Raw genomic sequence first — 115,343 nt, forward strand, 5'->3', positions numbered from 1 at the left:
AAGCCTGCTGATAGTTGTTTTAGCTGTTCATTGAGTTGAATAGACGTTTGCTTTAATGCGAGAAAATTTTTATCTGCCTTCAATTCTCCATGAGTTTGCTCTAGAGCTGCTATATATCCATTCATCGCATTTGAAGCATTGATGAATCCATTCACAGATCCTTCTATCTTCTGATACTGTGAATAAAGGGTATTATAGCCTGCTTGAATGCTGGATACATTACTTGATAAAGCACTTGTAGATTGAACTAGATCCGTTAAGCCGCTATTTAATGAATGAATTCCTTGCTGAAGTTGATCCGTTCCGCTTACTCCTTGTTGTAATCCATTATCAATTTTAATCAGAGCATCCGTTGATTGATTGATCCCGCTTTGGATTTCTTTTGTTCCAGATATTAAATCATTAACCTTATTGAAATCCTCAGTAGGAACGGCTTCTATTTGATGAACGGCATCTGTAAGGCCATCTTTAATCGTTACTACACCGTCATTAGCTTTTTTTACACCTTCATTTACTTGTTCACCTTGATCATTTGTATATAGTTCAGGTATTTTTTCCCCTTGTGGTCGAGTCGTACTATAAACTTTATCGACTCCTTTTATAGACTGAATAGACTCTGTGACTTCATCAATGAATGCTAATGACTCATTTGAATCGAAAGGCTGATCACTTTTTAATACTAAAGTGGTTGGCAAGGCCTGCCCTGGTGGAAAATGATCATAAACTACGGAAATCCCTTTTACAGAAGGATACGAGTCATCAATTTCGTCAAGCGAATTATACGTTAATTGACCATTATAGAAAAAGATAAAAGGTACACATAATGAGAGCGAAATGATTAACCCTAAAATTGGTTTTCTTGCTGAAAATTGAGTAATGCTGGAAGTAAGTCTATTTTCCTTGTGTCCTGAAGAATTCTTGGAAGGCCAGAATAACTTATTGCCTAGCAAAGCCATAAAAATGGGAACGATCGTATATAATGCAAGAAGAAGAACACCAACTCCGATGCCAACAGCGGATGCCGATTTAAACAATTTAAATTCAGCTAAGCCTAAAACAATGAACCCGATAAATACAGCAAGACCGCTAAATAATACAGTTTTTCCAGCTGTTTTGTACGTATAAATAATGGCTTCTAAAATGGTTTTCTGCTTCGTTAACTCTTCCTTGAACCTAGTGAACAGCAAAATATTGTAATCTGTCCCTATGCCAAATAACACCAGTACTAAAAAGATTTGTGTGAAATTTGAAAACGGGAAATTTACCTGATCCACTAAAATTGTTACAATTCCTAAGGAAGCTAAATAGGTAATGGCAACTGCAATGAGCGAAACTATGGGTGCAACGGGTGAGCGAAAGACAAGGATGAGCACAATGATGATAAAAGCTACTGCAATTCCTTCTGTCTTATGAATTCCTTCTTGAGTTGTAATGATAAAATCCTCTAAAATCAGTTCAGCTCCAGTAAGATGAGTATCGACTTCAATATCCTTTAAAGCTTCATTAAGTTCATCCCTTACTTCTGCTTTACTTCTATCTCCCATTTCAACAGATACAAGAGTAAGGATCGTTGTGCCATCCTTCGAAATTAACTGTTCTTTCAATTCTTCATTGTTAAGATGTGAAATAATACTAGTAATCCCTAATTCTTTTTCTTTGGATTCAAGTTCATGAATCCCCTTTTCTACTTCTTTAAGCTGTTCACTATTTAATTCCTTTTCTTCATGAAAAGCTACAATGACATTCATGTTATCTTTGTCTGTTTTATTGTCTAATTCTTTTAATAACTTATCGGCCTGCATGGATGAATATCCTTCTGGCACGCCAACTTGTCCCTTTTCCCTAACAAGCTCCCCCAAATTTGGCATCAAGAACAACAATGATCCCACAAGTAATATCCATATGATAACAATTGGCCATTTCAATTTAATAATCTGCTTCATCGTCTGCCTCACCTTCATTTGATCTTCAAAACGATCGTAACAACTAAAAATAAAATGAAAGTGAAACAAAAATAAAAAATTATGAAGAAAAGCGGAAGCGGCTTGTTCATCGACGTAAAGTGCTGGCCATTATATCTTCACTTTCTTCCATCACATGATTACTAGTTTTTATTTTTACTTTGTTTATCTAATTCTCGTAAATTTTTGACTATACCTACTAAACTTTTCTCAGATTCTATTCGAAAAAGTAATCAAGTGTTGTTGTAAAAATAACTCTGACGCATTCGATTTCCTTATTTTTCTCCTAATAAGACGCTTTGAGCTACTTTCCCCAATGGCAACCGACTTTGCATGCTTTCTTTTTGCAGCCATCGAAATGCTTCTTCTTCCTTCATATCAGATCTCTCCATTACCTTGCCTTTGGCTTTTTCCACTTTCTTTCTAGTTTCCATCTCCTGTTGAAGCTCCCGTATTTGGCTATGCAGCTGTGACAATCTTGCCTTCTGCCCAAGGGCTATTTCAATAGCTGGAATTAGGTTTTCAACGGTTATTGGCTTCATTAAGTATGCTATCGCACCAGCCTCTTTAATATCCTTTATTATCGATTTGGGGCTGTTTGCGGTTAGTAGGACGATCATCGCTTCTGAGAAGGAACTAATAATTTTTGCCGCCTTCACGCCATTCATTTTCGATACTGTCACATCCATTAAAATTAAATCCGGTCTGTACTGATAAGCCATTTCGACCGCCTTTTCGCCATTCTTCACTGCTGCAACAACTTCATAGCCCTCTGCATAAAGTATTTCACAAAGATCCATCCGAATGATTGGTTCGTCATCAACCACCATAATCCTATGCAAGCTCCTCATCTAATACCCCCTACCATTTTTTGTGTCCATCATGTACACCTTTTTTGGTCATTTGAATACTTAAACATTTTGTTTCAATAGGTCTGCAAAAAAGTCTTTCACATAGGGAACAAGTTTAGATCCTTCGTGAGCTGCTTCAGGGACTTCTTCATACTGAACGTGAATCCCTACAGATGTCCAATTTTCACACAATGTTCTTATACGTTCTAGGCGTGTATCCCCAGCCATTTCCACTCCAGGAAGCCAGAATGGATTATCTTTTCCACTTGGCAGGCTTTTGTTATCTTCGCTGCCAATCAGCAATTGTACCGGGACACGGCGGATCTCCTCCCATTGAATATCCGTACCGAATTGTTCTTGAAAGTCGCGTATTCCAATAAACCAATCCAAATTTTGATCTAATAAGGTAACATTGCCAGGAGAAGCAATCGAAACGCCTAAAAGCCTGTCTGGATGAAGATAGAAGAACCGATGCACAAATTGTCCGCCCCCGGAAAAACCAAACAGCAAAAATTTTTGTCGATCAATCCCATACTGACTAGTAAACTCTTGAATCATAGCCAATAAAACATAGTCAAAACGAATATCGTGGTACTTGATCTTTTTGTAGGAATTTAGTTCTCCCGGCTCTCCAATACCTGCTGGAAAGAGTGGCGCAAGGATAATAGCACCTATTCTTTCCGAAAAATCTTTAAACTCGTCTCTATATTGCTGTGCGCCTCGTTCTGTCCCATGTATCACGACTAGCAGTGGATGTTTTAATGGATCGGTGTGATCAAAAGCGCTGGGAATATACGCACAGTAAGAAAACCTTTGATCGTTTTGACATGCGTATAAGGAAGTAGCACCGGGTTCCAGCCTTACTCTTTGTTTTTGATTCGAATTCATGCTTCCTTCTCCTCTCAAGTCTTTTTGGAACAGTTCACTTTTAAGTGTACAAATGACATGCAACATATTGTCCATCCACTTTTTTTAATGCAGGCCTTTCAGTCTTACAAATCTCCATACACTTGCTGCAACGCGGGTGAAACGAACAGCCTGAAGGCGGATTGGCTGGGCTTGGCACATCCCCTTGGAGTACAATTCTCTCTTTTTTTATTAACGGACTTGGAATCGGAACAGCGGACAATAATGCTTTCGTATATGGATGTTTTGGGGACTCGAACAGCTCTTTTTTATCCCCCAGCTCCACCAAGCGCCCCAAATACATGACGCCGATTCGGTTGCTAATATGCTTTACCACACTTAAATCATGGGCAATAAATAAATACGTTAAATGAAATTGCTCCTGTAAATCTTGCATAAGGTTGATGACTTGGGATTGGATAGATACATCTAAGGCGGATACCGGTTCGTCTGCTACAATTAGTTTCGGATTTAAAGCAAGTGCCCTAGCAATTCCAATTCGCTGTCGTTGTCCGCCACTGAATTCATTCACATACCGCTCGGCATAGTAGCTGCTTAAACCTACAATATTAAGCAATTCCTCCACTCGGCGTGTTTTTGCTTTCCCTTGGACAACATTGTGAATTTCGAGTGGCTCGGCGATAATATCGTGAACGGTAAGTCTTGGGTCGAGGGAAGCATACGGATCCTGAAAGACCATCTGCATATCTTTCCGGTACTTTCTTAATTTGCCTGATGGCATACCAACTAGGTTTTTCCCTTCGTAAATAACTTCTCCCTCTGTTGGATGAAGAAGCTGAAGAAGCGCTCTCCCTGTTGTCGATTTTCCACATCCACTTTCTCCTACTAATCCGAGTGTTTCCCCTTGATAAATCGTAAAATCCAATCCGTCCACTGCTTTAACATGACCGACTGTTCGGCTAAAGATCCCTTTTTGAATGGGAAAATATTTTTTTAAATTTCTGACCTCAACCAATGGCTTCTTCATTGCGATCACTCCCTTTGTCGGATGTATGAAGCCAGCATCTTATAAAATGGCCTGTTTCTATTTCCTCCAATTGGGGCTTCCGTCTTACACATTCATCTGTCGAAAATTCACAACGAGGAGCAAAATGGCACCCTTCCTGCAAGCTTCCTGGAGCTGGTACGCTTCCCTTAATGGAATACAACCGTTTCTCCTCCGATTCTATTGTTGGCATCGACTTCAATAATCCTTGTGTATACGGATGCTTAGGACGAGTAAATAGTGTAACGACATCACTTTCTTCGACGACTTTCCCGCCGTACATAACCACAACACGGTCACACATTTCTGCCACGACACCAAGATCATGGGTAATAAGCAGAATCGCCGTCCCTTGTACGGACTGTAGATTTTTCATTAATTCAAGGATTTGAGCTTGAATGGTTACATCTAGAGCAGTCGTCGGTTCATCCGCAATTAAAAGCTTTGGATTGCATGCCATTGCCATCGCAATCATAACCCGCTGCCTCATTCCTCCGGATAAACGATGTGGGTACTCGTCTACTATTTGTTCCGATCTAGGAATCCCTACCAACTTGAGCATCTCAATGGACTTTTCCCTAGCTTTTGCCTTGCTATACTTCAAATGGATCCGAACAGCTTCTCCAATCTGATCCCCAACCGTAAATGCAGGATTTAGAGAAGTCATTGGCTCTTGAAAGATCATGGCCATTTCATTGCCCCGAATCTCCTGCATTTGTTTTTCTGTCAAAGCTAAAATATTTTTCCCATCGAACTTAATAGAACCTTCTACCACTTTCCCCGGGGTTAATCTCATTGCTGTCAAGGAAGTTACGCTTTTTCCAGAGCCAGACTCTCCAACAACTCCTACCGTCTCCCCATTGCGAATAGAGATATCCACTCCATCAACAGCAGGAATCACCCCTTCATCTCTAAAAAAATATGTCTTGAGTCCTTTTATTTCAAGTAATACATGTTCCAATCCTTCCCCTCCTCTTTACATCTTACATTTCTATTTCTTTATAAGATTACAACTTCATTTTTGGATCAAGAGCATCCCGAATACCGTCCCCCAGCATGTTAAAGGACAGGACGATAAACATGATGATTAAGCCAGGTATTGTGCTGACATGAGGAGCTGTTCTTAAGAATTCCCTTCCTGCGTTTAGCATTGCTCCTAATTCAGGAGTCGGCGGCTGGGCACCCATCCCAAGAAAGCTTAATCCTGAAGCTGTGAGAATGGCTGTTGCAATACGCATCGTAGACAAAACGATAATCGGGGTGATGCTATTTGGAATCACATGCTTCAAGATGATTCGGGTATCTCCTGCCCCCATCGACTTGGCTGCTTCGATATATTCTTTATTATTGACTGTTAAGACAGCGCTTCTGGAAATTCTCGCAAAATTCGGCACGGAAAAGATACCAATTGCAATCATGACATTTACCATGCCAGGTCCCAATACACTAACAATAGAGATAGCAAGAAGGAAACTTGGAAATGCCATAAAAATATCCAACACCCGCATCATAAACATGTCTATCTTTCCGCCAAAGTAACCCGCGATTGTACCAAGAGATACACCAAGCACTACACTAATCAACACACCAAATACCCCGACCATTAAGGAGATTTGAATTCCATAGATTATCCGCGATAACATATCCCGCCCATATTCATCAGTCCCAAAAGGATGGCTTAAAGAAGGAGGGTTCAAGATAATATTTAGATTTTGCTCAATCGGATCATAAGGGGTAAGCCATCTGGCGAAAACAGCGACAAAAATCACCAGCACCGTCATCCACAATCCAACTTCGGCCCGTTTATTTTTTTTAAACCTCTTCAAAATCAACGTCCATTGTGATCGTCTTTGATAGGTAGGATTTATAGGTTGCTTCCCTTCTAGAATGATAGAGGTCTTACTCATTGCTTCTACTCCCTTCTACTTATATCTGATTTTGGGATCCAATACACTGTAACTCAAGTCAACGATGAGATTGACGAAGACAAAGATTGTTGCTACAAACAAAATGCATCCCTGAACGGCGGGATAATCCCGAAACTGTATAGATTGAATAATGTACCTCCCAAGTCCGTTCATCGAGAATACCGTCTCTGTGACAACAGCTCCGCCTAATAATGTGCCAAATTCCAATCCTATAATCGTAATAATGGGAATGGCTGCATTCTTTAATGTGTGCCTATAAATGACGATCCTCTCCTTGACACCTTTGGCACGTGCTGTACGGATATAGTCTTGATGAATCACCTCTAGCATACTAGAGCGGGTTAACCTTGCTAAAACGCCAGAAGAGGAAAGCCCTAAGACCACAGAAGGAAGAATAAAATATTGAAAGCCGCTGCTTCCTCCAGAAGGAAGCAGCTGTAAATAATAGGAGAACAATAGAATAAGCATAATTCCAAACCAAAACACTGGCATTGATATCCCGAATAGGGAAAACATCATCGCCACATTATCCCTTACGCTATTCGGCTTCGTCGCTGAAAAAATTCCTGCAAATAGACCGACAATAACCATAATGAATATAGAATAGACCGTAAGCAAAATCGTGTTCGGAAACCTTGTCATAATTTCTTGTAGGACCGGCCTCTCTGAATGCAAGGAAATGCCCAGATCGCCTCTGAGCAAACCCAATGCATAGCTTAAATACTGTTTGTATAAAGGTTCATCCAAGCCTAAACGTTCACTAACACTTTGTATTTGTTCTGCGGTTGCATCAGCTCCCGCAATTAAATTGGCTGGATCTCCAGGAACTGAATGAATGATAATAAAGCTAAGGATGGACACACCAATTAAGGTTGGAATCATTTGCAGCACGCGTTTTATGATATAACTTGTCAAAATAATTCCTCCTCTTTCTATTTTGTAGATTCCCATTCATCCCTGCTTATTTTTTTACCGCCTTACGCAAATCATATATATATGTTGGGAGGAATGTGATACCTTCCACATTTTTTGCCACTCCCCAATGTGCTACATCTTCATGAAGAAAAATCCATGGTGCATCTTTCTTGACCATCTTCAGCACTTCTGTATAACTTTTTAGGCGTTCAGATGGTTTGACCTGCGATTGTCCTGCCATGATAAACTTATCGACTTCCGGGTTATTGTAATGGGCATAGTTCGTAGGGCTCGTTGATAATAAGGCATCGCGGAATAACGGGTCTGCATCACCAGTGTTTGCTAACGCCCCTCTCATAAATAAATCATATTTGCTTGGGTCTTTCAGAGCTTCTAAATAGGCTCCCAATTCCAATGTTTGCAATTCAACTTTAAAGCCCAGCTGCTGCAAGCTGTTTTGAACAAATTCAGCTGCTGGCTTATCCTGCGTTACGTTTGCGGCAAAAATTAATCGAAAACTATAATCTTCCGGGACAACGCCTGCCTCTTTCAGGATTGTCTTTGCTTTAGAAATATCAAATGGATAGGCACCAACATTACTGTAACCGAATGTGGACTCAGAGATGGCAGCAGTAGATGTTCGAACCCTTCCGTCGTACAATTTGCTTACCATGGTTTCCTTATCAATTGCATAGTTTATTGCTTGACGCACCTCCACTTTATTAAATGGCTCAACGGTTGTATTAAAGCCGACATATGCAATTCGATTGGCCTCGATGGAATTGGCCATAATGGTATCGTTATCCTCCAATCGATTTAATTCCGCAAGAGGGAGACTGCCTGTCAGGTCAGCTTCTCCAGTTTCTAGCATAATGACACTTGCTGATGTTTCTGGAACATTTTTAAAGGTAACAGTTTTCACTGAGGGTTTTCCAGACCAATAATCTGAATTTGCTTCCAGTACCACGGCATCCCCGGTCATCCATTCTTTTAATTTAAACGGACCCGTTCCAACTGGATTCTTCGCAATTCCTTCTTCGTTTTCTTTAATCGACTTAGGACTAAGAATACTACTGGCAGGGTGAGCTAAATTCCCTAAAAAGGCTCCTTGCGGGGCTTTCAAATGAAAAACAACCGTCGTCTCGCCATTAGTTGTAATGCTATCAATATACTGCCCTACCAAAGAATACTGCTTTAAATTCTTATCTTTGTTGGCCACTCGTTCAAAGCTGGTTTTTACCGCTTCTGCATTAAAAGGTGTACCGTCTGTAAAGCTGATACCTTTATTTAGCTCGAAGGTCCAGGTTTTCCCATCCTCTGAGGTTGTCCAGCTTTTCGCCAATTGCGGGATGATCTCCATTTCTCCATTAAATGTAACGAGCCGATCGTAGATTTGATAATTAATCAGGCTGGAGATCGTATCTGTTACATTTTGAGGGTCTAAACCTACTGGGTCTCCGCCTACCGTGACGGTCAATTCTTTCGATACTGGATCTTCCTTTTTCGAGGATGTTTGTTTATTGGGACTACACGCAGATACTAAAATAGATAAAACAATCAGCATTACAGCTGCTAACTTCCAATTTGAAATCCATCTCATTTTTTATTTCCCCCTTTGTAAATAAAAGAACTTATTCTCATTAATTCTTCTTTTTCTTGAAATTGTTAGAATATTCAAAAATATATTGAAGCAGATAACCATGATTCTTCTAAATAATATAAAAACTTTAGTGAGTTTTTTTCCTTATTCCATTTTATTTATGTCCTTCAACCAAGCTATTTTCCACACCCCTAACGTCGTGTAAATGGGATGCCAACATCTTGCTAAGCAGGAGTGCATCTATAGGAGGTATCGTAAAGTAATTCACCCCCCACCTGGAATACATGTCTACCTCTTCAGCAGTAAATGCAGGAATACCGATACCGAGTCCGGCCTCCCGTGTTACTCTAATAATTTCTTCCATGGCCTCCATCACAACGGGATGATCAAATTGCTCTTGATATCCGAGGGAGGAAGCCAAATCTGCAGGACCGATAAAGAGTAAATCGAGGCCATCCACACGAACAATCTCGCTTAGATTGTTAATTGCTATAGCATCTTCGATCATTCCAATTACAGTAACCCGTTCATTTTGTCGCTTTATATGCTCTATAAAGGGAGTAGTGCCATAATGAGCGGATCTTGATGAGCCATCGAGTCCTCGGTAGCCAATTGGACGATATTTTGCATGGCCAACTGTTCGCTCCGCTTGTTCTCGTGTTGTGAGATGTGGAACCATAATGGCATCCGCTCCTGCATCGAGAACACGAAGCATGGCCCCATAGTCATTTTGTGGGGTTCTCACCACTGAAGAAACTTGTACGCATTGGGCTGCTCGAATCATATGCTCTACCATTCCAAAATCCATTGTTGTATGCTCCATATCAATGATGGCAAAATCGTACCCGGTGTATCCCAGCATCTCTACAACGGCTGGGTCCTTTAGCGTTACAATTGTTCCATAAGCCGTTTGTTGATCGTCCAATCGCTTGCTTAATTTATGCATGTAACATGTTCCTTTCGATATCAATTTGTTATTTCATATAGCTTTGGTTGCCGCTGTTCATACGATGGCAGCTTGGAGCGTACATTTTTTATTCTAAATAGATCTATTTCACAATAAATTAGAGCTTCTGTCTCTGGACCTGCGACCAGCTGGACACCCATCGGATCGACAACAAGACTTTGTCCGATGTAAAAATCGCTCACTTGATTACATGCAGCCACAAAAACTGTATTTTCTAATGCCCGAACTGTAACTAAGTGATTCCAATGCTTCTCCTTCATCGCACCCTTCACCCAGCCAGATGGGACAATAATGATATCTGCCCCCTTGGCTGCCTGATAGCGGGCAATCTCAGGGAATCGCAGCTCATAACAGACGAACAAACCTAGTTTTCCGAATGGAGTTTGAATTGGTTCAAATAAACTGTCTCCCGGGGCAATCGTTTTCGTTTCCTCAAACCCGAAGGCATCGTACATATGGGTCTTTCGATACGTTCCTGCAATGGAACCATCACTTGATACGATGACGACCGTATTGTATACGCGGTCTTCATTCGAATCCTTCATCGATTCCTTCATCCCGAATACTAACCAAATCCCGCTTTCTGCCGCCAGTTTTCTCATCTTGGTAACAAAGGATCCTTCTAATGTTTCTGCGTCATCCACGATGATGTGTTTAGGGGTATTGATAGGAAAAAAACTCATAAATATTTCTGGAAAAACGACCATATGGGCCTGATTATGAAGAACAGCGTCACGGACGGCCGATACAGCTTTTTCATAGTTTTCCTGTTTACTAGACGTCGATTCTAATTGAGCCATGACTAGTCGAAATTTCATCCTTTTTCTCACCTCTTTCGTTTCAATCGCCTACAGCTTGCCCTTTTCTAAATGTTCCGTCAGATATTGAACGGCAGAAGGAATATCTTTTTGAACTAGAGCATTTAAAATGATCCGATGTTCTTCAATAAAATGTTCAAGGACGTCAGGTTTATTTTTGAGCCATTTTCCTGCTCTCACTGTGAACTGCCTTTCCCTTGCCTGACTATACATCTTCAAGAATTGTGAATTCCCGACTATTTCCAGTAAGTAATAATGGAATAACGCATCTTTTTCCACCAGTTCTCCAAAATCTCCAGCTAGATAAGCTTTTTCTTGCATCTCAATAATGCCGTATAGATCTTCAATATGCTTGTCTTCAATACGATTAGCAGCTTGCCACAGAGAATACGTTTCAATAGCGATTCTCATATCGATCAACTCGTTCCGTTCCTCCAAAGATATCTCTGTAAATACAATGCCCCGGTTTGGGAGGATTTTCAGAAAACCCTCGTGCTGAAGACGATTTAGAGCCTCCCGGATTGGTGTCCGACTCATATTCAGTTCATGTACAAGATTATTTTCTGAGGTATACTCCTCCTCTCCTTTGATCATCTTTTCTTTTATTAGTCGGTAGGCTTGATCCTTGAGTAATTCTTTTACTTTTTGCTGATACATTTTTATCCACACCCTTAACTAGAATACTTATCTTGGATACAAACTTGTATTCTAACTTGTATACAAGTTAAGTATAAAAAATCATTCTGAATAGGTCAATATAAATATTCTGAATATTAAAATATTATTACGATGCTTTTTGATGATTTTTAAGGCTATCTTTAAAAGAAACCTAATTATGACTTTTGAGAGCTTCGTAACATAATTCCTCGGTTTGATAAGATGTTCAAAGAACCATTTTGTTGAAGATGAATTTGGTCCATTCATATTGATTTCCATCCTTATATTCCTTACCGACATAAAACGGATTTTTATGATATTTTTCTTAAATCTTTTAATCTCTTTTTTAATAGGTGGGATTCATAAGCAACTCCTTTCCTTGTATTTAAAAACCTTTATCTACACTTTTACAAGAATATTAATTTCTTGGATGTAAATTTGTATTCTAATCTGTATACAAGTTGAATATATAAATTGTTTATGCCCCTAGCAAACTTTCCATCCCGATAAGCTTCGGCATTTTCACCCGTGCGACTGTTTCCACTGGACATGGCTTGCAGCATTGGCTAAGCCGGATATCACCTACTGCTCCCATTAATAGATAAGCGTCCGTCATGCCAATATTTAGACGCTCAGCTACTAGTTGCTGCGTAATCTCGCTTGCTGCTTGAATCGCCTTTAGTATCTCATGATGACTGGAAATGATATACCAAGCATCCGCTGTTTCCACGATTGGTGTTGGCAGAGGCTTACCTTCGCCTTTAAGCAAAGTTAAACGGACTTGAACCTCCCCATTGATTTCAATTCCTGTCCCACACATTTCGCCATCCCCCATGGAGGCATGTAAATCACCAAGACCAAACAAGGCTCCTGGGACAAAAACTGGTAAATACACGGCTGCCCCCTCCCCAATACATGAGGAATCTAGGTTACCCCCATGCACCCCAGGATGTCCACATGCAACTTCTCCTTCTGAGGGAGCAACTCCAATCACTCCAATCATTGGTGAGCAAGCGAACTGAATCTGATCAGAGAATACAATCGTTTTTTCTTCCTTGATTTGCACGGTCTTTGTGCGAATAGCAGATTGATGAATTAATGTCCCTATATCTGGCATTGTCGTAATAACTCCCTTTTCTCCGATCGATATGTGAAGGATTTCTACCTTTAAAATATCGCCAGGCTCTGCTTCTTTGACATAAATCGGTCCTGTCGCTGGATTAATTCGGCTGTAGTCCATGGAAGTAACCAAATCATCGTCACTTTGGATTTGTCCAGAAAAGCAATCTTGGGTTCGTATAATGACCTGATCCCCGCTTTGAACACTGAGAACTGGAGCATGTTTCCCCGAAAAGCTAAAAACAAACTGATCGCAATTCAATTCGTGCATCCACTTCATCCCCTTCTTTTATTTTTCCTAATACTTTCTTTTTTAGCGACAATAAAAAGCTTCATCTTTTATGAAAAATTCATCCACCCCTTTACCGCTTTTTCTTCACCCCCCATTTTCATGCGCTTAATTGACGGATAACAAATTGTAGATTTCTAGGGTCAGAGTATTCTCACTCTGGTCTTCTGTTTCTTTGATCCCTTATATTCCTATTTGTGACCCAGCGTGAAACTGCGATCATATCAATGACCTGCTTACTTAGGAGTGAAGTGGATTAAATCGACTTACATATTTCAAAACTCTGTCGACGATTTCGTAGCGTAACAAGGAATAGGCACTCGCCGTTTATGCTAGTTTAAGCTTTCTAACAATGAGCTTTGCGTACTAGTACCAAATACACCTAAACTCCAATCCTTCGTTACACTCCTAAAAACAAAAATGGCACCCTGGCACAGAAATAATTTCTGCACCAAAGGCACCATTGCCAACCATTTTCACTTGTTAATAATACTATAATGCAAGTTGTAGAAAAATTCAATATATTTAATTTATTTTTTATGGACATTTCATGATTGGGGTTAGATGCTGGTTAAAAGTTTGTTTTGTTATTTTTAAGAAAAAATAGATGATGTTTAATGACTATCAATAGGTATCGAGAACTTTATCCCCAACCCACCTTTTTGAGAATGAAACGCCCTGATTTCTCCGCCATGCCGCTCAATAATGGATTGACAGCTCGCCAGACCAAGTCCCGTTCCTCCTGTTTCACTTTGACGTGATTGATCCACTGTAAAGAAACGCTGAAAAAGGAATGCGAGATCACTATCTGGAACACCTATGCCATTATCTTCGATCACAAAAAAGGCATATTCCCCTTTTAAATATCCATTCATATAAACTTCAAGCTCTTCTTTAGCACCATACCTGACAGAATTACTAAACAAATTGGCAAAAACTCTTCGTAGCATCGGTTCATTAATTGAAAAACATTCGTTTGCAAAATGATGTTCCCAAAATAATTCATAGTCGAGTCCTGAAAGCTCAGCCTCATATTCTATGGCAACACTCTCAAAAAAATCTTTTATTCTAATCGAATGAAAACTAATCGATGGTAAAAGCACTTCATTTTTCGTAAATGCTGAAAATTCATTGATCAAGTCAGTAATATCTCTTGATTTCTTGCCGATAAGATTTAAGTATTCTTCCTTATCAATTTCTGATAAAGATTTCTTTGTTAATAATAATTCGATGAAACCATTTATTGATGTTAACGGCGTCTTAAGATCATGAGTAATCGCTGCAACCATATCAATTTGCTCTTTGTTAGATTGATGAATCCTTTCCTGCATTTCACTAACATGCTCAAATAGTTCGCCAATTTCATCTTTTCTATTATGCATAATCGGATGAAAAGGGCTATGATATTTAATATTTCTTAAGCGTTTATTTAAATTTTGAATCGGTTTTGTAATTAAATAATGCAAATAAATCGTTAATGCGATAAAAATCAAAGCTAACGCGATCATTAACAACAATAACGTCTCCGAAAAAACAGTTTTTAATATAATATCTTGTGGGTTTAAAGGCCTTTGCAGCTTCAAGAGTAGGACTGTTTCTCCATTGTGATCCTTAATTTGATACCATGTTTCGCTAGGTTCTCTATCTTTTCGAGCACCTCGAAAAACATATAATTCTTTAAAACTTGGATCATATAAAGATAAAGTTATTTTCTCTCGTGTGATCGTTTTTTTCATATAAGCTTCAATTGCATCGACATCTGGATATAATTCCTCTATTTTTAAAGGGATCACTCTATCCTTTAATTGATGTTCATGGCGAATATCCGTTACTCTTGTGATTATGCTCTCAATTACATCCATTTTAATATAAATAGCAATCATGACAGCTAAGATCATAATGATAAATGAAAATAAAAGAGGAAGCTTTAGTTTAAGTTTCATGCTCTCTACCCTTCAAGGACAAATTTATATCCGATTCCCCAAATAGTCTTGATAGAATCAAATTCCTTTCCTAGCTTTTTCCTTAGATTTTTTATATGAACGGTAACAGTATTAATATCCCCGAACTCATCGCCCCACACATTTTCGTAAATTTGTTCTCTGCTTAACACTTGATTTGGATGATCATAAAGATAGGATAAAATTTGAAATTCTTTCGTAGATAAATCCATTTTTTTATCATATAGAAAGGCTTCATACGTGACCTTATTTAAAGACAAAGGACCCTTTGACATATAGTTTCCACTTGTTTGTACTTCCTCATGTTGACTAAGCCACTCTTTTTGCAATCGATCAATCTTTCGAAAATGGGCTTTCACTCTTGATGTAAGTTCATGAATGCTGAATGGTTTTGTCATATAATCATCAGCTCCTATTTCTAAGCCGATTACCTTATCCATATCCCGATCCCTAGCACTAAGAATCAGAATAGGAATATTATATTGCTGCCGTAAAATTCTACAAACCTCTAATCCATCTAACCCTGGCATCATGATATCTAAAATAATAAAGTCAATCTTCCCTTCCTTTACTTTATCTAACGCTTCTTGACCTGAGTATGCAGGTTTTACATCAAATTGTTCATATTTTAATCCATCCGAAATAAGCCTTACGATATCGCGATCGTCATCCACTACTAAAATCGTTTTTTGCATGCTACTCACCTAATTTTTTGTTTTTTCTTTTCATATACCATACACCAAATGTGATAACAAGTACGATTAGAATCCCTACAATCAGTATCGAAATATTTTTTATATTTGGTACAGTAAAGTCGAAATAAATAGGCGTTGCTTCCGTAAGAGATATATTCCAGCTTAATGTTTTCCCCTCCTTACGATCGGCATTATACTTCCCAATTGAATCAATGGGCAAGGTGACCTTAAAATCAAAATCCATTTTTTCTAAAAACAAATCAAAAAGGTTTTTAGGAATATTTTTCGAATCTATACGATTTAATGTACCTTCTATATATGTACTTGGATCAATTTCCCCATTAACTTCATATTTTGTGTAAAAGAATCCGCTCGTCACTTTTACAGAAAAAGTTTGAAGCTTATCTTCCTTTGTTTTAAAGGAATTTATGTGTTTCTCTGCATGATACTTAAGATTTTCTCCATCTGTCATCCTTTCAAATTCAAACCCATTTTCGGTAAATTGTTTTTTTATTTTCTCTTCGAATGTTGAATCTAAAAACATTTTTGCACGAGAGTTTAGCAACATATCAAAATGAAGATCCATATTTCCATTTTTCTTTATGTATAAATGTCCAGTTCCTTTTGCACAGCCTGTTAATGCCATTAAAAGTACAAATGATAATAATATTAGTTTTTTAATCATATTTTCCTCCTGTCACATGAACATATTTCAATCTTATCAAGAAGAAATAAAATAAAAATAAAAGAAAAATGAAAAATTATAAACGCTCTCTGATCATATGAGATTACGCTTACTGCTCAAGATCGTTCTATTGATAATTTTTTGATTATTGGAATTTGTAATTAAAAAAGGAGTTTCTTTCACTTTCACGAATATGTACACACAGACCAAGTATCAAATTCTAGGAACGGAGGCTTATTTATGAGCTATTGTGATGAGATGAGAAAAATGATTGGAACTTCTCCGCTTATTATCGTTCGACCTAGTGTGGTAATTATTAATCAAAATGGGGAAATTTTATTGAACAGATACGCTGATGAAGAATGGATGATCCCCGGCGGAATATTACAGTTAGATGAAACGGTTGAGGATTGTTTGAAAAGAAATGCAAAAGATGATATTGGAATTACCTTACATAAATTAAATTTGTTTGGTGTATATTCAGGCAATGAATTATATACAAGAACAGAAGATGGAGATGAGTATTACAACGTTGCTATAGGTTATATTTGTACTGAATACGAAGGAGAAATAATGCCTGATCAAAATCAAGCTATAGAAGCTAAGTTTTTTAAAGTAGATGATTTACCTGTAAACACAAATCCTTTCATTCAAAAGAAGATAGTTGATTTAAAAATGCAACTAAAGAACTTTTTGAATGTTTAACATCGGTTCAAAGCTCAATGGAAGGGGTAAATTGGGATAAAAAAAGAGAACTCGCTACAGCACGCTGTAACGAGTTCTTAGTTTCTTTATTGAACGAACTAGTCAAGAATTTTCACCTTTACATTTCTTCTTCCCCATTGCAATGCTTGTGCATTTGATGGCATTAGCACATCAATTTTATAACCGCGAATCGCTCCACCTGTATCACCAGCGATGGCCACTCCATATCCGTCCACCCAAACCTTTTTTCCAAGAGGAATAATCGCTGGGTCAACCGCAATCAATTTTAAATTAGGATTGTCTTTAATATTATAACCCAACGCCGTGGTCGTTCCTTGGGTACTTTCAAAACTGTATGCCGTAGAGGAAACATAAAATTCATTGCTTGCTGATTGTGAAGTATTTACGGTTGATGCTTGGGCTTGCGATGGAGTTTGAGCAGCAACCGGTGCTTCCTCTATAGGAGCTTCTTTCACAACAGCTTTCGCAGCTTCCTGTTCTTTCGTTAACTGTGCCTGAACTTGCTGAACCTGCACTTGAATCCTTTGTTTATTTTGTTCTGCTTCACTAATTTCTTTAGATAATGAAGTATATTTTGCTTGCAAAGCATTTAAAGTTGTAATTTGTGTTTGAAGATTTTTCTCTAATTCAGCTTGATTTTGAGCAAAATTATTTTGTTCTTTTTGCAATCGTTCCTCTTGCAAGGCAATCTCATTTTTCTCATCTTCAATTTTTTGAATATCATTTTTTTGTTGTTTTAATATACTGTTGTCAGCATTTAACAAGGTGGTTACGGCATTGATTCGATCAAGTAAATCTACTAAATTTTCTGAACTTGCTAATGTTTGAATAACGATATTCGTCGAATCTTGAGATTGAAGAGCTACCAACCGCTTTTTCATCACATCTTCACGCATATAAACTTTATCTTCAAGCACGATAATTTCTTCTTTTTTCTTTTCAATAAGAATTTGAGTATCTTCAATTCGCTTTTTATTTTTTGCAATCGCTTCGTTGTTTTGATTAATAGTCGTATGTAATGATTTCAATACAGTTTCTATTTTCTTCGTATCTACATCTACAGATTTTTTTTCATTTTCCTTTTGCTTAATGATTGTTTCAGAATTCTCCAGTTGCTTTTGAACATCCTTTAAGGTTTTTTGACTTGTTTCTGCATGAGCAACAATTGCGATCGAAAAACAAAAAACACTTGTTAATAGTGTAAGAAATACGCGCTGTATCACTCGCATAAGACAACTCCTTCCTTGTACTCATACTATTTATATCATATGGATCAGGGATGAACTTTTACAGTTAGATTAAGAATCTTGTCATATTTCATTGAATTTCAATGAGAAAAAAGGGATGAAATTTGATTAAACTCCCTATAATAAAGGCTTTCGGTCATAAAAGGCAGATATTTCTACTTAAAAAAGTCAGCAATATTTCTGTAATATAAATGTAAAAGAAGGGCATTTATGAAAATCTCTGCACAGATTTTTTATATTTATGATGTAAAATCGTAGTACACAATTGAAAATAGGTGAGATATGTTGAAAAAAATTTCAGTGAAGCTCGGAGTATTGTTTTTTTTGATTATTTTTGGATTGATGACATTTATGTTTTTCTTTTTACATGAAGGGATTGCTGATTCGAGAGTTGAAGAAGAGCTAAATGCTCTTCAAGCAAGGGGAAACTCTCATAGAACCATTCTTGAAAAACATTTTAATGCTGAGACGATTGATCATGTTGTATTAATGGAATCTGAATCAGATACTGATGTTGTCATTACAGATAAATCCGGGAATGTAATCGACTCTTCCGCACAAAGCAGCCTATTTAAAGATTATTTGAAATCTCCTTCAACTACTATTCCAAGAAAGGGAAAAGTGATAGAAAACAATTGGGCTGAACATCCATATATCGCAACCATCAGTCCTATACAAATGGATGGACAACTTACTGGCTATGTATACATGTTTCAAAATACAGCGTCTGTTCATTCCTTAATTCAGCACTTAAATGAACACTTTATATTCGCAGGGTGGATCTCCATCTGTCTCACAATTATTATTATTATCTTTCTTTCAATAGGCATCACGAAACCGCTTATTAAAATGAAGGAAGCAACCTCGCAAATTAGTAAAGGAAATTTCTCAGTTTCCCTTCCTAAAACAACAGATGATGAATTAGGAGATTTAGCAAAATCTATTGAATTATTAGCTACCGATTTAAATTACTTAAAACAAGAACGTAATGATTTTTTAGCTAGTATTTCCCATGAGCTCCGAACTCCCCTTACTTATATGAAGGGATATGCAGATATCGTACTAAAGCGTGATTTGTCTAGTCAGGAAAGAGAAAAATATTTAAAGATCATAGTAGAGGAAACAAATCGATTATCCGATTTAGTTAAAGAATTATTTGATCTAGCTAAAATCGATCAAAATTCTTTTATCATTCAAGAAAAACGAATCGATTTAAAGGAGTTTATGACAAGAATCGAGCAGAAGCTTTCTCCTGCTTTTCAGGAAAAAAGGATTCACTTTGAAGTCATCTGCCCATCAAATATTTTTGTGAATGCTGATCCATTGAAGCTTGAGCAAATCATTTTCAACTTATTGGACAATTCAATGAAGTACTCTCAAGAAGGCGCACACATTTTATTAAAGGTATGGAAAAACAAGAATACGATTCATATCAACATCAAAGATAACGGAAAAGGGATACCGGAAAAGGACATCCCTTATATATTTAATCGGTTTTACCGTGTTGATAAATCCCGAACACGAGCGCTTGGAGGGACAGGACTTGGTCTTGCGATTGTGAAAGAACTTGTCAACGCACATGGAGCTGAAATTTCGGTTAAAAGTTCGGAAAATATTGGGACAGAATTCGAATTAATCTTCAAAGGAGCACAGAAAATATGAGAACCCTTTTATTAGTAGACGATGAACCGATGATGCTAGATTTACTAGAATTATATTTGTCGCCACTTGGCTATTCCTGCATTAAAAAAGAATCAGCAAAGAATGCCATTAACCATTTGAAATCTCAATCGGTTGATCTCATATTATTAGATGTTATGATGCCAGAGATGGACGGATGGGAAGCATGTCAGGAAATCAGAAAATATTGGGATACTCCGATTATTATGCTAACGGCAATGAGTGAAAAAACAGATATCGTAAAAGGATTAAAGCATGGGGCAGATGACTATATTACAAAACCTTTTGATGAAGAAGAGCTGACAGCTAGAATTGAAGCAGTATTACGAAGACAAAAAAGCGACTCTGGTAAAATTTCATTTCGTGGTCTCACACTTGATCAGGATTCTTTTCAACTTCGTTATTACGGAAAAGAAATCTCCTTAACACCAAAGGAATTTGGAATGATGAGTTTATTTCTAAAAAATCAAAATAAAGTGTTTACGAGAGAGCATTTAATAACGTCGATTTGGGGATATGATGTTTCTACTGAAGATAGAACAATTGATTCTCACGTCAGAAATTTACGTGAAAAGCTTAGAAAAGCTGGTTTTCCCGCTGATGAGCACTTAATAACCGTCTGGGGAGTAGGCTATAAATGGACTGGGCAGGGCTAAAAAATGGAAGGACTATTGTTTTACCTCAATCCAGTCTTTGCTGCTTTGATTAGCATTGGGCTTAACATTTTTATCGCGATAGCAGGGGTATTGCCAAGCACCTTTATTACAATTGGAACAATTGGATACTTTGGACTTAAAACCGGTTTGATCATTTTGATTATAGGTGAAGCGTTGGGAGCGATTGTTAGCTTTATCCTATATCGCAAAGGGATACATAAGCTTTCAGCAAATCCAAAAAGCAAAATGAAGAAATTTAAGTTGCTGCAAAGGTTAAAAAACACTGGTGGCGTAACAGCCATTTTTTTTGTCGTGTTACTTAGAATCCTTCCTTTCGTACCCTCTGGAGCTGTAACATTAACAGCCGCATTTAGTAAAATCAACCTTGTTTCCTTTAGCTTTGCGAGTACGATAGGAAAAATTCCCGCTTTATTAATTGAAGCCTATTCCACAGTCTATGTGCTTAACTTAAAAACCGAATGGCAATTTAGTTTAATTATTTTTGTTATCATTCTTTATCTCCTCTATTTGCTTTGGAAAAGAAAGAAAATCTTATACACGAACAAAAAATAAAGAACAGACTGCAGTAGTTAGGGTCTGTTCTTTATTTTCTCGGGAAGTAAACTGTCACCGTTGTACCTACATTCACCTGGCTATCAATTTTTATTTCCCCGCGGTGGGCATCAACAAGAGCCTTTACAATTGAAAGACCAATGCCGATTCCCCCTGTTTTTCTGTCTCTTGATTTATCGCCTCGGTAAAACCTTTCAAATAGATAGGGAAGATCCTTCTCTTCAATTCCTACTCCTTCGTCTTTGATTGAAAATCCTACAAAGTAATCTTTTTCTACCATTTCAACCATTACACTTTTTCCAGCTGGTGAATACTGAAGAGCATTGTTTACAACATTCGTTAAAATTTGAATGACACGGTCTTGATCTGCTTTAAACCGATACTCTTTTTCAGATTTTAAGATATGCAAATGAACTCTTTTTTCAAGGAAAGCAGGACCAAATTGATTTTCTATAAGAGCAGCAATCTTCCCTGCTTCAATCTCCTTTTTATGAAGCTTAATTTGTGGATTTTCAGCGGCAAGCAGTTTTTCTAATTCATTTACAAGACGAACCAAACGCATTAATTCATCATGACTTTGTTGAAGCCTTTTCGGTGTTGGTTCCCATATTCCATCTTGATAGGCTTCGATCTGACTTCTTAATGTTGCCAGCGGAGTTCGAAGCTCATGAGCAAGGTCGTCTGTGAACTGTTTCCTGAGCACTTCTTCTTTAGAAAGTGACTCAGCAAGGTCATTAAAGGATTGGCCAAGAGGCTTCAATTCTTCTGTCAATTCCTCAATTGGTACTCGTGTGTTCCACTTATGCTCTTGTAATTGTTGAACCGTCCTTGATAATTTATTAAACCCAAGCGCCAGTCGTTTTGAAAACAAAATACTGAACAAGAATGATAGGATAACGGTTATAATAGCTGCAATATAAATATTTTGTTTAATTGTTTTCAAAAAGGCAAAATCCTCGCCAATCAGCCCTTCAGGATAGAAAACTTTCATGCTTCCAATCACATTTTTATCAATTGATACATTGTGTATTTCGAACTGATAATCTTCGGAAAGCATTGAGTTCGGTTGTACATCCATATTTCCCATCATTCCGTGCATGTTCATTGTATCTGCCATCAATTGTCCATTTGAGTTATAAACACGATAAAATAAATTGTCCGTCATTGCCTGCTCATGCATCAAACCCATTATTTCATCATTAACGAGATTACCGCTCTCTTTATATTCTTGTTTCACTGCTTTTTCAATAAGACTAGTGTTTCTCTCTCTGTTCTCTCGTAAATAGTCATTAAAATGATCTTCAAATCCCCATAAAATCGAAAAACTTGAAAGGAAAATTCCACAAAGCGAAACCACTAAGAAATAAAATAGTATTCTAGAACGCAACGTCTTTCGCATACGGTTTTCCTCCGAACTTGTAGCCCATCCCGAATACAGTCAAAATATACTCTGGATGACGGGAATTGGTTTCAATCTTTTTACGCAAATTTTTGATATGAGTATCTATGCTTCGTTCATAGCCTTCAAAATAAGATCCATCTTCCTGCACATTCTCCAATAAATCAGCCCGGCTATATACTCGACCCGGATAATTCGCTATTGTGAAAAGCAGTTTATACTCAATTGGGGTTAAAGTAATTATTTGATCTCTTAAAACCACTTCTTTTTTAAACGGATCAATTATCAGTTCTCTATCATTAAAAATGAATAGATTTGACATCTTTGTTTTCTTTACTCTTCTTAATATCGCTTGAACTCTAACAACCACCTCTCTTGGACTGAAAGGCTTCGTCACATAATCATCTGCACCTATCACGATTCCGTTAATAACATCATCTTCTGCTGATTTCGCTGTCAGCATTATAATCGGCACTTCGCTTTCTTTTCTAATTAACCGGCATACTTCTTCTCCTGATATATCCGGCAGCATAAGATCCAATACAATAAGATCAAGTTTATTTTCCTTTTCTCTTTTTAATGCTTCTATTCCATTTGAGGCGGATATAATATCCCAACCTTCTTTTTCAAAATAAGCTTGAAGTACTTCTCGAATCATTTCTTCATCATCAACTAAAAGAATTTTTGTCATCTATCCACACTCCTTGTATGTATTTTATCATCTTAAATTATGAAATAAGTAATCTTCATAACTTCCACATAAGTTCAACATAATATCTTCATTTCCTAAAAGTATGATAGAGTCAAGAAAGGAGATGTGAAACAATGAAAAAATTAGCGATTGGAATTTTAGGTGCAGCATTTATTTTTGGAGCAGGAACATATACATTTGCTCAAGTAAACGGTGAAGGGGATGGAACGCAGAACTTCGGACAAATGAAGCCGTATATGGAAAAAATGCACCCAGGCTTATCTACGAAAGAGCTAAAAGAGATGTATGATTCTTGCCACGGGAGCAAAGGTATGATGCAAGGCCGTAGTGAAATGATGCAAGGTAACGATTCTGAAAACATGATGAATAATCTTTAATAAAAAGGTGATTCCCAATAATGAGTAGTTACAGTTTTGGAATGATAGGTAATTTTCACCGAATCCAGAAGCAAACAATAAACCATAACCATTATACTCATTATAGGTAAATAGAATGCGGCGGCCTTTATTAAACGGTCACCGCATTCTTTATCGCAACAATGTAATTCTCATTTTCATTGAATCCCCCAACCATGCCCACTAACAAAATCACAAGGAACCAGTTGTTGACTCTCAAGATATTCTTTATGCTTATTTTGCACTAAGAATTAACTAAAACTAACAGGAGGAAATTATTATTACGACGCACCATAAAGGAGGATTCGTACATGTCCGATCACGGATCGTCTCCCCGTACACCGAGATGGGGGTAGGTCTCTGGGATCATCATAATCATCCTAATTCTTCTGGTCTTCATCGTGATGCTCTTTGGCGGTGGTAACCACGGCCCTGGTCGCCACTTTAAGTCCGATGGCGCTAATGACCATATACCTTCCATAAAACAAGGGGGGCAACAGCCATGACCATGAAATCCGGCTTCCGTAAGTTTACGCTCACCGCACATATCACTTTCTCGGTCGGCTGGCTCGGTGCAGTTGTTTGCCTCCTAGCTCTCGTCGTCACCGCTCTGAACACCCAGGATACTCAGACGGTACGTGCCGCATAGGTCGCAATAGATTTGATCGGCTGGTTCGCGATTGTCCCGTTAGCCCTCGCCTCACTGTTGACTGGGATTATCCTGTCACTGGGCACCCCGTGTGGCTTGTTCCGGCACTATTGGGTCCTTTTCAAACTCCTACTAACCATCCTTGCCACCATCGTCTTGTTGCTAAACATGCAGACAGTGGGCTTCCTAGCAGGTGTAGCGCCAGAGACGGGAAGTGCCGATATCGTAATCGGGCTGCGGAGCGAACTCATTCACGCTGGGGGCGGTCTGATAGTGTTGCTCATGATCACGATACTGTCAGTGTACAAGCTGCGGGGTATGACCCCGTAAGGGTGGCGTAAACAGCACGAGCAGCGTAAGGTGTCGCATCCGTAGATGCAGTACTTTCTCGGCTAGCAGTCGACATAAAATCAATTAACATTAAGCCAATAGTTTTTTGTAAGTAAACAACCTATTATTTAGAAAACTGCCGCATTTAAAGGAGAAATGCGGCTTTATTTTGTCAAGTTAACCACTTTATTCAGATGGGCTAAGTCTTCTCGAGAAAAACATGGATCAAAAACTAAAAATCTTCTATCTGTTTTGGCGGATTTTCTTCGATGCCCCAAGTATAAATGAGAATGAATTAAGTTCATCTCTACCTCTAGAACCCAAGTAAATTTCTCTTGAACCATTTTTTCACAATCATATCTATTAAGTAATCTAATTGTCGTTTGATATTTTGATCAACTATAGAAACTCAAAAAATTTGGGTTTTTGGTCATAATCTGAAAAATAGGTTTATGCCTCAAACATGGGGAGATGTCCATACATATGATGAAATGGGTAGGAAGTTAAAAATAAACATTGGAGGGAATTTAATGTATCAAACGATGTCTTATCATATGGATAAGGGCCATATGCCCTATCATCGAGTTTTAGAAACGATTCAAAATTGTGAAGCTGTTTGTGAATTTACTGAGTATTCGATTCTACAAATGGATGGTTCAAGCCATAGAAGAGAGCAGTTAAGATTACTTAGAGATTGTGCTGATATATGTACTTTAACGGCAAAGTATATTGCACGTTGTAGCTTTTTTGCGAAATCTATTGCCTTATTATGTGCACAGATTTGTGAAGTTTGTGGAAATCATTGTTTACAACACCCCGATGAACCATCGCAAAGATGTGGTCAAATTTGCTTGCATTGTGCTCAAGAATGTCGTGCCTTTGCAATGTCTGCATAAATTTTCTAATATCTGATGGTAATTTTTGAATTCACATTAAGTAGTGAATTCAAAATCACTATTTTAATAAAAAATACCCTTATTATTAATGGAAGGTACTATAAGATTTCTCTAATAACAAAATAATCCCTAGCTGTTACTACATCTTGGGGTAAAAATAACAATAATATCGTTAAAAAAATAGGAGGTTCTCTCAATGAATTCAGAAATGCAATTTTCACCTCATACACGCTTTCAGGAAAAACAAGCAGGAAATCCAGATGAAAGGATTTTTGGCAGACCGTCGGGTTCGGCAGACCATTGGGTGGATTTGGTTTCGGTTGGCCTTTCATTGGTGGATTAGCAGGCGGTTTATTAGCTGGTGCTTTACTTTGGATTTGGGGGATATGGATTCCCATATGGATACGGATATCCATTCGGGTACGGATATCCATTCGGATACTGATACCCTTTATTCGAACTTTAAATCACTTAATTAGAGGAATAACGCCTAAGCGTCAAACGTTATTCCTTACTATACCTCAATAACAAAAGGAAAAGAAATGACATTTTTATTAAACTTAAATTCTGCCTAAAGTTTAAAGATCCCTGAATGATTAATATAAGCTTCAAAAACTGTTTCCTTTTTAAGATCGGGCACATATGAATAAACTGATATACCTCATCTCAGTCTTAATTATTTAGCATTTCCTCGCTTTCGTAAAAACACTTCTGGCTCCCAACCGTTAAACGGATGGGAAGGATGTTGAATTGGACCAGTTGTTACTTTGGGTACATGTTCAGGAATATTAGGTTTATTCGCTGCTTCTTGTAAAGCCAGTTGAAGTGGTACCCATCTTTTTAATATAACCCCAACAATGAACAATAAAAATATACCGCTTACTGAATAAACTGTCCACGGCAAATAGCCAACTTCAGTTCCTAATTCCAAAAGCTTCCCGCCAGCAAACTTTCCACCTGCTTCTCCTAAACCTGACACAACATTAGCCAGTGCAAAGAAAATACCGATTAATTCTGCTTTCGAAAGTTGTGATACCGTACTATCGATGGTAGGTAATATAAGCATTTCTCCAAGAACAAAAATAGCTCCACTAATCATTAAATGAATAAAGGCACTAGACCAGTACAATGAGCCTACACCAAAACCAATAAAAAGGATTCCTAATCCAAGGGCGGTTAATGGATGAAGTCGCTTAATAATCCAAGCTGTTACGATACCTTGTGTAAAAATAACTATTATACTATTAATAGTCCAAATTAATGCGACATTTTGGGGATCATGTAAAATTTCGGTAGCTCGTAATGGTAAAGCTAAAGCAAACTGAGCATATAAAGCCCAAATCAAAATGCCTCCAACACTAAATACTAAAAATGGCTTGTTATTAAAAACTTCCTTATAAGCTCCAACGGAAATATGTGGACAAGGGGGATCTTCACAGTTTTTAGGGAGAAAAAGCCAGCTTTTTAATGCAAGCACGATATAAATAATTCCAGCTATCCAAAAAATAATTTGTGAGGAACCAGAAATAAAAAAGAAAATAACTAGTCCAGCTGTTGCTATTCCAATATTTGCTGCAATCCCACGTAGAGAAAAAGCAGTTGTTTGGTGTTCTTTCGACGACAAAGCTGCAATTGAGGCTTTGGTCGAAGGTGCATTTAATCCATTCCCTAAACCAATGGTGATTGCCATTAATAAAAGGAATACATATGAAGTAAAAAGACCTAAGCCAATTAATCCACCAGCACCAATTAGTGCTCCTAAACCAATAATAAATCTTCTCCCAATACGATCAGCTAGAAAACCACCTAAAATACCTCCGAATTGAAAAGAAATTGCAATAGATGCAAGGACTATACCGATCTGAACAAGTGATAATCCCGCTTCTACCTTTAACATAATTGGTAAAATCGGGACAACCATATATGTACCTAGATGAGATAATAATACTCCTAGCATCAAAATGAACAATGGTCGTTCCAACTTCATCATTTCACTTATTCCCATTTAGCTCCCCCTAATTCAATACCAATGATATGATTTGCCTCTTATATTACATTGTTGTCATTTTACGACACTCTCCAGCACACTGGCGGCAATAATTAGCACATTGTTGACAACGTACATCTTGGAATTTAGCACATTCAACTGCAGAAGTATCGCAAATGGTGGCACTAAGTTGACAAAGCTCTTTGCATACATGCTTCCGCGTGACATCCATTGGGCTGCCATAAAACAAATGTCCGCACAGTCCTTTAACATTTGATACAATGTATTCAAGTCTATACATCAACTTCTTTAAAGATGAAGTCAGACATTCTTCACAAGCTTGCATACATATGTTACAAACATCAATACACATTTGAAAATTGTTGGACAGATGAATCGACAACAGTTGGCATAAAAGAATTCACTTCTTTATTGAATTCTTTTTATTATTATCTAATTAATGGTGAATAAACTGGTATTATAAACCTTATATTAAATGCTTTGTTGTCGGGCTGTGGAGCGAAACGCATTAATGCGAGATAAACATAAGTGGCATTAATTTTGGGCTGGTGTTAGAACTCGACACCGGTTTATCAAAAATTGCAAACTCTTTCTTTGCATCTAAAAAAGGATTGGCTTCGTTTTTTTATATCAATCTTTTTTGTATGAAAAACTATTAACTCCTTTAAATAATTAGTGTGGTTTTTTATCTCTTCTTTGCTACAAAGTGGAATTGCATTTTTTCTAATTCTATATAGGTTTTATTTTCCTAAAACACCTATAAGAATTGATACTACAACAATCACTACCCAAAATACCCCGTATATTTTCCAAGATATTTTATTTTTGCCTTTATTATTTGAACAGCAACTCATGAACTTTTGTGCCTCCCTTCAGTCAATGTTTTTTTCCTTATTAGGGGTTATACACAAGCTTCTCACAATCAAAAAACCATGCATATTTTTTCTTCGATAGCTGTACCTATTTTTCATTTTAAACAGCTCTTTTTTGTTAATAATATTTCTACTATGCAATAGTAGTTTCTTTCAGGGCAGGGATGACATCAATGATGTGACGATTAATTGCTAATTCCTCTGGTGTTAAACCTAATGCAAGCCCTATTAATTGCGGGAGATGTAAAATGGGCATGGTAATATCTTGATTAAACTGTTTTTGTGCATCTGGCTGATACATATCTAATTGCATTTGACAAAGAGGGCATGGGGTTACTATACAATCGGCCCCTGCTTGTTTTGGCGAAATACAATTGATACTGGTCATCTTTAACACTTCTTTCTCGGCTGGAAAAACAGCATGAAATCCGCAGCAAGCTAATCGCTGATCAAACATAACACTTTTAGCTCCTAATACTTCGGCAATCATTTCCATAGATTGTGGGTTCATATGATTTTCAAATCCCATAATTTGTGGTGGCCGAATTACATGACAACCATAAAAGTTTGCTATTTTTAGCCCCTTTAACGGTTTTATAACTTTTTTTCTCAAATTCTCTAAACCATAATCTTGAATTAATGCCCACAAGAAATGTGTGACTTCATTGGTTCCTTTGTACTCAAGATTTATTTCTTTTAATCCTTGATTCACCTTTTTTCTCGTATAATCATTTTGATCTAGCTTCTGTTTTGTTGCTCGCAGCATTAATGTGCAAGTATTGCAAACGGTTAGTAAGGGGGCTTCTAACTCTTCTGCCAAAGCTAGATTTCGTGCATTGATCGTAGTAGCCAGTAAATCATCTATATCTTGAATATGACTCGCTCCACAACAAGTCCAACCCGTTAATTCAATTAATTCTATTCCTAAAGCTGCAGCAACCTTCTTAGTTGAAATCATTAGCTCTTCGGCTGCAGACTCTAATGTACATCCTGGAAAAAAAACATATTTCACTCTTCATTCATCTCCTGAACATATTGATAGATTTTTCTTACATCTTCAATTCCTTCAATCTTTTTAGGCAACTGTAAGAGATTTATTTTTCCTTTTCTCACCAAACGTAGTGCGAAAGGAATTCTGGATAAGGTGCGAACGAGACCTTCCGTTTTAATTGGTAGTGTCATTTCATTCAAACGCCCATTTTGTTTCACATCATCGTGAAAAGCATATGCATGGCGTGCTCCTTTATTATTCCTCTCTCCCATTTTCATTGTGGCTTGTCTAAGAAAGGCTACTTCTTCAGTTAATGGAATGGTTTTAGGGCAATGTGATACACAATGCATGCAATGGACACATTTCCAAAGATCATTCTCCAATAATGGTTCAATATGTTTTTCAGCTTCTCCATCTCTTGAATCTACTGCAAAGCGAAAGGCTCTATTTAAAATAAATGGTTCTAAGTATCCATCTTGGTTTACCGTAAGTTGTTCACATTCGGAAGCGCATATCCCACAAAGAACACAGTCTGTAGATAAGGAAATACGCTTATACTCTTCTTCACTTTGATTAAAACCGCTTGTCTTGTCACCCTGTTCATTTGGGAATAACCATGGTTTGATCGTATGCATTTTCTCTATCTTCGGCTTCCAATCTATCACCAAATCTCGTATGACTTTAAAATTCCCAAGAGGTTCAAATTTCAACAAACTAGTATGAAAAGTTTCTAAAATTTCATCTAAAGACGTCTTGCAAACAAGAAAGGGATGGTTATTTACCCTAACCCCACAACTCCCACAAATAGCATGACCGCACGCGGAGGTAAAGTTAAAGGTGGGATCTAACTCTTCTTTAATTTTTGTCAATGCCCATAAAAGAGTTTTCCCTTTTTCATATGGTAATTCATACTCTTGGAACCAAACCTTTTCACCGTCAAATCGCCTAATATGGCATGTGATTTTTTCCATTAGTATTTCCGCTCCTCTGGTTGATACTTGGTTATGACAACTGGTAAATAGTCAACTATATAATTATCACCTTTTTTATAAATCATAGTGTGCTTAAGGAAATGATGATCATCTCTTTTGGGATAGTCATTTCTAAAATGAGATCCTCTGCATTCTCTTCTATTTATGGCTCCAATGATTACAGCCTTAGCCAATGTAAGAAGATTACCGATTTCAACATAATTCACAAATGCCATATTATATCTTAAGGAGGAATCTCCTATGTATGTATCTTTATATTCTTCCATTAATTGATTAATAGTCTTCAATGCTTCTTTCATGTTTTGTTCAGTACGGAAAATTCCAACATGTTTCCACATGGTTTCCGCCATTTTATATCGAATATCCATTAAATTGTTCCCATTTTTTTTATGAAGCATTTTTTGAAAGATTCGATTCCAGTTTTCAGCTTCTCCTTTTACCTTATTTCCTGTTCCAAATAAGAGCTTTTTCGCACTGTTTTTTGCACCTAAACCAGCATATTTACCAAAAAGAACAACATCAGCAATAGAGTTTCCTCCTAATCTATTTGCCCCATGGATTGAAACACATGCCCCTTCTCCTGCTGCATGAATTCCTTTAATTGTGGTGCTGCAATCTTTATAATCACTTACATGAACACCCCCCATCATATAATGACAGCTCGGTCGAATGGGTACAGGCTCTTTTATAATATCTACCCCTTCAAAATCCATCGCTAATTCTCTTACATGAGGAAGGCGTTCTAATATTCTCTTCTCACCTAAGTGACGTAAATCCATTAGAACATAGGCTTCTAATCCAGCTCCGAACCCCCGATCTTCTTTAATTTCTGTTTCAATTGATCTTGTTACTAAATCACGTGGCCCAAGCTCCATTTTCTCAGGAGCATAGCGAGCCATGAATCGTTCTCCTTCTTTATTAATTAAATGCCCACCCTCACCTCGGCAGGCTTCTGACAAAAGGATACCGGTAGAGGCTAATCCCGTTGGATGAAATTGTACAAACTCTGGATCCTTTAATGGAATTCCTGCATTAAAACATATTGCTGTTCCATCCCCTGTCATATTGATGGCATTCGTTGTACGGTTCCAATACATTCGGCCAAATCCGCCAGTAGCAATAACGGCAGCCTTCGTTTGGATAGGGTGAATTTCTCCATTTCGAACATCTAAAGCGACTAATCCATCCAGCTTTTTATCTTCAACAGCTAAAGATAATAAAAACCAATCGTCCAAAAATATGACATTATTTTTTAAGCATTGCTCGTAAAGAGTATGTAGAATAACATGACCCGTTTTGTCAGCAGAATAGCATGTTCTAGCACTTGAAGCTCCTCCAAAAGGCCTTTGGGCGATACGTCCATTTTTATCTCGTGAAAATGGAACACCAAAGTAGTCCAATTCCGAAATAATTGATGGCATTTTTGAAGTGAAAAATTCTACTGCATCTTGGTCTGCTAGAAAATCACTTCCCTTAACAGTGTCTATAAAGTGCTTTTCGGTAGAATCATATTCATCTTTATATGCCATAGCTGCATTTATACCACCTTGTGCTGCACCTGTATGAGAACGAGTTGGGAATATTTTGCTGATCACAGCTACTTTTAGCGTTTGATCTTCACTTACTGCGAGGGCAGCCATCATACCGGCACCCCCTGCTCCAACGACTACAACGTCATAATTTATCATCAGTATTGTCCTCCTTGTTGTCTAAGAAAGTAAGATCGATTTAAGAATCTTAAAACTTTTTTCGTTAACCACCGTCAAATTAACTTTTGTTTGAAAAATATGATTTTAAAAAACCATCCGATTAAAAGAATTGCTTCAATTACACAAACAAGCATATAGATTTTCTTACTTATCATTTACAATATATAATCTCAAAGATTTGTGCAGATACAGTAGAAAAAATATGAATTATCCGTGAACCTTAATTTCTCCCACCACTTGAATCTTTCATGTTCATTTTCAGCAAAAAATTAAGAAGAGCATTGGAACAAACTTTCCAATGCTCTAAATTTACTCTTTACTCAATTTTCCTTTTTCCATTAATGTTTCCCAGTTTTGTCCGCCATCATCACTTATCAAGAGGTTATTATCAAATGTTACTGCAACGATCTTTTCTGTTTGATTTGGCTGGATAGCAAAATAGGCAACAGCATCCTTTTTAAGATCAAGTCCTATTTTTTCCCAAGTGTTGCCATTATTTTTACTGATCATCATCCCAGCTTCACCTTCAGTTACAGAATAGCTGATCAAATCAGAAGTACCCGGAATCACACTAAATGCAGTAATCAAACGTTTTTCGTCTACGTTTTTCCATGTTGCTCCGCCATCCTCTGAACGATAAACACCTGCATTCGTACCTGCAAACAACTCGTTTTCATTGTTTGGTAGGGAAAGAAGTGAATAAATACCGTGTAAGTCATTCATTAAACCATTTCCTTCTAACTTCTCCCAGTATTCTCCCTTGTCAGTACTCTTATAGATTCCGGCTTTATAATCTCCACTTTCCATTTGAATGACACCATACACAAGATTTGGATTCGACTCATTTGAGGTTATAATGTGAAAATCTACTTTTCCTACTAGCGCTTTTTCTTTCCAGTTCTTACCGTTATCATTACTTTCTAGTAATCCAAGAGGATTAGGCAGATCAGAAGTTTGTCCTGGATGTCCGCTTGTCAGCATCGTTCCATCCGATTGCATATGAAAACCCATTAAATCAAAATCATCTTTCCCAACAAATGACCATTTTTTCCCCTGATCTTTTGTTACAATCATTCCATCGTGGGAAGCCACATAGATCGAGTCGTCTTTTGAATAAGCCACACCATGAACATGTTCAACTTTATATCCTTGATCAAGTGTTTTAGAACCCTCTTTTTCACCATCAGAACTACATGCGGAAAGGAGCAATCCTAAAGCTGCCATTCCAGCTAAAAGCTTTAATTTCATTTTATTCCTCCTTCTTTTTTACACTCGATGAACCATTGGCAATGAAAATAAGTAGAGATTTACTACGGTTAAGAGCAGGATAAAAGTATAGTATGGAGCTAATTGTTTAAATGAACCCTTTTTGCCGATGCGATAAACCGTATAAATGGAACCAACAAACCCCAATATGATGATAGCATATTGAATCCACTGAACAGTTGAAACAGACGCCAAGCTCAAATCACCACGAAAGCTAGCTCCAAATAATGCTGCTGAGTTAAACCAAATCGCTTTTCCCTCTGTTAAAATATGAAAAAGATTATGTGCTAAATGTCCAGCTAAATCTAAAGGGATAATTGCATAACCAAACCGCACGAAGTTTTCTTTTATCTTTTCTTCATTTCCTTTTATCACAATAGCTAGTTTTGCAGTTCCTAATAATAATAGAATAGGGAGCATCATTGAAATAACAAATGCAACGGTGAAGTTTACAGTATAATTTGTTGTACGTGTCCATAAACCAATCACTCTAAGAATATCTCCCCAAATCTCTAACATCGTAATGTTTTGTACAAATACAATTCCCATAATGACCGCCGCAAGAGATGCATGTTCTAGTTTCGGTTTTTTAATACTCCATAGTTCCTTGGTTGGTACTCGAGGAGAGATTCTAATTGAGTTATTTGGACAAGATTTAATACAGTTCGCGCACAAATTACATTCTGCACTTGAATCCATCGTTCTGACATATTGGAACATCGGACAGCCCTCCACTTTTTCGTTTCCTTTAAAACAGGACTGTGATTTACATGTACGGCATATTTCCGGCGTCCCTCTTAATTCCAGCATTCCAGAGCGTGAATAGTTTCCCGCTAATCCTCCTAGAAAGCAAAGCGTTTTACAAAACGTACGCCGTTCATATAAAACAGATGTCGTGACGACCATCGTCACAAGTACAAGCAGCAAATAGCCTGATCCTCTTGGTGATTCCACAATTCCCCACACATGATCGCTCCACGTAATCATGATAAAAAACAAATCAATGAACCAAATACCATATGTTTTTAGAAACTTTGGCATTCGCTTTTCACTTCCAGCAAATTTTCTAACGAGATCGCTTAGTTTTCCAAACGGACAAACAGCACACCAAAATCTCCCAGCCACAATAAAAAGAACGGGAATAATAGGCCACCACAACACCCATGTCATCGAAGTGCCAAAATTAGTTTGTGGACTGACTGTACCTGCTACTAGTTGAAAAACAATGACTGAAAAAATAACAAAAGCTATCCATTGAAAAATACCGGGATACCATCTACTCTTAATAAACACACCTATTAACGGAATATTCAAAATATTAGTCGGCTGTTTAGCTTGTTTAAGCTTTTTGTCCAGTATTGACATCTAGCTTTACCTTCTTTCTTAGTTTCTTATTCCAAAATCCTATAACTAAAAATAATAGGTTTATAGCTCCAAATACGCTTAATGCTTTGTAATTAGGCGGCGTTTCTTTGATGTTCTGCTTTGAGTGGCTATGCCCAACTTCTTCACCAGAACCTGATTCATTTGTTGAATGTTCTTGTCCTCCCGAATTCATCGAATGACCTTCATGCGAGTTCCCATCGTTATGTTCCCCATTCATAAACATTTCCATATCTTTTGAAACATCCGTTTTGTTTGAATGTCCTTCATCCGCTGAAACAATAGAACTAGGGAGTAATAACAAAGATATGATTAGCATCAGTTTAAGTTTCAATATATTCACCACCAGCAAGGTAAGATTTGTATATGCTTTTTTAGCAAATACGAATAATATCATTCTAATAAAATACTTTGCAGAATTTGTGGTTATTTTTTGGAATATTCATGGCTTTGTTATGACAATAATCACTCTCCAATAAAGTTGCGACCAAATAAAAAGAGCTTATCCATTTAGAATAAGCTCCTTGATCGTTTATTTTGTCCATTCATTATTCAGCTGGTGTTAATTCATCTTCAGTTACCCATTTATGATTTTTAACTACTTCTCCGCCGGTTGTCGGGGTGTAATCAACCATATATACTGTGCTCGTTTCGGCTGAATCAATTTCAGCTGTTGCTCCCTTCATGCCTTTCATATGATCTGCCTCTAGAACAACTTCCGCACCAGGTTCGAATGGTTTATCGCCTGCATCTTTAATATCTTCATGAATCACCCATTTATGGTTTTCCACTCTTTCCCCACCAGTTGTTGGGGTATACGAAACGGCATAAATCGTCGTGTCATAGGCGCCAACAACCGTTCCTTCAGCATCTTCCATCCCTTCCATGTGATCTGCATTTATCGTCACTTTACTACCCACTTTATAGGTTGGATTTTCTGACTCCTTCATGCCTTCAGGAATTTCAGCTGAGCTAGAATGGTTCATGCTGCTATGATCCATACCGTCCATCTTCTCTGTATCTTTTTTACTTTCTGTTTTTTCATCATTAGCGTTAGAGCAGGCGCCCAGCACTAAGAAAAGGGCTGCAATTAATAGTAATACTGGTTTTTTCACCATTCAAATAACTCCTCCTTTACGTTTAACAATATACCCAATAAATGTGCAGAATATATGGAGCAGGCTCTACTATTAGAAATAACAAAGCATTACGTTATTTCGCCCCCTATAATTTCACTCTTTGCAGACGAAGTGCATTTAGTACAACGGATACAGAGCTGAATGCCATTGCTGCTCCTGCAAGCCACGGTGCCAAAAATCCTAGAGCCGCAACAGGGATTCCAAGTGCGTTATAAGCGAAAGCCCAGAATAGATTTTGTCTTATGTTCAAAATTGTTTTCTTACTCATAAAGATCGCATCAGCAATACTGTTTAAATCGCCGCGAATTAACGTAATATCTGCAGCCTCCATTGCGACATCGGTTCCTGTTCCGATCGCCATACCGATGTCTGCAATCGCAAGTGCTGGCGCATCATTAATTCCGTCTCCTACCATCGCTACTTTCTTACCTTGCTGCTGAAGTTTCTTAACTTCCTCTGCTTTTCCTTCCGGCAATACTTCTGCAATCACATGTTCTATCCCTGCTTGTTCTGCAATAGCTTGAGCGGTTTGCTTATTATCACCTGTAATCATGATGACATCAAGCCCCATCTCTTTTAGTCGTTTAATCGCTTCAGTGGATGTTGGTTTAATTGTATCTGCAACAGCAATCATACCAGCATAACTACCGTCAATCGCTACAAGCATGGCTGTTTTTCCTTGTTTTTCAAGACTATCCATTGAAGATAAAATATGTTCAATATTTACATCATACTTCTTCATTAGGCGGCGTGTTCCGACTAATATCTCTTTTCCATCCACTGCTGCCTTAATACCAAAACCAGGTATGGATTCAAACTCAGATACATTCTGAAAGTTAATATTTTTTTCTTTAATTCCTTCGACGATTGCTTGAGCTAGAGGATGCTCTGACTGCTTTTCTGCTGAACCTACAAGTGATAAAAATTCAGCTTCATTGGATTCTGTGATCACATCCGTTAAAACAGGAGCACCATTTGTAACCGTGCCTGTTTTGTCTAAAATGACCGTATTAATCCTATGTGTCATTTCCAGATGCTCTCCGCCTTTAAAAAGGATTCCAAACTCTGCTGCTCGACCTGAGCCAGCCATAATCGATGTTGGTGTCGCAAGTCCCAAAGCACATGGGCAAGCAATGACTAAAACAGCGATTAATTTTTCTAAGCTTTCCGCAAAATCCCCAGGAGAAACAAGTAGATACCAAATTAAGAAAGTAGCAACCGCAATGCCGACGACAATCGGGACAAAAATTCCAGAAATCGTATCAGCTAAACGTTGAATTGGCGCTTTTGATCCTTGTGCTTCTTCGACCACTTTTATAATTTGTGCTAGGGCTGTATCTTTGCCAACTTTTGTTGCTTTGATTTTAATAAAACCGTTTTTGTTAATAGTAGCTCCAATAACGGTGTCTCCAACTGTTTTATCAACGGGTACACTCTCTCCGGTAATCATAGATTCATCAAGAGCGGAACGACCTTCAAGAATTTCACCATCAACCGGGACTTTTTCTCCTGGTTTTACAAATAAAACATCCCCAGTAACCACTTCCTCAAGTGGAATATTTTGCTCTATTCCATCACGTAAAACCGTTGCCGTTTTCGCTTGTAAGCCCATTAGCTTCTTGATGGCTTCCGATGATCTCCCTTTTGCCTTCACCTCAAACAGCTTGCCAAGAATAATCAATGTAATAAGGACAGAACTCGTTTCAAAATAAAGGCCAACTACGTGTCCATTAGTCCCTAATGATTGAAAGGCAATGTATACACTGTAAAAATAAGCAGCTGATGTTCCAAGTACAACAAGTACGTCCATATTCGCACTCATATTTCTAAGTGCTTTATAAGCACCAATATAAAACTGCTTTCCAATATAAAATTGGACAGGAGTGGCTAAAGCCAATTGCACCCATGGATTCATAAACATATCCGGTACATAAATGAAGGAAGTAAAGCTAAAATGACCAGCCATTGCCCACAAAAGTGGGAGCGATAAAATAAGAGAGAAAATAAATTTTCCTTGCTGGCTTTCAATTTCCTTCTGTCGTTGGTCTACAGCTCCCTCCTCATTATCCTCGCTTTTCACACTCGCGCCATAGCCTAGCTTTTCAACCCTTTGAATCATCTCTTTAGGTGATAAAATGGAAGGATTGTATTCTACTGTTGCTTTCTCAAGCGCCAGATTCACTGTTGCCTGGTTGACTCCCTCCATTTTATTTAATCCCTTTTCAATTCTTGCTGCACAAGCTGCACATGTCATTCCAGTCAAAACCAATTCAGTCTTATCGGTTACAACATCATAACCAAGATCTCTCACTTTTTTCTGAATATCTGTCGACTTCAATATTCCTTCGTCAAACTTTACAGTCGCTTTTTCAAGGGCAAGATTAACATTCGCTTCTTTAACTCCGTCCATTTTCTTTATCCCTTTTTCAATACGGGTAGCGCAAGCTGCACATGTCATTCCAGTGATTTGAAATTGGCTTTCTGCAACCTTTTCTCTTTCAAGAACTTTTTCACTCATATACAAAACTCCTTATACCTGTATAGGGTATATTTTTTTGAAAAATAGAGAGTGCTAATGCTAGCACCTCTTGGACTTACTTACTTCACATCATAACCTTCATCATCAATTGTTTCTTTTATGGAATCAAGGGTTACTATATCTGTATTATATTCTACATCGACAGTACCTTCTTCAAGATGAACTTTTACACTTGAAACACCGTTTAGCTCGCCTACACTTCCTTCAATAGCTTTAACACAATGTCCACAAGACATGCCTTCTACATTTAGAGTTACTTTTTCCATCAATCAACAGCTCCTTTATTTTTTCATTAATTTTTGAACAGTAACAAGAATTTCATCAATAACTTCTAAGTCACCTTCCTGAATTCTATCCACTACACAGGTTTTTAAGTGTCCTTCTATAAGAATTTTTGCCACACTGTTTAAAGCGGACTGAGTTGCTGAAATTTGGGTAATGATATCATCACAATATGTGTCTCTTTCAATTAATCCTTTTATCCCCCTAATTTGACCTTCAATTCGGTTCAAACGGGTTACCAGGTTTTTCTTTACTTTATCAGAATGATGACTTTTTCTATCAGTTGAAATCGTACAGCAGTTTTCAGTAGTAGAGGCTATTTCATTTTGTAAATTGGTTACCATATTTATGTACCTCCTTAATCCATACTATATCATACCCTAGTATGGTATGTAAAGGTTTTGATTTTTAAATTATCTGCAAATTTTCTTCATACTTTTTTTGTACGCTTTATTTAAAGACAAAAAAGGAGTTGAAGATATATGTACGTTAAACGATTATTAAAAAATGGACAAATTTCTATTCCAAAAAAAGTGCAAAATCAATTAAGCCTAATTGAAGGCGACTATCTCTATATTTACAAAGATCAAGAAAGTATTGTAATAGAAAATAAACATCATAATCAACATTTGAATCAGTGTATATTTCGATGTGGAAGAGTTTCCATTCCGATTGAACTTAGAAGATTGTTAGATATTTCTTATAAAACACCATTAGTAATGGATGCTTCCTCTATACAAAACAAAATTTTTATTAAAGCCCTCGAACAAAATAAAGTAATTCAAGCTTAGATTATGAAAAATTACGGAAATAGAAGGATATGCACGTTCTGTTAAGTGCTTGACTTTTGATGGAAGTGATCATTTAGATAGTTTTACTCTTTTTATAAATCCAGTTACATTCCCAAGGCAACAAGAACCTTGAGGATTGTTCATTTCGCATCCACATCGTTGTGCTTTTATATGCATCGAGATGTTCTGTACGATAGTACTTTTCTCTGTTTTTTCACTTTCTTCAGAAACATTTTTTCTTGTCCAGCCAAAGCAATAACAAATTGGAGTATCATCTTGGTCATTTTTTTGATAAACCGGTACCTTCAAATCACTTTTAGTAAATATCTGTTCCTTCTCGTTAAAATACACAACGTCACATTCTGAAAAAGCACAAAAATGATATCTTGTTTCTGGTTGCAAAAGTTCTAAAGCTTTGGGAAGAAGTAAACTTTTAAGTGTGATTATTTTCATCTGCTTCCCTATATTTTTACAAGAAGGGCAAACCACAAGCTTTTCTTTTTCATTTGAAACAGAACAACAATCTATCATTTTCTGCAATAAGATCACTCCTTTATTACAAATATTTATTGGAACATAGTATACTCCTTTCTATACTTTGTTCAAATGAAAGTTTCAAATTTTTGTAGTAAAAAACCGTGACCTTCCTCAGGTTACGGCTCTCAAATTCATGATTCTTTTTTTACGATTGATGAAAGACTATCTACTTCATTTTTAAGTTTTTTATTTTCCTCTTGGAGATTAACAACTTTTCTATTCAAATCCCTCGTTATATGGGAATCCTGATGCTTATGGCTGCCTCCATGTCCTTTCATACAAAAAATCATCATCAGTGGGCAAAGTAAAAATAGTAAATATTGTAGCCATTCCATTAAAATCACTCCTTTAATTTTTCTTTATCATATAAAGTAAAAATGGAGTTTTTATGGAGAAAATTTGAACAAACTTTTCCTTTTTTTAAATGCCGATTTCAATTACTACATTGGAATATAGTCTAATGGATTAATAGCATTGGACTTTGATGCATTCCATGAACCTTTGTGAAGCTCAAAGTGCAAATGTTGACCAAAGGATTGACCTGTATTACCCATTATTCCAATTTGCTGGCCTTTAGATACAGTGTCACCTGAACCAACCTTTCTACTATCCATGTGAGCATAAACTGTTGTGAAGGTTTGCCCACTAATAGAATGGGAGATGTAGATAACATTTCCATAGCTAGATGAGTAATCCGAACGTATTACTACTCCGTCAGCCGCTGCTACGATTGGAACGTCAGCACTATTGGCAATGTCTATCCCTGCATGGAATTTATTCCAGCGCTGGCCTAATTTTGAAGTTAAGCGTCCCTCTGCAGGCTTTGTCCATACTCCACTTGAAACGGCAGGGGTCGATACACTTTCATTCATACTTGAACTTGAGCCTGATTCAGCCTGACGTTTCTGTTCTAAATCGACTGCTTTCTGTATAGCCGCTTCTTGAGCTGTAAGTACTGCCTTTTCTTCTTCAAGATTTAATTTTTCTGATTCTATATTTGCTACTTCGGATTTTAAAGTTTCCATGAGCTTATCTTTTTCTGCTTTTTGAGAATCTAGCTGCATCTTTATCGTTTCTAGATCACTAAGCATTTGTTGAAGATTTGTTAATTCCTTTTCAACTTCTACCTGCTTTGTTTCTAATAGATTCTTATCCTCCAAATGCTGGCGAATCAGATCCTTGTCGGCTTCTATAATCGTCGCAACGGCTCCAACCCGGTCAACAAAGTCTCCAAAACTTTGTGAACCTAATAGTACATCAAGGTAATTTACCGAACCACCTGTTTCCTGGAAAGCACGAGCACGTTCTTTTAACATCTCATCACGCTTTTGAATACGTTCTTGCAAAACAGCAATTTCGGTATTTAATTTTTCAATTTCTTTTTGCGTTTCCGTAATTTCAGTATTTTTATTGCGGATTTTCTCATTTGTATCACTAATGGTCATATCAAGCCGTTTAATTTCTGAATTTACTTTTTCCTGTTCAGTCTTCAATCTATTAATCTCTTGTTCCGCTTGACTAATTCCAGACTCTACTCCTGAACGATTTTGTTGAATCTCGTCTTTTTTACTTTGCAAATCCTGCAAATTTGCTGCTGAAACTGTGTGATTATTTATACCTGTAAAAAAGCTCCCTATTCCAACCACTGCAGTAAAAGAGAGCGTTAACAACGACTTCTTCATTTCATATTTCCTTTCTATTATGTACTACACGAGCAATAATTTATGTTTTTTTTGAATTTACTTTTCTTCTTTACAATCTATCAATATGATCATTTTATATGCCAAATTTCAACAAATTTTATAATCAGCCCGGTGTTAAAAAAATTATAGCATGGGATTTTGTCGAAAAAGTACGAAAAAAATAATACAGTTTTATTTCAACTTTTCTTTTTTGTCATCATAATTTAATATTTTTTGAGATTTCCTACCTTCTATCAAAGAAAAGCGATTTTTAACGTTGATGTTCACATTTTCTACAAATCTTCATAATTTCTGCAAAATTATCAATTAAGATTAAAGCAGAAAAAATATCTGGGAGGTTTTTTAATGAAGCTTAAGGTAACTGCATTATTGCTATTATTGATTCTCATATTGGCTGCATGCTCTTCAAATCAGAATGGAGATATGAAAGAGATGGATCATGAAAATATGAAACACAACAAAACAGAAGAGAAGAAGGAAGTAACCAAAGTCGACGGATTACAAACGACGAGCACCGAAACGTTGACAGGGAATGAATTTACCCTTGTAGCAAAAGAAGCGGCTCACCAATTAAACGATAAAGTTACTGTAGATGCTTGGACATTTAATGGCTCTGTCCCTGGATCACAAATCCGCGTAAAAGAAGGAGAAAAGGTTAAAATTCATTTAAAAAATGAACTCCCTGATCCTGTTTCAATTCATTGGCATGGGATACCTGTTCCAAATGAAATGGATGGAATACCAGGTGTTACACAAAATGCTGTACAGCCAGGTCAAAATTTCACATATGAATTTACTGTATCTGAACCTGGCACCTATATGTACCATACTCATCAAGATGGGGTAAACCAAATCGACAAGGGACTCTATGGTTCTTTTGTAGTTGAACCAAAAGAAATTACATATGATCGTGATTATACTCTTATGTTAGATGAGTGGATGAGCAACCCTGTAGAGTCTGATTCGTCCATGAATGGGATGGATCATAGCAGCATGAGCGGAATGGATCATGGCAACATGGATGAGAATAAAAATGAAAGTTCAGATAAAAATAGTGATAATAGCGGTATGAACATGGGACACAGTATGGACAATTATGATATTTTCACGATAAATGGTAAAAGCGGAGATGCTATTAAGCCTTTAACAGTAAAAGAAGGAGAAACTGTTCGAATTCGCTTAGCGAATATAGGTTTTTTATCTCACAAGATACACCTGCACGGTCATAGCTTTAAAGTAGTAGCGATAGACGGACAGGAATTGAATGAACCTAAGGAAATAAAAGATCAGTTACTTTCAATTGCTCCAGGCGAACGTTATGATATTGAGTTTACTGCAAATAATCCTGGGCAATGGTATCTTGAGTGCCATGGAGATATGAAAGGTACAGACGGTATGAAAGCAATGATTCAATATGAAGGAAATGCTAATTCTAAAGATCAGTCTAATCAAAGTGAAAACCTTCCTTTATTTAGTTACACGAATTATGGCGGTACGAAAAATGGAGAATTTACATTAGAACAGAGGTATGACGTAGAGTACACAATGGATCTTAATACAGCGATGGATGGAAATAAAATGGTCTATACCATCAATGATAAGACCTTCCCAAAAACCGATAATCTGAATGTAAAAGAAGGGGATTTAGTAAAAGTAAAATTGGTTAATAACTCGCCAATGGATGATCACCCGATGCATTTACACGGGCACTTCTTCCAAGTATTAAGCAAAAATGGCCAGCCGATTGAGGGTTCACCGATTGTGAAAGATACCATTAATTTAAAGCCAGGGGATGAATATGTTGTCGCTTTTAAAGCGGATAATCCTGGAGATTGGATGTTCCACTGTCATGATTTACATCATGCATCAGCTGGAATGATGAATATGGTTAAATACGAAGGCTTCCAACCAAACTTTACACCAGATGCAAAAGCAAACAATAAACCAGAGTAACCATTTATCTATTAATAAAGTGGAACTTTAAACAGTGGGGAGGCGTTATTCCCCTACTGTTTGTTAGTTAAACGTATCAAGTCCAGTAAATTGAAAATTTTATTTAATTTTTATAAAATTCTATTTGAATGTTTATTAATTTTGTTGTATAAATATTAATATGAACATTTGATTTAGAAGGTGACCAATAATGAATTACTTAGTAACAGTTAAGCTTCCTACATTCGAGCAGTTTACTAGCCTACATGAAGCAAGCGGACTCATTAAAAATAAAAAGGGAAGCTATTCAAAAGAACAGCTCTTTCAAGCAGCTAATAATAGTTGGTACCATATTTCAATTTTTGATGGGGATCAACTTATTGCATTTGGTCGCATGATTTCCGATGGTGTGTACCAAGCTTTAATTTGTGATGTAATGGTCGATCCTAGCTATCAGAAAAAAGGTTTAGGGAAACAGATTATTGAAGAACTTGTATCCAAATGCAGAGAAAGTGGCATTCAATCCATTCAGCTGTTTTCAGCAAAAGGTAAACAGCATTTCTATAAAAAATTAGGATTTGCAGAAAGAGAACAAGACGCACCAGGCATGTCACTCATCATATGAAAAGCCGATTTTCCGGATGATAAGGAAAAATCGGCTTTTTGTTTTCGCCTATTTTATTCTTGCTTAACCTTTAACTATACATCCTCCAGATAATCCTCCATTATTATTGTTCCTATATTTTGATATAGTTGACTTACTCCTCTTATTTTTCAAATACGCAGAAAAGTTAACATATTCTAGTTACATTTTGAATATTAATAAAGCGGCATGAGATATTGAGAGGGGTGGAAACTTGGCTAATTTATTTGTAGCACGTTCCTTAGATGAAATCCGTTTTTGGGCGAGAATTATGAAGGAACATGCCTTATTTTTAAGTCTTGGATTTCATTATGATGATACACAACTTATTCAAGAAGCAAAGCAATTTATTCCTGTATTTGAAAGGATTGAAGAGCAGCTAAGTAATTTCTCTATAAACTCAGACCCACAGCAAATTGTTCAATTTAATAACCAAGTATACCAAGCAGCCGTTTCGATTTATGCCTATAAAAGAAAAGTACTTGGTCTCACTTTGCAATGTAAAGTGAGATCTAATAACTATGCGTTATTAATCGACCATACTAGCCGTGAGGCAGCGTATTTTGCAAAACGCTTAAAAGAGTTAAATGAAGGCAAGCTAAAACCATTACCTGAAGCAATTATAAAAGAGAATGTATTCTTTCTAAGAATTATGGCAGACCATTCAAAATTCATTGGCCATCTTTTAGATCCTTCTGAAAGAAAATTAGTTGAACAAGCGCGAGAATTCAGCCATGACTTTGACCAGCTCCTTTTTCAAGCGATTGATTTAGACTCCATGCGTCCACAATCTCAAACTAAACCAATTTTAGATCAATTTCTTGATCAAAACCGCGTTTCAGTTGTGGCTTTACGGGACTTTAAGAAAACAGCAACAGAGTTAATTGAGGCCTGTAGGATAAAGAGCAATATTCATCCTCTACTTGCAGATCATGTATTCCGTGAAGCTGAAAGATTTCTTCAAATTATAGATATGTTTGAAGAAAGTCTTACTTCAAAAAGTTAAGGAAAGCTTTTTGTCCTTAGCTTTTTTTACTTTTGCCTTTATGTAACTGTAATTGAAAATTGAATGTTTCCATAACTTGATGTAAAGAATACAATTTCCATCAACTCTCTGATCATTGACTCCCTTTAAAATTAAACTCTATTACTCAATCTAACTTTCTAACCAATTGCTTGTTTTTACGATACCACGAAAAAAGCCCTGCTCGTAATGCATTATCCATGGCAATTGATATCCAAACAGCAGGCAATCCAAATCCTAATTTCCATGCAAACAAATAGACGCCTATTGTTCGCACTCCCCATATTCCGATCATCGTAACGATCATAGGAAAAGTACTATTTCCTCCAGCTTGTATAACTGATGTATCAATTAAAACAGAAGCTAAGAAAGGTTGTGAAATCATATCAATGATCAAAATAATCATTAATAAATGAATTACTGATCCATTGGTTGTAAACAATTTCCCAATCCACGGACTTGTTGCAGCTAATATGCCTGTGATTAGAGTCATTGATGTAGCTGTTTGTATATAACTCCATTTACGATATTCTTTAATATCCGATAGATTTTTTTCTCCAATAGCTTGCCCAATACAAGTTGTTGCAGCTATTGCAAATCCACCGCCAATTGTATATGCGAAAACCGTTAATGTACCTGCAATATTATGGGTAGCATATACTTCTACTCCCATACGAACAATCAAACCAAAATATACAACCTGACCTAATCGCATAGATAATCTTTCTAATGTAGCAGGAACTGCAAATTTAACCATGCTTTTCAATAAATGTCCATGTAATTTTAAATCACTTACCTTTAGAGCAATAGAAGGAATTCGTTGAGATTTGACCAAAAGACGAACAAAACCATAAATTCTTGCTATTATCATTGCAATAGCTGCCCCAGTTAACCCAAGACCACTAAATGAGCCTATCCCAAATATGAAAAAATAATCAAGGATTATATGTACAACATTCATTTCAATTCCGATCCATAAAGGAGTTTTTGTATCCCCGATCGCCCGAAAAGAGGCAGATTGAGCAGTAAATAAAGCTACGAAAGGAGTTAGTCCTAGTACAATTTGAAAATATGTTAAGGCGGTTTCTTTTAATTCTTTATTTGCACCTACCATGTCTAATAAAGGTTCAGCGAATAGAACTGAAACAATTGAAAAGAGAACTCCAATTATGACAGCTAATAAAAAACCATGAAAAACAACAGACTTCGTTCGTTCAAATTCTCTTGCTCCAAATGCTCTCGATAAAAAAACGGAGAGAGCGGCAGATACAGCTGTAAAAACTCCAATGTATGTCATACTATATAGATTCGTTACACCTACTGCATTTATTGCTAGTAAACCTAATTTCGCAATAAAAAAAGCATCTACGACTCCAAGTAGACTTTGCAAATAAGATTCTCCAATAGCTGGTAACGCAATATTAAATACTCTTTTAGCGTGGTTAGGAATTTTCAATTTACATTCTCCACCTCTATGAAATTATCGAATAAATTTATCTATTGCTTCATTTAACTTTTTGACTACTGATTCATCTCCTTCTTTCACTGCCTCAACAACACATCCTTCCAAATGATCCTTTAAAATCAATTTTCCGCAGCTATCAAGTGCTGAACGAATAGCCGCAATCTGAATTAATAAGTCTCCACAATCTCTACCCTCAGCAGCCATGTTCTTAACGGATCTTGTATGCCCTTCAATTTTGGCTAACCTATTTACAATTTGTTTTCGATATTTGTGGTGGTCTGTCATTTATATCACCTCAAGAACACGATAACCCCCCGGGGGGGTTATGTCAATTAATACATGATTCAAATGATTCTTTTTATAAATAACAAAACAGAGAAGAAAAGAATGGCTAATACGAGTTTAAAAAAACTGACTCAAAAAAGTCGTTATTCAACGATCTTTTGAGTCAGTTTTTCTTTCTTATATAAATACCTATCAAATATAAATCACATTATTCAGATAATTAATTTAAGCTAAATAGTAGTTGCGGACCCATCGATGAGACTTAAGTTTCTCTAGCTGCTCTTTCGATAATCCTTGTCCATCACTTATTTGACAATTTCGTTCTACATTTCTCAATGAACGCATACCTGGAATAACCGTTGAGACAGCTGGATGGCTAAGAATAAAGCGCAATGACGTTTCAGCCATTTGATCATTTGAAATATCCAGATCAGCAGCAATTTTCTCAATTCGATCAGCCACTTCTTGCTTGCGATCTCCTTTAAAGTAGCGATTGCGAAAGTCTCCTTCTTCAAATGCTGTATCCACTGTAATTCTGCCGGTCAATCCACCCTCGTCTAACGGTACTCGAACAATAACCCCTACATTGTGACGCTCACATATTGGAAAGAGATGATCCTCAGGACTTTGGTCAAAAATGTTGTAGATAACTTGAACTGAGTCTACCAAACCGGATTCGACTAGCTTAATAGCATTATCCGGCTGATGGTCATTTATCGATACTCCAAAATAGCGGATTTTTCCTTGCTGTTTTAGTTTTTCAATGGCAAGAAGCCAATCTCCTTGATTTACCCATTCATCTGACCAAACGTGAAATTGTTGTAAATCAATTGTCTCCAGACCAAGGTTTTTAAGACTTCTCTCCGTTGATGCAATGATATGTTCTGCCGAAAACGCTTCTTCGACCGGAATACCTGATGGAGCTGGCCATTTCATGTTTTTTGGAGGAATTTTCGACGCGATATAAATGGTTTCGGAGCGCTCTTTTACAACTTGTCCTACTAATGCTTCACTATGACCATCCCCATACACCAGAGCTGTGTCAATAAAGTTCAACCCATAATCGATTGCAGTGTGCAGTGCTCTAATCGATTCATCATCCTTTGCCCCTACCCAACTGCTCTTTCCAATTCCCCAAGCCCCGTAGCCAATTTCAGATACCTTTAATTCTGTTCTCCCTAAACTTCTATAGATCATGCAACTCTCCCCTTTAATAGTTTAATAGATTAAAGTTAGAATGAATCTTTCCACAATAAAGTGGCGGACAAACAAAATAGTTCAAAGCGCTTTCAAAAAAATGGCTAACTGATTTTTCTTTTCTCACATACTAGAAGGATCAAATCCAAGATCATTATAAAATCGCTTTCTAATTTATGTCAATATTTCAACTAATTGTTCAAAAAACACTACTGTTTTATATTTGATTCAGTGTTCATGCAGTCATTCAAATTTTAAATACCTATTCCTTTTGTTTATAAATAAGAAAGAAAAATTAGAAATTAATAGTTTACTATCTATAGAAATGGGCTCTACATGTATAAAGTACTGATCGTGGAAGATGATAAGAGGATTGCCGGACTACTACAAAATCACATTCAATGATACAGGAATAAAGCGAATGTTCCGAAAAATTTTAATAACGTTATTGAGGAGTTTCGACAAAATGAACCTCATATCGTACTTCTTGATATAAAAAAGAGGCACTAATCACCTCGTTCGTTTTTCTTCATTAATATAAATCTATTTTTTAATAACCTAACATAAAAAAAAATGGATACTATTTTTAAAAACAAAAAGATATTTTATCTTCCCTTGTAATTCCTTATTTATCAAATTGTAAATATTTGTATTTTTTATTCAAATAATATTTATATAGCATTTGTCCATAAACTGATGCCAATACTTGTTGAAAAAGCATTCCTAATACAACTGGCAATGCAACAGGGGCAGGAAAGAAGGTGACAGCTAATACAGCTCCAGCACTAATGTTCCTCATGCCTCCGCAGAAAGTCATTGTCACAACAACATCTCGTTCCCATTTTAGAAACAAGCTTATACACCAGCTTATTAAATATCCTGTACTAGCGATAACAAATACCGTACAAATGATAAGAAACAGCTTTAAATCCAATTTATTTAAATATGGAGCTAATATGCCTCCATTAATACAAACAATCATAACAATGCCTATTTTTTTTAGAAAAGGGAGATAGCTTTTCAGCTAATACTGTGTTTACTTTCCCTTTCGTTAAATGATTTAATAGCATTCCTAATATAGAAGGGAAAACAATCATAAAAAACAAATTTTTCATTAATTCCCCTGTATCAATTGCTACCGCTTTTCCAACAAAAAATGATAGGCTTTCTGGAACGATAAGAGGAGAAAGAAGGGTATCAAATAGAATAATAGCTAGAGCAAATGAATATTTCCATGATGAATCGTTACCCATATAAAACTAGTAATACCTGTCGGAATGACAACTGCCAAAATAAAGCCTGTAATGGTAAGTGAATCTCCATGAAAAACGAGATGACCTACTCCCCATGCTAAAAACGGCATTACAATATGTAATACTAGTAAACTAACTAGAAAAGGGAAGGGTCGCCGTATAACAACTTCTAATTGTTTGAAATTAGAACCTATATTTCCAATAAATGTAATAACAACAAATATCCAAGGAATTAAAAAAGAAAGATGTGTAATTTTATCACCAATAAGAACACCAATTAATAGAGCAGTTGGTGTAAGAATTGGCATTGCTTTTATTAACAATTTGTTAACTACTTTTAGCATGAAGGTCCAACTTTCTAGTATATAAACAACCTAAGTTCGGTTATTACAAATTTTTTATATTGATATTAAATAGATAGGGACAGCATAGTCAAGTTTTAAAATCTATCACTATCCCCATAATCGTTCACAAATCCAGTATGATTAATTAATTTATTTCTTCCAAAGATTCTTTAATAATATTAAATGCTTCATCAATTTCTTCCTTTGTAACAGTAAGAGGAGGAATAAAGCGAATAACATTTTTTTCTGTTCCACAAGTAAGGAGAATTAACCCTTTTTCCAATGCTTTATCTTTTAGTGCAGTTACCGTTTTAGCATCTGGTTTTCCATCAACTTGAACGAATTCCATTCCAATCATTAACCCTAAACCACGAATATCACGAATGTTCGTAAAAGTAGAAGAAAGGCCGGAAAGCTTCTCCGTAAAGTATTCTGCCATTTCGACAGATTTCTCTAACAATCCACTCTCTAATATTTCAATGACTGCAAGTGAAGCAGCACATGAAACTGGATTTCCTCCAAATGTTCCTCCATGAGTACCAGATGTCCATTGGTCCATTAATTCTGCTTTTGCTACTAATGCACTAAGCGGGAATCCATTGGCAATTCCTTTTGCAAGTGTCAAGATATCTGGCTGTATGCCAAAATGCTGCCAAGCGAACATTTTTCCAGTACGTCCAAAACCAGTTTGAACTTCATCAAAAATAAGAAGAATTCCGTGATGATCACAAATTTTTCGAATTTCCTTGATGAATTCTGCTGGAGGAACGATATAACCGCCTTCCCCTTGAACTGGTTCCATCAAAATCGCAGCTACTTGATCTGGAGCAATCAAGTAGTGAAAGACTTCTTCCAATGAGTCTAAACAACGTTTTACTTCTTCCTCTTCAGACAAACCTGTACGAAAAGCATATGGATATTCTGCATAATAAACACTTGGAAGCAGTCCTTCATATCCTTTGCGATATAAAGAGTTGGATGCTGTCAATGTTGTGGTTGCGATTGTTCGTCCGTGGAAGCTGCGCTTGAAAGAAATAATACCAGGGCGTTTCGTCACATGTTTTGCTAGTTTGATAGCCCCTTCATTCACTTCCGCTCCACTGTTTGAAAAGTATACCTTGCAGTTCCCGCCGTTTAATTCATTGAGCTTTTCAGCAAGCTCAACATAGACTGGATAATAAAGAACGTTATGGCCACCGTGTATTAATTCATCGATTTGAGCCTTCGCTTTTTCTACAACGAGCGGATGATTATGGCCGACATTTGTTACTGCTACACCACTTGCAAAATCTAAATATTTATTCCCATCTTCAGAAATAACGTAAGAACCTTCTCCTTTAACGATGCCAAGAGTCGTTGCTCTTTGAGCAACTGGCGGAAATACTTTATTTGCGCGTGTTGCTAAAGATTCTGATTTTGTTACCATGAATTTTCACCTTTTCCTTTTCTTATTATTGTTTAACAGGGGCCTTTAACCAGGAATTTGTCATCTCTCTAATAAGCTGTGGTACTGTATCAAAGGAATACGGTTTATATACGCGTTCCGTCCAACGATGAGCATCAAATCCATACACACCAACATTAATAGAAGGGACATTTAATTTGCGAATATCTTTAATTGGTACGGGATAAATTTTATTCCATTCTGGAAAGTTGTCCACAAGATAGTCAATTTCCTCATCTGTATCATGAAGGGATAAATAACTGCTATCCGAAAGATAAGGAAAGAATTTCTTCACTGAAAAAGTTTCATTCGTTCGAACAGAAACACGTGCTGTTACTTCATCAATCGTTTGTAAAATCGCTTGATCTCTTTCACCTTTACCAGTTAAATAATTATGTGGGCAATATGGCGGTGCATAGAAAACAATCACACATGGCGTTACTGTTTGATCTAATTCTCGTAACCTATCAACTATTTTGAAACAAAGCTCACGCAGCTCAAGAGTCGGGTTCTCTTTTAGCACCTGTGCGGTAGCAGCTTTTACATCGATTCCTTGTTTAGAAAGCTTTTCACAATATTCCACATAACTATATACTTCCATATCCCAATTAGGGCGATCAGATGGGAAATTATTTACATGGGCGAACGTATTATAATTCTCTTCATAATAAGCAGTTACCTCAGCAGTTGCTTCCTGCGCTACCACTTTTAACTTCTCCATAATATCCTTTGGCGAAGCTTCTAATACCATAAAATTGAAATATAAATGACTCGTTACAGCCGTTTGTACATTGTAAAACTCTTTCGTATCTCTATGATAGAGAGCAGAAGGAGGAGTAATTAATTCGCCTTCAATGTGCTCGGTTAATGCCATGTTATTATTAATACGTTTATTTAATTCAGCAGTCACAAGTGTTGGATCAAGTCCATTCAGTGTTTGTCCTACATGGGTTTCACGGCCATATACATAAAAACAAGGTAAAAGCTTGCCACCTGCACCCGTGTAAATATACTTGTTCGTATCACCAGGATAAAAAGCGGAAATATAGTCCGTGTTTATCGCCACTACATAATCCAAGCCTTCTTCTTCACGCAAACGCAGCAATTCATCAACAGCAGCTATGGCACCTGTATGTTGATTTTCCTCAACTGGATTTGCCATAAAAATGATGTCCCCATCCCACACTTCTTGATTCTCACTAAAATAGAGAACATTCGCTAAATGAACGGCAACACCACTCTTCATATCTAATGCTCCGCGTCCAAACATCCAGTCTCCAGACAAAGCCTGAGTTCGAATCTCTGCATCTGAATAGGTTTGAAAATACTTGAGCAGTGCTTCTGGATTATTCGCGCTTGATTGCAGAGCACCAAAATCTTCAATCCCAACCGTATCAATATGGGCATGAAAAACGACCGTTTTCTTTGATTTTCTGTTTCCTTTAATATGGGCAAATACATTCTTTCTGCCAATTGCATCATTCGGTAAATTTTGTGTCCATACTTGATTAGGGCGTTGTTTAAAATAAGGGAAAGTTCGTAAAAATTGTTCAATCTTATCGGCAATCTGTACTTCTCCATCTGTCCCATTAATACTCAATGTATGTACAAGCGAGGTCGTAATAGCCTCTACTTGATCAAATAATGGTAGATTTTTAATTTTTGTATACATCGAATCACCTTTCGTTTTAATAGTCTCTAGTTGGATTTATAATATTAACTATTTTTTCGTCAGTTCTCTCATTTTTTTTTGAACGTCTTTCTACATTTTCTATATGAAATCGAACTGCTTCAGCAGCTTTTTTTGCATTTCGTTCTTTTAATGCTTCGATAATCTTTAGATGTTCTTCGTGTGCTTCTTGAGCACTTTCGGAAAGTGTACCAGAGAGTACTAGATATCTTGTTAATTGATTATGAAGTTGTTCTATAAAATCTTGCAACTTTCCATTTTTAGAAATTTCAGCTATACTCAGATGAAATTGCGAGTCTAACTCTACGTAAGTATAAAGATCTTTTTCCTCAATTGCTTTTTTCTGATTGGTCATTAGCATCTCTAAATGACCAATCATTTCATTGGTTACTAAAGGAGCAGCTTCTTCAGCTGAAAATACTTCGAGTACTTTTCTTAAATTAATATATTGCTGAAAATCTTCAGCGGAAATCACAGCAATACGCGCCATTTTTCCATTTTCCAAGGATACTAACCCATCAAAAGCGAGTTTTGATATAGCTTTTCTTATTGGTGTTCTGCTAATTCCAAGCATAGAAGCAAGTCCTTCTTCCGGTAATGGATCACCTGGCAGAAAATCACCACGAATAATTGCTTTTTTTATTTCTTTGTAAGCACGGTCCGCTAACGTTTCCGATTGTACTAATTTGTTTATCATTGAATAAAACCTCCTTTCTGTATGCTGTATGCTGTATTCTGTATCCGAAATACTCATTCAAAATCATTAATACCACTCTAAAAATCTGAATTCAGCTTTACGATTCACATCATTTTTTTCATGGTTATTACGCCAAATCTAAAGAAACAAATTTGATCTCTAGATAGTCTTCTATTCCATATTTTCCACCTTCACGACCAATTCCAGATTCCTTTACTCCACCAAACGGTGCCTGTGCTACTGTAGGCATCGCATCATTCACTCCGACAATTCCGTAGTCAAGCGCTTCTAATACTCGGAACATTCGAGCTCCATTTTGTGTGAAAATATAAGACGCTAAACCATAAACGGTATCATTTGCTTTTTTAATGACTTCTTCTTCTGTTTCAAATTCAAAGATTGGCGCTACTGGTCCAAATGTTTCTTCATTAGCTATTTTCATATCATTCGTAGCATGAAGTAGAACAGTAGGGTTAAAAAAGTGTCCCTTACTAAACGCTTCTCCCTCTGGCTTTGAGCCTCCATAAATTACTTTTGCTCCTTTAGATACCGCATCCAATACATGACTTTGTGTTTTTTCAATCGCACGAACATTAATTAATGGACCAACGTTTACACCTTCCTCTAATCCGTTTCCTACAACTAGTTGCTCCATTTTCACTTTTAGTCTATTGGCAAATTCTTCAGAAACAGATTTTTGAACATAAATACGATTTGTACAGACACACGTTTGCCCTGCGTTTCGGAACTTACTTGCAATTGCTCCTTCCACTGCTCTATCTAAATCTGCATCCTCAAAAACGATAAATGGTGCATGTCCACCTAACTCCATCGATACTTTCTTCAATGTATCTGCCGATTTGCGAATTAATTCTTTTCCAACTGCTGTAGAACCAGTAAATGTAATTTTTCTAACAACTGGACTGCTCATTAGTACATCGCCAATTTCTCTCGGTTGACCATGAAGTAAATTGATAACTCCATTGGGAATACCAGCTTCATGAAATACTTTTACTACTTCAATTGCAGATAACGGACTTTCCTCTGAAGGCTTTAACACTACGGTACATCCTGCTGCGAGGGCAGGAGCTATCTTTCTAGTAATCATGGCTACGGGAAAATTCCAAGGAGTAATTGCACCTACAACACCTGCTGGCTGACGTAATACCATTAGACGTTTAGACTGGGATGATGCTGGAATCGTATCTCCATATATACGTTTACCTTCTTCTGCATACCAATCTAAATACTCAATCGCTAAACCAATTTCTCCTTTTGCTTCAGAAACGGGTTTTCCCATTTCTTTTGTTACTAACTCCGCTAGACTGTCTACTCTGCCTCTTAAAAGATCTGCTGCTTTTTTTAAATATGTATATCTTTCCTTTGCAGTAAGTTTGGACCAAGACAAAAACGCTTTTTGCGCTGCATCAATTGCTAACTGTGTTTCTTTTTTTCCACCTTTTGCAACACGATCGACTATTGTTCCATCCGCAGGGTTCACTACATTAAAGGTTTCCTTACTTTCTGATTCTTTCCATACACCATCAATATAAAGCATGATTCAAACCACCTTTACTTTCTTTAATGTTGAGTTTCTTATATTGAATCCTGTATACAGGATTCAATATAACTCTATATTATTTGATTATTTATAGTTTTGTTAATAATCTTGTAAGAAATGCTTACAAAGTTTTCATCTTCTCTCTTATTCGAAATATATATACCTATACAAGAAGTTCGCCAATACTCCTGCTAACATTCAACAACATGTTCCTTTTCTAGAAACGAACAAATCGCAAGTGCCTCGATCACCTGAAGTATAATGTTCATTTGAAGAGGGAAAGTATTTTTTACTTTTAGAGGCAAATGGTTATTTTTCACAAGGACTAGGCGCTGGAGCTAGACATCAATAAATAACTTTGAAAGTTATCAATAACCAACCATTTAATAATTTCCTAATCTAAAAAAGCATCGAATGAACATGTCATTCAATGCTTTTAGTTTTGTAGAGCTATTCTATCGCAAATATAAAATCTTTTACCTCATCAAATTATATGATGACAAGCAGTCACTAAATTAATTTTTCTTCAAGCTGCCTAAACGAAGGTTGTTCAATTTGTTACAGCACTTGGAGTTAATAAAGAATTAATACATACCGGCAACATATCCATCAACGTTTCAAATGCATAATCTAGATCTAAACGTTCTGTCCACTGGTGAGCATCAAATCCAACAGGACCCATATTTAATACAGGAACATCAAATAATTCTAATTTCCGTAACGGAACAGAGTATCCTTTATCCCATAATGGCATATTTGCTGTAAGAGATTTCATAGAGTCAACTGGATGTTGTAAACCTACATAACTAAGATCCGAAATACCGTTAAAGTAGTTTATTTTTTCAAATGAAATGTCATGGAATTCATTTGCATATTTCTCCATTTTCTCGACAACGTCTTTTATTAATGGGTGCTTATACGAACTAATAGCCGGATAATACGGAGGTGCAAAGAAAATCACAATCATGGGCGCTAATTCCTTACAAAGGATCGTTAATTTATCTGCAATTTCAATGGTTACCTCTCTATCATCCTTTTCTCCTCTATTATTTAATATTGAAGATTGAATACTATTTACCATCTCAACACCATAGTTTTTAATCGCATAATTCGTTAATTCATCATAAGTTAGGACAGTTATCTTTAAATCAGGAGCACCAAAAGGAGTATATTTAGAAAACTCTGATACTTGCTTTGTATAAGATTCTGTTATTACATTTGCTACTTTTTCTGCTTTATCCCTTAATAAGGAAACAACATCATCCATTGTTTTATCTAAAATAAATAAATTACATAATGTCACGGCACGATGTGGAATTTGAACAGAATACTCTTCTTTAATGCCGTGTTGAATTAAATTGGTTGGAGGTGGTGTAATTTCTCCTTCTACAATGTCACAAAGTTCCGTATTTAATTCAAACTCATCTGTTAATAAAGAAGCCATGTAGTTTGCATTTAATCCGGCAAATGGTTCTCCCACATGGGTTTCTTTTCCATAGCAAAGAAACCCTGGTAATACCTTGCCAATGGTACCTGTGTAAATGTATTTCTTTTGGTCACCCGGATAACGCATAAACATGGGTTCACCATTAAGGACCGTTGTATATTCAAGATTAAATTTGTCTGCCATCTCCAATAAAACAGGTACTGCTGCTCTCATTCCAACAGAATTTACTTCTTCGTCCGGAACGGTTAACAATAGAATATTTCCATCAAAAGCTCCTTCACAAGCTTGTTCAATCATCGCCATATGTAAAGCAAGTCCACATTTCATATCCATAGTCCCTCTGCCAAATAACCAGTTCCCTGATTCTACATCATTTCGGACTTGTTTAGGCAATTCATCCTTTTGTGAGTAGAATATTTGCGTTAATTTTTCAGGATTAAAAGCATCTTCTTTCCATCTTCCATAGTCCTGTACATCGACAACATCAAAATGACTGACAAGAATCACTGTTTTTTTCATATCCGGATTTTTCTTTACTAATCCAGTAACAAAATATCTTCCATCTCCGGTAGGATTTTTCTTTAAGTGCTCAGGATGCTGCTTGAAGTACTCTAGGCTAGATAGCTCACCAATAACAAAATCCGGCAAATAAATTTCTGCCTCAGATCCTGTAATACTAGGGATTTCAACAAGATTGCATAATAGTTTTGTTAATTGCTCTTTTGTTTGCCATTTTAACATGATGCGACCTCCGTTTTCCACATTATGAAATCGATTTCCATTATTGAAATAAAAAATTGGACAGAACCTCGTTTTCACGAAGTTCTGCCAATAGCAATAGAGATTTCATTCGCTGCTTCTTTTACACGATCTATCAAATATAATAAACGTTCTTCTTTCACTCGATAATTTAAAACACCGATACTTAATGCTCCAACAACTTTATGATTGAAGTCCAAGATTGGGGCGGCAACAGATAAAGTTCCCTCCGTTCTCTCACTATAACTTACAGCATACCCCTGTCTTTTTATTTGGAATAACTGCTCTATCAAGCTGTTATACTTATCTGAAGAATCAGGAATCAGCTTATTTACAATAATATCCATTTCTTTTGAATTCATATTCGCTAAAATCGTTTTATTTGCTGCGCCAATATGAAGTGGAATTCGCAATCCTAATTTATCTATAATACGTACATTTGTTGGGCTATCGACCCTCTCAATAATGAGAGCATCTGTACCGTCTGGAATATTTAAATAAATACTCTCCTCGACTTGAAGAGCCAGACGTTTCATCACTTCACGAGCAACCGACCTAAAATCTAACTTTTCAAGTTGACGCAACCCAATCTCAATCCACAAATACCCCAATTTATATTGCTTTGTTTCAGGGTTTTGAAAAACCAGACCATGACGAATAAGAGTATTTAATAATCTATGTGACGTACTAACAGGAAGATGTAATCTTTCTGATATTTCTGAAATAGACCACCATTCTCTATCATTGTTAGAAGCTAATAGTTCAATAATACTTACCGCTCGATCAATCGATTGTACCATAGTTACCTTCATCTCTTTTTATATTTAGAGTATTTTGCACAAAACAAATTTAGCAGAACATATAACATAAATCAACAATAAACTTTAAAAATGGAAGAACATGAAAATTCATGTAAGGAAAATTAACAAAATCTATTGACATATTTTATTAATTATTTAAAAATTAATTTGTAATTCCACATTATAAATCACATTTCCGCATTACGGAAAAATTAAATAAGATTTGAAACTTAACTTCTGACATCCAAATGTAATAAAATTTTCATCATAAAGGAGTGAACCAAATGGTCGTAACTTACTCTCACGAACCATTTACAAATTTTAAAGAAGACCAAAATAAAAAGGCATTTCAGAAATCATTAGAGTTATGTCAATACCCAGCTTGGCAAGCATTATCCACTTGTTATTAATGGGGAAAGAATTGAAACAAGTGAAAAAATCATGTCGATTAATCCTGCTAATAAGGAAGAAGTGATTGGAAGTGTATCGATTGCAAATCAAGAATTAGCGGAAAAAGCCATGCATTCCGCCTTACAAGCTTTCGAATCCTGGAAAAAATGGAAAGTAGAACACAGAGCAGATATCTTATTCAAAGCAGCGGCTATCTTAAGACGAAGAAAGCATGAGTTTTCCAGCTATCTTGTAAAAGAAGCAGGAAAGCCTTGGAATGAAGCAGATGCGGATACCGCAGAAGCTATTGATTTCTTAGAGTATTATGCTCGTCAAGCGCTTGAAATAAAAGACGGAGCTTCTGTGAAAAGTCGTGATGGTGAATATAACCAATATCACTATATTCCACTTGGTGTCGGCATTATTATTTCTCCATTTAACTTCCCGCTTGCCATTATGGCTGGTACAGCTGTTGCGGCGATCGTAACGGGTAATACCATATTATTAAAACCAGCTGATGCAACTCCTGTCGTTGCGGCGAAATTTGTGGAAGTAATGGAAGAAGCCGGTTTACCGAATGGAGTACTCAACTTTATTCCTGGTAAAGGTGAAGTAATCGGGGATTACTTAGTGGAGCACCCAAAAACTAGATTTGTTTCCTTTACTGGTTCTCGTGCAGTCGGATGCCGTATTTATGAAAGAGCGGCAAAAGTGCAGCCAGGACAGATTTGGTTAAAACGTGTCATTGCAGAAATGGGTGGAAAAGACACAGTCGTTGTTGATAAAGACGCAGATCTAGATTTAGCAGCCGCTTCTATTGTACGTTCAGCATTTGGATTTTCTGGTCAAAAATGTTCTGCTTGTTCTCGCGCAGTTATCCATCAAGATGTATATGATGAAGTGTTGGAAAAAGCCGTCGCATTAACAAAAAAGTTATCTGTAGGAAGTCCTGAAGATCTAGAAACCTATATCGGACCAGTGATTCACGAAGCATCTTATGAGAAGGTAATGAAATATATTGAAATTGGTAAACAAGAAGGAAAGTTAGTAACAGGAGGAGAAGGTGATAACTCACGCGGATACTTTGTTCAACCAACTATTTTTGCCGATGTTGATGAAAATGCACGTTTAATGCAGGAAGAAATATTTGGACCTGTTGTAGCATTCTGTAAAGCACGAGACTTTGATCACATGATGCAAATTGCCAATAATACGGAGTATGCACTAACAGGCGCATTACTAACAAAAAATCGTGAGCATATAGAGCGTGCTCGTGAAGAGTTCCATGTAGGAAATTTATATTTTAATCGCGGATGTACAGGCGCCATTGTCGGTTATCAGCCGTTTGGCGGATTTAATATGTCAGGTACAGACTCAAAAGCTGGCGGACCGGATTATTTAATCCTTCATATGCAAGCCAAAACAACTTCTGAAGCATTTTAATCTTATTATTAATATAGGGCATTGTTTATACTTTGTTGAATTTTGAATCATTTAGCGAAAATTTTTTTGACATAAATGATTCAAAATTCGCTTATATCAACATGACTCTTTAACAACGCCTTCATATAAAAAATATTTAAGGAGGAATATCGATGACAAATGAAATAAATCAATCTACAAGAATTATTGAGCAAACCAATCAATTCGGAGCAAACAACTATCATCCACTTCCAATCGTCATTGCTAAAGCACAAGGTGTATGGGTAGAAGATCCTGAAAACAACAGATATATGGACTTATTAAGTGCATATTCTGCTGTGAACCAAGGTCATCGCCACCCGAAAATTATTGAAGCATTAAAACTTCAAGCTGATAAGGTAACCTTAACATCACGCGCATTTCATAATGATCAGCTTGGCCCTTGGTATGAGAAAATTTGTAAGTTGACAAGAAAAAATATGGCTCTTCCAATGAATACTGGGGCTGAAGCCGTTGAAACGGCTATTAAAGCTGCACGCCGCTGGGCTTATGAAGTAAAAGGAATCGCCGAAAATCAAGCAAATATTATCGCTTGCATTGGCAATTTTCATGGCCGTACGATGACAGCTGTTTCTCTATCTTCAGAAGAAGAGTATAAGCGTGGGTTTGGTCCAATGCTGCCTGGATTCCAAAACATTCCTTATGGTGATTTAGAGGCTTTAAAATCAGCCATTACTCCAAATACAGCTGCCTTTATCATTGAACCGATCCAAGGCGAAGCAGGCATCGTCTTACCACCTAAAGGATTTTTAAAAGCAGCATTTGACCTTTGTAAACAACATAATGTGCTCTTTATTGCGGATGAAATTCAAGTTGGATTAGGAAGAACAGGCAAAATGTTTGCTTGTGATTGGGAAGAAATTGAGCCTGATATGCTGATCTTAGGTAAAGCACTTGGAGGAGGAGTATTCCCTATTTCATGTGTAGTTGCTAATAACGACGTGTTAGGCGTGTTTACTCCAGGATCACATGGTTCAACTTTTGGTGGAAATCCTCTTGCCTGTTCGGTTTCCTTAGCTTCCTTAGAAGTACTTGAAGAAGAGAAATTAGCAGAACGTTCCCTTGAGCTTGGTAACTATTTAAAAGAAAAATTACAGTCTATCAATAATAGCAGCATTAAAGAAGTAAGAGGCAGAGGTTTATTCATTGGAATGGAGTTGCACGAAGAAGCAAGACCATATTGTGAGAAGTTAAAAGAAGAAGGATTACTCTGCAAAGAGACTCATCATACGGTTATTCGTTTTGCCCCTCCATTGACTATTTCAAAAGAAGAATTAGACTGGGCAATTGAAAGAATTTATAAAGTATTCAATGAGAAGTAATTAAAAGAAAACTTTCTTTAGTTTTTTTCAATTAAACACCTACAGAAACAACTACATATACTGTAGGTGCTTAATTATTCTGATTTATATTCAGAAAATTGAAAAGAATGAAATACGATAAAACGAATTTATAGTCATCAAGAAATTTACTCATTTAAAAAAGTCTTTAAAATGACGGATATTTTTTAAATAAAGTTTATGGAGGGAAATGATGAGCAGCTATAAGCAATATGAATTACAACGCACAATGAAAAGCAGGCATCTTTTTATGATCGCGTTAGGTGGAGTCATAGGGACTGGATTATTTTTAGGATCAGGTTTTACCATTAGTCAAGCTGGACCTCTTGGTTCTATTTTAGCCTATATTCTTGGCGGATTTTTAATGTATTTAGTCATGTTATGCCTTGGAGAATTAGCAGTTATTATGCCTGAACCTGGATCATTTCAATCTTATACAACGAAATATTTAGGGCCTTCTACGGGATTTATGGTTGGCTGGTTATATTGGTTTGGTTGGGCCAATACTGTGGGGCTGGAATTTACTTCCGCTGGTATTTTAATGCAAAGATGGTTTCCTGATGTTTCTATTTGGGTTTGGTGTTTAATTTTTGGCAGTATCACCTTATTAGTCAATGTGGTGTCTGCACGAAGCTTTGCTGAAACTGAGTTTTGGTTTTCAAGTATTAAAATAGCAGCAGTCGTCTTATTTATTATAATCGGTCTTGCTGCCACGTTCGGGATTATTCATTTCCAAGGAAATGAAGCAGCTCCTTTTTTATCAAATTTTACAACTGATCTTGGTTTATTTCCGAATGGTATGACCGCTGTGCTTCTTACATTAGTGATGGTGAGTTTTTCATTTCAAGGTACAGAGCTTGTTGGAATTGCAGCAGGAGAAAGTGAAAATCCAGAAAAAACAATTCCTAATTCTATACGAAATATTATTTGGAGAACATTATTTTTCTTTGTGCTAGCCATGTTTGTACTAGCAGCTATTATTCCCTATAAGACAGCAGGTGTTGCTGAAAGTCCTTTTGTGGCTGTACTTGATAAAATAGGGATTCCTTTTGCTGCAGATATTATGAATTTTGTCATATTAACGGCTGTATTATCGGTTGCGAATTCTGGGTTGTATGCAGGTGCTAGAATGTTATGGTCACTTTCAAAAAGTGAAATGGGACCCTATCGCTTAGCGAAATTATCAAAAAAGGGTGTACCCATAAATGCCTTGCTTATTACCTTTGCAGTTGCTTCATTTTCTTTAATGACAAGTTTCTTTTCAACAGACACAGTATATTTATGGTTAATCTCTATTGCTGGAGTGGGAACCATTGTTTCGTGGATGTGCATTTGTGCTTCTCAATTCTTCTTTCGCAGACGTTTTATTAAAGAAGGCGGCGATATTAAAGATTTAAAATTTAAAGCACCTTTGTTCCCTATTGTTCCAATCCTTGGCTTTTTATTGAATGGGCTTGTCTTAATGAGTCTGTTCTTTATTCCAGATCAAAGGGTTACTTTATATGGGGGAGGAATTTTTATTGCACTCTGCTATTTGTACTATCATTTTAATATCAAGAAAAAGAGAAAAATCCAAGAAAATGAGAGCACTGCTAGTAAGACTAATGTTCGATAATATTAGATTTTAAAGATTATATTTGCACCAAGGAATGAGACCCAAAAACAAATATCTTTCAGTGAATATTAATAAGAAAAGCGCGGGGTTCCCTTGCTTATCGACGTAAAGTGCTGGACTGAATCGAGTGAGATAAAGGAAACATGAAGAGCGAAGCGGTTCGATGTTGACTTATCGTAGGAAGAAGAAACGCTGCTTAAAAATGGGTGAATCATCATGGACTTACATATTACGAAATTACATCAAGCCCTATTGAAGGTAGGGAAGTGATTATCTCTGAAATAAAGTATGGGTTAGTGTAAGTGGAAGAACCTCCGCAATAGATGAGTTAAAACTTGCTCTTTTTTCTAATGAAGTATTCCTTTCAATTAATCTTGTTTGTGATTTAATATTTTAATAATGTATTTAAAATCAGGAGGAAGTTATGATTATGAAGAAGTTTTCTATATTAACACTAGTGCTTATTTTTACCTTAATCCTTTCTGCGTGTGGAACAAGCAAGAATGGCAGTGAAGATGAAGCTAACGGCGGAACAGAATCTAAAAAGACATTAAGAGTGGTGACAGAAGCAACTTTTGCACCATTTGAATACATAGATAAAGGCGAAATTGTTGGATTTGATGCCGACCTTATTAAAGCCGCAACGAAAGAGGCAGGTTACAAATATGAGCTTGTACATGTTGGATTTGAACCAATGTTTGTAGAGATAAAAGATAAAACGGCTGATATTGGTATTGCAGCAATTACCATGACTGATGAGAGAAAGCAAACGTATGATTTCTCAGTCCCATACTTTTTATCAACGCTTAAAATTTTAGTTCCAGAAGGAAGCAATATTAAAAGTGCTAAAGATTTAGCAAATAAAATCGTTGCTGTTCAAAATGGAACGACTGGACAAGCTGCAGTTGAAAAACTATTAGGAAAAAACAATAAAAATATTAAAAAGTTTGAAAACAACAACCTAGCAATTATGGAATTACTTAACGGCGGAGCGAATGCTGTTGTAGCTGATAATACAGTTGTGGATGAATATGTAAAAAATAATCCAGATAAAAAACTAAATGTAATTGAAGATAAAGGCAACTTTGTTTCAGAATATTATGGATTAATGTTTCCAAAAGGCAGCGAATTAAAAGCAGATTTTGATAAAGCCATCAACACACTTTACGAAAATGGAACTTATGCAGAAATTTACACAAAATGGTTTAAAGCAGATGCTGATATAGAGAATCTAAAAGCACATCAATAAAAAGCTTTGAAAAATAAAACGATTTTATGAAACGCAGGCAGTAAGTTCTTATTCTCTCTGCGTTTCATAAAAAATTTAAAATCGTAAAACGATGTAACTACAATAGAAGAATAATGTCATTTTTAGTTTAAGGGGAGAAGTAGATGGATTTTCAAATAAGTATTATTGTTGAGTATGCTCGATTTTTTTTAAATGGAACCATGCTTACAATTGGGTTATCACTGGCTGGGATATTAATAGGAACAGGTTTAGGACTGTTAATTGGCTTAGGGAAAATATCGAGAAATAAAATACTTGCTTTTCCTTTTATTTGTTATATTACTTTCTTTCGCGGAACCCCCTTACTGGTGCAAATATTGATTGTACATTTTGGAGTCGTTCCATTATTCACTGGTCAAACAAATGGAATTGCAGCTGGAATTATTGCTTTATCCCTAAATGCCGCAGCCTATATAGCAGAGATCTTTAGAGCCGGAATTCAATCCATCGATCGAGGACAAATGGAGGCAGCTCGCTCTCTTGGGATGAACCATATACAGGCAATGAGATATGTAATCTTGCCACAGGCTTTCAAACGAATGATTCCTCCGCTTGGAAATGAATTTATTGTGTTATTAAAGGATTCTTCTTTGGTCTCAATCGTAGCAGCTCCAGAGCTAATGTATTGGGCGAGAGCCATGGGTGCACAATACTTCCGTGTATGGGAACCCTACCTTACTGCCGCTTTTATTTATCTAATTTTAACACTTGTTTTAAGCTTCCTGTTACATCGACTTGAAAGAAGGTTGGCAACTGTATGATTAAAGTTGAAAATGTAAAGAAGTCCTTTGGTGAAAATGAAGTATTAAAAGAGATTAATACGGAAATACAAGCGAAAGAAGTAGTCGTCGTCATAGGCCCTTCAGGTTCAGGAAAATCTACTTTTCTCAGGTGTATTAACCGATTAGAAGAAATTACAGCTGGACGGATTCTTATTGAAGGTGTCGATATTACAGATAAAAAAACAGATATTAATCGAATTCGAACAGATGTTGGAATGGTTTTTCAGTCCTTTAATCTTTTCCCCCATATGACAGTGAATGATAATATTATTCTTGCTCCTACAAAAGTTAAAAAAGTAGATAAAGAGGCAGCGAAGAAAAAGGGATTGGATCTCCTTCGCAAAGTAGGCTTAGAGGATAAGGCACATGTATATCCTGATTCTTTATCTGGAGGACAGAAGCAAAGGGTTGCGATTGCAAGAGCACTTGCGATGGAACCGAAAATCATGCTATTTGATGAGCCAACTTCAGCGTTAGATCCGGAAATGGTTGGAGAAGTACTTGAGGTCATGAAGCAGCTGGCTAAAGAAGGAATGACGATGGTGGTCGTCACTCACGAAATGGGGTTTGCACGAGAAGTAGGCGACCGTGTTATTTTTATGGACGGTGGATATATTGTAGAGGAGAACACCCCAAATGAATTATTTGGAAACCCTCGTGAAAATAGAACCATATCCTTTTTAAGCAAGGTGCTTTAGAAAAAATAGTTAGTACTTAAATAAGATGGATATAAGAAGGAATGGCATTTTTCTTTTAGTTGTTTTTCAAAAATACGCCTACAGCAACAAATACTACTTATGTCTGTAGGTGCTTATTTACCTAATTTATTTTCAGAAAATTTAGAAGAATAAAAATACATCAAGATAAATAAATATTCATTCCTAAATGAATTCACCCTTAAGTGATTCAAAATAAATCTATTTACAATTCAAAGTTTTAGAAGGGAACAGATAGTAATGATAGAAAGTGGAAAGCTTTTTAAGGCAAGCTGCAATAACGAATATAATAAACTCAAGCATGTAGTGGTATGTCCACCCAAATTTATGAAAATCAAACAAGCGATTAATGAGACTCAAAAGCAATATCTTTCAGAGAATATTAATCAAGAAATTGCTTTAAAGCAGCATGAACAATTTGTAAAAGTACTTCAGGACAATGGCGTAGTGGTTCATATGCTTCCCCCTGATGAACGCTATAACGAGCAGGTTTTTACAAGAGATATTGGCTTTTGTTTAGGTGAAACCTTATTTATTGGAAATATGGAAAGTGCTATACGCAAAGGAGAAGAATCGGTACTTAAAAACTGGCTAAATCATCATAGGTTTACATATAGAGAAATTACATCAGGTCCTATTGAAGGCGGGGATGTTATTATTTCCGAAAATAAAGTATGGGTTGGTTTGAGTGGAAGGACCTCTCAAGAAGCAATTGATGAATTAATAAAGACTCTTCCTTCTTTTGAAGTAATTCCGTTGTCACTAAATAAAGAGATTCTTCACCTTGATTGTGTATTTAATGTGATTTCACCAAATACGGCGATTATTTATACAAATGCTTTCTCCGAAGATTCTCTTACATTAATAAGAAATCATTATAACTTAATTGAGGTTGACAAAGAAGAACAATTTTCAATGGGGCCAAATATTCTGTCACTTGAACCAGGGAAAATGCTAAGTCTTCCTCAAAATGTACGAATGAATACACAACTGCGAAAAGCTGGATTTCATGTGATTGAAGTTGATTTTTCAGAAATTATTAAATCCGGCGGTTCCTTTCGCTGCTGCTCATTGCCGATCTTACGAGTGTGAAATTTTTGATGAAATGACTGAGTGTCCTAAAAGTATATCTTTTAGGCACTTTTTTGTGTAAAAAAAGAAGAAAATTGATCCTTTTACCAGATCAGCTTTAGTATTAATTGTTGCTCATACTGCTCACCTTTGTTTTAATTCAGCAAAAATTGTAAGATTATGTTAAGCAATCTATTAATATATTTATTTTAGAAAACAAAATACATAAAAGGGAGGAATCAATATGGAACCAAAGTGGCTTAGTTGGGCTAAGCAATTGCAATCAATCGCGCAAGCAGGATTGGAATACTCCAAAGATAAGTATGATATCGAACGATTTCAACAAATTAGGAATCTATCAGTTGAGATTTTGAGTGAATATACCGGGATAAGCAATGAAAAAATACAAGACTTATTCTGCAATGAAACTGGATATCAAACACCTAAAGTAGATATACGAGGAGCTATTTTTAAAGAAGATAAAATATTGTTAGTTAAAGAAAGCATTGATGGCTGCTGGTCCTTGCCTGGTGGATGGGCAGAATTTAATCTATCAATAAAAGAAAATATCGTAAAGGAAGCAAAAGAAGAGGCTGGATTAAATGTAGTTCCAAAGAGATTAATAGCTGTATTAGACAGAAATAAGCATAATGAGCCTGTAACTGCCTATGGAATTTACAAGATATTCGTACTTTGTGAGATGATAGATGGCAGATTTGAAAAAAATATAGAAACGGATGAAAGTGGTTTCTTTTCTATAGCAGATTTACCACCACTATCTGTAGGAAGAGTGACAAAAAAACAAATTGAAATGTGTTTTGAGTCCAAATCAAATGACAACTTTTTACCTATATTTGATTAAATCTAACTTCTAATAATACACAGAGAGCACTCTCTATGATTAGGAGTGCTCTAGTAGTCAAAGTACGTCATGATTCATTTTCTTCATTATATACAATCACAAAAAATCAATGGTAATAATTGATTTCATTCATTTCACATTAGGGTCCCATCTAAAAATACAAACAAATTAAGCAAGATACGAACAACAATAATCCACAACATCATGAACGATCAATTGAAAGCTTTCATTACTAGGAACATAAAATACTCCGCTTCCATCCACTTCTTTCCAATCATCTCCATGCAACTTAAAAGATAGTTTCCCTGAAATTATTCTCATTTCTTCTTTACTAGTTGTAGAAAATGTATACTCGCCAGGCAGCATAATGCCGACTGTCTTTTTCGTTTGATCAGGAAAAATAATGGTTCTGCTAGTGACCTTTCCCCCAAAGTAAATATTTGCTTTTGGCAAAAGTGTAACATTCTCGTATAGATTCATATTAGGATACCTTCCATTTTTAAAAATTCCAATCAGTAATAATGTAATCGAGCTAGGTAGACTGCTCAACGCTTAGAAGCTGATTGCTTATCTATTTATATACACATTTAAAATGGATTAGTCAAACTATTATGAAGTCTTCTTTCCTGACTTAACTACATATAACATATAAAAAATAGCATATACACAGCCTATTAAAGATAAAACGGTTCCCCATTTATATACAGTCTGTCCGCCATAGGCATACATCGCCCAGCCGCCACCAAAATTGCCAATTACTCCTGCAATTCCAGCAAATACTGCTGAAAACAAAGCTTGTCCTGTTGCCCTTAATTTTGCTGGTATGATTTCAGCCATGTATCTAACGGACGCTGATAGTAAAAGAGTAAAAGTAAATGCCTGTAATATTTGCATAATCACAATAATTTCAGGAGACGGAATAGAGAAATATAAAAACCATCTTAATGAATATAGACATGATGCAGCTATCAGAATCGGCAGCGGTTTGTATCGTTCTAGTATTTTACCAAACGCTAAAAACACAAGTCCCTCCATCCCTGCTGCGGTCATCCATGATAGTCCAATGATCTGCTTAGATGCTCCCAGTGTGGAGAGGTAAATGGTTAGTAAGTTTAAATTTAGCTGATGCGGAATAGAAACAATAAGAACAAATACTAAAAACATTATAAATTTACCATTTTTGAGTAAAACATAAATGTCTTTTCGTTCAAATTTATTTCCTTTTTGTATAGGTTCAAATGTCTGATAAGAGAAAAAAAAGATTAGTGCCATAAAAAAGACATACACATAAATCAATTGAGATAGTTCGATCATGATAAGCAGATAACCTAATCCTAAAGATGCGACCGCAAAACCAACTGATCCCCATGCTCTTAATGAACTAAAACTCACCTTATGGTAAACACTTATTTTAACATTCATCGAATCATTCAATGGCATGATAGATGTAAAGAAAAACATAAGCAGTGCCATTAAGAAAAAGGTTGGATAAAAGCCTTTCGCCATAAACACTCCGACACATAAAACCGTACTGCATAACGTTAACATTAGAATGGTTCGTCTAATGGAATTTATACGATCAGCTACAATCCCCCAAAAGGGCTGCGCAAAAATGGAAACCAGTGGGCCAGCCGCCAATATAAATCCTATTTCCTTTGTGTTTAAACCACGTTCATGAAAATAAAGAGGGAGATAAGATAGAATAATGCAGTAGCTTGCCCAGAAAAAGAAGTTTTGCCCCCTTATGTAAATGAGCGATTTCTCGTTTGACTTCTGCAGCTGACTTATAGAATATTGAATTTGTGACATGGTTACACCGGACTTTCCATTAATTTTTCGGAATACTTCCCAACTCAAACGTTTTGCTGTTTCTTCTTGAAATGTTCATTTTGAAATTTGTTTACGATAACAAACCCAATTCTATCTAACTTCTAATAATATTCCTTTAGGATTTTACCTAATGAGGCGATTCCTTCAACAATTTTTTCTTTAGGCATATTCGAATAGCTGATCCGGCAATGATTAACTTCTTCTTTAACTGGGAAGAAGGCTGCACCAGGAACGTACGCTACTTTTGCCTCTGAAAGCAACCGTTCACGCATTAACTTTGCAGCATCAATATTACTAGAGAAGGTCAGCCAAGTGAAAAGTCCTCCTTCAGGGTTTGTATAAGCTACGGTGGAAGGAAGATATTCTTGAATTGCTTGAATCATCGTTTCTTTTTTCTCTTTATAAACCTCTCGAATGGACCCAATATGTTCATCAATGTCGTATTTTTCCATAAATTGATCAGCCAGATACATATTAAGTGTACTGTTTTGTGTATCTGCGGCCATTTTTAATAGGCATAGCTTAGAAGCTATCTCTTTTTCTGCCACTACCCAACCCAAGCGCATACCAGGACAAAGTATTTTTGAGAAGCTTCCTAGATAGATAACTCGTCCTTCTGTATCAAAGCTCTTAATCGGTGGAATAGCTTGGCCTTCAAATCGAATCTCTCTATATGGGCTATCTTCTAAAATCATAACATCGTATTTATTAGCCAATTCAACTAAACGTTTTCGCCGCTCTAAACTCATTGTGACACCAGTTGGATTATGGAAATCAGGAACTGTGTAGATAAATTTGACTTTTGAATGAGTTTTTAATGTTTCTTCTAATGCGTCCATATCCATGCCTTCTTCATCCATTGGCACTGTCTTGTATTCAGGCTCATAAGGGTTAAAGGCAATAAGCGCTCCTAAGAAAGTAGGATTTTCTGTAACAATGACATCACCTTTATCAATAAACATTTTTGCAACTAAATCCAGACCTTGTTGAGCACCTTGAATCATGAATAAATGATCTAATTCACAAGAAATCCCTGTATTCACCATACGTTGCACAAGCTTTTCTCTCAATGGTAGAAGGCCTTCGGATGTTGCATATTGAAGGGCTTTGGACCCATTATCCTTCATAACATCCAAGAAAACTCCATTTAGTTTATCAATAGGGAATACTTCTGGAGCAGGGTACCCTCCACCAAATGAAATAATGTCAGGTTGTGCACCTAAAGCAAGCAGCTCCCTAATAGCTGACGGTTTTACTTTCTCCATTCGACTAGCATATTTAAAGTTCACTAGTTTTACCTCCAATTAAATATTAGTAAAAAAGAATTGTTTAAGGTTTGTAATGTTAATAAATTTCACATAAAAGAGTCATTTAAATAAATCTCTTTCACATTAGAACCAGAAACTTTTAAGTTTATTATTTGTTTGTTAATTATTTTAACATGCTGTTTGACCGGATTATATATTATTCGATATAATCAAATAAATTCAAAATAAAATAAAGAATAACTACTTTTATAAAAAATTAAATTCATTTCTTCCCTTAAAGTGTAACTATTTTATGAATAATTTAAATGGAGTGATGTAGATGGAATCGATCGTAAGTAAAGCTCTAGATAATATTGATATTCAAATTTTAGATTTACTACAAAAACAAGCACAGTTAAGTAATATAGAGCTTGCAAAACGTGTCAATTTATCTCCACCAGCTATACACTCAAGAATAAAACGTTTAGAAAAAGAAGGCTTTATTAAAACGCAAGTGGCCATTTTAGATCAAGAGAAACTAGGTTTTGATTTATCATGCTTTATTTTTATTAGCATGAATATACATGAAGGTGAAAAACTAGCAGTATTAGAAAAGTCATTAAAATCAATGCCTGAGATACTAGAATGTCATTGTTTAACAGGTGAATATGATTATCTTTTAAAAATAGTAAGCAAAAACCGAAACGATTTGGAGACATTCACCAGAAAATTATATAAGCTCGGCATCACAAGAATTCAAACAAGCCTAGTTCTCAGAGAAATTAAAAATTCAACCGTTTTACCTATATAGATCAAACTATCCGTTAATATTCATTTTGGGTTTAATTGCAACGTTCTAAAATTAACAAGAATATAAAAACATCTGCTTACTTATTGAACTAATAAGCGAACAGATGTTTATTAATATTACCCTTAATCATAAATTTCGTTCCTTGATTTCTCTTTGTTACTCATCAAAAAGAATAAACTCCCGATATTTTCGTGCAATCACATCGAGTATCACTTCTAAACCAATAATCGAATGGATTAATTGCTTATGTTGGTGACTCGGTAGTGGGGTTGCTTCAAAAAAGAATGAATAGTCGGCATTTTCACTCATAAAATTACTGCCGAACTTCGTAACCGTCGCAATTGGTACATTTTTCATTTTTAATGTTCGAATGGATTCTTTTATACCGGCTGTTTCACCGCTCAATGAAGTAAAAATAATTAAATCATCTTCCATTATGATTGAACTACTCATCGACAAATTTGACTCGCCTGAAATCAACATATTTGACCGATTCGCAATCAACAAATCCTTAGAAAATTCTTTCGTGAAATTATTCTGCGAAAAACCAGATGCGTATAAAAAGACCATACGTGCATCTTTTAACTTTTGCAAGAAAGGCTGGAAATTCGTTTGGTCCACATAACGAAATATCCAATCTAAATCCTGTTTTAATAGTTGAGTCAAATCAGAGGGCTCTAATGCGGAGATATTCATGGACTCTCGAATCACATATTTTAATTCTGAAAATCCACGATATCCCAGCTTTTTTGCTAAGCGAAGTACCGAACTTTTTGAACTAAGCATCGCCTCGCCCAATTCCACAATATTCATACTTATGACGTCTTGCGGTCGATTCATTATGAATTTTACCATTTCTTTTTCAGAATCAGTCAATTTGTCATAATTCATCTTTACACTTAACTCAAACTCCATACCATCTCCACCTTGTAAATAAATTTCAGATTGGTTTTCACCTAATGTTTTCTCTAAAAAGTCAAATTTTTTATGTAATCATTTCCTACCGATTTGTTCCATTATGTATTACCCAAACTATATTCGATGTATAGAAAAGATCCAACGGAAAAAGCGTAGTAGATAAAAAACACTTGTTTTGAACAAATATTTTCAGTTAATCTTATTTCAGTATGCGAGATTTAAAATTTTCTTATGAAAGTGATTGAGTTTTATCTTGATTTTTTTACCTTTTTAATATACAACAAAAAAGACTAGCAAGAGAATATTTCTTACTAGTCAAGTTAGCTTTATTCTTCAATAAGATAGATTACTGCTTCATATGGGCCAAGCTCTAAGTTGTCTAGTTCTTTCTTTGTATCATGATAATTCGATAATAGCAACTTCCCAGACGATTTTTTTAACTCTTCAGGTAAAGTGTAATTCACTTTGTTTTCTGCAAATGAACAAATCACCACTAATTTTTGCTTTCCAAGTACACGCATATAACCATAGACATCTGAATCAGTCGGATGAATCAGTTCATAGGTTCCATCTACCACAACCGGTAACTCTTTGCGAAGGCGAATTAATTCTTTGTAATGGTGATAGACGGAATCTTTATCTGCTAGACAATTTTCTACATTAATCCATTCATTATCCGGACTGAAATCAATCCAAGGTGTTCCGGCAGTAAATCCGGACTTTTCGCTTCCATTCCAAGGCATCGGCGTACGCGCGTTATCACGTGATTTCAAAAAAATGGACTGTTTAATGTACGCCTCTGGAAGTCTGTGTTCCTCAAATTCTCTCTTCACTCCAAAGGTTTCAATATCCTTATATTGATCAAAAGAAGTAAAGCGAACATTGCGCATTCCTAACTCTTCCCCTTGATAAATAAAAGGCGTGCCTTTCATCATATGAAGGAGTGTTCCCAACATTTTCGCCGATTCCACTCGATAGTTCGTGTCATTTCCAAAACGGGTAACCGCACGTGGTTGATCATGGTTGCTCCAATAAAGCGAGTTCCATCCACGACCTTCCAGCTTGCATTGCCACTCAGTCATAACATCTCGCAAATCGCTCATCTTAAAACGAACATCTGAAAACTTTCCATATGGTCCATAATCTAAGTGCATGTGGTCAAAATGAAAGACCATATCTAATTCTTTGCGATTAGGATCCGTGTATAAAATCGCTTGATCACTATTTGTATTCGCTGTTTCTCCCACGGTCATGATATTGTATTTGCTTAATACTTCTTGATTCATTTCATGAAGAAATTCATGAACACGGGGCCCATTAGAGGCACCAATATAATACGATTTCGTATAGACTGCACCTTTTGGAGCATCCGGCCAATCTTGACGTTTGCTAATCAAACTGATTACATCCATTCGGAAGCCATCAATCCCGAGTTCAAACCAGAATTTCATCATGTCGTAAATCGTTTCACGAACCTTTGGATTCTCCCAGTTCAAATCAGGCTGCTCTTTCGCAAATAAATGCAGATAATATTGTCCGCGGCTTTCTACATACTCCCAAGCCGGGCCGCCAAAAGTCGATCCCCAATTCGTTGGTGCACTACCATCTTCTTTTGGATCTTTCCAAATATAAAAATCAGAATACTCATTATCACGTGATTCACACGATTTTTTGAACCATTCATGTTGATCACTCGTATGATTTACCACCAAGTCCATAATAATCTTGATACCTAAGAGATGTGCTTCATCCAGCAGTCGTTTGAAATCATCCATAGTTCCATATTCGGGATTGATGTTAAAGTAATCTGCAATGTCATATCCATTATCCACTAACGGTGATTGATAAATAGGGTTCAACCAAATCACATCAATGCCCAAATCCGCTAAATAGGGGAGTTTTTCGATAATCCCGTTTAAATCACCCATCCCGCTTCCAGTTGTATCTTTGAAACTTTGTGGGTATATCTGATAAACGACGCTTTTTTTCCACCAATCTTTTTCCATTAGCTTCTCCTTACTCATCGTCTTCATCATCATCTGACATATTCGCTACAAAATCATTCACATACACTAACTGTTCCTTTGCTTCATTTAGAGCAAAATGGATCTTATCCGCTGTTAAATATTGATCATTAAGTTCTAATACTAAAGGCATAATAACTGGTAAATTCATTCCTGAAATCACATGAAAATGCGGACGAGAGGTATAAGGAAAAAATGCTTGATTAACTGATCCTCCTAATAAATCAGTGAAGACCAATACTTCGTCTTCTTCCTTTACATCTTTTAACAACTCTTCGATTTCTTCCTGAATCGGTGTATTATTTAAGTATGCAGAAAGCGCATGAACATTTCCATGACCTCCTGTTATATAGTTCAAGGTATCTTTGATACCTTCTGCCATTTTATTATGACTCGCAATAATAATTTTTCGCATACGGTTCGTTTCCTTTCTTTAAATGAAGCTAGGCGATTTGCCCAGCTCCTCATCTCTAAACTCCTAAAATCCCAAAAAATGAGCAAATTAACGCCAGTCCAATGACCATGAAAATAATTTGCGTCACACTAAATTTCTTCGAAGCAATCAATTTGTAGACAATAAATGTTAAAACAGCTGGTAGTAAAGCTGGCATAATTTTGTCTAAAATTTCTGTTTGTATAGGTAATTCAACCTTTCCAGTTTTAAATTCAATTGGAATATTCATTTTCACAACGGAAGGAATTAATGCCCCAACTACTATTAATCCCATGATTGAAGCGGCTTCGGTGAAGATATTTAATTTATCTCCAAGAGCAGTGATTAATTTCAAACCAGATGTGTGGCCTAATTCAAATAATTTCACACGGAAAAAGAAGAATAAAATATTTAATATTAACCAAATGATGGCGCCTGTTGGATTTCCTTGCAACCCCATATACCCAGCAATTGATCCCATTATAGTTGGATAAAGTACCCAAACAAGCGTATCTCCAACACCAGCTAACGGTCCCATCATCCCTGTTTTGAATGCTTGAACTGCATCCTTTGACTTAATTCCATCTTTTTCTTCCATCGCCACAGAAGATCCTAAAAGTAAATTCGCCATCCAGGTAGTGGTATTGAAATAATTAAAATGATTATTTAAAGATGCTTTATAATCCTCATCTTTTTTATGGATTTTTCGCAGCACTTTGCTCAATCCATACACAACTGCCGGACCTTGTTGATTTTCATAGTTAAATGTGTTGCAAGCCATGAACATATAGCGAATGGCTGCTTTTCGAATGTCTTTTTTTGTTACTCCATTATTTGTCACCAATAGACGCGGTGCATTTTTCTGTGTGTTTAGATTACCTTTTTTCGTTGCAACATTATTTGTCATCTCTGTATTATTCATCAAAGTCGTCTCCTTCACCAAATGTATCAACATCTGCCGCACCAGCTGCTGCAGGGGTTCTATTCATGTTTTGTGTGAAGTAATAATAGGCAAATGCAAAGCCTAAGATTGCAATGCCTAAGATTGGTAAGCCAAGATACGCAGAAACGACAAATCCAATTAAGAGCATTGTTAAGTATTTCTTCACTGGCATAAATTGAAGTAATAACGCAATCCCTACCACGGGCAGCATAGACCCGGCAATTGACAATCCATCTGTAAACCATTTTGGCACGATATCCAAGATCACCTTAACAATCTTATCTCCGAATAACACACAAAGTGCAGCTGGAATTGCTGTCGTTAAACCAAAGATTAGAGGTCCAATCCAAAAAATTCTTTCCATTTTCTTGAATTTCCCTTCGTTTAACGCTTTTTGAGCTGCATGAGACACATATGAATTTAATAATTTCCCTAAAACATCTAATTGAATCCCTAACATTCCGACTGGTACACCCACTGCTAAAGCAATAGCTTTTGCATTTTCAACATCATTAGTTGTACGGATCGCTACGTAAACTCCAACAAGTGTCGCAAGACCATAGTTTGGAACTGATGAACCACCAATATTTGCTACCCCTAAAGCCATTAATTGGAATGTCCCTGCTATAATCATCGCTGTTGCCATATCTCCCATGATAAGCCCTGCAATCATTCCAATAATAGATGGGAACCAAGTAGTAATGACAAATCCTTGTTGATCAAGAACCATCCAGAAGGCCAACGCTATAATGAGTATCCCTTGAATAATTTCCATTTTTTCTCCTCTTCCTAGTCTTCTAGTAATTTCTGACGAAAGGAGCTACTAGAACTGTATTAGTTAATTTATATATGTTTCTAGTGTTTCTTCTCCTTCTCCTGGAACAAAGTGAAATGTTACTGGAATTCCTTTTACTTCTAAAGCTTTTAAATCAGCTATTTCTTTTTCATCTACAGAAACCATTCTCTTCACCGTTTTTTTACCTTCACCGTCAAAAATAATCCCTACGTTTACTTTCGGAATTTGAACGCCTCCCTCAGCAAGCTTCAATAATGTTTCGGGTTCACGAACAACTAATAAAACATTATGGTTATCATATTTTCCCGCATTGAAGTTGGCAATTGCAGTGTCCGTATCAATGATTGACATCCCAGTTCCTGCAGGCTTACTCATTCGCATCGCTGCTTTTTGAACTTCATCTTTACTCACTTCATCATCGACTACCATCAACCGTTTTGCTTTTGTGTGTGCTGCCCATTGTGTCACCACAATTCCGTGAATTAAACGTTGATCTATTCTTGCTAATACTAATCCCATTTTTCTAATCTCCTTTTTCTATTTTAATTTAGTGAATACGCTTTCTTTTTGCTATAAATAGAGAATAACATCACAAGAAAACGCTAACAACAGCTTCAGAGGATATTGGGAAAATGATAAGTAGAACGAGAAAAGTGTCGAATTCACGGGAAAATTCCCATGAAAAATATTGTTTAAACGTTTTTCACTGAAACGATCCATTTCTTCTTTTTAAAGAGGTTATACAGAAAAAAGAAATTACAAGAAAGGCAAATTTCTTAGGAAAGAAAATGTAGTTTGTGAAGGAATGCACTGCGCGAAACGTTTCCTTATAAGTGCCAAAGCACGAAATAGGAGAATTGCTAATAAGCAATTACAACTGATTAATTAAAACTTGGAATGAAAGCCGTCTTGTTGAGCTGAAACGAGTTATCTGATCCTCCTACATGCACATAATGGTAGTAGTCAGAATGTGTATGAAGCTAGGTAAAGTCGGCTGAAATGAACCTAAGTTGCTTCTTTTGAATATGGTTTGTGATAGGTCGGGATGCTACAAAATATCTATGGTGAGAATGTCCAATTGGACTGACGAACTTGCGAATGTACGGGTCTAGAAATTAATACGCTCGAAAGACGTATACTGCGAACGCAGTGTCAAACACCGAAAAGTACGAGTAGTGCATAGGAACTTCGGTATATCTAACAAACGAGGATATAGAGTTGACAGGCTTAAAGTGAGCACCTACGGATATATGTATAGCTAGGTTAATCGGAACGTTGTAAGTAAGAAACATCCACTATTAAACGACTACTATCGGAATGGTGTCTATAAGATATTATATTTATCGAAGTGACTTTACTCTTGCGAAAGTAGGGACACAGTACCGTTGAAGCGTGTAACGAGCGTGGAGGGATAGTCCTAAGTCTTCTCTTTGAAAACTAACTTAACTAAATGAAACTCACAGGGTCGAGTAAGATGATGGGATTTTCCGCAAGGAAGGAGAAACAATCCATCGGTGAGTACAGCGTTACGACATACAGAATACTACAATATGCAAGATATACTTGATGACCTTTACGAACGAAGCAGAAACAACGCTACAAAAGGTCTCAGGCTATATGAACATATCATATCGAAAGAAAATATCTTATTAGCCTTTCGAAATATCAAAGCGAATACAGGTTCAAAAACAGCTGGAACTGATGGAATCACGATTGATAAATATAAAATTGAAAACGTGGATGAATTTATTGAGGAGATTCGAAAAACATTAAAGAATTATAAACCTCAAACGGTACGAAGGGTTGAAATACCTAAACCCAATGGCAAGAAACGTCCATTAGGTATTCCAACAATGAGAGATAGATTAATTCAACAGATGTTCAAACAAGTATTAGAGCCAATTTGTGAAGCTAAATTTTATCACCATTCATACGGGTTTAGACCAAATAGGTCAACTCATAATGTAATGGCTAGATGTCAGTTCTTAGTCAATAATGTGAAGTTGCACCATGTAGTAGACATTGATATAGGAGGTTTCTTTGACAACGTGAGTCATTCAAAGTTAATTAAACAAATGTACAGTATAGGCATACGGGACAAAAGAGTTTTAACGATTGTCTCAAAAATGCTAAAGGCACCAATAAAGGGCGAAGGTGTTCCAACTAAAGGAACTCCACAAGGAGGCATTTTATCTCCTCTTTTATCAAACATTGTTCTAAATGACTTGGATTGGTGGATAGCTAACCAATGGGAATGCCTAAAAACAAAGCATTCTTATGCACCTAATAGTAAGACAAGAGCGTTAAAGAAAACGAGTCTCAAACAAATGTATATCGTCAGATATGCAGATGACTTCAAGATTTTCACAAGTTCTCATAAAGCGGCTATTAGGATATACCATGCTACTAAAGGATACTTAAAGGACCAATTAAACCTCGATATATCTACTGAGAAATCAGCGATTACTAATCTTAGAAAAAGGAAATCTGATTTTCTAGGTTTCTCTCTCAAAGCAGTTACTAAACGTAATAAATATGTAGCCAATACACACGTTATGGATAAGAAGATGAAAAATATACTAGAAAAACTTAGATATTTAATTCGCGAAATCCAAAATAAACCAAAACCAAAAACTGTCATGGATTATAACGCTTATATTCTCGGAATTAAAAATTACTTCAAGGTTGCGACTCATATTAATAAAGACTTTGGAAAAATAACCTATCGTCTAACGAAAATCATGTATAATCGTCTCAAATCAATTGGCAAATATGGAAAACCTATAAAACCATCAGAAACATACAAGAGACTTCATAAGAATAATTTCAGAACATATAAAATTGCTGGTGTATACTTATTTCCCTTAGGAGATATTCAAACAAGTAATGCCATGAACTTTAGTCAAGATATATGTAACTATACAAAAGTAGGAAGGCTTGAACTTCATCAAAATCTCAGAGATGACGTTGCCATGGAAATTAACAAAATGTTACAAATACCTTATGGCAAAGACAACTTAGAAGTTGCAGATAACAGAATTTCAAGGTACTCTATGCAATTAGGCAAATGTGCAGTAACAGGGGAATTTTTAACATCCAACCAGGTACACTGTCATCATAAGTTACCCCGACATATGGGAGGTACAGATGAGTTTAATAATCTTGTAATCGTACACAAAGATGTCCATAGATTAATCCATGCTACAAGTGAAAAGACGATTGAACGATATAGGAATATTCTTCAATTAGATGGAAAACAATTGAAGAAGCTAAACCAATTTCGTAAAGTTTGTAATTTAGTTGCATTAGTCTAAAAGAATAAGATGGAACGCCTAATGCGGTGAAAGTCGCACGTTGGGTGTGGAGCAGGGGAAAAGATGGAGATAACATCAAAGTCTTACCTATTGCTATTAAGCTAACGAGGTGCTTATATATAGTATCCATTTTAAATCATTGATATGGTGCACCATTTATCATTGTTTACATATAACCATAGAAAAGCGTTTAAGGACTTGACTTGGAGCCTCGTACGAACTGTTTTACTATAAATGCCTAACGGCATGAAGTGTAAGGATTGAAACATAATCTAACTGTTATTTTGAAGATAGGAATGAAAGAAATCATGTTTTCTTGAAACTGCCTCGCTAATACTCCTACATGCCTTGAACAGTGATAGCTCAAAAGGTATGAAGTTAGGTGAAGTCGGCTGAAACAAGCCTAAGTAATTGCTAATATAGAATTATATGGTACGTGATAGGCCGGGCGGCTATAAACAACCCAAGGTGAGAATGAATTTATTCTGACGAATTTCCGAATGTACGGGTCTAAACCAATGAATGCGTTGAAAGGCGTAGTCTAATACCAAATAGGCTATTAGAGTGAGTGACGTAAAGTAAAAGTGAGGCTTATGAAATACGTTATATCTAACAATGAAGATATCTAGCTCACAGGCTCAGAGGAAACACCTAAAGGTTGATGTACAGCTCAAAGTAACGGAACAGGGAAAGCAAGGGACACTGTTCAGGTCTATCAACCTAGTGGTTGTTATAAGGTGAAAAACTGAAATGCATTTATCCTTGTGAGAGTAAGGGCATGACTGATGAAATTTCTGTAATGGGAATGGAGGAATAGCCCTAAGTCTAATCTATGCAACAATCAATTTTCCAATAATGAACTGCATCGGTCAGGTAAGAATGTGGGAACAACCTTGATTATGGAGGTTGCCACAATGCAGACGACTTTACGGACTTGGGAATATTACAATCTGACAGATACGTTCACGAAATTGCACGAGGATGCAAAAAACGAATGTATTTTTAAAAACCTATATGATTTAATCGTATCCAGAGAAAATATTCTACTAGCATACCGAACAATTAAGAGTAACACAGGCTCAAAGACAGCCGGAACAGACGGAAGAACAATAAATGACATCAAAACAATGTCAGAACTTGAGATTGTAACCCTTATAAATTCAAAATTAGAAGACTACAAACCAAAAAAAGTAAGGCGAGTCCTTATCCCAAAACCAAATGGAAAGAAAAGACCGTTAGGTATTCCTTGTATTGTAGATAGGATTATTCAACAATGTTTCAAGCAAATACTTGAACCTATTGCGGAAGCTAAGTTCTACAAACACAGTTATGGTTTTAGACCGCTAAGGTCAACACACCATGCATTGGCAAGAGTGCAACACTTAATAAATATCAGTGGACTTCACTATGTTGTAGACATTGATATTAAAGGATTTTTCGATAATATCAACCACACTGTTCTATTAAAACAATTATGGAATATTGGGATACAGGATAGAAAAGTCCTTCGTATCATTAGTAAAATGCTCAAAGCAGAAATTGACGGTGAAGGTATACCTAATAAAGGCGTACCGCAAGGTGGACTCAGTTCTCCGCTATTATCTAACATTGTACTAAATGACCTCGACCAATGGGTAGCAGGTCAATGGGAAAACTTTGAGACAAATAAGAAGTACAACAGGAATTCAGTAAAATACAGAGTCTTAAAAGACACTAATCTTAAAGAAGGATATATAGTTAGATATGCAGACGACTTCAAGATACTCTGCAGAAATAGTAAGACTGCCTTTAAATGGTACCATGCGGTACGACTGTATCTTAAAGATAGACTAAAACTGGATATCTCACTCGAAAAATCAAAAGTCGTTAATCTAAGAAAGAAACAGTCAGAGTTTCTAGGGTTCACATTAAAAGTAGTACCAAAGAAGAATAAGCGGGTTGCAAATACTGGTGTAATTGCAAAGAAAAAACTCCAAATGAAAGAAAAATATAAGGAGCTAATCAAGCAAATACAAAAATCCCCCACCGCTGAAAATGCGCAAGCATTTAACAGTTTTATTATGGGAATTCATAACTATTTCCAAAAAGCAACCTATAAATGTCAACCTAAGTATGTACACTTTTGATCGTTTAAGTATGTACAAAACTACTCATTTTCTTTTGTAAGATGATCCTTGATTCGGTAAGATTCTCCAACAATACTGATGACCGTTGCGTGATGTAAAACACGGTCTAAAATCGCATTGGCCAGTTTAGAATCTTGAAAGACTTCATCCCATGACTTGAAATTGATATTCGTTGTTAGAATGGTACTTCTCTTTTCGTACCGTAAATCAATTAATTGAAAGAACAATTTCGCATCTTCCTGATCAATTGGTAAATAGCCAATTTCATCAATAATAAGCAGTTTATATTTGGTATAATGCTTTAATCTTGCTTCTAATCGATTTTCAATTTTCGCTCTTTTCAATTGCTGGAGTAAATCATGACACTTAATAAAATAAGTGCTGGTTCTCTTTTTTGCAGCTGCTATGCCGATTGCAGTGGCTAAATGAGTTTTTCCCACACCACTAGGGCCTAAAAATATAATATTCTCCTTTTTCTCAATAAATCGTAATGTGATAAAATCAAGAATTTGCTGCTTATTAATCGAAGGCTGAAACCCAAAGTCAAAGTCGTTTAGTTCTTTTAAGTGGGGAAATGCCCCCACTTTTACCATCGAATGAATCATATTTTTCTCTCGAACATCAATTTTATAATTTGTGAGTTTTACAAGTGTTTCTACGAAAGATACTTGATTCCCAACACTAAAATCAATCGTTTCACTTAAATGCTGGATCATTTGCTTTAGCTTTAAATATTCTAGATTTTGTACTAACTGCTGATAGGTGTTATTCATTTTTATACACATCTCCAATTGTCTCTAAATTTTTCTTTGCCAGATGATCAATATCAGGATAGTGTGGAAGAGCTCTGCTGAGCTCATCTTTGTAGTGCTCATCCTTATAATTGATTTTTAATAGACTAATTTGGTGTTGGACAATTAACTCCGTGTTATAATAAATGAATAGTTGATCATCATATGCTTGTAAGCCAACTGTCTTCCCTTGATACTCAGCTGGAACTGAGTATTGATTGGACTTATAGGAGACCATGTTGGACGAATTCACTTTCACTAGCGTATGGTTGATTCTGTAAGAATCTCTTATTTGTTGCGGTGGTAGGGGCATTAAGAGATTCTTTTCTTGTTTTAATGCTAAAATCGGTATTTTCCCAGTCCCCTGATGGTAACTATGATTGATTCTTTCGCATAGTTGTTGCACAAACTTATGAAGTTCTTCTAAGCTAAACTTCCCTTGATAAGCATGAATTTCATCTAGATATTTCATGGGTGATTCCACTTTTCCTTTTGTAATGGGTCTTCCAGCTATACAAGGCTGCACTTTAAACCCAAAATCATCCGCAAATTGAGCGAAACGTGGATTCACGATTCCTTTGGAATAATTGGTCCTTGCTTCATCCATTACCGTTTTCATATTGTCAGTTACGATCTGCTTGGGTACACCACCTAAGGATTCAAATGCTTCTGTCAAAAATGACAATAGTACACTTTGTGATTTTGATATGGTCATATAGAAAGTACGAAACCTGGAATAGGAAAGCAATAATACCGCCACGTTTACATGAACCACTTCACCATCTTTTGTTTCATATCGAATGTTTTCTTTCCAATCAAGTTGTGCCTGTTCCCCAGGTGGCGTTTCATACCTGATACTAGATGGAGTTGAAGGGACTCTCTTCCCCTCACTAAAATAAGCTTGAAATTCAGGTTTACTTTGAATGTATCTACGAAATGAAGAAGCTGCACAATCCAATCCATGATTATCTTTTAAATATTGCCAGAGCACTCGTTTATAATAAAACACTTGCTTTGATTCTTTTGATAATAAAAGGGAAATTACTCCATAGTACTCATCCAGTTTTGAGGATTTATTTTTTGTTTTCTTGGGAGTAAATCCATTCAGGTATTTTTCAATAGTACGCCGATCTACTTGGAAGTCTCTAGCTAATTGACTCTTGTTAATTCGCATTTTTAAATTCTCCATCAATGTTTTTAATTTTGGTAAGTCTGTAAGACTATTAATCTCAAAATTTGTTTGGACATCTAATGCTATGTACATACTAATCACCCCAAGATTAGTATGTAGAAATGAGTCAAAACTGTACATCTTTATTTAGTCACTTCTGTACATATTTAAATTAGCATTTGTAAAGCAACCCATGTAGCAATTGAGTTCTCGCAACTTTCTTTTGACCTGATGTATTTCACTAAAAATCGTCTAAAGGGTGTATCTAAATATGGATACCCGATAAACGCACCACCAACATTTAAGAAGTTCTACACAACAAAACGTAAAACCTTTTGCATAAATGGGATTTATCTATACCAAATAGGTGATGTAAGAACATCGAACAACATGAATTTTACCCAAACAATAACCCCCTTCACTCATGAAGGAAGGCAAACAATCTGCAATAAAATTAAAGGTGATGTACAAGCTGAACTAACAAAATTGATGAAATCTACGATTTCAAATAGAAATGTAGAATACATGGATAACAGACTGAGTAGGTATAGCATGAAGCTGGGCAAATGCGAAGTTACTGGCAATTTTCTTCTAGCAAATGAAGTCCACTGTCATCATAAAATACCACTAAGTCTTGAAGGAAACGATAACTTTGACAATTTATGTATTATGCACAAGGATATTCATAAGTTAGTTCATGCAACCCAAAATGAGACGATTATTACTCTTAAAAAAATGCTTCGTCTCAGTTCTTCTGAGAAAGATAAAGTAAATAAACTTCGTAAAATGAGTAATTTGGAACTTATTGATTAAAACATAGATAAGATGGAACGCCGTATACGGTGAAAGCTGCACGTACGGTGTGGAGCAGGGGAAAAGATGGAGATAATATCAAAGTCTTACCTATTGCTATTGTAGGCATTTAGTCATGAACTATTTGATGAAAAACAAGGTGTTGATTGGTACTTCGGTTTTCCTTTGTATCTTAAACACAATGTTGTGGGCATAACATATGGTTCTTTAACCTCGTACATCTTCATCATTTAGAAGATTATATTAAAAAGCATTTAAGACCTTCTGGATTGTATTATTTAGATATTAAAAGCAGGCTGCCAAAATGGATGAAACTTTCAAAAAATAGAGAAGAAGTTCTTAAAGCGATAGAGAAATTAAAACAAATAGTTTAACTTAGATTTTTATTTACCACTCAATCCTAATACTGGAAATAAAACCTAAAAAGAGTTAATTTCTAGTACAGGAATAATTATTGGTGGAGGAGAAACGGAACTTTATCATAAATATATTGTTAATACTCCAAATGGTGGACGTATAAAATAATAACAAACAACAGAAATCGAAAGTAATGCCACAAACATGCCACAACAAAAGAATGAGGCATGTTTGTGGCATTTTTGCAGGTATGTTTGTGTCATTAGACAAAAAAAGTTTTTCTGATAAAATACATTTACATATTCAATTGCATAAACTATAGGGTAGTAAATTTCCGTCCATTTCCTTAACCATCCTTTTTAGGATGGTTTTGTTTTAGAAACCCCTTTGGTTATTAAGTTCTAATAATTAAAACCAGCTAATATACTAACTGCCGCACTGGATACATTTGTTGAAAAACCATGATCATGTGAAAAAGGGATAAGGTGCGTATCCATTAACCCAGTAGTAGTAAATCCGCAAAATGCAAATGGGAGAATTAAAAACCTAAACTGTTTCTTACGAAAAATTTCCCACATTGAAAGATTCAAAGTCGGAGGCTGACGGGCGAAGTTTTTTCTTCTTTACTATAACCTCCGACAGGTACCATCCCTTTTTCAATAGGATGATTTTTTAGAAAAAGCAGGATAATAGGAAACACAATAATCATTAAGGCTATGTTTTGGAATAGTGTTGAAAATATATAAATTTTTAAGGGAAGCCATTTTGACTTCCCTTCATTCGCCTTTTAAGAAAGATACGACATAACTAAATCTAAAATTATGCTATATCAACTCTAAAAATTAGAATTTACGGCAGAAAACCCGTTTTATCCTCTTCAGTAATTTCTCGAATTACTTTACATGGAACACCTACCGCTATTACATTAGATGGAATGCTTTTTGTGACAACACTTCCTGAACCAATGATTGTGTTATTCCCAATAGTAACACCTTGATTTATATGAACACCTGCACCAATCCATACATTATTTCCAATTTTTACTTTTTTGGCATAACAAGCTCCAGCAACTCTTTCCTGTGCATCCAGCGCATGATTGGAGGTATAAATCCCTACTCTCGGACCAAATAACACATTATCGCCTATTTCAATGCCGCCACCATCAAGCATTACGCAATCAAAATTTGCATAAAAATTATTTCCAATAGAAATGTTATAGCCAAACTCACATCGAAAAGAAGGTTCAAAATGTACCCTATTTCCGATTGATTTTAATAAACTTCTTAATATTTTTTCTCGTTCTTCTGATTTTTTTCCATAGCTGTTATTATACTCGTTCGTAAGAAAAACAGTTCTTTCTCTTGCTTCTATCAGTTCTCTCGTTAAATCATTATACATTGCTCCGCTTAGAATAAATTGTCTTTGCTCTTCTAAATTCAAATCAACTCTCTCCTTATCAAATTACTATTTGTTTATGTATTAAATAAATAATCTTTACTTCGTCATCGTTTACAATTGTACAGTTAATTTACTTCTTGTGTAGCCTGGCTTATTTGTGAGCCTAAAGTCAGTCCAGCTCCAAGGGCAATAGCCAAAATCATTAGGCTTTAGTAACTTCATAAAAGTGCCCTATAGTTCAATAAGGTCAATGAGTTTTGACCATAAAAATGGTATCGACAATCTTATTAATGTGAATTTCTGTTGTATTTAATGAATGGATATTTAAATCCTCATTTTTGATTAACATAGGGATTTCTGTGCAACCCAATATGACCCCTTGTATACCGTCTCTATTAATCATTTGATTGATGATAGTTAAAAATCCTTTTTTTGTTTCGATGTTCACGATGCCATTGAATAATTCTTCAACAAGTTTTCTATGGATGTATTCCTGTTCCGATTGATTCGGTACTACCAACTCTATGTTATGAGAAATAAATGGTTTTTTGTAAAAATCATTTTCCATCGTAAACTTAGTTCCTATAAGACCAATCTTTTCTAAGCTCAATTCTTGTGCTTTTATATATGTTTCTTCTACAATGCTTATCATAGGTACTTGGACTTTTTGTTGAACTTGTTCAAAAACAATATGTGGTGTGTTTCCAGACATTACTACAAAATCAGCCCCAACACTTTCTAATTTTTGAACAGCATCAGTTAAGTAATTAATTAACTCTTGTGTCTGTCCTTTCATAAGCAATTTATACATCTTGTACATATTAATGCTGTTAATAAAGAGTTCCGGTAATTCTTCTTTACTACCTATCTTTTCTTGAAATTTAGAAATGATTGATTGGTAATAATCTACTGTTGATTCTGGCCCTATACCTCCAATAATTCCAACCTTTTTCATCCTATCAGCCCCTTATCAGATTTCAAAAATCCAAAAAATTGATTTAAGCTTTACAACATCCTCTTGTCTGAGAATTAAGTTCATGTTGCGTTTTTTACAGCTTTACTTCGACCACTGGCTAAGACAGCTCCAAAAATAGTAATAAATCCTCCTACCCATGTGATTCCAGATATTTGTTCCTGTAATAAAAGAACACCCAATAATACAGTCCAAACCGGAAGTAAGTTAATATAGGGTGCTGCACGACCTGCACCAACGATTTTCACACCTGCGTTCCACGCAAAATATGCGATGACTGACGCAAAGGTACTCACATAAATAATACAAATCCATGCATTTTTAGTCATATGAATCAAGCTTGGATCAACGGTGCCAATACAACTAATTGCACTAAAAAGAGTACCGTAAAAGGCAGCTCCTGCAGTCAAAGTTAGCGCATCAATCTTTCTTCCGTATTTTTTACCAAGAACTGTATACATTCCCCAGGCTACACAGGATAAAAGGATTTCAATTTCTCCAAGAAGGGATCCTTCAGAAGATGTTGTTTGTCTGCCTTGAATCAGCAGGATAACACCAAAAATTGATATGATTGCTCCTATCCATGCTTTTGTTTTAATTTTTTCTTTAAGAAAAAATGGGGTGAAGGCCAAGATGGTAATTGGAATACCAGCTGAGATCATTCCTGCTTGTGATGCACTAATGGATCTTAATCCCAAATAATTCAAGGTCGAAAAGACGAATATACCTAAGAATCCTAATATCATAAATTCCTTCCATCTCAAAAAGATGGGAAGTTGTTTTTTATTAATAGCTAGGAATCCCCAAAGTATAATGGTGGAAATTGCCCAGCGTATTGTATTCAATAACGTTGCTGGTAACGCTGAACCTAAATAACGACCACAAATATAGTTGCCCGCCCAAAAAAAAGTAGCTACAACTAATAAGAAAATTCCTTTTTTCATTGTTTAAATCCTTTCCTACTACTACCCTAATATTATAAAAGTGTCTATTATTCTATAACATGGTTACCTTTAAACATTAGTATGGATGATTGGTAACACAGAACGTTTAAAAAAATAGTATAGAGAAGATATATTAATAAAGAAAAAAATTCTTTTATTATAAAAGAATTTTTTTCAACTGTTCGGCAATGACTTATATTGAATTGGCAAGATAACTCCGCCTGACAGAACCGTATCCATAACAATCATGCAGTGTATGAGGATTTGGAAAACCTTCAAACATTTGTTTTTTCATTTACCATTTTATTCACTTTGTCATTCTTAAAATTTGGCTTTGTTAAATAGTATTGTTGATAAAAACGATTTTGAATCATTCGTTTAAAACGTAGTTTCACACGCCTTGAAGCGTAGCTTCAAGGTAGCACGATTTTCATGAAACGCAAAGCAAGCTTTCTTCCTGCGTTTCATGAAAATCGTGCTAAATGATTCAAAAATTAACAGAGTTAATTAACATAGCCTAACATTTAAATATATAGTTCTGCTATGGAATATAAAGCAGCCTTACCGCTTAATTTCGTACGTGGTCCTTCATAATCACAATATAGGACTCCTCCACGAGCTGATGCTTGATAAGCAACAAGTGATTTATTATTTAACCGGTCTGCCCAGAACGGAATGATATGGCAGTGCCCACTACCGCATACAGGATCTTCAGGTACATTGCATTTTGGTGCAAATGATCTTGATACACAGTTATAATCTTTTCCTTCAGCTGTAACATGCAATAAAAGTCCATCCAGTTTATTTACCTTATCTTGGTCAGGATTTACGTTGCGGACTTGTTCTTCTGTTTCCAGAATACAGACAAGGTCTCTTCCCATATATGCCTCTAGAGGTCGTATACCAATAGCCTCTGCCATTTCATCGGTCACGTCTACCTTCTTTAAATCATAGGATGGAAAGTCCATTTCAAATAAATCATCTTTATTTAACACAACAAGTTCTCCACTCATTGTCTGAAACGTAATTCTCTCCACATTTTCTTCATAATAGTTAGCAATAACATAAGCTGTTGCCAATGTTGCATGTCCACAAAGGTCAATTTCCCCACCCGGTGTAAACCATCTGAGTCGGTATTCATTTCCTTCTTTCACTGTAAAAGCTGTTTCGGAAAGATTATTTTCAGCAGTGATTTTCAGCATCAACTCGTCCGGAAGCCATTCATCCATAACGCATACCGCTGCCGGATTGCCTCCAAACACTTTATCTGTAAAAGCATCAACTACATATTGTTTCATTAGTTTATCCACCCTTACTATTCGTTTAGAGATTTTTATTTTCCCAACATATTATTTCTATCATTCTCCCAAATAGGCAATAGCTTCTACCTCACACAATATGCCAAGAGGAAGGGATTTCACGGCCAAACAGGATCTTGCCGGTTTTTCCGTAAAATACTTTTCATAAACCGCATTAAAAGCAGCAAAGTCAGACATATCGGCAAGAAAGCACGTCGTTTTCACTACTTTAGTGTAATCTATTCCAGCTTCCTTAAACAATTCACCGAGGTTTTTCATCGTCTGCTCCGCTTGAGCTTCAATTCCACCTTTAACGACCGCCCCATCTTTAGGATTGAGTCCTCCTTGACCTGAAGTAAAAAGAAAATTACCAGCTACATATCCTTGTGAATAGGGGCCAATAGCTGCAGGTGCTTCTGTTGTACTAATTTTGTTCATTATTCGTTTCCCTCCATACAATATTTATTTTGTATTTATTATATAGTTGTGTTATTCTACGTACAATAACTTAATTGTATGTACTACAATGTTTGGGAGGTAACGAGATGCCAATTAATTCATTCGATCATTTCCCACTTTCTTGGAAACCTAATAAAGCTCTTATGAAACAGCCCTATTTTACAGCAGTAGCAGATCAGTTGGAACACGATATAAAAAATGGCAGTCTGGCTCCAGGAACCAAACTGCCGCCTCAACGTGAACTGGCAGATTATCTTGATTTAAACTTTACGACCATTACCCGTGCGTATAATCTTTGCAAGAAAAAAGGATTGATTTACGGTACAACCGGAAGAGGTACATTTGTTTCCCATCACGTAAATGAATCCATTACAATTACCGGTGCTGACCTTTCTCCTAGCTGTATTGAAATGGGCATGGTAAGCGGCTTTGAACAATACAATGAAATGGTAGTGCAAGCAACAAAATCAGTCATAGAAAAAGGATATCTAAACAATCTTTATAAATACTCCTATCCAACTGGACATCCTCATCAGTTGACCGCGGCAAATCGCTGGCTGGAACAGTTGGGCATCCATGTTGATAGTGACCAGATCGCCATTTTTTCTGGTGCACAGAACGCGCTAACAAATGCACTCATTTCTTTATTCGAGCCAGGGGATAAAATTGCTACAGATGAATATACCTATTCCAATTTTATTGAACTAGCAAAACTACTACACATTCAATTAGTCCCTATTACTGGCGACCAAAATGGAATGTGTGCTGATGCACTAGAACTGCAGTGTAAACAGAACAAAATTACCGGCCTTTATTTAATGCCAAGCTGTGCAAATCCTACTACCATTAAAATTTCATTATCCAGAAAAAAAGAACTTGCAGAAGTGATTCGACGTCGTAAACTAATATTAATTGAAGATGATATTTTCGCATGCATGATTACTGGAAGAAAGGTATATGAAACAATCCCATTGTTCAGTTTGGTGCCAGAGCAGACTCTCTATGTATGCAGTACATCTAAAAGTCTATGCAGTGGTATCCGCATCGCCTATCTTGTATTCCCAGTAAATTTCCGTAAAAAAATATTACATGGTCTATACAATACCAACATCAAGACTTCTTCATTAGATGCAGAGATTATTACAGAATTGATTTTGAATGGAAATGCCTATGCTATTGTGGAAAAAAAGCGTGAACTTGCTGTAAAAGCAGGTGCTATTTTTGAACGGTATTTTCCAGAATGTCCTTCTCTAGCAACACCGTATTGTTTTTATCGTTGGCTGCCTATTCCAAACACCAAACCTTCCTCCCAAGTGGAAAGGGAATTGGAAAAGGCCGGTATCAGGGCTTACCATTCAGACCGATTTATTGTAAGAAATCAAACGGATAAACCATTCCTTCGAATTTCTCTTTCTGATGCAGGTAGTATGAGTAAACTTGATAAAGGATTATCCATTTTAAAAGAATATCTGGAAACATAAACAAAAGTTCTTCCAGTGAACAACCCACCACTTAGCTTCGCTTGAAGTGGGGGCTTCAAAGGTCAACTGACCTTCTCTTTTATTGCTCATTCATCCACAGACCTATCTGTCCATGTCCAAAGCCTTGAATTCGCGGCGTTCCTACCGCTACTGAAATCGATACAAATTACGCTAACTTGCCCATTTCATCCAACACGCGAATGCCGTACTGTTTTAAGTTGAGCGCAGCGTTATAATCTCTATCGATTTTTGTGCCACAATTGTCACACTTGTAAGTTCTTTCTGATAATTTGAGCTTGTCTTTTTTATACCCACATTCACTACATGTTTTACTGGAAGGGAAATGCTTGTCTACAACGATATAGTGCTTCCCTTTTTTATCAGCCTTGTATTGTAACGTCCTCCGAAACAGACCAAATCCATTATCATGTAACTTCTTCCCTAATGCTAGGCATTGTGACAGGCTACTCAAATCCAAATCTTCTACCACAATGGCCTGGTAATCATTGGTTATCTGATTACTTTTCTTGTGTAGAAAATCTCTTCTTTGATTTTTGACTTTTGTCATAACTCTTTGATAGGAAACAACTTGTTTTTGATAATTTTGGCTGAATATAACGTTGCCATTTTCATCCCGTTTAGCATGGTTTTTCTTTCGTGCCAACGATTTATTCATTTTTCGTTGTCTTTTTTCGATCAGTTTGTTGTATCGGCTATATTGAGCGATTTGTGCTTCGCTATCTACATACAAGTCATGTTGGCTATAATCTAAACCAATCACTTTATCAGACTTGACTTGTTCTGCTGGTTTTACTTTTACAAAAGGAAAATCAACAGAAAGAGAGACCATATAAACCGTTCCTTCTCGCTTAATAGTAGCCCTCTTTATCACTCCATCTACTGGCATATCACGGTGTAAGACAATGGGAATTCCCTCTTGAAACTTAGGAACACACAAATAAAAATCTCCATTTTCTTGCGTCATTTTAATATTTCCGTTCGTTTGGTTTGTTGTATAACTAAACTTGCCATTTTTCCGGCTATGGAATTTCGGCATTCCTTTTATATCTCGAAGTGTAGGAACGTACCCTATCGTTCTCATTCTTTTATAGACAGATTTCTTATACTGCAAGGGCTTCTTTCCGTAACGCTCATTATATTTCTTCATAGATGCCTGAAAACGAAGTTTTGCATCATTATAGACAAAGGCATCATTACTGCTGTCTAAATAATGATAGTTAGCGGTAATAGTCGTATAAGACGGAGCTTTATAACGAATAGGTCCACCTTCAAAACCAACCGTTTCTAAATAATCATACAAGCCAGCCACATACTCGTTATATACTTTTCGTTCACATCCAAACGCTCGTTCTAGCCGTTTTGCTTGTTCTTTTGTAGGAAAAATAGCATACCGAAACGCAAACGTCACCCAACCCTCAGGTAAAGCTTTTTTCGTACCTTTAATATGTACACCTTCGTTTGTAGTGGCCATACGGTTTCCTCCTTTCCTAGTATTCTTATATCCTTTATTTTATCGTATCTATATTCAGCATACAAGCAAAAAAGAACATATGTACTTATTTTTGATTGTGTGTAGGCTATCGCCTACCTAAAATTCATCCCCCACCTACTCACTGGGCTACGCCCTTCTCGCTCCTTGAGGAGGGAGACTTCTTTTAGGAAAATCTGTTAAATAAATAATCTTTGAAGATTCGCTTTCTTAAGATTATCAAAGTTTTTCATCTCTAAATGGCAAAAAAGCAAGCGTTATTCTTTTTTAAAACTTTAAAAGGTGCAACCATCAATGGCTGCACCTCTATACTACCTACTAAATGTCTGTTCATTTGGTTATTGATTATTTCAGACCATTTTCATAGTAATAATTACCTTCACTACTTACCTCCATAAAGTGCTTTCAGTTCCTCTTCTTTCATCGTAAAAGAATGTTTTTCTTCTGGAAAACGTTTATTCTTCACATCAGCAGTATAAGCTTGAATTGATTCCAATATAAACGGATTGACTGAATGGTATTGTTTAACAAACTTAGGGACCCGCTCAACACCATAGCCTACAATATCATGATAGACGAGAACCTGGGCATCCACATCCAATCCAGCACCTATTCCAATCACCGGGATCGATAGGTTTTCGGATATTTCTTTTGCAAGTTGTCTTGGAACACATTCCAAAAGAAGCGCAAATGCCCCTGCCGCTTCACATTTCTTAGCATCTTCCAGCAATTTTTTAGCGGCTGACGCATCTTTTCCCTGCACCTTATATCCGCCTAAAACTCCGACGGATTGCGGTGTTAGCCCAAGGTGGGAACAGACAGGAATTCCTGCACTTGTCAGAGCGGCGATATGTTCGATGACTTCATCGGCACCTTCCAGCTTCACAGCATGGGCTCCGGCTTCTTGCATTAATCTCCCGGCATGGATTAATGTATCTCTAACAGATAAATGATAGGTTAAAAACGGCATATCCGTAACAATAAATGTATCCTTTGCTCCTCGTTTAACAGCTTTCGTGTGATGCATCATGTCTTCGAGTGTAACTGGGATTGTTGAATCGTAACCCAGAACCACCATTCCAAGCGAATCACCAACCAAAATGACGTCAACGCCCCCTTGTTCTGCAAGTTTTGCAGAAGGATAGTCATAGGCTGTTAACATGACAATCTTTTCATTGCTTTGCTTCATTTTCAAGAAATCTGTAGTTTGTTTCATCATATTCCCTCCTTTAATTAGGGGAGAGGTTAAACAATTCGAAGAGAAAATAAAAAAATCCTTCTTAAGGCAAAGGATCTAAAGTACTCTTTTACATGTTTCATCCCTCTGTCCCGGTCCGGCAATCGGATCTAGGCAGATACCTTTTAATATATGTACGTTACTATAAAGGTGCAGTTTCCGCGAATACTGCCCAAGCAGATTATACATAATGCACAAGGTTCCTTCAAGAGAAATCAGGGGTAAGCTATAGTTAAATATCAGTAAAATATACATAGTGTATCGTTCCCGTGTCATCTTCTAATTGCAATACGCCTTCATCCGTGATTCCAAGAAGGCTGGTGAACGCCGCCCCCTTCGGCTATGTATTATGGCAGTTTGTCAATGTTAGAGGTTAAGTATTCAATAAAATATTTGCTTGCAATCGGCAAACTGTTTTTATCTTTATATCCGATAGCAATTGTTCTCGTAATAGGAGGGTCAATCGGAAGCGCTACAATGTTGTAATTCGTACGGCGAAGCACTAGCTCGGCTAAAATACTGATACCCAGTCCAGCTTCTACCATTGTCATAATCGCATAATCGTCATGGATACGGTATTTTATGTTCGGTTCCAAATTGCAAGCATGAAACGCGTTCATAGGCTCACTAAAATTACCTTGCTCTAACAAAAGATATGGCTCGTTCACTATTTCTTGCAAATTAACATAACTACGTGAGGCCAATTTATGATTTTCTGGCAGAACCACTAACCATCTTCCACCTTTTAATGTAATTGTTTGTAATCCAGTTACGGCATCAGGAGTGATAAAGCCAAAATCTACTGCCCCAACTTTTATCCACTCCTGTATAGAACTATAATCTCCTTGATGAAGAATAAATTGTACATTGGGATAAAACGCCTGAAACTCTTTTATAAGCTGTGGCATCCAGTGGCAGGTAATGCTTGAAATCGTACCAATGCGGATCACTCCCGTTTCCAATCCCTTTATCTCTTTTGCTTTTTCCTGCATGGCTTGATATTGAAGAATGGTTCTTTGAATAAGTGGGTATAAACCCTTACCCTCTAAAGTCAATTTTACTCCTACACGGGAACGATATAACAATTTAATAGATAATTCATCTTCTAACGATGAGATCATCTGGCTTATAGCGGATTGCGTGTATCCAAGGGCTTCCGCCGCCTTGGTAAAGCTCCCGAGCTCAACAATTTTTTGAAGTGCAATATATCGATTCATCGTTCACAAATCACCTTTTCTAATGCTTGGATAAGAAACATTTGTTTTACTTATTTTAAAAAGGAGTATATCCTAAACATGAAAAAAACACAAGAAAAGGTGAAGAAAATGTCTTTTGAAAGAGTAAAAGAATACTTTGACGGAATGGGTTTAGGCCAACGTGTCGTGGAGCGAGAACATATTGGTGATACTGTGGAGAATGCTGCAATATCTATTGGTTGTAAACCAGAACAAATTGCTAAGACCATGTCTTTTTTTGTAAATGATAAGCCGATTTTAATTGCTATGGCGGGTGACGCTAAAATTGACAACAAAAAATATAAAGCTACTTTCCATAAGAAAGCAGCAATGATTCCTGGAGACAAAGTTGAAAGCTCTATCGGTCACATACCTGGTGCAGTTTGCCCCTTTGCGGTTAATGAAGGTGTTGATGTGTTTTTAGATATTTCTCTTAAACGTTTTGATACAATTTATACCGCTGGAGGCAGTTTAAACAGTACCGTTACGTTATCCTTAAACGAATTAGAGACGTTCGCTAAGCCAACGGATTGGATAGATGTATGTAAGGGCTGGTTTGTAAATAAAGACGAACAGTAAAAAGGCAACACAAACTGGTAAAAATATAATGGTTTAACTAACAGGGACGAACTGCTAGTGTGGTCGTAAGGAATCCTGACGAAGGGTGGGGTGGGATTCATATTTTGAAATGGAGGAATCACCTATGGCAGATAGCCAAACTAGAATAATAGAATCCGAGCATGGATTTAATCGACCAATTCCCGAGTGGAAGTTTTCTTTTATTGCTTGGTTATTCGCTTTTTGCGCAGTATTTATAATTTCTAATGTATATACAATGATTCCAATTATTACTGATGTTTCTCAAGCATTACATGTGTCAACTAGCGCAGCTTTCTGGGCTAGCAGTATTTTCGCGATTTTTTATGCGTTTGGCTTTTTAGTATTTGGCCCATTATCTGATAAATTAGGACGAAAACAAGTGATCGTCTATGGTCTTCTATTTTTAACAATCACGACTTTTTCTATTGGTTTTGTTCATAATATCGTAATCATTATCGTGTTGCGTGCGATACAAGGATTTTTTGCTGCTACCTTTCAACCTGTAGCACTAGCTTATGTATTTGAAACATACCCTTCTGAAAAAAAGGGAACAACCATTTCTATAATCAGTACCGGATTTCTTATAGCAGCAATCGTTGGCCAGTTAATTAGTTCGTGGGTGACCAGGCACTTTGGTTGGTCGAACGTATTTATAGTATTCGGGATCATATACTTGCTTGCTCTTATTGTAGTATGGAAAATACTACCTTATACAAAAAAACAAAAAAAGAATATGCATTTATTAGCAGCATGGAAACAAATGTTTAGATTACTATTGAATCCGAAGTTAGTTGGAGCATACTTTATTACTTTTACGTTATGCCTCTCCTTCGTTGGGATGTGCGCCTCCATGGGGAATTACTTGATTGAGACATATAGGCTATCGGCTCACCAGGTCTTTCAAATTCGTTGTTTAGGAGTTATAGGAATGACATTATCTCTACTAACTGGTAAATTAATTGCTCAGTTTGGTTTAAAGAGCGTTTTGGTGGGTGGATTGATAACGGCTGCTGGGGGTATGTTACTCGAATCGATGATGTCAAATGTGAATTTAATCGCTATTTTTTCCGTAGTTTTTGTAGCAGGACTTTCGATTTCAATATCAACGTTAATTCAGGTGGTTGGAATTTTAGGTGATCAGGCAAAAAGTAGTGCCGCAGTGCTCTATGCTCTCCTTTTAAATTTAGGAGCAAGTGCTGGTCCGTTGATTCTTAATTTTGGGGATTTTAGGATTGTTACTTTAATATTGGCCGGAATCCTAACTGTTTCAATGATTATTTCAGGAACCTTAAAAATATCAGGCGAACAGATAAAATCTAATTAATATTATTTGAAAACTTGAATTTGAAGGTAGTGAAAATTCGAACATGAAGTTACTAAAAATATGCGTTCAAATACTATTATTATATGGCTTTTTATTAGTAGGAGAATGGCTGCAGCATCTTTTGAACATATCTATTTCCGGCAGTATTATCGGCATGATTTTACTATTTATAGCTTTAACTTTTAAAATCATCCCGGAAAAATGGATCGCACAAGGCTCAGGGTTCTTAATATCCATAATATCTTTATTATTAGTACCTAGTCTATCAGGATTAATTCAGTTTCCAATCTTGTTTTCTAAATTAGGATTGATGTTATTAATTACGATCATTCTTAGTACCATTTTAATGATTCTTTCAGGAGGTTGGACTAGTCAATTTTTAGGGGGAAAGCGAAAGGGAGCAGAAAGCAATGGAGCAATTATTAAAAGCAGCCATCATAATCGTCATTAATGTGATGATCTTTTTGTTGATGCGTAAAGTATATCAAAAATTTCATCTAGCCATTCTTAACTCAGTTATTACTACAACCATGATTATTATTTTGTTCATGTTAATATTCCGTATTCCCTATGAAACTTATATGTTGGGAGGTAATTGGATTAATTCTCTATTAGGCCCAGCAGTTATTTCATTTGCTTTCCCCTTATATCTTCATAGGAAACTGTTGCTTAAGTATCTGTTGCCTATCATTTTAGGAGTCACAGTGGCTACATTTGTTGGAATGATAAGTGGGGTTTTAATCATGAATCTATTTGGGATTGAAAAAGAATTTGTCCTGTCGATGATACCTAAAGCATTAACAATACCAGTGGCGGTGCAGGTAGCAAATACACTGGGTGGTATGGGATTGATTACTGCAGTATTTACGATGTTTGCCGGGTATTCTGGCATTATTTTCGGTCCTATTATTTTAAGAGTTTTTAGGATTCATAGTGAAATTGGCATTGGTGTAGGTCTAGGATCAGCATCTCAAGCTGTAGGGGTAGCAAAAGCATTAGAGCATAGTGAGCTAAGTGGCTCAGTCGGATCTGTTTCGATGGCTTTGACTGCAGTAGTGGGCTCTTTAATTGCACCCTTCATTCCTATTATTTTTGGTCTATAGGTTAAAAATGTATTATAGATGCCCATTATAAGTATTTAATGATAGATGAAAAGTAAATGAAGTTGATAAAACATTTGATATACCTCGTACTTTCACAAAAATATTTCCATAAGGAGTAGATAGAAATGAACAATAAGTTTGCAAAGAGAGCTAGTTTCGTTAATTCTTCTGAAACACGTGAAATATTAAAAATAACAGCAAGACCTGAAGTCATTTCTTTTGCAGGAGGACTTCCAGCTCCAGAGCTTTTTCCTGTAGAAGCGATTAAAACTGCATGTGAAGCTGTATTAAATGAAATGGGACCAGCTTCTCTTCAATATAGTATGACAGAAGGATATATTCCTTTAAGGGAAGCTATTTGTAAAAGAATGAAGGAGATTGGAATAGATTCTTCTCTTGAACAAGTTATTATCACATCAGGGTCCCAACAAGCAATAGACCTTACTGGAAAACTCTTCATTAATGAAGGCGATACTATTATTTGCGAGAGTCCAACCTATCTTGCAGCGATTAATGCCTTTAAAGTATATGATGCGAATTTTGTTGAAGTAGCAATGGATGATGATGGCATGATTATGGAAGAGTTAGAGAAAAAGCTGCAAGAGCATCCCGAAACAAAATTCATCTATACCATCCCAGATTTTCAAAATCCTACAGGTCGAACAATGAAGCTCGAAAGAAGAAAAAGATTAATAGAGCTTGCTAATCAATATGATGTACTAATTATAGAAGATAATCCTTATGGCGCTGTGAGATTCGCTGGGAAAGAACTTCCGCCTTTGAAACATTTAGACACAGAGGGTAGAGTGATTTATCTCAGTACTTTTTCTAAAGTATTCTCTCCTGGGCTTCGACTTGGTTGGATTTGTGCAGACAAAGTCTTTATTGATAAATACGTAGCTTTTAAGCAATCAGCTGACTTACATACAGACAGCTTTGCTCAAATGATTACAGCCAAATATATAGAACTTTACGATATGGATGCACATATTGAAAAAATTAAAGCAGTATATAAAGAAAGAAGCACCGTCATGTTTTCTTGCATCGAAGAATTTTTCCCTAAAAATGTATCCTATAGTACACCAGAGGGTGGATTATTTATTTGGATAGAGCTTCCGGAATCTGTTGATTCTAGGGAAATATTCACGGAGTGCTTAAAAAATAATGTAGCTTTTGTTCCTGGTATTCCATTTTTCCCACATGGCACAAAGAAGAATACCTTGCGTCTAAATTACTCGAACATGTCTAAAGACCGAATCATTGAAGGGATGAAGCGCATTGGTGAGGTATTACATCGTGAATTAAAAGAAGAGACAGCATCTTTATAAAGTTATTCAAAAATAGCGCATTTCTGTAGTATGAAATGCGCCTACTTATAATAAAGAAATCAAAAGGAAACACCATTCGATCTAGAATACTTTTAAAAAAATTTCAACTAATTCAGAACTCAAATCACAATTTAAAGCATAAGTTTGTCACTAATATGTTTAAAGCATAAGTTTGTCACTAATATGTTTAAAGCATAAAGATGTAATGATGACATTTTTATGCTTTAAGTCACAATAAAATAAAAATCCACCCTACATATGTATGGTGGAGACGGTGGGACGTGCTATTCCATGCTTTCGTCATGGCACTGACTATATCTTGAACCTGCTTGAAAACAGGTCCTTCGGCGTGTTATGCGGAACTTATATTTACCTCAATTTATCAGGCAGAGTTTCGCATCCTAGTACTACCTTACAGGCAGCCTATAAGTCGATACACGGCTGTTGGATTGCTCCACATACCGCTCGGCATTGCCTTATCGCGTGTTTCAGCGACTTAGGTTTCACCGATAAAGCCGAATTTTCACTTGTGTGTTGCCACACAAGGCGACTAATTACTAATCGAACCCACGTCCAGAAATATCGGCACTTAAGCTTCTACGAGTGTAGTCGACATATTCGCGATTCGCCGCAACATCTGCCTATCGACAGGCGCCCGAGCGGCTAGTCTGGTTATTCTCTTCCTTCATCCTCAGACGGTGGAATCCGGCGTAGCCCACTTAAAGTGAGTCCCTTACCCTACCACATGGGCGATGGAGGGAGGAACCGCTAAGCGCTATTAAGCAGCTAAAGCGAAAGAGTTTTGTTTTTTGCCAGTTATAGGCTTTGACGTTTTAACGAGGCCGATCCCCTCGACTCGCAACCTAAGCTCGAACTACCCCTGTCGAATCCGTAGCGTCCCCGTATAAGAAATTGGTTATGAATAGGATTCAATAACCTCATTATTCTCGGATATCTTCCGGATGCTCAGATAGATGAGCTAAAGTTTTTTGCCACTCTGAGGTGACATGACTTATTATAGCATAGTAAAAGAAAATTACAATTGTAAACTTTTGGATAACTATTTGTTTATTATATTTTTTGTCTCTCACGAAACGCACGTTCAATGTCTCGTTTTGCCTCTTTTTTCTTTAAATCCTCACGTTTATCGTATTTCTTTTTCCCTCTTGCAAGTCCAACAAGTACTTTAGCATAGCCGTTTTTTAAATACAGCTTCAATGGTACTAATGAATATCCAACCTCTTTCGTATCCCCAATAAGCTTTGCTATTTGTTTTTTGTGTAAAAGCAGCTTTCTTGTTCGTAAAGGGTCATGGTTATAGCGGTTTCCTTGTTCATATGGACTGACGTGCATACTATATAGGAATACTTCCCCGTTTTGAATACGAGCATAGGAATCCTTTAGATTGACTCTTCCACCTCGGATTGACTTAATCTCTGTACCTTGAAGGACAATCCCAGCTTCGTACGTTTCTTCGATAAAATAATCGTGATTCGCTTTTTTGTTTTGTGCGATCACTTTTCCTTCTCCTTTTGGCATACGGCTTCCCCCCCCCCCGACCTTGATCTATTTTAACAAACTTTTCTTTCTCCGACAAACGATGAGGCCAAGCCTAAGAGAAGGGAAGAATATTTCTCTCCCTTCCCGATCTTTCATAAAAATTTATCTTTTCTTTTTCCGCTTTGCTTTTGGTGCATTTTCAAAAGCCTTTTTCTTTTTCTTCCTAGAATGATTTGTACTGTTGGATTTCTCTTCATTTCTCGTTTTGCTTCTTCGCGGCTTTCGTTCGCTGCTTCCAGTAGAAAAAACTTTTGTCGTCGTTTTTCTTTCCCCGCGTCTTGTTCCCTTCATCCCGACAATTTCAAAATCGATGGATCGTTCTTCCTTATTTACCTTTACAACTCGAACAGTAATTTCATCTCCAATTCGGAAGACGTTTCCTGTTCGTTCTCCAATCATAGCTAAATGCCGTTCCTCATAACGATAATAGTCATCTGTCATATAGCTTACATGAACAAGACCTTCTATTGTATTCGGCAGCTCAACAAACATGCCGAAATTCGTTACAGAACTAATCATTCCATCATATTCAACCCCGACTTTATCTTCCATATATTCAGCTTTCTTCAGCTCATCTGTTTCTCTTTCAGCATCAACAGCTCTTCTCTCCATATTCGAGGAATGCTCCGCAATATCAGGCAGTCTTGAACCCCATTTTTCTCGTGTTGATTGATCAAGCTTTCCATCAATTAAATAAGTTCGAATTAACCGATGGACAATTAAGTCCGGATATCGTCGTATCGGTGATGTGAAATGTGTGTAAAAATCAGTTGATAAACCGAAATGACCCAAGCTTTCAGGATCATATTTCGCTTGCTGCATAGAGCGCAGCATCACTGTTGATACAACCATCTCTTCTGGTTTTCCTTGTACCTCTTCAATAATTTCCTGAAGGGCTCTAGGATGAACAGAATTTGCCGTTCCTTTTACGATATAACCGAAATTTGTAATAAATTCAAAAAATCTTCTCAGCTTATCTTCTTTTGGATCTTCATGTATACGATAAATAAAAGGTACATCCATCCAATGAAAGTGCTCAGCTACTGTTTCATTTGCAGCAAGCATGAATTCTTCGATAAGCTTTTCAGCTGTTGACCTCTCACGTAAGACAACATCAGACGGTTTGCCTTCTTCATCCACAAGCACCTTTGCTTCTTTAAAATCGAAGTCGATCGCGCCTCTTTTCATCCTTTTTTGGCGTAAAATTTGCGCAAGCTCCTCCATTAATTGAAACATCGGAACAAGTGTCTCATATCGAGAAAGCAACTCTTCATCCTTATCATTTAATATATGATTAACATCTGAATAAGTCATTCGCTCCGTCGTTTTAATCACACTCTGAAAAATTTCATGCTGAACAACCGTACCTTCTGCATCAATTTCCATTTCACATGAAAGAGTTAAGCGATCAACTTTTGGATTTAAGGAACAAATTCCATTTGATAATCGGTGAGGAATCATCGGTATGACTCGGTCAACTAAATAAACACTCGTTCCACGATCAGCTGCTTCTCTATCAATAGAAGACTCTTCTGTTACATAATGACTAACGTCTGCAATATGTACACCAAGCTTATAGTGTCCATTATCAAGCTTAGTAACGGTTACTGCATCATCTAAATCCTTTGCATCCGCTCCATCAATCGTCACAATTATTTCATTTCGAAGATCGCGTCTATTGACGATTTCCTTTTCATCAATTGTATCTGGAGTCTGATTCGCTTGATTTAATACATCATCTGGAAAAGCAAGTGGGAGACCATGCTTATGGATAACAGAAAGAATATCAACCCCTGGATCATTTTTATGTCCGAGTATTTTCGTTATTTCTCCTTCTGCACTTTTTCTTCCTTCAGGATAAGTGGTAAGCTTCACGACCACCTTATGACCCTCTACTGCCCCTAGTGAAGAAGCTTTCGGAATAAAAATATCACTGGCAAATTTCTTATCATCGGGGATCACAAAGCCAAAATGTTTGCTTTCGGTATAAGTACCTACGATTTGCTGAATTCCTCTTTCAAGGATCCTTACAACCGTCCCTTCTCTTTTTTGTCCAAAGCTAACAGAGGACACCCTTGCAAGTACAATATCTCCGTGCATCGCATTATTAATTTCATTTGGCGGAATAAAAATATCATCTACTCCAGGTTCATCCGGAATAACAAAGGCAAATCCCTTTGCATGCCCCGTGAGCTTCCCGCGAACAAGGTTCATCTTTTCTGGAAGTCCGTAACGATTACTTCTTGTTCGTACGACAAGGCCTTGTTCTTCCATTCGAACAAGTGATTTGACAAACTCTTTAAAGTGAGTGGAATCTTCAATTTTCAATGCTTCCTCAAGTTCTTGAACAGTAAGTGGCTTATAAGCTTCATCCTTCATAAAATGTAGGAGTTTGTCCATCATTTCATTAAAATTTTCTTCCATATCACTACCTCCTTTTATTAAAATATTCTTTGTCGTATTATTCTTCCCAATCTAGCTTCTCTAAAAACTGATAAATATCCTCATGAAGCTCATCACGTTCTTTATCAAGGGTAATCACATGACCTGAATGCTCAAACCATTTGATATTCTTTATATCGGTCTCAACCTCATTAAATATAATATTCGCACTATCCGTGTTGATCATATGATCATGACGCGCCTGCACAACAAAGGTTGGTGAATAAATCATGTCGACAGAGCGACGAACATCTGAGATTAAGTCTTGCAAGGCCTTTAATGTTTTCATCGGTGTTTTCTTGAAATGTTCCATTTCAAGTTCAATTTGACTTTCCGACTTGCCTTCTAGTTTTTTATAATCTTTTGCATAATCAAGAATTCCCTTATACATTACCTCTTTACTTTTAATATACATCGGCGCACACATTGGAATAATCCCTTTCACAGGTACATTGTATCCCAATTTTAATGAAAATACGCCACCAAGTGAAAGTCCAGCAACTGCAATTTCACTATATCCTTTATCTTTTAATAATTGATAACCATCAACAACATTTTGCCACCAATCCTTAGGTCCCGTATGTACAAGCTCTTCTGGAGGAACACCATGACCCTTGTAAAGGGGGGCATGGCAAGTATACCCTTTTTTCTCAAGGAAACGTGCAAGCATACGTACATCAGCTGTATTCCCGGTAAAACCATGAAGCAGCAGCACTGCACGTTTTCCTCCCTCAAAAGTAAATGGCTTTGGTGCTACTATTTTCATCATAAACGAAGCTCCTTTTCACGGTCACAATTTGAACCTATAATGAATCTGTTCTAACTACTTTACAATTTAATTTTCACAAACAATAAAGGAACAATCCAGTTTTTTGTCTTAGTTATGAATGTATAAAAAAACCTGACCTACATACGGCCAGGCATATTTTTTCTCATCATTAAATTTTAAAGTAGCTGACAGCAATCGTGCAAAGAAAAAACAAAACAGCTAATACAATCGTAATACGATGAAGGATCAAGTCAAGCCCACGAGCTTTTTGTTTTCCAAATAGCTGTTCCGCTCCTCCTGAAATAGCTCCAGATAATCCTGCACTTTTCCCCGCTTGAAGAAGTACAACAATCACTAAGGCAATTGAAACAATAACTAATAAAGTAATCAAAATTGTATGTAACATCATGTAACCTCCTGAAAACGTGCATAAACATTATTTTCATTCTAGCATATGCTTTTAAATTAAACAACATCCACGATGAAAGTGGTATCAAATCATGCAGAATTCACAAATATAAGCCTTAAAACAAAAAGAAAAGACGGCCCTATGTATCAAAGCCGTCACTGCTACTTTCGAACTCATTTCGATTTTTTAAGACTTTCAGGAATTTTCGGCGAATGGATTAATGGACTAGAAGCTTTAACAAACATTGTGGAAAGAGAATGTGTTACTTTGGAAAGAGATTTAGCTGCTTTTTTCAATTTGATCACCTCCTTTACTCGCCTTTCGATCAAGAAAATAAATAAAGTTGATACCAATTGGTGTAAGTAGCAAAGATTGAAGAAAAGCACCAAGAACAAAGCCTGGTAGATGAAAGATGAAGTACAAACCACTTGCTATGAAAATTAAAAATAGAGACAGTAACTTCTTTTTTCGTTCCCATTCTTTAGAATGGATCACTTGATGTGACTCATAAAAAGGTGCATATTGCAATAAGAAAAAGAAAGATAAAACGGAGTATGTAATAATCAGCGGTGTATTAATCGGTAAATAAGAGATAGAAAGAATAAAAAGGAGGCTCATGATTGAACACGCAAGTGATGCAGTTAAATGCGATCCTCCAGTTAACATACGAAGTAATAAAAAGGATAAAGTTACTTGCACGATAATAAAGGGTTTCCCTAGTAACCATCCAGTGAAAAACAAAAGAAAAAAAGTAAATAGCAGATTCAGAATAATAGTAAAACCAAATACCAATACATCATGCGGTGCTGTTTCTTCAGGGTTGATTTCCTTTATTCTATTTGCTAGCAGAATAGCCCATTTTTCAAACATTTCCTTGTCTCCTCTATGAAATAGGACATTTAATCGATAAACGAACCGGCTCAAAATCTGCTTGGACAATAGCTTTATTCTCTTTAAATTTCAATAAAAAATCGAGTATTTTTAAATTGGAATATTCATTCTCTGATAAACGTAAATTACTAGTAATGTGAAAGGCAATTTCATTCTCTTCAGCTTGAATAAGAACATTGATCACTTTTTCTTCCATTCTAGGATGGTGATATAAAGAAAAAATGATATCGTCTAGAATGCTACTGATATACCTATTTTGCCATAAAGTGGTCGTTACAGCAATCTCCATTTGTGAAGAAATAGATATTTTTACCCCTAACAAATTACTTAGTTTTCTTTTATTCAATAGAACAGCATATAAAAGTTCATCAATTTGATCTAAATTTTTTAAGTTATCATTAGATGTCATGATTTTTGAACTATTTAATTGATGCTTTTCTACGTACTCCCTGCATAACTCTATCGAATCTACGTTGCATAATCTTAGAATCGCTTTAAAATGGATTCCGTATTCTTCTTTAAGCTTTTCTACGACAGTAGCAACTTGTTGCTCCTGATCTAAATAATATTTTTTTGCTTCAATGACTTCTTTCATTTGTAATTGAGAATGCAAAAGAATAAAAATAGCTAAAATGATGAATAAAGTAACTATACATATTAATACGAGTGTGTATTTATTATTAACATGCTCTATTTGCATTTCAAAAGCTGCTAAACAAATAAAAGTAAATATCAAGACCGTATTAGCGACAATAATGGCTTTTATTTTATTATTCATATTTTGGATTCGCAATTGATGTCGAAATAACTCAAGATGGAAATGTTTTATACTTAATAATAAACAAATCCCACCAACCAATACGATTGAAGTGACCTGAATCATATATTTTATATTTAAATGCAAAAGCTGAAAATAGTCGTACATAGAAACAGAACGAACAAATTCCAAAATAATTAATTGCACAAGAATATAAAAGCCGTACCCCATACTTGAAATGACTAAAGACTCTAAATTATTCATACGCAGCAGTAATTTTATAGAATAAAACAGGATAAGCATTTGAATTGTAATAATAACATATAAAGGAAGAGCAACTAAATGCAAGCCAAAAGAAATTATGCCCATGCAAACTGCGATTAATACGATTTTCCTTATGTATTTATTATAAATATACCCTAACATAATGATTGGAAAGGATATCAAAGCTATCCATTCAATAATTGATATGATCAATGTCAACCATTCATCCATTACCTGATCTCCTTACTTTGATAGGCTTTCTATTTATTTTTATTAAAAGAAGTATTTCTGCTTTGAGGCAATGTGATCGTCACTTTTGCTCCCATGTTTGGATGGTTTTGAACATCTAATGTCCCATTTAGTGTCTCAACAATTGTTTTACAAATGGGCAAACCTATTCCTGTACCTTCATCTTTTGTCGTATAAAAAGGATAAAAAATTTGTTCTAGCTGTTCAGGAGGTATGCCAGGACCATCGTCAATAATGGAAATCTCAACTTCTTTTTTATGCTTTATTACATTAATAAAGATCGTTCCAGTAGTACCAATAGCTTCAATTGCATTTTTAATTAAATTGATCATTAATCTTTCAAAACGATGAGCATTTCCAGTAACGTACGTTTCCATTTCTAAATTTGCTTTAAATTGAATACTTGTTTGACTTGTTTTCATTTCATTTATTGTAATAATTTTTTCAATGCTTTGCTTTACATCAATAATGGATAAATGATCCTGGTTTAAGTGAGATTTGGATAGGCTTAGAAGCTCTTGAATTAAATACTCCATCTTATCTGCTTCTTCTCTAATAATTGATGCATAATGTGCGATACTAGGGTCAGCTTTAATGATAGGATTTTTCTCTAACACCTGTGCAAAGCCGATGATTGTCGTCAGTGGATTTCGAATTTCATGAGCAAAAAAAGCTGCCATTCTGCCTATTCCTGCAAGATAGCCCTCATTAGTAGATTTCATATCAGTTTCATTAAGAAAATCCATTGATTCAGTCAAATCATTTTCTTTCTTTATTTCATGAATTTTCTTTTTTCTCCTAGTAAACCATTTTGTCTTAAATAAAGGGTTCATTAATGTCGTAACACTCCTATACCTTTGTTAGAGGCCCCATTTCAAAGAAGCTGTAAAACAAAAATTCTTTTAATCTATTTATCATTACATTTTATCTTAATTTAGCTATAACAATTCTAGCGTTTATCAAGCATGTTAATTATTTAATTAGTAGTATTATTCTACCATCTTTGCGATAAAGAGTACTACAAAACCTAGAAAAAAGTTTTTAATCTGTTTAAGGAATTGTTTAAACAAATAAAATTTTAAATGCAATTGACATCTGGAGACTCTGTTCATCCACAAAAAAAGGTGCCAGCAAAATGCTGACACCTTCATTTATGAATCATTATTTTTTTAAGTTGTAGAAAGATTTAAGACCATCGTATACAGCTAATTCGCCAAGCTCGTCTTCGATGCGAAGAAGTTGGTTGTATTTCGCGATGCGGTCTGTACGAGACATAGAACCAGTTTTGATTTGACCAGCATTTGTAGCAACTGCGATGTCAGCGATTGTAGCATCTTCAGTTTCACCAGAACGGTGAGAAACAACAGCTGTGTAACCAGCGCGTTTAGCCATTTCAATTGCTTCGAAAGTTTCTGTTAAAGTACCGATTTGGTTAACTTTAATTAAGATAGAGTTACCAACACCTTGCTCGATACCCTGAGCTAATTTTTTCGTGTTTGTTACGAATAGATCGTCCCCAACAAGTTGAACTTTTTTACCGATGCGCTCAGTTAAAAGTTTGTGACCTTCCCAGTCGTTTTCGTCTAATCCATCTTCGATAGAAAGGATTGGGAATTCATTTACTAACTCTTCATAGAAGCTTACAAGTTCTTCTGAAGATAAACCAGTACGGCCTTCACCAGCTAGATCGTATTTTCCTGTTTCTTTGTTGTAGAATTCGGAAGAAGCTACGTCCATACCTAAGAATACGTCTTTACCAGGCTCGTATCCAGCAGCTTTGATTGCTTCGATAATAACTTCAAGAGCTTCACGGTTAGATCCAAGGTTTGGAGCAAATCCACCTTCGTCACCAACAGCAGTATTTAAACCTTTGTCGTGTAATACTTTCTTTAAAGCGTGGAATACTTCTGCACCAGTACGGATTGCTTCTTTGAAAGACTCAGCTCCAACAGGTAAGATCATGAATTCTTGGAAATCAACGTTGTTATCAGCATGAGAACCACCGTTGATGATGTTCATCATTGGAGTTGGTAATTGCTTAGCGTTGAATCCACCAAGGTAACGGTATAAAGGAAGTCCTACGAAATCAGCAGCAGCATGAGCAGCAGCCATAGAAACACCAAGGATTGCGTTTGCACCTAATTTACCTTTGTTTTCAGTACCGTCTAATTCGATCATAAGGCGGTCAATTCCAACTTGGTCAGTAACATCTAAGCCGATGATTGCTTCAGCGATGATGTCATTTACGTTTTTAACAGCTTGTAATACACCTTTTCCAAGGTAACGAGATTTATCTCCGTCACGAAGCTCAACTGCTTCATATTCACCAGTAGATGCTCCAGATGGAACTAAAGCACGGCCAAAGAAACCTGATTCAGTTAAAACTTCTACTTCTACTGTTGGATTACCACGAGAGTCTAATACTTCACGTGCGTATACTTGTTTGATAAATGGCATATTAATTTCTCTCCTTTTATTTAAACGTTTTTATTTTTTAATAATGGATGTTCCTGTCATTTCAATAGGCTTTTCAATATTTAAAAGATCAAGCATTGTTGGTGCTAAATCTCCTAGAATACCGTCTGTACGAAGGTCTGCTCCTTCTTTTGTTACAATAACGGGAACAGGATTTGTTGTATGAGCTGTCATAGGAAGACCTTCAAGAGTTACAACCTCATCAGCATTTCCATGGTCTGCTGTGATAATAGCTGTACCACCTTTTTTCTCGATTAAATCGATGATTCTGCCTAAACACTCATCAACAGTCTCAATTGCTTTAATTGTTGGTTCAAGCATCCCTGAGTGTCCAACCATATCTGGGTTAGCAAAGTTTAGAAGGATCGCATCGAAATTGTCTGCTTCAATCTCTTTTAACAGCGCTTCTGTTACTTCATAAGCACTCATTTCAGGTTGTAAGTCATAAGTTGCCACTTTCGGTGAGTTAATTAAAATACGTTCTTCACCAGGGAACTTTTCTTCACGTCCACCACTCATAAAGAAGGTAACATGAGGATATTTTTCTGTTTCAGCAATTCTTAATTGTTTTAAACCATGTTGAGAAAGTACTTCTCCAATAGTATTATCCAGATTTGTAGGTTTGAATGCTACATAGCCATCAACCGTTTCACTGAAGTGTGTTAAGCAGACGAAGAATAAGTTATTCGGATGCTTAGGTCCACGATCAAATGAACGGAAATCCTTATTGGTAAAAGTATTAGAAATTTGGATTGCTCGGTCTGGACGGAAATTATAGAAAATGACTGCATCATCTTCTTGGATGGTCGCAACCGGCTCTCCATTTTCTTTTGTAATAACGGAAGGAAGCACGAACTCATCAAAGATACCATTTTTATAGTTATCTTCTACTAATTCTAACGGATCCGTATAAGTAGGACCTTCTCCATAAACCATCGCACGATAAGATTTTTCTACACGATCCCAACGTTTGTCGCGGTCCATAGAATAATAACGGCCAGAAATGGTTGCAATTTCACCTACACCAATTTCCTTAATTTTTTCTTGCGTTTCTTTAATAAATTTCTCAGCTGTTTTTTGGCCAACATCACGACCGTCTAAAAAGCCATGAACATATACTTTTTCAATACCTTCTTTAGCTGCAAGGCTTAAAAGAGCAAACATATGGTTGATATGACTGTGAACGCCGCCATCTGAAAGTAGTCCCATTAAATGAAGACTTGTTCCTTTTGTTTTAACATGGTCGATTGCTTTTTGGAAGGTTTCATTTTTTTCAAATTCGCCTTCTCTAATGGCAACATTAACACGTGTTAAGCTTTGGTAAACAATTCGTCCTGCACCAATGTTTAAATGACCTACTTCAGAGTTACCCATTTGTCCTTCAGGAAGTCCAACTGCTTCACCTGATGCAGTTAATGTTGCGTGAGGGTACTTTTCCCAAAGATGATCAAAATTAGGCTTTTTCGCCTGTGCAACTGCATTACCCTTGTTTTCACCTCGTAAAGCGAACCCATCTAAAATAATTAAGGCAACAGGAGATTTACTCATATTTACCTTCCTCCAACAATTGAAGGAATGATTGTGGTTCTAAGCTAGCACCGCCGACTAATGCGCCATCGATGTCAGGTTGAGCCATATATTCTTTAATATTCGTTGGTTTAACGCTTCCGCCGTATTGAATGCGAATTGCATCAGCTACTTCTTTTGAAAACTGTTCACTTACTACGCCACGAATATGTGCACATACTTCATTTGCATCGGCAGAAGTAGATGATTTTCCAGTTCCAATCGCCCAGATTGGCTCGTAAGCAATAACCGTTTGTTTTGCTTGCTCATCTGTTAAGCCTTCTAATGCTTTTTTAATTTGTGTACCTACAAGTTCATTTGTTGCTCCACTTTCACGCTCTTCAAGTGTTTCACCGCAGCAAACAATTGGAGTTAATCCATATTGGAATGCAGCTAGAGTCTTTTTATTTACAGACTCGTCTGTTTCATTAAACATTTCACGACGCTCTGAATGGCCAAGTACAACGTATTGAACTTTGATGTCAGCTAAAGCTTTCGGGCTAATTTCGCCAGTAAAGGCTCCGCTTTCTTCAAAATGCATGTTTTGAGCTCCAATCGCAACATCAGTGCCTTTTGAAAGCTCAACTAATTTTTCTAAAAATAATGCAGGAGCACAAATGACAGCATCAACGCTTTCATTTGATGGCACTAAGCTTTTTACTTCTTCTAAAAAACCAGTTGCCTCAGAAAGTGTTTTATTCATTTTCCAGTTCCCAGCAATAATTGGTTTACGCATATTTGTTGTCACCCTTTCATGCACGATCACACAGTTTGTATTGCTTATTTATCGTTTAAAGCCACAACTCCAGGAAGTACTTTACCTTCCATGAATTCTAATGAAGCACCGCCGCCAGTAGAAATATGGCTCATTTTATCTGCAAGGTCAAATTTTTCAACTGCTGCTGCTGAGTCTCCGCCACCGATAACAGAATATGTATCGCTTGCTCCAGCTAGGGCTTCTGCAACACCTTTTGTACCATTTGCAAATTTATCAAATTCAAACACACCCATTGGTCCATTCCAAATCACAAGCTTTGATTTTTGAATCACTTCACGGTATAGTTCAACTGTTTTTGGTCCAATATCAAGTGCTTGCCAGTCTGCAGGAATAGCATCAATAGAAACTTCTTTTGCTTCTGTATCTGGAGAAAATTCTTGTGCAATTACTCCATCAATTGGCATATAGAAATTAACGCCCTTCTCTTTTGCTTTATCCATAAAAGTTTTAGCTAATTCAATTTTGTCTTCTTCTAATAAAGATTTCCCAATTTCATAGCCTTTTGCTTTAATGAACGTATAAGCTAAGCCTCCGCCAATAATGAGGTTATCAACTTTTTCTAACAAATTGTCGATAACATCAATTTTATCCTTAACCTTTGCTCCACCAATAATGGCAGTGAAAGGACGCTCAGGATTAGATAGAGCTTTTCCTAATACATCAAGCTCTTTTTCCATTAATAATCCAGATACTGCAGGAAGATAATGTGCAATACCTTCAGTTGAAGCATGCGCACGGTGAGCTGCACCGAATGCATCATTTACATACACATCTGCCAATTCAGCAAATGCTTTCGCTAATTCAGGATCATTTTTCTCTTCACCTGCATAGAAGCGAACGTTTTCAAGAAGTAAAATATCTCCTTCACTCATTGTAGAGATTTTTGCTTTTACTTCTTCTCCATATGCTTCATCCGTTTTTAATACTTCCTTCTCAAGAAGCTCTGATAAACGTTTTGCAACTGGAGTTAAACGCAATTCTTCAACTGCTTTTCCTTTTGGACGACCAAGGTGACTTGCTAAAATAACCTTTGCACCTTGTTCAATTAAATATTGAATCGTTGGAAGTGCTGCACGAATACGAGTTTCATCTGTTACTTGACCATCTTGCATTGGAACATTAAAGTCAACACGGCAAAAAACTCGTTTTCCTTTTAAATCAACATCTTTAATACTCTTCTTGTTCATGTTAAAAGGCCCCCCTTAAAATCAGCTAAATACGACAATTGGCACAATAAAAGGGAGGGGGAATGTTCCCCGCTCCCCTTTTACCTTTTCATTATAGACTTTTATTCTACTTAACGAATCTATGCATAGTATTAGACTCATTTATATAAGAATATTTAATAAACTAGTTATTAAAGTCCTTTTTGAGCAATGTAATCAGCAAGGTCAACTACACGAGTAGAGTAACCAGTTTCGTTATCATACCAAGAAATAACTTTTACCATTTTGCCTTCCATAACCATTGTAGAAAGAGCATCGATTGTAGAAGAATGGTTATTTCCATTGTAGTCTTTAGAAACAAGTGGCTCTTCACTGTAGCCAAGGATACCTTTTAATGGACCTTCTGCTGCTTCTTTAAGCGCTGCATTTACTTCTTCAACTGTTACTTCAGTTTTAAGTTCAGCAACTAAGTCAACTAAAGATACGTTAGGAGTTGGAACGCGTACAGACATACCATTTAATTTACCTTTTAATTCAGGTAATACTAAAGATACGGCTTTAGCTGCACCAGTTGATGTTGGGATCATGCTTTCAGCAGCTGCACGAGCACGACGTAAATCTTTATGTGGTAAGTCTAAAATTTGTTGGTCATTAGTGTAAGAGTGGATTGTATTCATCATTCCACGTTCGATACCGAATTTTTCGTTTAATACTTTAGCAAATGGCGCTAAGCAGTTAGTAGTACAAGAAGCATTAGAGATAACATCATGGCTAGCAGCATCATATTTATCTTCGTTAACACCCATAACGATTGTGATATCTTCGTTAGATGCAGGAGCAGAGATGATAACTTTTTTAGCACCAGCTTCGATATGTTTTGCTGCATCCGCACGGTCAGTGAAACGACCAGTAGATTCAACTACGATTTCTACGCCAACTTCTCCCCAACCTAATTGAGCTGGATCGCGCTCAGCTTTAACGATGATTTCTTTTCCATCAACTACGATATTGTTTCCATTTACAGATACTTCAGCATCTAATTTACCATGTACTGAATCATATTTTAAAAGGTGAGCAAGAGTTTTTGCATCCGTAAGGTCGTTTACTGCTACAACCTCAACATTAGGATTGTTTAATGCTGCTCGGAACACATTACGTCCTATTCTACCAAAACCATTAATACCAATTTTTACTGCCATTATTACTTCCTCCTTTAATATTTAAGGATTATTTTTTATATAAAGGGTAAACCCTTATAACAATTTCATTGCTGCCCCTTCATCAGTAATCAATACTGTCGAAGATGGAGCTTGCTTCATATAGGCTCGAATAGCCTTTGCTTTTGAAGCCCCGCCAGCAACTGCAATTACATGGTCAATACTTGCTAAATCCTTTAATTGAAGACCTATCGTTTGCACCTTGTGAACGACCTCTCCTGCTTCATTGAAATAATATCCAAATGCTTCACCAACAGCCTCTGCATGTTGAATTTTTTCTAAATCGCCAGTAGATGTATTTCTTCGTTCTGCCATTGTGATAGCATCTCCAATTCCATGAAGAACCATGCTCGCAGATTTAATTAATCTTAATACTTCCTTGATATTTGGCTCTTTAACGATGGATTGATACATTT

105 protein-coding genes, 1 other RNA gene and 4 pseudogenes (2 of these 110 cut by a window edge) are annotated in these 115,343 nt (G+C 36.3%); 31 read left to right on the forward strand and 79 right to left on the reverse strand.

Annotated features, from left to right (window positions below):
* From FDO66_RS10135 to FDO66_RS10205, 15 genes are all read right to left on the reverse strand, one after another.
* On the reverse strand, window positions 1-1,943 hold the 5' portion of the coding sequence (locus FDO66_RS10135; RefSeq protein ID WP_181444526.1) for an MMPL family transporter. It extends 1,144 nt beyond the left edge of the window; only the first 1,943 of its 3,087 coding nucleotides appear in the window; its start codon is at window positions 1,941-1,943; the stop codon falls past the left edge of the window.
* Between the two features lie 293 nt (window positions 1,944-2,236).
* Complete coding sequence (locus FDO66_RS10140; protein WP_141432540.1) at window positions 2,237-2,812, reverse strand: ANTAR domain-containing response regulator; 576 nt, start codon at window positions 2,810-2,812, stop codon at window positions 2,237-2,239.
* A gap of 60 nt (window positions 2,813-2,872) precedes the next feature.
* On the reverse strand, window positions 2,873-3,700 hold the full coding sequence (locus FDO66_RS10145; RefSeq protein ID WP_141432541.1) for an alpha/beta hydrolase family protein: 828 nt from the start codon (window positions 3,698-3,700) through the stop codon (window positions 2,873-2,875).
* Between the two features lie 40 nt (window positions 3,701-3,740).
* Window positions 3,741-4,706, reverse strand: a complete 966-nt coding sequence (locus tag FDO66_RS10150) for an ABC transporter ATP-binding protein (RefSeq protein WP_141432542.1) — start codon at window positions 4,704-4,706, stop codon at window positions 3,741-3,743.
* Window positions 4,687-5,685 (reverse strand): ABC transporter ATP-binding protein, encoded by a 999-nt coding sequence (locus tag FDO66_RS10155; protein ID WP_141432543.1) that lies wholly within the window; start codon window positions 5,683-5,685, stop codon window positions 4,687-4,689. The genes FDO66_RS10150 and FDO66_RS10155 overlap by 20 nt, the downstream gene beginning before the upstream one ends.
* Before the next feature lie 46 nt (window positions 5,686-5,731).
* Entirely contained in the window at window positions 5,732-6,631 is a 900-nt protein-coding gene (gene nikC / locus FDO66_RS10160) for a nickel transporter permease (protein WP_141432544.1), read from the reverse strand.
* A gap of 15 nt (window positions 6,632-6,646) precedes the next feature.
* On the reverse strand, window positions 6,647-7,567 hold the full coding sequence (nikB, locus tag FDO66_RS10165; protein ID WP_141432545.1) for a nickel ABC transporter permease: 921 nt from the start codon (window positions 7,565-7,567) through the stop codon (window positions 6,647-6,649).
* Window positions 7,568-7,613: 46 nt separating this feature from the next.
* Window positions 7,614-9,167, reverse strand: a complete 1,554-nt coding sequence (locus tag FDO66_RS10170; RefSeq protein WP_141432546.1) for an ABC transporter substrate-binding protein — start codon at window positions 9,165-9,167, stop codon at window positions 7,614-7,616.
* Between the two features lie 154 nt (window positions 9,168-9,321).
* The gene (locus tag FDO66_RS10175) at window positions 9,322-10,113 is read right to left on the reverse strand and encodes an HpcH/HpaI aldolase family protein (protein ID WP_141432547.1); all 792 of its coding nucleotides are present in this window, start codon (window positions 10,111-10,113) and stop codon (window positions 9,322-9,324) included.
* Window positions 10,114-10,133: 20 nt separating this feature from the next.
* Window positions 10,134-10,952: a carbon-nitrogen hydrolase family protein gene (locus FDO66_RS10180; RefSeq protein WP_141432548.1), complete on the reverse strand. Its 819-nt coding sequence runs from the start codon at window positions 10,950-10,952 to the stop codon at window positions 10,134-10,136.
* 30 nt (window positions 10,953-10,982) lie between these two features.
* A complete protein-coding gene (locus FDO66_RS10185) occupies window positions 10,983-11,609 on the reverse strand; it encodes a GntR family transcriptional regulator (protein WP_141432549.1) in 627 nt (208 codons plus the stop codon).
* A 478-nt stretch (window positions 11,610-12,087) separates the two neighbouring features.
* Window positions 12,088-12,999: an acetamidase/formamidase family protein gene (locus FDO66_RS10190; RefSeq protein WP_181444527.1), complete on the reverse strand. Its 912-nt coding sequence runs from the start codon at window positions 12,997-12,999 to the stop codon at window positions 12,088-12,090.
* Window positions 13,000-13,631: 632 nt separating this feature from the next.
* Entirely contained in the window at window positions 13,632-14,960 is a 1,329-nt protein-coding gene (locus tag FDO66_RS10195) for a HAMP domain-containing sensor histidine kinase (protein ID WP_141432551.1), read from the reverse strand.
* Window positions 14,961-14,965: 5 nt separating this feature from the next.
* Window positions 14,966-15,673, reverse strand: a complete 708-nt coding sequence (locus tag FDO66_RS10200) for a response regulator transcription factor (RefSeq protein WP_141432552.1) — start codon at window positions 15,671-15,673, stop codon at window positions 14,966-14,968.
* A 1-nt stretch (window position 15,674) separates the two neighbouring features.
* On the reverse strand, window positions 15,675-16,358 hold the full coding sequence (locus FDO66_RS10205; RefSeq protein ID WP_141432553.1) for a hypothetical protein: 684 nt from the start codon (window positions 16,356-16,358) through the stop codon (window positions 15,675-15,677).
* 240 nt (window positions 16,359-16,598) lie between these two features.
* Between FDO66_RS10205 and FDO66_RS10210 the strand changes: the two genes are divergently transcribed.
* Window positions 16,599-17,063, forward strand: coding sequence for an NUDIX domain-containing protein (locus tag FDO66_RS10210; RefSeq protein ID WP_141432554.1), 465 nt, complete (start codon window positions 16,599-16,601; stop codon window positions 17,061-17,063).
* A gap of 98 nt (window positions 17,064-17,161) precedes the next feature.
* Here FDO66_RS10210 and FDO66_RS10215 read toward each other — a convergent pair whose 3' ends face one another.
* Complete coding sequence (locus tag FDO66_RS10215; protein WP_141432555.1) at window positions 17,162-18,313, reverse strand: 3D domain-containing protein; 1,152 nt, start codon at window positions 18,311-18,313, stop codon at window positions 17,162-17,164.
* A 303-nt stretch (window positions 18,314-18,616) separates the two neighbouring features.
* Between FDO66_RS10215 and FDO66_RS10220 the strand changes: the two genes are divergently transcribed.
* The 3 genes from FDO66_RS10220 to FDO66_RS10230 are packed head-to-tail and all read left to right on the forward strand — an operon-like array spanning window position 18,617 to window position 21,240.
* On the forward strand, window positions 18,617-19,993 hold the full coding sequence (locus FDO66_RS10220) for a sensor histidine kinase (RefSeq protein WP_141432556.1): 1,377 nt from the start codon (window positions 18,617-18,619) through the stop codon (window positions 19,991-19,993).
* Window positions 19,990-20,667 (forward strand): response regulator transcription factor, encoded by a 678-nt coding sequence (locus tag FDO66_RS10225; protein WP_141432557.1) that lies wholly within the window; start codon window positions 19,990-19,992, stop codon window positions 20,665-20,667. The genes FDO66_RS10220 and FDO66_RS10225 overlap by 4 nt, the downstream gene beginning before the upstream one ends.
* 3 nt (window positions 20,668-20,670) lie before the next feature.
* Entirely contained in the window at window positions 20,671-21,240 is a 570-nt protein-coding gene (locus FDO66_RS10230; RefSeq protein WP_141432558.1) for a TVP38/TMEM64 family protein, read from the forward strand.
* 31 nt (window positions 21,241-21,271) lie between these two features.
* Here FDO66_RS10230 and FDO66_RS10235 read toward each other — a convergent pair whose 3' ends face one another.
* Together FDO66_RS10235 and FDO66_RS10240 are read right to left on the reverse strand one after the other, a co-directional pair.
* Window positions 21,272-22,639 (reverse strand): sensor histidine kinase, encoded by a 1,368-nt coding sequence (locus tag FDO66_RS10235; RefSeq protein ID WP_141432559.1) that lies wholly within the window; start codon window positions 22,637-22,639, stop codon window positions 21,272-21,274.
* Window positions 22,617-23,330 carry a response regulator transcription factor gene (locus FDO66_RS10240; protein ID WP_141432560.1) on the reverse strand — a complete coding sequence of 238 codons (714 nt, stop codon included), beginning with the start codon at window positions 23,328-23,330 and terminating at the stop codon, window positions 22,617-22,619. Before FDO66_RS10240 ends, FDO66_RS10235 begins: the two co-directional genes overlap by 23 nt.
* Before the next feature lie 134 nt (window positions 23,331-23,464).
* Between FDO66_RS10240 and FDO66_RS10245 the strand changes: the two genes are divergently transcribed.
* The 5 genes from FDO66_RS10245 (at window position 23,465) to FDO66_RS21465 (ending at window position 25,964) form a co-directional block, all read left to right on the forward strand.
* Window positions 23,465-23,728 carry a hypothetical protein gene (locus FDO66_RS10245; protein ID WP_141432561.1) on the forward strand — a complete coding sequence of 88 codons (264 nt, stop codon included), beginning with the start codon at window positions 23,465-23,467 and terminating at the stop codon, window positions 23,726-23,728.
* A gap of 520 nt (window positions 23,729-24,248) precedes the next feature.
* Window positions 24,249-24,395 carry a hypothetical protein gene (locus tag FDO66_RS21260; RefSeq protein WP_258535692.1) on the forward strand — a complete coding sequence of 49 codons (147 nt, stop codon included), beginning with the start codon at window positions 24,249-24,251 and terminating at the stop codon, window positions 24,393-24,395.
* Between the two features lie 89 nt (window positions 24,396-24,484).
* Window positions 24,485-24,736 carry a hypothetical protein gene (locus FDO66_RS21265; protein ID WP_258535693.1) on the forward strand — a complete coding sequence of 84 codons (252 nt, stop codon included), beginning with the start codon at window positions 24,485-24,487 and terminating at the stop codon, window positions 24,734-24,736.
* A 441-nt stretch (window positions 24,737-25,177) separates the two neighbouring features.
* Window positions 25,178-25,621 carry a four-helix bundle copper-binding protein gene (locus tag FDO66_RS10260; protein WP_258535694.1) on the forward strand — a complete coding sequence of 148 codons (444 nt, stop codon included), beginning with the start codon at window positions 25,178-25,180 and terminating at the stop codon, window positions 25,619-25,621.
* A 196-nt stretch (window positions 25,622-25,817) separates the two neighbouring features.
* The gene (locus FDO66_RS21465) at window positions 25,818-25,964 is read left to right on the forward strand and encodes a hypothetical protein (protein WP_395939765.1); all 147 of its coding nucleotides are present in this window, start codon (window positions 25,818-25,820) and stop codon (window positions 25,962-25,964) included.
* Window positions 25,965-26,297: 333 nt separating this feature from the next.
* Here FDO66_RS21465 and FDO66_RS10270 read toward each other — a convergent pair whose 3' ends face one another.
* The 12 genes from FDO66_RS10270 to FDO66_RS10325 form a co-directional block, all read right to left on the reverse strand.
* The gene (locus FDO66_RS10270; RefSeq protein WP_141432563.1) at window positions 26,298-27,626 is read right to left on the reverse strand and encodes an MFS transporter; all 1,329 of its coding nucleotides are present in this window, start codon (window positions 27,624-27,626) and stop codon (window positions 26,298-26,300) included.
* Between the two features lie 46 nt (window positions 27,627-27,672).
* Complete coding sequence (locus FDO66_RS21555) at window positions 27,673-27,981, reverse strand: four-helix bundle copper-binding protein (protein WP_483861452.1); 309 nt, start codon at window positions 27,979-27,981, stop codon at window positions 27,673-27,675.
* Window positions 27,982-28,634: 653 nt separating this feature from the next.
* Window positions 28,635-29,513 (reverse strand): CoB--CoM heterodisulfide reductase iron-sulfur subunit B family protein, encoded by an 879-nt coding sequence (locus tag FDO66_RS10280; protein ID WP_141432564.1) that lies wholly within the window; start codon window positions 29,511-29,513, stop codon window positions 28,635-28,637.
* Window positions 29,510-30,463 (reverse strand): succinate dehydrogenase/fumarate reductase iron-sulfur subunit, encoded by a 954-nt coding sequence (locus FDO66_RS10285; RefSeq protein WP_141432565.1) that lies wholly within the window; start codon window positions 30,461-30,463, stop codon window positions 29,510-29,512. The genes FDO66_RS10280 and FDO66_RS10285 overlap by 4 nt, the downstream gene beginning before the upstream one ends.
* Window positions 30,463-32,172, reverse strand: coding sequence for an FAD-binding protein (locus FDO66_RS10290; protein WP_141432566.1), 1,710 nt, complete (start codon window positions 32,170-32,172; stop codon window positions 30,463-30,465). The genes FDO66_RS10285 and FDO66_RS10290 overlap by 1 nt, the downstream gene beginning before the upstream one ends.
* 330 nt (window positions 32,173-32,502) lie before the next feature.
* Complete coding sequence (locus FDO66_RS10295; RefSeq protein ID WP_141432567.1) at window positions 32,503-33,441, reverse strand: F510_1955 family glycosylhydrolase; 939 nt, start codon at window positions 33,439-33,441, stop codon at window positions 32,503-32,505.
* An 18-nt stretch (window positions 33,442-33,459) separates the two neighbouring features.
* Window positions 33,460-34,824, reverse strand: coding sequence for a 4Fe-4S binding protein (locus FDO66_RS10300; RefSeq protein WP_141432568.1), 1,365 nt, complete (start codon window positions 34,822-34,824; stop codon window positions 33,460-33,462).
* Window positions 34,799-35,176: a hypothetical protein gene (locus tag FDO66_RS10305; RefSeq protein ID WP_141432569.1), complete on the reverse strand. Its 378-nt coding sequence runs from the start codon at window positions 35,174-35,176 to the stop codon at window positions 34,799-34,801. Before FDO66_RS10305 ends, FDO66_RS10300 begins: the two co-directional genes overlap by 26 nt.
* 214 nt (window positions 35,177-35,390) lie before the next feature.
* Window positions 35,391-35,960, reverse strand: a complete 570-nt coding sequence (locus tag FDO66_RS10310; protein ID WP_141432570.1) for a YdhK family protein — start codon at window positions 35,958-35,960, stop codon at window positions 35,391-35,393.
* 106 nt (window positions 35,961-36,066) lie between these two features.
* On the reverse strand, window positions 36,067-38,499 hold the full coding sequence (locus FDO66_RS10315; protein WP_141432571.1) for a heavy metal translocating P-type ATPase: 2,433 nt from the start codon (window positions 38,497-38,499) through the stop codon (window positions 36,067-36,069).
* A gap of 80 nt (window positions 38,500-38,579) precedes the next feature.
* Entirely contained in the window at window positions 38,580-38,786 is a 207-nt protein-coding gene (copZ, locus tag FDO66_RS10320) for a copper chaperone CopZ (protein ID WP_141432572.1), read from the reverse strand.
* A 15-nt stretch (window positions 38,787-38,801) separates the two neighbouring features.
* Window positions 38,802-39,146, reverse strand: coding sequence for a metal-sensitive transcriptional regulator (locus FDO66_RS10325; protein WP_141432573.1), 345 nt, complete (start codon window positions 39,144-39,146; stop codon window positions 38,802-38,804).
* A 138-nt stretch (window positions 39,147-39,284) separates the two neighbouring features.
* Here FDO66_RS10325 and FDO66_RS10330 point away from each other — a divergent pair, with 138 nt between their 5' ends.
* A complete protein-coding gene (locus tag FDO66_RS10330; RefSeq protein WP_141432574.1) occupies window positions 39,285-39,593 on the forward strand; it encodes an AbrB/MazE/SpoVT family DNA-binding domain-containing protein in 309 nt (102 codons plus the stop codon).
* 69 nt (window positions 39,594-39,662) lie between these two features.
* Here FDO66_RS10330 and FDO66_RS10335 read toward each other — a convergent pair whose 3' ends face one another.
* The 3 genes from FDO66_RS10335 to FDO66_RS10345 form a co-directional block, all read right to left on the reverse strand.
* Window positions 39,663-40,124 carry a putative iron-sulfur cluster-binding metallochaperone gene (locus FDO66_RS10335; RefSeq protein WP_141432661.1) on the reverse strand — a complete coding sequence of 154 codons (462 nt, stop codon included), beginning with the start codon at window positions 40,122-40,124 and terminating at the stop codon, window positions 39,663-39,665.
* A gap of 137 nt (window positions 40,125-40,261) precedes the next feature.
* Window positions 40,262-40,465 (reverse strand): DUF2933 domain-containing protein, encoded by a 204-nt coding sequence (locus FDO66_RS10340; protein WP_141432575.1) that lies wholly within the window; start codon window positions 40,463-40,465, stop codon window positions 40,262-40,264.
* A gap of 105 nt (window positions 40,466-40,570) precedes the next feature.
* The gene (locus FDO66_RS10345; protein WP_141432576.1) at window positions 40,571-41,812 is read right to left on the reverse strand and encodes a murein hydrolase activator EnvC family protein; all 1,242 of its coding nucleotides are present in this window, start codon (window positions 41,810-41,812) and stop codon (window positions 40,571-40,573) included.
* Window positions 41,813-42,178: 366 nt separating this feature from the next.
* Between FDO66_RS10345 and FDO66_RS10350 the strand changes: the two genes are divergently transcribed.
* The 3 genes from FDO66_RS10350 (at window position 42,179) to FDO66_RS10360 (ending at window position 45,414) form a co-directional block, all read left to right on the forward strand.
* Window positions 42,179-43,786 (forward strand): multicopper oxidase family protein, encoded by a 1,608-nt coding sequence (locus FDO66_RS10350; protein ID WP_141432577.1) that lies wholly within the window; start codon window positions 42,179-42,181, stop codon window positions 43,784-43,786.
* Window positions 43,787-43,976: 190 nt separating this feature from the next.
* A complete protein-coding gene (locus FDO66_RS10355; protein WP_141432578.1) occupies window positions 43,977-44,390 on the forward strand; it encodes a GNAT family N-acetyltransferase in 414 nt (137 codons plus the stop codon).
* Between the two features lie 232 nt (window positions 44,391-44,622).
* On the forward strand, window positions 44,623-45,414 hold the full coding sequence (locus FDO66_RS10360; protein ID WP_141432579.1) for a DUF2935 domain-containing protein: 792 nt from the start codon (window positions 44,623-44,625) through the stop codon (window positions 45,412-45,414).
* 145 nt (window positions 45,415-45,559) lie between these two features.
* On the opposite strand, the gene FDO66_RS10365 is transcribed toward FDO66_RS10360, so the two are convergent.
* The 10 genes and pseudogenes from FDO66_RS10365 to FDO66_RS10410 form a co-directional block, all read right to left on the reverse strand.
* Window positions 45,560-46,888, reverse strand: a complete 1,329-nt coding sequence (locus FDO66_RS10365; protein WP_141432580.1) for an MATE family efflux transporter — start codon at window positions 46,886-46,888, stop codon at window positions 45,560-45,562.
* Between the two features lie 24 nt (window positions 46,889-46,912).
* On the reverse strand, window positions 46,913-47,182 hold the full coding sequence (locus FDO66_RS10370) for a metal-sensing transcriptional repressor (protein WP_141432581.1): 270 nt from the start codon (window positions 47,180-47,182) through the stop codon (window positions 46,913-46,915).
* Window positions 47,183-47,407: 225 nt separating this feature from the next.
* Window positions 47,408-48,379 carry an aldo/keto reductase gene (locus FDO66_RS10375; protein WP_141432582.1) on the reverse strand — a complete coding sequence of 324 codons (972 nt, stop codon included), beginning with the start codon at window positions 48,377-48,379 and terminating at the stop codon, window positions 47,408-47,410.
* 625 nt (window positions 48,380-49,004) lie between these two features.
* Window positions 49,005-49,976: pseudogene (locus FDO66_RS10380) on the reverse strand (bile acid:sodium symporter family protein).
* A gap of 145 nt (window positions 49,977-50,121) precedes the next feature.
* Window positions 50,122-51,402: an aspartate aminotransferase family protein gene (locus FDO66_RS10385; RefSeq protein WP_141432583.1), complete on the reverse strand. Its 1,281-nt coding sequence runs from the start codon at window positions 51,400-51,402 to the stop codon at window positions 50,122-50,124.
* Between the two features lie 25 nt (window positions 51,403-51,427).
* Window positions 51,428-53,092 carry a M20/M25/M40 family metallo-hydrolase gene (locus tag FDO66_RS10390; RefSeq protein ID WP_141432584.1) on the reverse strand — a complete coding sequence of 555 codons (1,665 nt, stop codon included), beginning with the start codon at window positions 53,090-53,092 and terminating at the stop codon, window positions 51,428-51,430.
* A gap of 16 nt (window positions 53,093-53,108) precedes the next feature.
* Entirely contained in the window at window positions 53,109-53,807 is a 699-nt protein-coding gene (locus tag FDO66_RS10395; protein WP_181444528.1) for a GntR family transcriptional regulator, read from the reverse strand.
* A 127-nt stretch (window positions 53,808-53,934) separates the two neighbouring features.
* A complete protein-coding gene (locus FDO66_RS10400) occupies window positions 53,935-55,365 on the reverse strand; it encodes an NAD-dependent succinate-semialdehyde dehydrogenase (RefSeq protein WP_141432586.1) in 1,431 nt (476 codons plus the stop codon).
* A gap of 553 nt (window positions 55,366-55,918) precedes the next feature.
* Complete coding sequence (locus FDO66_RS10405; protein WP_141432587.1) at window positions 55,919-57,556, reverse strand: M20/M25/M40 family metallo-hydrolase; 1,638 nt, start codon at window positions 57,554-57,556, stop codon at window positions 55,919-55,921.
* Between the two features lie 74 nt (window positions 57,557-57,630).
* Window positions 57,631-58,374 (reverse strand): IclR family transcriptional regulator, encoded by a 744-nt coding sequence (locus FDO66_RS10410; RefSeq protein ID WP_141432588.1) that lies wholly within the window; start codon window positions 58,372-58,374, stop codon window positions 57,631-57,633.
* 284 nt (window positions 58,375-58,658) lie between these two features.
* Between FDO66_RS10410 and pruA the strand changes: the two are divergent.
* The 8 genes and pseudogenes from pruA (at window position 58,659) to FDO66_RS10450 (ending at window position 67,920) form a co-directional block, all read left to right on the forward strand.
* Window positions 58,659-60,207: pseudogene (gene pruA / locus FDO66_RS10415) on the forward strand (L-glutamate gamma-semialdehyde dehydrogenase).
* A 152-nt stretch (window positions 60,208-60,359) separates the two neighbouring features.
* On the forward strand, window positions 60,360-61,568 hold the full coding sequence (locus FDO66_RS10420; RefSeq protein ID WP_141432589.1) for an ornithine--oxo-acid transaminase: 1,209 nt from the start codon (window positions 60,360-60,362) through the stop codon (window positions 61,566-61,568).
* 208 nt (window positions 61,569-61,776) lie between these two features.
* The gene (locus tag FDO66_RS10425) at window positions 61,777-63,201 is read left to right on the forward strand and encodes an amino acid permease (RefSeq protein WP_141432590.1); all 1,425 of its coding nucleotides are present in this window, start codon (window positions 61,777-61,779) and stop codon (window positions 63,199-63,201) included.
* A 430-nt stretch (window positions 63,202-63,631) separates the two neighbouring features.
* A complete protein-coding gene (locus FDO66_RS10430) occupies window positions 63,632-64,450 on the forward strand; it encodes a basic amino acid ABC transporter substrate-binding protein (protein ID WP_181444533.1) in 819 nt (272 codons plus the stop codon).
* Between the two features lie 143 nt (window positions 64,451-64,593).
* Entirely contained in the window at window positions 64,594-65,250 is a 657-nt protein-coding gene (locus tag FDO66_RS10435; protein ID WP_141432591.1) for an amino acid ABC transporter permease, read from the forward strand.
* A complete protein-coding gene (locus FDO66_RS10440) occupies window positions 65,247-65,969 on the forward strand; it encodes an amino acid ABC transporter ATP-binding protein (RefSeq protein ID WP_141432592.1) in 723 nt (240 codons plus the stop codon). The genes FDO66_RS10435 and FDO66_RS10440 overlap by 4 nt, the downstream gene beginning before the upstream one ends.
* 345 nt (window positions 65,970-66,314) lie before the next feature.
* On the forward strand, window positions 66,315-67,079 hold the full coding sequence (locus FDO66_RS10445; protein ID WP_258535696.1) for a dimethylarginine dimethylaminohydrolase family protein: 765 nt from the start codon (window positions 66,315-66,317) through the stop codon (window positions 67,077-67,079).
* A gap of 223 nt (window positions 67,080-67,302) precedes the next feature.
* Window positions 67,303-67,920 carry an NUDIX hydrolase N-terminal domain-containing protein gene (locus FDO66_RS10450; RefSeq protein ID WP_141432594.1) on the forward strand — a complete coding sequence of 206 codons (618 nt, stop codon included), beginning with the start codon at window positions 67,303-67,305 and terminating at the stop codon, window positions 67,918-67,920.
* A gap of 168 nt (window positions 67,921-68,088) precedes the next feature.
* Here FDO66_RS10450 and ppnP read toward each other — a convergent pair whose 3' ends face one another.
* The 3 genes from ppnP to FDO66_RS10465 all read right to left on the reverse strand — a co-directional run bounded on the left by ppnP (window position 68,089) and on the right by FDO66_RS10465 (window position 71,039).
* The gene (gene ppnP / locus FDO66_RS10455; RefSeq protein WP_141432595.1) at window positions 68,089-68,400 is read right to left on the reverse strand and encodes a pyrimidine/purine nucleoside phosphorylase; all 312 of its coding nucleotides are present in this window, start codon (window positions 68,398-68,400) and stop codon (window positions 68,089-68,091) included.
* A gap of 129 nt (window positions 68,401-68,529) precedes the next feature.
* A complete protein-coding gene (locus tag FDO66_RS10460) occupies window positions 68,530-69,777 on the reverse strand; it encodes an MFS transporter (RefSeq protein ID WP_141432596.1) in 1,248 nt (415 codons plus the stop codon).
* A gap of 74 nt (window positions 69,778-69,851) precedes the next feature.
* Window positions 69,852-71,039: an aminotransferase-like domain-containing protein gene (locus tag FDO66_RS10465; RefSeq protein ID WP_141432597.1), complete on the reverse strand. Its 1,188-nt coding sequence runs from the start codon at window positions 71,037-71,039 to the stop codon at window positions 69,852-69,854.
* Between the two features lie 298 nt (window positions 71,040-71,337).
* On the opposite strand from FDO66_RS10465, the gene FDO66_RS10470 reads away from it, so the two are divergent.
* Entirely contained in the window at window positions 71,338-71,808 is a 471-nt protein-coding gene (locus FDO66_RS10470) for an Lrp/AsnC family transcriptional regulator (RefSeq protein WP_141432598.1), read from the forward strand.
* Between the two features lie 156 nt (window positions 71,809-71,964).
* On the opposite strand, the gene FDO66_RS10475 is transcribed toward FDO66_RS10470, so the two are convergent.
* The 6 genes from FDO66_RS10475 to FDO66_RS10500 form a co-directional block, all read right to left on the reverse strand.
* On the reverse strand, window positions 71,965-72,723 hold the full coding sequence (locus FDO66_RS10475; RefSeq protein WP_141432599.1) for a MurR/RpiR family transcriptional regulator: 759 nt from the start codon (window positions 72,721-72,723) through the stop codon (window positions 71,965-71,967).
* Window positions 72,724-73,052: 329 nt separating this feature from the next.
* A complete protein-coding gene (locus tag FDO66_RS10480; protein WP_181444529.1) occupies window positions 73,053-74,732 on the reverse strand; it encodes a glycoside hydrolase family 13 protein in 1,680 nt (559 codons plus the stop codon).
* Between the two features lie 10 nt (window positions 74,733-74,742).
* The gene (locus FDO66_RS10485) at window positions 74,743-75,165 is read right to left on the reverse strand and encodes a PTS sugar transporter subunit IIA (RefSeq protein WP_141432601.1); all 423 of its coding nucleotides are present in this window, start codon (window positions 75,163-75,165) and stop codon (window positions 74,743-74,745) included.
* Window positions 75,166-75,220: 55 nt separating this feature from the next.
* The gene (locus FDO66_RS10490; RefSeq protein WP_258535697.1) at window positions 75,221-76,105 is read right to left on the reverse strand and encodes a PTS system mannose/fructose/sorbose family transporter subunit IID; all 885 of its coding nucleotides are present in this window, start codon (window positions 76,103-76,105) and stop codon (window positions 75,221-75,223) included.
* Window positions 76,098-76,901, reverse strand: a complete 804-nt coding sequence (locus tag FDO66_RS10495; protein WP_141432602.1) for a PTS mannose/fructose/sorbose/N-acetylgalactosamine transporter subunit IIC — start codon at window positions 76,899-76,901, stop codon at window positions 76,098-76,100. The genes FDO66_RS10490 and FDO66_RS10495 overlap by 8 nt, the downstream gene beginning before the upstream one ends.
* Before the next feature lie 63 nt (window positions 76,902-76,964).
* Complete coding sequence (locus tag FDO66_RS10500) at window positions 76,965-77,441, reverse strand: PTS sugar transporter subunit IIB (protein ID WP_141432603.1); 477 nt, start codon at window positions 77,439-77,441, stop codon at window positions 76,965-76,967.
* A gap of 995 nt (window positions 77,442-78,436) precedes the next feature.
* Between FDO66_RS10500 and ltrA (FDO66_RS10505) the strand changes: the two genes are divergently transcribed.
* Both ltrA (FDO66_RS10505) and ltrA (FDO66_RS10510) read left to right on the forward strand, forming a co-directional pair.
* A complete protein-coding gene (gene ltrA / locus FDO66_RS10505; protein WP_141432604.1) occupies window positions 78,437-80,236 on the forward strand; it encodes a group II intron reverse transcriptase/maturase in 1,800 nt (599 codons plus the stop codon).
* A gap of 914 nt (window positions 80,237-81,150) precedes the next feature.
* Window positions 81,151-82,332, forward strand: a pseudogene (ltrA, locus tag FDO66_RS10510) (group II intron reverse transcriptase/maturase); the annotation flags it as partial.
* Between the two features lie 50 nt (window positions 82,333-82,382).
* Here the strand turns inward: ltrA (FDO66_RS10510) and istB are convergent.
* Both istB and istA read right to left on the reverse strand, forming a co-directional pair.
* Window positions 82,383-83,135: an IS21-like element helper ATPase IstB gene (gene istB / locus FDO66_RS10515; RefSeq protein WP_141432606.1), complete on the reverse strand. Its 753-nt coding sequence runs from the start codon at window positions 83,133-83,135 to the stop codon at window positions 82,383-82,385.
* Window positions 83,128-84,417 carry an IS21 family transposase gene (gene istA, locus FDO66_RS10520; RefSeq protein ID WP_141432607.1) on the reverse strand — a complete coding sequence of 430 codons (1,290 nt, stop codon included), beginning with the start codon at window positions 84,415-84,417 and terminating at the stop codon, window positions 83,128-83,130. The genes istB and istA overlap by 8 nt, the downstream gene beginning before the upstream one ends.
* Window positions 84,418-84,876: 459 nt before the next feature.
* On the opposite strand from istA, the gene FDO66_RS10525 reads away from it, so the two are divergent.
* Window positions 84,877-85,137, forward strand: coding sequence for an HNH endonuclease (locus tag FDO66_RS10525; protein WP_141432608.1), 261 nt, complete (start codon window positions 84,877-84,879; stop codon window positions 85,135-85,137).
* 764 nt (window positions 85,138-85,901) lie between these two features.
* Here FDO66_RS10525 and FDO66_RS21270 read toward each other — a convergent pair.
* The 6 genes and pseudogenes from FDO66_RS21270 to FDO66_RS10555 all read right to left on the reverse strand — a co-directional run.
* Window positions 85,902-86,212 (reverse strand): annotated as a pseudogene (locus FDO66_RS21270) (MFS transporter); the annotation flags it as partial.
* Between the two features lie 131 nt (window positions 86,213-86,343).
* Entirely contained in the window at window positions 86,344-86,934 is a 591-nt protein-coding gene (locus FDO66_RS10535) for a sugar O-acetyltransferase (protein WP_141432609.1), read from the reverse strand.
* A gap of 205 nt (window positions 86,935-87,139) precedes the next feature.
* On the reverse strand, window positions 87,140-87,847 hold the full coding sequence (locus tag FDO66_RS10540) for an aspartate/glutamate racemase family protein (RefSeq protein ID WP_141432610.1): 708 nt from the start codon (window positions 87,845-87,847) through the stop codon (window positions 87,140-87,142).
* A gap of 80 nt (window positions 87,848-87,927) precedes the next feature.
* Window positions 87,928-88,809, reverse strand: coding sequence for a DMT family transporter (locus FDO66_RS10545; RefSeq protein WP_141432611.1), 882 nt, complete (start codon window positions 88,807-88,809; stop codon window positions 87,928-87,930).
* 524 nt (window positions 88,810-89,333) lie between these two features.
* Window positions 89,334-90,107, reverse strand: coding sequence for a PhzF family phenazine biosynthesis protein (locus FDO66_RS10550; protein WP_141432612.1), 774 nt, complete (start codon window positions 90,105-90,107; stop codon window positions 89,334-89,336).
* 60 nt (window positions 90,108-90,167) lie between these two features.
* A complete protein-coding gene (locus tag FDO66_RS10555) occupies window positions 90,168-90,545 on the reverse strand; it encodes a RidA family protein (protein ID WP_141432613.1) in 378 nt (125 codons plus the stop codon).
* 107 nt (window positions 90,546-90,652) lie between these two features.
* Here FDO66_RS10555 and FDO66_RS10560 point away from each other — a divergent pair, with 107 nt between their 5' ends.
* Window positions 90,653-92,047: an aminotransferase-like domain-containing protein gene (locus FDO66_RS10560; protein ID WP_141432614.1), complete on the forward strand. Its 1,395-nt coding sequence runs from the start codon at window positions 90,653-90,655 to the stop codon at window positions 92,045-92,047.
* A 166-nt stretch (window positions 92,048-92,213) separates the two neighbouring features.
* Here FDO66_RS10560 and FDO66_RS10565 read toward each other — a convergent pair whose 3' ends face one another.
* The 4 genes from FDO66_RS10565 to FDO66_RS10575 form a co-directional block, all read right to left on the reverse strand.
* Window positions 92,214-93,539 carry an RNA-guided endonuclease InsQ/TnpB family protein gene (locus tag FDO66_RS10565; protein WP_141432615.1) on the reverse strand — a complete coding sequence of 442 codons (1,326 nt, stop codon included), beginning with the start codon at window positions 93,537-93,539 and terminating at the stop codon, window positions 92,214-92,216.
* Window positions 93,540-93,939: 400 nt separating this feature from the next.
* Entirely contained in the window at window positions 93,940-94,773 is an 834-nt protein-coding gene (panB, locus tag FDO66_RS10570) for a 3-methyl-2-oxobutanoate hydroxymethyltransferase (RefSeq protein ID WP_141432616.1), read from the reverse strand.
* A 253-nt stretch (window positions 94,774-95,026) separates the two neighbouring features.
* Entirely contained in the window at window positions 95,027-95,101 is a 75-nt protein-coding gene (locus tag FDO66_RS21470; protein ID WP_395939768.1) for a hypothetical protein, read from the reverse strand.
* Window positions 95,102-95,141: 40 nt separating this feature from the next.
* Window positions 95,142-96,011: a LysR family transcriptional regulator gene (locus FDO66_RS10575; protein WP_141432617.1), complete on the reverse strand. Its 870-nt coding sequence runs from the start codon at window positions 96,009-96,011 to the stop codon at window positions 95,142-95,144.
* Between the two features lie 108 nt (window positions 96,012-96,119).
* Between FDO66_RS10575 and FDO66_RS10580 the strand changes: the two genes are divergently transcribed.
* From FDO66_RS10580 to FDO66_RS10600, 5 genes are all read left to right on the forward strand, one after another.
* Entirely contained in the window at window positions 96,120-96,608 is a 489-nt protein-coding gene (locus tag FDO66_RS10580; protein WP_141432664.1) for a YbaK/EbsC family protein, read from the forward strand.
* Between the two features lie 124 nt (window positions 96,609-96,732).
* The gene (locus tag FDO66_RS10585) at window positions 96,733-97,953 is read left to right on the forward strand and encodes an MFS transporter (protein ID WP_181444530.1); all 1,221 of its coding nucleotides are present in this window, start codon (window positions 96,733-96,735) and stop codon (window positions 97,951-97,953) included.
* 43 nt (window positions 97,954-97,996) lie between these two features.
* Window positions 97,997-98,404, forward strand: a complete 408-nt coding sequence (locus tag FDO66_RS10590; RefSeq protein WP_141432619.1) for a CidA/LrgA family protein — start codon at window positions 97,997-97,999, stop codon at window positions 98,402-98,404.
* A complete protein-coding gene (locus FDO66_RS10595; RefSeq protein WP_141432620.1) occupies window positions 98,364-99,056 on the forward strand; it encodes an LrgB family protein in 693 nt (230 codons plus the stop codon). The genes FDO66_RS10590 and FDO66_RS10595 overlap by 41 nt, the downstream gene beginning before the upstream one ends.
* A gap of 125 nt (window positions 99,057-99,181) precedes the next feature.
* Window positions 99,182-100,384, forward strand: a complete 1,203-nt coding sequence (locus tag FDO66_RS10600; protein ID WP_141432621.1) for an aminotransferase-like domain-containing protein — start codon at window positions 99,182-99,184, stop codon at window positions 100,382-100,384.
* Window positions 100,385-100,942: 558 nt separating this feature from the next.
* On the opposite strand, the gene ssrA is transcribed toward FDO66_RS10600, so the two are convergent.
* The 15 genes from ssrA to FDO66_RS10675 form a co-directional block, all read right to left on the reverse strand.
* Window positions 100,943-101,278, reverse strand: a transfer-messenger RNA (tmRNA) gene (gene ssrA / locus FDO66_RS10605).
* Between the two features lie 177 nt (window positions 101,279-101,455).
* Complete coding sequence (gene smpB / locus FDO66_RS10610; RefSeq protein WP_141432622.1) at window positions 101,456-101,923, reverse strand: SsrA-binding protein SmpB; 468 nt, start codon at window positions 101,921-101,923, stop codon at window positions 101,456-101,458.
* Between the two features lie 123 nt (window positions 101,924-102,046).
* A complete protein-coding gene (rnr, locus tag FDO66_RS10615) occupies window positions 102,047-104,347 on the reverse strand; it encodes a ribonuclease R (protein WP_395939769.1) in 2,301 nt (766 codons plus the stop codon).
* Window positions 104,348-104,405: 58 nt separating this feature from the next.
* Complete coding sequence (locus FDO66_RS10620) at window positions 104,406-105,152, reverse strand: alpha/beta hydrolase (RefSeq protein WP_141432665.1); 747 nt, start codon at window positions 105,150-105,152, stop codon at window positions 104,406-104,408.
* A 172-nt stretch (window positions 105,153-105,324) separates the two neighbouring features.
* On the reverse strand, window positions 105,325-105,561 hold the full coding sequence (secG, locus tag FDO66_RS10625; protein ID WP_141432624.1) for a preprotein translocase subunit SecG: 237 nt from the start codon (window positions 105,559-105,561) through the stop codon (window positions 105,325-105,327).
* 176 nt (window positions 105,562-105,737) lie between these two features.
* Complete coding sequence (locus tag FDO66_RS10630) at window positions 105,738-105,860, reverse strand: AgrD family cyclic lactone autoinducer peptide (RefSeq protein WP_141432625.1); 123 nt, start codon at window positions 105,858-105,860, stop codon at window positions 105,738-105,740.
* A complete protein-coding gene (locus FDO66_RS10635) occupies window positions 105,844-106,434 on the reverse strand; it encodes an accessory gene regulator ArgB-like protein (RefSeq protein WP_141432626.1) in 591 nt (196 codons plus the stop codon). Before FDO66_RS10635 ends, FDO66_RS10630 begins: the two co-directional genes overlap by 17 nt.
* A gap of 13 nt (window positions 106,435-106,447) precedes the next feature.
* Window positions 106,448-107,707, reverse strand: a complete 1,260-nt coding sequence (locus FDO66_RS10640) for a hypothetical protein (RefSeq protein ID WP_141432627.1) — start codon at window positions 107,705-107,707, stop codon at window positions 106,448-106,450.
* A 29-nt stretch (window positions 107,708-107,736) separates the two neighbouring features.
* A complete protein-coding gene (locus FDO66_RS10645) occupies window positions 107,737-108,558 on the reverse strand; it encodes a two-component system sensor histidine kinase NtrB (protein WP_141432628.1) in 822 nt (273 codons plus the stop codon).
* A 328-nt stretch (window positions 108,559-108,886) separates the two neighbouring features.
* Window positions 108,887-110,182, reverse strand: a complete 1,296-nt coding sequence (eno, locus tag FDO66_RS10650; RefSeq protein WP_141432629.1) for a phosphopyruvate hydratase — start codon at window positions 110,180-110,182, stop codon at window positions 108,887-108,889.
* Between the two features lie 30 nt (window positions 110,183-110,212).
* On the reverse strand, window positions 110,213-111,748 hold the full coding sequence (gene gpmI, locus FDO66_RS10655; RefSeq protein ID WP_141432630.1) for a 2,3-bisphosphoglycerate-independent phosphoglycerate mutase: 1,536 nt from the start codon (window positions 111,746-111,748) through the stop codon (window positions 110,213-110,215).
* Window positions 111,741-112,502 (reverse strand): triose-phosphate isomerase, encoded by a 762-nt coding sequence (gene tpiA / locus FDO66_RS10660; protein ID WP_141432631.1) that lies wholly within the window; start codon window positions 112,500-112,502, stop codon window positions 111,741-111,743. Before tpiA ends, gpmI begins: the two co-directional genes overlap by 8 nt.
* A gap of 44 nt (window positions 112,503-112,546) precedes the next feature.
* On the reverse strand, window positions 112,547-113,731 hold the full coding sequence (locus FDO66_RS10665) for a phosphoglycerate kinase (protein WP_141432632.1): 1,185 nt from the start codon (window positions 113,729-113,731) through the stop codon (window positions 112,547-112,549).
* Between the two features lie 170 nt (window positions 113,732-113,901).
* Window positions 113,902-114,909 carry a type I glyceraldehyde-3-phosphate dehydrogenase gene (gap, locus tag FDO66_RS10670; protein WP_141432633.1) on the reverse strand — a complete coding sequence of 336 codons (1,008 nt, stop codon included), beginning with the start codon at window positions 114,907-114,909 and terminating at the stop codon, window positions 113,902-113,904.
* 54 nt (window positions 114,910-114,963) lie between these two features.
* Window positions 114,964-115,343, reverse strand: the end of a protein-coding gene (locus tag FDO66_RS10675; RefSeq protein WP_141432634.1) for a sugar-binding transcriptional regulator. 637 nt of this gene lie beyond the right edge of the window; 380 of the gene's 1,017 nt are visible here — the last part of the coding sequence; the start codon falls outside the window, past its right edge — the gene reads right to left on this strand; the stop codon is at window positions 114,964-114,966.

Origin of the sequence: Bacillus sp. 03113 (assembly GCF_006546985.1) — a bacterium.
Taxonomy (GTDB): Bacteria; Bacillota; Bacilli; order Bacillales; family Cytobacillaceae; genus VATK01.

Coding starts and splice junctions, on each gene's coding strand:
- FDO66_RS10150 (WP_141432542.1), bottom strand. CDS start 4,706: ATGAAGAAGCCATTGGTTGAGGTCAGAAATTTAAAAAAATATTTTCCC.
- FDO66_RS10665 (WP_141432632.1), bottom strand. CDS start 113,731: ATGAACAAGAAGAGTATTAAAGATGTTGATTTAAAAGGAAAACGAGTT.
- gap (WP_141432633.1), bottom strand. CDS start 114,909: ATGGCAGTAAAAATTGGTATTAATGGTTTTGGTAGAATAGGACGTAAT.
- FDO66_RS10185 (WP_141432549.1), bottom strand. CDS start 11,609: ATGTATCAGCAAAAAGTAAAAGAATTACTCAAGGATCAAGCCTACCGA.
- FDO66_RS10390 (WP_141432584.1), bottom strand. CDS start 53,092: ATGTATACAAAAATTAAAAATCTACCATTATTTGATCAAGTAGAGGCT.
- FDO66_RS10555 (WP_141432613.1), bottom strand. CDS start 90,545: ATGAACAAAATTAGTACAACAGAAGCACCTGCAGCTATTGGCCCCTAT.
- FDO66_RS10550 (WP_141432612.1), bottom strand. CDS start 90,107: ATGAAACAATATGTAGTTGATGCTTTTACAGATAAAGTGTTTGGAGGC.
- FDO66_RS10590 (WP_141432619.1), top strand. CDS start 97,997: ATGAAGTTACTAAAAATATGCGTTCAAATACTATTATTATATGGCTTT.
- FDO66_RS10565 (WP_141432615.1), bottom strand. CDS start 93,539: ATGGCCACTACAAACGAAGGTGTACATATTAAAGGTACGAAAAAAGCT.
- FDO66_RS10295 (WP_141432567.1), bottom strand. CDS start 33,441: ATGAAATTAAAGCTTTTAGCTGGAATGGCAGCTTTAGGATTGCTCCTT.
- FDO66_RS10315 (WP_141432571.1), bottom strand. CDS start 38,499: ATGAGTGAAAAAGTTCTTGAAAGAGAAAAGGTTGCAGAAAGCCAATTT.
- FDO66_RS10270 (WP_141432563.1), bottom strand. CDS start 27,626: ATGGGAATAAGTGAAATGATGAAGTTGGAACGACCATTGTTCATTTTG.
- FDO66_RS10330 (WP_141432574.1), top strand. CDS start 39,285: ATGTACGTTAAACGATTATTAAAAAATGGACAAATTTCTATTCCAAAA.
- FDO66_RS10580 (WP_141432664.1), top strand. CDS start 96,120: ATGTCTTTTGAAAGAGTAAAAGAATACTTTGACGGAATGGGTTTAGGC.
- copZ (WP_141432572.1), bottom strand. CDS start 38,786: ATGGAAAAAGTAACTCTAAATGTAGAAGGCATGTCTTGTGGACATTGT.
- smpB (WP_141432622.1), bottom strand. CDS start 101,923: ATGCCAAAAGGAGAAGGAAAAGTGATCGCACAAAACAAAAAAGCGAAT.
- FDO66_RS10420 (WP_141432589.1), top strand. CDS start 60,360: ATGACAAATGAAATAAATCAATCTACAAGAATTATTGAGCAAACCAAT.
- FDO66_RS21260 (WP_258535692.1), top strand. CDS start 24,249: ATGACCATGAAATCCGGCTTCCGTAAGTTTACGCTCACCGCACATATC.
- FDO66_RS10470 (WP_141432598.1), top strand. CDS start 71,338: ATGGAATCGATCGTAAGTAAAGCTCTAGATAATATTGATATTCAAATT.
- FDO66_RS10430 (WP_181444533.1), top strand. CDS start 63,632: ATGAAGAAGTTTTCTATATTAACACTAGTGCTTATTTTTACCTTAATC.
- tpiA (WP_141432631.1), bottom strand. CDS start 112,502: ATGCGTAAACCAATTATTGCTGGGAACTGGAAAATGAATAAAACACTT.
- FDO66_RS10475 (WP_141432599.1), bottom strand. CDS start 72,723: ATGGAGTTTGAGTTAAGTGTAAAGATGAATTATGACAAATTGACTGAT.
- FDO66_RS10140 (WP_141432540.1), bottom strand. CDS start 2,812: ATGAGGAGCTTGCATAGGATTATGGTGGTTGATGACGAACCAATCATT.
- FDO66_RS10445 (WP_258535696.1), top strand. CDS start 66,315: ATGAAAATCAAACAAGCGATTAATGAGACTCAAAAGCAATATCTTTCA.
- FDO66_RS10240 (WP_141432560.1), bottom strand. CDS start 23,330: ATGACAAAAATTCTTTTAGTTGATGATGAAGAAATGATTCGAGAAGTA.
- FDO66_RS10405 (WP_141432587.1), bottom strand. CDS start 57,556: ATGTTAAAATGGCAAACAAAAGAGCAATTAACAAAACTATTATGCAAT.
- FDO66_RS21555 (WP_483861452.1), bottom strand. CDS start 27,981: ATGTGTATTGATGTTTGTAACATATGTATGCAAGCTTGTGAAGAATGT.
- FDO66_RS10350 (WP_141432577.1), top strand. CDS start 42,179: ATGAAGCTTAAGGTAACTGCATTATTGCTATTATTGATTCTCATATTG.
- FDO66_RS10300 (WP_141432568.1), bottom strand. CDS start 34,824: ATGTCAATACTGGACAAAAAGCTTAAACAAGCTAAACAGCCGACTAAT.
- FDO66_RS10425 (WP_141432590.1), top strand. CDS start 61,777: ATGATGAGCAGCTATAAGCAATATGAATTACAACGCACAATGAAAAGC.
- FDO66_RS10375 (WP_141432582.1), bottom strand. CDS start 48,379: ATGATCTATAGAAGTTTAGGGAGAACAGAATTAAAGGTATCTGAAATT.
- FDO66_RS10230 (WP_141432558.1), top strand. CDS start 20,671: ATGGAAGGACTATTGTTTTACCTCAATCCAGTCTTTGCTGCTTTGATT.
- FDO66_RS10485 (WP_141432601.1), bottom strand. CDS start 75,165: ATGCGAAAAATTATTATTGCGAGTCATAATAAAATGGCAGAAGGTATC.
- FDO66_RS10450 (WP_141432594.1), top strand. CDS start 67,303: ATGGAACCAAAGTGGCTTAGTTGGGCTAAGCAATTGCAATCAATCGCG.
- ppnP (WP_141432595.1), bottom strand. CDS start 68,400: ATGAATCTATACGAGAATGTTACACTTTTGCCAAAAGCAAATATTTAC.
- FDO66_RS10190 (WP_181444527.1), bottom strand. CDS start 12,999: ATGCACGAATTGAATTGCGATCAGTTTGTTTTTAGCTTTTCGGGGAAA.
- FDO66_RS10225 (WP_141432557.1), top strand. CDS start 19,990: ATGAGAACCCTTTTATTAGTAGACGATGAACCGATGATGCTAGATTTA.
- FDO66_RS10595 (WP_141432620.1), top strand. CDS start 98,364: ATGGAGCAATTATTAAAAGCAGCCATCATAATCGTCATTAATGTGATG.
- FDO66_RS10600 (WP_141432621.1), top strand. CDS start 99,182: ATGAACAATAAGTTTGCAAAGAGAGCTAGTTTCGTTAATTCTTCTGAA.
- eno (WP_141432629.1), bottom strand. CDS start 110,182: ATGCCATTTATCAAACAAGTATACGCACGTGAAGTATTAGACTCTCGT.
- FDO66_RS10385 (WP_141432583.1), bottom strand. CDS start 51,402: ATGGTAACAAAATCAGAATCTTTAGCAACACGCGCAAATAAAGTATTT.
- FDO66_RS10620 (WP_141432665.1), bottom strand. CDS start 105,152: ATGAAAATAGTAGCACCAAAGCCATTTACTTTTGAGGGAGGAAAACGT.
- FDO66_RS10175 (WP_141432547.1), bottom strand. CDS start 10,113: ATGCATAAATTAAGCAAGCGATTGGACGATCAACAAACGGCTTATGGA.
- nikC (WP_141432544.1), bottom strand. CDS start 6,631: ATGAGTAAGACCTCTATCATTCTAGAAGGGAAGCAACCTATAAATCCT.
- FDO66_RS10355 (WP_141432578.1), top strand. CDS start 43,977: ATGAATTACTTAGTAACAGTTAAGCTTCCTACATTCGAGCAGTTTACT.
- FDO66_RS10310 (WP_141432570.1), bottom strand. CDS start 35,960: ATGGTGAAAAAACCAGTATTACTATTAATTGCAGCCCTTTTCTTAGTG.
- panB (WP_141432616.1), bottom strand. CDS start 94,773: ATGAAACAAACTACAGATTTCTTGAAAATGAAGCAAAGCAATGAAAAG.
- FDO66_RS10290 (WP_141432566.1), bottom strand. CDS start 32,172: ATGATAAATTATGACGTTGTAGTCGTTGGAGCAGGGGGTGCCGGTATG.
- FDO66_RS10440 (WP_141432592.1), top strand. CDS start 65,247: ATGATTAAAGTTGAAAATGTAAAGAAGTCCTTTGGTGAAAATGAAGTA.
- FDO66_RS10575 (WP_141432617.1), bottom strand. CDS start 96,011: ATGAATCGATATATTGCACTTCAAAAAATTGTTGAGCTCGGGAGCTTT.
- istB (WP_141432606.1), bottom strand. CDS start 83,135: ATGAATAACACCTATCAGCAGTTAGTACAAAATCTAGAATATTTAAAG.
- rnr (WP_395939769.1), bottom strand. CDS start 104,347: ATGATGGACAAACTCCTACATTTTATGAAGGATGAAGCTTATAAGCCA.
- FDO66_RS10435 (WP_141432591.1), top strand. CDS start 64,594: ATGGATTTTCAAATAAGTATTATTGTTGAGTATGCTCGATTTTTTTTA.
- gpmI (WP_141432630.1), bottom strand. CDS start 111,748: ATGAGTAAATCTCCTGTTGCCTTAATTATTTTAGATGGGTTCGCTTTA.
- FDO66_RS10235 (WP_141432559.1), bottom strand. CDS start 22,639: ATGCGAAAGACGTTGCGTTCTAGAATACTATTTTATTTCTTAGTGGTT.
- FDO66_RS10285 (WP_141432565.1), bottom strand. CDS start 30,463: ATGGAAAAAATCACATGCCATATTAGGCGATTTGACGGTGAAAAGGTT.
- FDO66_RS10540 (WP_141432610.1), bottom strand. CDS start 87,847: ATGAAAAAGGTTGGAATTATTGGAGGTATAGGGCCAGAATCAACAGTA.
- FDO66_RS21465 (WP_395939765.1), top strand. CDS start 25,818: ATGAATTCAGAAATGCAATTTTCACCTCATACACGCTTTCAGGAAAAA.
- FDO66_RS10545 (WP_141432611.1), bottom strand. CDS start 88,809: ATGAAAAAAGGAATTTTCTTATTAGTTGTAGCTACTTTTTTTTGGGCG.
- FDO66_RS10410 (WP_141432588.1), bottom strand. CDS start 58,374: ATGGTACAATCGATTGATCGAGCGGTAAGTATTATTGAACTATTAGCT.
- FDO66_RS10525 (WP_141432608.1), top strand. CDS start 84,877: ATGAAGCTGGGCAAATGCGAAGTTACTGGCAATTTTCTTCTAGCAAAT.
- secG (WP_141432624.1), bottom strand. CDS start 105,561: ATGTTACATACAATTTTGATTACTTTATTAGTTATTGTTTCAATTGCC.
- FDO66_RS10400 (WP_141432586.1), bottom strand. CDS start 55,365: ATGCTTTATATTGATGGTGTATGGAAAGAATCAGAAAGTAAGGAAACC.
- FDO66_RS10635 (WP_141432626.1), bottom strand. CDS start 106,434: ATGTTTGAAAAATGGGCTATTCTGCTAGCAAATAGAATAAAGGAAATC.
- FDO66_RS10180 (WP_141432548.1), bottom strand. CDS start 10,952: ATGAAATTTCGACTAGTCATGGCTCAATTAGAATCGACGTCTAGTAAA.
- FDO66_RS10210 (WP_141432554.1), top strand. CDS start 16,599: ATGAGCTATTGTGATGAGATGAGAAAAATGATTGGAACTTCTCCGCTT.
- FDO66_RS10345 (WP_141432576.1), bottom strand. CDS start 41,812: ATGAAGAAGTCGTTGTTAACGCTCTCTTTTACTGCAGTGGTTGGAATA.
- FDO66_RS10395 (WP_181444528.1), bottom strand. CDS start 53,807: ATGATAAACAAATTAGTACAATCGGAAACGTTAGCGGACCGTGCTTAC.
- FDO66_RS10195 (WP_141432551.1), bottom strand. CDS start 14,960: ATGAAACTTAAACTAAAGCTTCCTCTTTTATTTTCATTTATCATTATG.
- FDO66_RS10480 (WP_181444529.1), bottom strand. CDS start 74,732: ATGGAAAAAGATTGGTGGAAAAAAAGCGTCGTTTATCAGATATACCCA.
- FDO66_RS10245 (WP_141432561.1), top strand. CDS start 23,465: ATGAAAAAATTAGCGATTGGAATTTTAGGTGCAGCATTTATTTTTGGA.
- istA (WP_141432607.1), bottom strand. CDS start 84,417: ATGTACATAGCATTAGATGTCCAAACAAATTTTGAGATTAATAGTCTT.
- FDO66_RS10335 (WP_141432661.1), bottom strand. CDS start 40,124: ATGATAGATTGTTGTTCTGTTTCAAATGAAAAAGAAAAGCTTGTGGTT.
- FDO66_RS10340 (WP_141432575.1), bottom strand. CDS start 40,465: ATGGAATGGCTACAATATTTACTATTTTTACTTTGCCCACTGATGATG.
- FDO66_RS10260 (WP_258535694.1), top strand. CDS start 25,178: ATGCCTCAAACATGGGGAGATGTCCATACATATGATGAAATGGGTAGG.
- FDO66_RS10495 (WP_141432602.1), bottom strand. CDS start 76,901: ATGGAAATTATTCAAGGGATACTCATTATAGCGTTGGCCTTCTGGATG.
- FDO66_RS10325 (WP_141432573.1), bottom strand. CDS start 39,146: ATGGTAACCAATTTACAAAATGAAATAGCCTCTACTACTGAAAACTGC.
- FDO66_RS10645 (WP_141432628.1), bottom strand. CDS start 108,558: ATGAACCCTTTATTTAAGACAAAATGGTTTACTAGGAGAAAAAAGAAA.
- FDO66_RS10500 (WP_141432603.1), bottom strand. CDS start 77,441: ATGGGATTAGTATTAGCAAGAATAGATCAACGTTTAATTCACGGAATT.
- FDO66_RS10170 (WP_141432546.1), bottom strand. CDS start 9,167: ATGAGATGGATTTCAAATTGGAAGTTAGCAGCTGTAATGCTGATTGTT.
- FDO66_RS10145 (WP_141432541.1), bottom strand. CDS start 3,700: ATGAATTCGAATCAAAAACAAAGAGTAAGGCTGGAACCCGGTGCTACT.
- FDO66_RS10490 (WP_258535697.1), bottom strand. CDS start 76,105: ATGAATAATACAGAGATGACAAATAATGTTGCAACGAAAAAAGGTAAT.
- FDO66_RS10215 (WP_141432555.1), bottom strand. CDS start 18,313: ATGCGAGTGATACAGCGCGTATTTCTTACACTATTAACAAGTGTTTTT.
- FDO66_RS10640 (WP_141432627.1), bottom strand. CDS start 107,707: ATGGATGAATGGTTGACATTGATCATATCAATTATTGAATGGATAGCT.
- FDO66_RS10205 (WP_141432553.1), bottom strand. CDS start 16,358: ATGATTAAAAAACTAATATTATTATCATTTGTACTTTTAATGGCATTA.
- FDO66_RS10370 (WP_141432581.1), bottom strand. CDS start 47,182: ATGACAGACCACCACAAATATCGAAAACAAATTGTAAATAGGTTAGCC.
- FDO66_RS10585 (WP_181444530.1), top strand. CDS start 96,733: ATGGCAGATAGCCAAACTAGAATAATAGAATCCGAGCATGGATTTAAT.
- FDO66_RS10560 (WP_141432614.1), top strand. CDS start 90,653: ATGCCAATTAATTCATTCGATCATTTCCCACTTTCTTGGAAACCTAAT.
- FDO66_RS10200 (WP_141432552.1), bottom strand. CDS start 15,673: ATGCAAAAAACGATTTTAGTAGTGGATGACGATCGCGATATCGTAAGG.